Origin of the sequence: Bacillus sp. FSL K6-1106 (genome assembly GCF_038005245.1) — a bacterium.
Classification (GTDB): Bacteria; Bacillota; Bacilli; order Bacillales; family Bacillaceae; genus Bacillus; species Bacillus altitudinis.
Genome location: NZ_JBBOSV010000001.1, coordinates 519,044 through 634,386, shown reverse-complemented (window position 1 = coordinate 634,386; position 115,343 = coordinate 519,044). Strand labels below are relative to the sequence as shown.

Sequence of the window (115,343 nt, the reverse complement as noted above, 5' to 3'; positions counted from 1 at the left end):
TTAGAAAAACAAGGCATGAGCTTTTTATTAGGAAAACAGACAAATGAAATTTTAGGAGATACAAGAGTAGAAGGGCTAACATTTTCAGATGGTTCTACATTAGAGACAGATATGGTGGTCATGGCAGCAGGAATTAAACCGAATCACAAGCTTGCCGAAACGAGCGGCATTGAAGTGAACCGGGGGATTATCGTCAATAATTTCATGGAAACAAGTGTCCCGCGGATTTACGCAGTTGGAGAATGTGTTGAACATAGAGGACAAACGTACGGTCTTGTCGCGCCATTATACGATCAAGCAAACGTGCTTGCGAAGCATGTTTGTGATATGGCCCCGACGCCTTATGAAGGATCTGTTCTATCGACACAGCTGAAAGTATCAGGGGTTGATGTATTTTCAGCTGGAGATTTTATCGAAAACGATGAGAAAAAAGCGATTAAAATTTTTGATGAACAGCAAGGTATTTATCAAAAACTAGTCTTCCAGCAAAACCGATTAGTCGGCGCCGTCATGTTTGGAGAAACAAGCGATGGACCACGTTTATTCTCGTACATTAGAGAAGGTGTTGATATGTCAGATATGGAAAAAGTATCTGTCTTAACATCAAATGAGCTGGCGCAAGAAAACACGATTGAACAAATGGCAAACGACCATATCGTTTGCGGCTGTAATGGTGTCTCAAAAGGTCAAATAGTGGCAGCTATTCAAAAAGAAGGCCTAACGACCATACAAGAGGTCAAGCAATGTACAAGTGCTTCTAGATCATGCGGAGGCTGTCAATCTGTTGTGGAAGAGATTTTATGGCACACTTTAGGCGATGATGCAAACCGCACTGCGCAAAAAGAAACCATCTGCGCCTGCACCACCTTATCAAGAGATGAAGTGATTCATGAAATCAAAGAGAAAGGTTTGCAGCATGTCAAAGAAGTGATGAATGTACTTGACTGGGAAACAGAAGAAGGCTGTTCAAAGTGCCGGCCTGCACTGAATTACTATTTAGGGATGATGTATCCGCTTGACTACAAAGATGAAAAAAGCTCGCGATTTGTGAATGAACGAATGCATGCCAACATCCAAAACGATGGTACCTATTCGGTCGTTCCACGTATGTACGGGGGTGTGACAAATGCTAATGACCTGAGAAAAATAGCGGATGTCGTTGACAAATATGAGATACCGCTTGTGAAAATGACTGGAGGGCAGCGAATCGACCTTTTAGGTGTCAAAAAAGAAGATTTACCAAAAGTATGGGCTGATTTAGATATGCCGTCTGGTTATGCTTACGGAAAATCATTAAGAACTGTCAAAACATGTGTTGGAGAACAATTTTGCAGATTCGGAACGCAGGATTCCATTTCTCTTGGGATCGCACTTGAAAAGAAATTTGAAGGACTTGCCACACCGCACAAAGTCAAAATGGCCGTATCGGCCTGTCCGAGAAACTGTGCTGAATCTGGGATTAAAGATCTTGGCATCGTAGGTATCGATGGGGGATTTGAATTGTATGCTGGCGGGAATGGAGGGACACATTTACGAGCTGGAGACTTATTAATGAAAGTAAGTACAGCAGAAGAAGTAGAACAAATGGCCGCAGCCTACCTTCAATATTACAGAGAAACCGCAAATTATTTAGAAAGAACATCCGCTTGGGTTGAACGGCTTGGATTGAATCATATCCAAACGGTCCTGCTAGATGACCAGAGGCGTGCAGCATTAATCGAAAGAATGGACATCGCACTTTCAACTTATGAAGAACCGTGGCAAGAGATTCGAGAGAACGAAACAGAAACAAGACAATTATTTCAAAAGGCAACTGCTTCCGTCTAAATCAATTGAAGGGATGAGATCAGATGACAGTTTCAATTGTAAAAGTTCATATTGGTACAATATCAGATTTTCCATTGCAGCTAGGGAAAACAGTCGCAGCCGGTCCACTTGAATTAGCTGTTTTTCAAACCTCTAACAAGCAGTTCAAAGCCATTGAAAATCGCTGTCCTCATAAAGGCGGTGTACTAGCTGAAGGAATGGTGAGCGGAGATCATGTCTTCTGTCCAATGCATGATTGGAAAATCAATCTTTCATCAGGAAATGTTCAAGAACCAGATCATGGATGCGTGAAAACATATGAAGCATTGGTTGAGGGAGACGACGTCTTTATTTTACTGCCTTCATAAATGGTTTAGAACCTTCCTTTCCTGTACATGCTGTAAGTACATGCAGTGAGAAAGGAAGGTATATGTGTGCCATTTTTTAATATTTTGATTGAACTCTTTATCGGATTTTTCGCTTTATTTTCCATTACAAAGCTATTAGGGAAAACACAATTTGCACAAATCACGCCGTTTGATTTTATTTCTGCACTGATTTTAGGGGAGATGGTCGGTAATGCCATTTTTGATCCAGAAGTCAGCGTGCTACATATCCTTTTTGCAGTTGCAGTCTGGGGCGTTTTAATCTACACAGTTGAATGGCTTTCACAAAAATTCAAATCCATTCGCGCTTTTTTAGAGGGAAGACCCACTCTTGTGATTGATAAAGGAAAGATTCACTACAATCGATTAAAGAAAAATATGCTTGATTTAAATCAGCTGCAGACGCTGATTCGAGCGAAAGGGCATTTTGCTCTTAATGAAATTGAATTTGCCATTTTGGAAACGGATGGGTCTGTGAGTGTACTTCCGAAAATGAAATATGCACCAGCTACAGCCGAAGATGTGAACGTGAAAGGAAAAGAAGTCACATTGCCTAGAACGTTTATTATCGACGGAGAGATTTTAAGAAAAGATTTAAAGGAAGCTGGATTTGATGAAGCGTGGCTGAGAGAGCAATTGAAAAAGCAGCACATATCCTCCTATAAAGACGTCCTATTTTGTGAATGGATTGAGAATGAAGGAATTTATGCGATGAAATATGAAAAAACATCCACAACCTAACACAGTGGATGTTTTTTTGTGTTTTTTTGTTTTATAACTGAATAGGATCAAAAAGAATACATCAATGAAAACGTTCACAATATAAGGGGGAGATGTGTGATGAAGTATGGAAAACGACTGCTGATGATGGTATTGGCCTTACTGCTTTTTGACTCAGCTTATGCGCAAGCAGCTGGACACAACCATCAAACAAACCGCGTGCTTATTGTCGATCAAAAAGGAAATGGGACATTTCGAACGGTTCAATCTGCCATTGATGCGATACCAGTGAACAATCAACAGCAAACGACGATATATATTAAAAATGGTGTGTATAAAGAAAAGATTCTCCTTCCGCAAAATAAGCCGTATGTGTCCTTTATTGGAGAAAATCAGTATCAGACGATTCTGACGTATGATGATACAAATGCAAGCAGCGGGAGCACAACCAATAGCTCAAGTACAATGATTCGGGCAAATCATTTTTACGCAGAAAATATCACGTTTCAAAATACAGCTGGCAGAAACGCAGGGCAGGCGGTTGCCCTTTATGTATCCGGGGACCGGGCTGTGTTTAAACACGTACGTGTTCTCGGTTATCAAGATACACTTTATGCCACAGGCACAGGGAGACAATATTATGAAGATTGCTATATCGAGGGCACGGTTGACTTCATCTTTGGTTCAGCAACGGCTGTATTTAAAAGAGCTGAAATAAAAAGTCTTGGAAACGGGTATATTACAGCGGCATTCACAACAGAAGCTCAAAAGTATGGCTACGTTTTTATTGATTCCATATTAAATAAAGGAACGGCTGCGTCTCAATCTGTGTACTTAGGCCGTCCGTGGAGACCTCATTCGGCTGTCACGTTCCTCCAAACAAAAATGGATGAACATATTAAAGCTGAGGGATGGCATAACTGGGAGAACAAAGACAACGAAAGAACGGCTAGATATCAAGAATATGGATCAACGGGCGCAGGGAGTCATGTGGCAAACCGGGTGAAGTGGTCAACGATATTAACAAAAAACGAAGCAAGTCAAATCACCGTTCAATCCGTACTTAGCGGAAACGATGGCTGGAATCCTGAAAAAAGGTAAAAGAGGCTTGTCAGTTTTCGTCAAAGAAAGCTGACTTTTCTGTTTAAAAAACCTTTGAGAACAAACGTTCTTTTGTGTATAATGAACATAATCTGCTAAATTTGGCTGCTTTTCTAAAAAGGAGGGATTGCGTGAAACGTTTCTCACAGGTCATGTTTTTACAACTATGTATTTTGTCGATGTTATTTCTCCCTTTTTCAGTGAAAGATGAACAACTAACAGCTCATGATGATCAATCAAAATGGATCACTTCCTTAGACGAATTCATTCGAACAGCACCTGATCTAGAGGGCACGATTGCTGGCATCAGCGTACGCGATACTTCTGACACTTCTCTTCTTTATGAACATCAAGCGGACATCCGTCTGACTCCTGCTTCTAATATGAAATTACTCACATCTGCTATCGCACTCGATCTACTGGGTGAAACACACACTTTTCCAACAGACGTTTGGATAGATGGTTCAATTCACAAAAAAACATTGCACGGCAATCTTTATCTCCGAGGCACTGGAGACCCGACATTGTTAGAAAGCGATTTTGCCGTATTAGCCAAACAAGTCAAAAAGGCCGGAATACATACGATTCGTGGACAGCTTGCAGCTGATGATACTTGGTTTGATGACACAAGGTATTCCATCGATCTGCCGTGGAGTGATGAAGATCAATATTACGGCGCTCAAATATCTGCTCTTACTGCTTCACCGAATGAGGATTATGATGCAGGAACGATCATTCTCGAAGTTAAGCCGGGAAAGAAAGCAGGGCAGAAGGCCAGCTATGAGATGATCCCGAAGACTGACGTCGCTCAAGTTGTCAATCAAGTGCAAACTGTGCCAGAAGGTGGAAAGAAGAAAATATCTTTTAAACGCTCTCACGGTACAAACAAAATTACACTGACTGGGACGATTCCGCTAAAAGCATCCTCGTCTAAACAATGGGTCGCATTATGGGAACCGACAACGTATGCTTTAGACTTAATGAAACGAGCATTAAAGGCTGAGGGGATTCAGCTGAAAGGACCACTCAAAACAAAACAAGTTCCTAAAAAAGCGAAAAAAATCGCTTCCCATTCATCAATGCCTTTATCCGATCTTCTTGTTCCGATGATGAAATTAAGCAACAATACACATGCAGAAATTCTGTTAAAAGAACTTGGGAAGCGGGTAAAGAACAAAGGGAGTTTTGACAAAGGGCTTGACGTGCTGAATGAACGTCTTCCTGCCTATGGCATAGATGCATCTATGACTGTGTTGAGAGACGGATCAGGCATATCACCGATTAACCTTGTTTCTGCAAATCAATTCACGTTATTTTTGACAAACATTCAAAAGGAAAAATGGTTTAACACCTATGTCCATGCACTTCCGTTAGCTGGGGCAAGTGAGCGTATGGTGGGAGGTACATTAAGAAACAGATTGAAAGAACCAGCTACACTAGAAAAAGTGCGTGCAAAAACAGGTACGCTATCAACGGTCAGCACACTATCTGGATATATTGAAACGCAGAGTGGAAAAACGCTTGCTTTTTCCATCTTATTGAATCATCTCGTTGATGACGAAAAAGGAAAAGAGATAGAAGACCGCATTGTCAGCATGTTAGCTGAGGATCTTTAGACAGAGAAGGAGAACCATCATGACGTTAGATAATAATCAATCTTTAGTAAAAACCATGTCGATCTTTCTAATTCCACTTTTATTAAGCAATATTTTGCAATCAATTGGACAGCTTGTTTCCATTGTGCTTGTCGGTAGATGGATTGGAGAGGATGCAGTAGCTGCGATTTCTGCATTCTTTCCACTTTTCTTTTTACTTGTTTCTTTTTCCATTGGGATTGGATCAGGGAGCTCGATCCTGATTGGACAAGCATACGGAGCAAAAAATGAGCAGAGGTTAAAGGAAATTATCGGTACAACGCTTTCGTTCACCTTTTTAATCGGACTTTCTTTAGCTGTCATTGGAGGTTTTTTTGCCACAGATATTTTACATCTGATGGGGACACCTGCAAATATTGTGGAGGAAAGTGCGGCATATGCCAGAATCCTATTCATCTCCATGCCCATCTTATTTCTTTATTTTGTCTTTACAACTTTTTTACGAGGAACAGGAGATTCAAAAACACCATTTTATTTCTTAATGATTAGTACAGGAACCAATATTTTATTGCTGCCAATTTTATTATTCGGCTGGCTTGGTTTACCGGCATTTGGTTTATATGGTGCTGCGTATTCTTCTGTGATTTCTACAATCGTTACGTTTATCATTCTTCATATCTATCTTTATAAAACAAAGCACCCGCTGCGCATTGATGCGTCGGTTAGAAAGCATTTATTGATGAAAGGGGATTTATTAAAAACGCTATTAAAGTTAAGTATCCCTTCTAGTATTAATATGATTCTCATTTCTTTATCAGAAATTGCTGTCATTTCTTTTGTCAACGATTATGGATCACAGGCGACCGCAGCTTATGGCGTTGTCAATCAAGTCGTAAGTTATGTACAGATGCCTGCAGTGAGCCTTGGTATTGCAGTTTCTATCTTCGCCGCACAATTCATTGGCGCAGGAAACATGAATCGTTTGAAGGATGTCATTAAAATTGGGCTGGGGCTAAACTTTGCAATAGGCGGATTGATTATTATTTTCGTCTATATTTTCGCACCACAAATTTTATCTATCTTTTTAACAGATCCTGCAACGATTGATATTGCATATAGTTTGGTCGTGATTACCCTATGGAGCTATCTCATTTTCGGAACAGCACAAATCGTTGCAGCCACAATGAGAGCAAGTGGCACAGTTCTATGGCCGACCATCTTTAGTATTTGTTCCATTTGGCTTGTTGAAGTACCAGTGGCTTATGTGCTATCACACCATACATCGCTTGGGATCAAAGGAATCTGGATAGGATATCCTGCAGCCTTTTTTGTAAACTTATTGCTCCAATACGGCTATTATCGACTGGTATGGAAGAAAAAGCAGATCGTTGCACTTGTCCAATCATAATGTGAGCCTATCATCTGGCATATATATACGAATATCGATTACTTTGTAGGGGGTCTGATCTTCTATGTTTTTAAACCAAAGAAGTGAGCTCAGTTCGTATGATATCGGTGACTTCACTTATGCTGGACCAGATTTTCAAGTCTTGACGTGGGGAGAAGGAACAACGCTGAATGTAGGAAAGTTTTGTTCCATCGCAAACGAAGTAAAAGTTTTTCTTGGTGGTGAACACCGAACAGATTGGGTCACCACATATCCCTTTAATCAAATTTTCACAGATGCTGCCCACATTGAAGGACATCCACGATCAAAAGGGGATGTGTGTATAGGGCACGATGTTTGGATTGGATATGGAGCAACAATCATGTCAGGGGTACAGATAGGAAACGGGGCAGTCATTGGAGCAAATAGTCTGATTACAAAAGATGTGCCTCCATATGCGATTGTCGCAGGGAACCCGCAACGTCTCATGAAATATCGGTTTTCTTCTGATATCATTGAAAAACTTCAGTTGTTAGAATGGTGGAATTTAGAGTTTACCGTCATCCAATCTATTTTTCACCTCTTACAATCTAATGATATCGAACATTGTATAAAAGTTATAGAAGACATAAAAAAGAAAGGCTGAAAAGCCTTTCTTTTCAGACCGTAGACAAACCCCACCTTTACTTCAAGTAAAGGTGGGGTTTTCACTTAATTTAATAAAATTGATCAGTTACCTTACGTTGGACTAGGTCCTTTCCATGTCCAGTTTGCTAATTTCTTAAGATTCATGGCAGCGAAAGTAAGCATCGCCTGCATCGAAACTTTTTTCAATCCTCGAAGTTTCGTCCATCGCATTCCATGCTTTTCTTTTGCATCCGCAAAAACGCGTTCAATCGTTTCTTTCCGTTTTGCATAGATGTTCTTATTCATTTCAGTGAGTCTCAGATGGTCTGCTTCGTCTAGGTAGTCCTGCCAAATATGTCGGTGAATCTGTTTGGTGTGATTTTGACTTTGTGTACAGTTATCTAGAAACGAGCAGGATTTACATACCTCTGAATCGGACGCATATTGCTTATATCCCTCTCTAGTCGTTGTACGATAAGAAAGAATTTGCCCGTTTGGGCAAATGTAACAATCAAAATGTGCGTCATATACGTATTCATTCTTTTTCAAGTAACCAGCTTTTGTTCTCGGGCGGGTGTAAGGCATGACAGGTCTTATCTCTTGATCCATTAAAAACTTGGCGATATATGGTGTTTTATATCCAGCATCAACTGCGACTACATTGGGTTTTCCGACTTTCTTTGTCACCTTTGATACGAGTGAATCTAACATACGACTATCATGAACATTTCCACCAGTGACCAGTGATCCTAAAATAAATCCTTTTGAATCACAAGCCGTATGAAATGAATAAGCAAATAATTTTTCACGTTCATCCTTTACATAGTAGCCACTCTCTGGGTCAGTTGTACTGACCTTGATTTCTTTTTTCTCTTTCTTATTCTGTAGGGGTAACGGCTTTTTTCCATGTTCCTCACGATCAACATTGATCTCCTCATGAAGCTGATTTTGATAACTTCTCGTTTCTACTCGAACAATTTTCTTTTCAAGTTTTTTCTTATTGGCGTTTGCTTTTACATGAGTTGAATCAATGAAAGCGATAGATGGATCAACGAGACCTTTTTTCATCGCTTCTCTTAAGATTCGATAAAAAATTTGTTCGAATAAATCTGTATCATGAAAGCGTCTCACGTAGTTCTTACCGAAGGTAGAAAAGTGCGGAATTTTCTCCGAAAATCCATATCCAATAAACCAACGATAAGCCACATTAGTTTCAATTTCTTTAATGGTTTGACGCATAGAGCGAATGCCAAATAGGTATTGGATCAAAACCATTTTAATAAGAACAACGGGATCCACACTTGGTCTGCCGTTATCAGAACTATAATGATCTTTGACAAGATCATACACGAAATCAAAATCGATCGCTTGATCAATTTTTCGTACAAGATGATCTTCAGGCACTAATTCATCTAAGGCCACTACTTCTAATTGATTTCTTCTTTCTTCTTCACGTTTCGATAACATGTTCATCCCCCACAGAAATGTGTTATTACCCTTATTATACAAAAAAGCTTGTAGACTTTGTCTACAAGCTGAAAAGAAAGGCTGAAAAGCCTTTCTTTTTTCTTTTTTTGCTTAACTGAGCCGTATGATGGTCAAGGTTGCTCCGGCCGCACCACCACCGCCAACTAATATAGCTGTGACAACCACTCCAAAAAACTGCAGTGAAATAGTATTACCAGCTGTTAAATTAACAATGACAGTATTGTTAATAAATGAAGTAGAGATAGTAGGTGATTGAACAGAACCAGAAATAGTATTTGTTCCATTTAACAGCAAACGCGTATTAATCAAAAGTGCTGTAGTGGTGTTGACTTGATACGTAATATAATATTTACCTGTTTGCAGAACGGTAAAAACCGTACTTGTGCCGTTTGCTGTAAAACCGGTAATGTTTTGAAAGTTCGGCAATGGAATATTCGTTCCCGAGGCTACAGTAACAATGGTAGGACCAGAACTATTAGCAGCATATAGTGCTGTATCCGTAAAACCACCTGTTCCAGTAGGTCCGGTAGCACCCGTGATACCTGTAGCGCCAGTCGGACCAGTTGCACCCGTGATACCTGTAGCGCCAGTCGGACCAGTTGCACCCGTGATACCAGTAGCACCAGTAGGTCCGGTTGAACCTGTGATACCCGTGCCCCCAGTCGGACCAGTAGGTCCAGTTGCACCTGTGATACCCGTGGCCCCAGTAGGTCCAGTTGCACCCGTGATACCAGTAGCTCCAGTCGGACCGGTTGCACCTGTGATTCCCGTAGCTCCAGTCGGACCAGTTGGTCCAGTGCTGCCCGTCACACCAGTGGCCCCAGTAGGTCCGGTTGAACCAGTTGCCCCCGTGCTACCAGTGACCCCAGTAGGTCCGGTTGCACCTGTGATACCCGTGGCCCCAGTAGGTCCGGTTGCACCTGTGATACCCGTGGCCCCAGTAGATCCAGTTGCACCCGTGATACCAGTAGCACCAGTTTCTCCAGTTGCACCTGTGATACCCGTGGCCCCAGTAGATCCAGTTGCACCGGTTGCACCTGTGATACCCGTGGCACCAGTAGCACCAGTAGGTCCGGTTGCACCTGTGATACCAGTAGCACCAGTAGGTCCAGTTGCACCTGTGATACCCGTGGCCCCAGTAGGTCCAGTTGCACCCGTGATGCCAGTGGCACCAGTAGGTCCGGTTGAACCTGTAATTCCTGTAGCACCAGTAGGTCCGGTTGAACCTGTGATACCAGTAGCACCAGTAGGTCCAGTTGAACCTGTGATTCCCGTGGCCCCAGTAGGTCCAGTTGCACCCGTGATGCCAGTGGCACCAGTAGGTCCGGTTGAACCTGTAATTCCTGTAGCACCAGTAGGTCCGGTTGAACCTGTGATACCAGTAGCACCAGTAGGTCCAGTTGAACCTGTGATTCCCGTGGCCCCAGTAGGTCCAGTTGCACCCGTGATGCCAGTGGCACCAGTAGGTCCGGTTGAACCTGTAATTCCTGTAGCACCAGTAGGTCCAGTTGAACCTGTGATACCCGTGGCACCAGTAGCACCAGTAGGTCCGGTTGCACCTGTGATACCAGTAGCACCAGTAGGTCCGGTTGAACCTGTGATACCCGTGCCCCCAGTCGGACCAGTAGGTCCAGTTGCACCTGTGATACCCGTGGCCCCAGTAGGTCCAGTTGCACCCGTGATACCAGTAGCTCCAGTCGGACCGGTTGCACCTGTGATTCCCGTAGCTCCAGTCGGACCAGTTGGTCCAGTGCTGCCCGTCACACCCGTGGCCCCAGTAGGTCCGGTTGAACCAGTTGCCCCCGTGCTACCAGTGACCCCAGTAGGTCCGGTTGCACCTGTGATACCCGTGGCCCCAGTAGGTCCGGTTGCACCTGTGATACCCGTGGCCCCAGTAGATCCAGTTGCACCCGTGATACCAGTAGCACCAGTTTCTCCAGTTGCACCTGTGATACCCGTGGCCCCAGTAGATCCAGTTGCACCGGTTGCACCTGTGATACCCGTGGCACCAGTAGCACCAGTAGGTCCGGTTGCACCTGTGATACCAGTAGCACCAGTAGGTCCAGTTGCACCTGTGATACCCGTGGCCCCAGTAGGTCCAGTTGCACCCGTGATGCCAGTGGCACCAGTAGGTCCGGTTGAACCTGTAATTCCTGTAGCACCAGTAGGTCCAGTTGAACCTGTGATACCCGTGGCACCAGTAGCACCAGTAGGTCCGGTTGCACCTGTGATACCAGTAGCACCAGTAGGTCCGGTTGAACCTGTGATACCCGTGCCCCCAGTCGGACCAGTAGGTCCAGTTGCACCTGTGATACCCGTGGCCCCAGTAGGTCCAGTTGCACCCGTGATACCAGTAGCTCCAGTCGGACCGGTTGCACCTGTGATTCCCGTAGCTCCAGTCGGACCAGTTGGTCCAGTGCTGCCCGTCACACCCGTGGCCCCAGTAGGTCCGGTTGAACCAGTTGCCCCCGTGCTACCAGTGACCCCAGTAGGTCCGGTTGAACCTGTGATACCCGTGGCCCCAGTAGGTCCAGTTGCACCTGTGATACCCGTGGCCCCAGTAGATCCAGTTGAACCTGTGCTACCAGTGACCCCAGTCGGACCGGTTGAACCTGTGATACCAGTAGCACCAGTAGGTCCGGTTGCACCTGTGATACCAGTAGCACCAGTAGGTCCGGTTGAACCTGTGATACCCGTGGCCCCAGTTGCACCCGTGCTACCAGTGACCCCAGTCGGACCGGTTGCACCTGTGATTCCCGTGGCCCCAGTAGCTCCAGTTGCACCCGTGATGCCAGTGGCCCCAGTAGGTCCGGTTGAACCTGTAATTCCTGTAGCACCAGTAGCTCCAGTTGCACCTGTGATACCAGTAGCACCAGTAGGTCCGGTTGAACCTGTGATTCCCGTGGCCCCAGTAGGTCCAGTTGCACCTGTGATACCCGTGGCACCAGTTTCTCCAGTTGAACCTGTGATACCCGTGGCCCCAGTAGCTCCGGTTGAACCTGTGATACCCGTGGCCCCAGTAGCTCCAGTTGAACCTGTGCTACCCGTGGCCCCAGTAGCTCCAGTTGCACCCGTGATACCAGTAGCACCAGTCGGACCGGTTGCACCTGTGATTCCCGTAGCTCCAGTCGGACCAGTTGGTCCAGTGCTGCCCGTCACACCAGTGGCCCCAGTAGGTCCGGTTGAACCAGTTGCCCCCGTGCTACCAGTGACCCCAGTCGGACCGGTTGAACCTGTGATACCAGTAGCACCAGTAGCTCCGGTTGCACCTGTGATACCAGTAGCACCAGTAGGTCCGGTTGAACCAGTGCTACCCGTGGCACCTGTAATTCCTGTAGCACCAGTAGCTCCAGTTGCACCGGTTGAACCTGTGATACCCGTGGCACCAGTAGCTCCAGTTGAACCTGTGCTACCAGTGACCCCAGTCGGACCGGTTGCACCTGTGATACCAGTAGCACCAGGTGCTGCCAAAAGCGTATAATCCGGGGACGTATCTGGCGTACCTAAAGGTGGAGCAGAGTTCACAATATACGTACCACCTTCATAAGTGACCACTTGACCGACTGAATACATTGATGCTCTTTCTGGATCATATGTTTCAATACCACTTAATCCTACCCCTGTAGGGCCAGTTGGGCCAGTTTCCCCAGAAGCCGCCAAAAGGGTATAGTCGGGGGAAAGTCCAGGTATTCCTGAGGGAGCATCTACCTTAGCAATATAAGTACTGCCATTATACGTGACAACTTGACCAGCCTCGTAATCTTGTGATTGTGAGGGGTTAAAAGGGAGGACACCGGTTAATCCGCCAGCAGGTCCGGTTGGTCCGGTAGGCCCAACCGGACCTGCTGGGCCTCTTCGTCCAACCCTTTGAATTATTTTTGATTGTTTTTCTCCTTTTGCACAAGACGGATCCCCTTGAGGTCTGTTTTGTTTTGAATGTTCTTGTTTAATAAAAGGACAGTCTCTTCTTTGAGGACGGTCATGACGTGATCTTTTGTAATGAGGCTGCTCATGATATCTACCGCAAAAGGGACATTTGTGATCGAATTGATTGTACAAATTGCCCATCTCCTAAAATTGATATTTCATTCTATGTACGAATTTTTAAATCGGAAGTAAAATCTAGAAAATTCATCATTTCGAAAATCATCGAATCAAATCATTTAAAAGTTAAATCGTTTTATGTTATGGTGTTGAAAGTATGAAACTAGTATGATTTTTGAAAGAAATGGGGCATCATGTATGAGTCAATCAGTTTTACAACGTGCAGCATATTCCGTGTTAAATTTATCCTCTGTAACAGAAGGTGGCACAATCAAAGAGTCATTTGAACATAGTATGGATTTAGCAAAAAAAGCTGAGAAGTGGGGCTACCATAGATATTGGCTTGCGGAGCATCATAATATGGAAGGGGTTGCGAGTTCAGCAACATCCGTCTTGATTGGATATATTGCTGGAGGGACTGAAAAGATCCGGGTTGGTTCTGGGGGGATTATGCTTCCAAACCATTCTTCACTCGTCATTGCAGAACAATTTGGAACACTGGAGACTTTGTATCCAGGGAGAATTGATTTAGGTCTTGGCAGGGCACCAGGAACAGATCAGTTAACGGCAAGGGCACTTAGACGTAATCTTCATAATGGGGAGGATTTCCCTGAGCAGCTTGAAGAACTTCGGCAATATTTCAAACCGACTGGTCAGGTCAAAAAACATGTAAGAGCCGTTCCGGGAGAAGGATTGGATATCCCGATTTGGCTTCTTGGTTCAAGTGGTTTTAGTGCAAGGCTTGCAGGAGAACTGGGACTGCCATTTGCCTTTGCGGCACATTTCTCCCCTAAAAATACCATTCCTGCTTTAGAATTATACAGACAGTCATTTCAACCTTCAGATGTGTTAAAAGAACCTTATGCGATGGTTGGTGTGACGGTTTTTGCTGCTGATCAAACAGAGCGGGCTGAATATTTGGCGACGTCTCATTATCAGCGCTTCTTGAGCCTCATTCGCAATACACCAGGAAAACTCAAAGCCCCTGTTGAAAGTATGGATGGGCTATGGAGTCCATATGAGAAGGCGATGGTGGACGAACAATTAAGTTCGACGATGATCGGGGATAAACAAAAGGTGAAAAAAGAGTTAGAAGCCTTTATTGAGGCGACTCAAGCAGATGAAGTCATGATTAATTCTGATATGTTTGACCATCAAGAAAGAATGCGTTCTTATGAAATCATTGCAGAGATATTTCAAGAGGAACAAGAAAAATAAGAATAAAAAAAGAACTGCCAAGAGCAGTTCTTTTTTATTTATGCTTTAGTAAACACGCGAAATGGTTGTCCAACTGGCAGTACTGTACGACCAAAATGTGTATTCAGCACAACAGCTGCAGAACCATAAAATGAAAGAAGAGAAATAATCAATTCTGCAATACCAGCCATCGTATGAGTCACATCGTACATCACACCAAACGAGCTTAGGGACAGGCCAATGAATAAGAAATCAATAAAGACGAAAATCAAAAACAATACTTTATGTGTTTCCATTGCACCGATCGTCATAAATAAGCTGAAAATCAAATAACCAATAAAAGCAAAACCTAGTTGTTTTGGGTCCGCAGCTCCCGCAAGCGTTTTCCCAAAAACGCCCGCTTGAATGAGCCAAGTGGTTCCAACGCCCATCCAAAAAAGACCGAATGCGCCGAAGGCAGTGGCTCCAAAAATATTATGATGCTTTGAATCTTGTATGGACGCAATCAGCTGCGCGATTCCTCCAAGGAAGATAGCCCAAGGTAAAATAAGGGATGTGCCATCTGTGATTCCTAGTTTTTGTGAAGACGCAACAAGCGTCACCATTGCTAAACCAAACAAACCAAGTGGTGTTGGGTCTGCGATTGATAATCGAATTGCTTGAACATTCTGTTTTTCCATAATGACCTCCTACAATTTGCACTTACAAAAGATACTCGAATTCGATAGAAACGTCAAGCTCTTTTTTAGTAGACACTTGCAACGTCTTCCAAATAAATCTATATTTAATACAATACATCATACATGTGATAGAAAAAGAGGGATGAGAATGAGTAAAGGCTTAGCTGGAAAGACCATTGCCATATGCGGAACAAGAAAAACAGAAGAAATGCGTACACTTGTTGAAAAGCAAGGAGGACAAGCTGTTATTCGTTCTCTTCAGGGCACTGTATTTTTAGCCAAAGAGGAATTGAAGCCAGGCATAGAAACCTTTGTAAAGAAGGGAGCTGACTGGGTCATTTTAACAACGGGTATCGGCACAGACACATTAATTGAAAGTGCAGAAGAGCTACAGCTTGGAGAAGCTTTTATGAACATTTTATCAAGTGCCCATATCGCTTCAAGAGGATACAAAACGTTCGCGGCTCTAAAAAAACACGGCATTCAGCCAGATGTTTCTGATGAAGATGGAACCGTTCGTGACCTCATTTCAAAGTTAGAAGACAAAGAACTTCAAGGTAAACGGGTCATGGTGCAGCTTCACGGCGAAAATGCACCAGCTCTCATTGATTTTTTACATCACAAAGGAGCAGACGTTTTGCAGCTCATGCCATATCAGCACACGCCCCCTGAACCAGAGGCGGCGGACACTTTGCTTCAAGAAATGAAAGAAGGGAAGGTCCATGCCGTTTGTTTTACAACCGCTGTTCAGGTTCATGCCTTTTTCAAACTAGCAGAAGAATGGGGCAAAAAAGAAGAACTGCAACATCTATTCGAGCAGCATGTATTAGCTGTAGCTGTTGGAAAAGTCACAGCTGAAGCTTTAAAAGAAGAGGGGATAAGCCGCATTCTAGCGCCTTCACTTGAAAGAATGGGTGCAATGATTATGGAATTATCTCAATATATGAAAAAACAATCGACGCACGCATAGAAAAAACGCCTTTCACATGACGAGTGAAAGGCGTTTTCGTTAGATTGTCCGTTTTCGATTTGTGCGAATTTTTTTCAAAACGAAATACAGTACGATGAGAACGATAGCAATGACCATAATTGGTGTTGTATACGTGTGAGCGACACTTTGAATGTGGTCCCATTTTGTCCCAAGCTGCATTCCAAGATAAATAAATAGGATGGACCAAGGGATGGCGGCTAATCCGGTCAAAAGAACAAATTTGAGAAATGGCATCTTTGCAATACCAGCTGGAATCGAGATCGCGTGGCGTACGACTGGGATAAAACGAGCTGTAAATACGACACCCGTTCCATATCGGTCAAACCAGCGTTCTGCCGTGGCAATATGATGCTCATGGATGAATAAATACTTCCCATACTTTGTTAAAAAAGGTCTTCCGCCGTAAAGGCCGATCCAGTAAATAAAGCACTGGGCAAGTGTTCCTCCAATAACCCCAGCGATGACGGCTCCAACAAACCCAATGCTTCCTGTTGACACCATATATCCGCCGTAGGCAAGTACAATTTCACTCGGAATAATTTCAATCATCAGTCCGAGTGCAACACCTGCGTAACCAAGGCTTGTCAGCCAGGTTAAAATTTCATTAAACAAGGTTCCCATTCATTTCACTCTGCCTTTAAATACGAATTTTCTTCAAGCATCCTTATAAGAGCCTATGCTTGTTTTGCTTCTCTCATGAGTATGCTTTGCATATATGCTAGCATGGCTGGCCGCATATCATGACGCATTAATCCAATTTCAGCCGCTGCCTTAAATGAGCCCAGCTTATCACCAACGTCAAATCTCATCCCATCTAATTGTTTTGCATAAATGGGTGATTCATGTGCAATGATTTTCAGCGCATCTGTCAGCTGGATTTCGTTCCCAGCACCTCTCTCAATTCCTTGTAGAATAGGAAAAATCGATGGTGTTAACAGATACCTGCCCATCACAGCTAAATCGGAAGGAGCTTCATGAATAGCTGGCTTTTCCACTAAGTCTGTGACTTCAAACACTTGACCGTCTACTCTAGCTGGTCTTATCATACCATACTTACTGACATCTAGACGATCCACTTGCTGGACGCCAATGACCTCTCTTTGTTTGTCTTCAAAGACTTCCATGAGCTGAGAGAGTGCAGGTCTTTCTGACACCATGACATCATCACCTAAAAGGACCGCAAAAGGATCGTTGCCAGTAAAATGGCGTGCACATAATACCGCATGCCCAAGACCTAAGGGCTCCTTTTGACGAATATAATGAATATTGGCCATATCCGCAATATGTTTGATTTCAGCCAGCTGTTCTTTTTTTCCTTTTTCAAGCAACGTGTGTTCTAGCTCAATCGAACGGTCAAAGTGATCTTCAATCGATTTTTTATTTCTTCCTGTGATAATCAGTATGTCTTCAATGCCTGATTGAACAGCCTCCTCAACTATGTATTGAATGGCGGGTTTGTCGATAATCGGCAGCATTTCCTTTGGCTGTGCTTTCGTTGCGGGTAAAAAACGTGTGCCTAATCCGGCTGCTGGTATAACGGCTTTTTTGATATTCATTGAATCATCGTTTGTTTTCTGATGGAAACACCCATAGGCGACTTCCAGTAAAAGTGATCATCATGCCAAGAAGGGTACCAATCGCTTTACTAATGAATAATGAGAAGCCTGCTTGCTGCATGACATATAAGACAACATAGGTGAGGAGACACGCGACGCCGTTGACTGTGGCCCACTTGATCCATTCCCACCTATCCGCTTTCTTTTTTACTTGGAACGTCCATTTTCGATTCCAAACATAACTGTTCAGCATTCCTGCTGTATAGGACAGGCACTGTGCAAGAAAAGAGGGAACAAAGCAAGCAGTGAAAAAAAAGAAGAACAGAAAGTCAATCATCGTATTGCTAGCGCCTACAGTTAAAAATGTGGCATAGGTCCGAATATTTTTCTTTGTCATGCGAAGGATCATCACCTCCTAGTGTTTGAGTGGGTGTATGAATACTGTACAAAAGCGAGTTGACGAATCAGTGAAGAAAAGATGAAAAAAACATGAACAAGCGATATCTGTTTTTTCACCAGCTCGTGATATAATTTGTAAGATGAAACGAACGGTGGTGCACATGCATGTATTTAACAATTGGAGAAACAGCTGAATACTTAGAAGTATCAGAAGCATATGTTGAAAAATTAATCCAGCAAAAAAAGATTCGTTACGTATTTGACGGGGAATCGTATCTCATTTATCAAGGGCAGTTTCAAACTCATATGAAACAGCTAGAACAATATAAAGAGCTCATTCAAGACATCTTAAATGAACCAATCCCTGAGGACCCGGACGTAAAAGATGAAGATTAAAAAAGACTGTACGAGAAGGGAGAACCTTTTCATACAGTCTTTTTTATTGGCTGACACCCGTTTGGACAATGTTCATATGACAATTCACTTGGACATCTGCATCAGGGTAGAGTTTTTGCCATTTCTCCGGTGTCATGGCTTTATCTTTAGAGCGATATCTCAAACCAAGTCCAAGTGGATCAATTTTTTGCTTTTTAAAGGATTGAACAAGGTCTTGCCCTTGCTGGGCCACACGCTTCTCCACTTCTTTTTCAACATGCTGCAAGATAGAAGGCGTATCGATTTTTTTTGATTTCATGAATTCTTTTAACTCACCTTTCAGCTTGATATCAATGGTGATATGAGGCTTTTTTGAAAGGTTTTCAGTTGGTTTAATGTGATAAGACACATGTGATTTGATATTTTCAATAACAACATGGGTTTTCTTTCTGTCATTAAATCGAAACTCATAAATCCCATTTTTATGATTTTCAATCATCGCTTTAAACGTAAACGTATCTTCCCCTGGAATATGCCCAACCATTTTTTCTTGATCGAAAAGAGCGACACCTGACACTTTAATAGAGTTGCTTGTATTTTTAATGTAAGGGAGGTAGGCATCCACGCCTTTTGCCATCATCTGATTCATAAAAATATGCTGATTGGTCACAGGTTGATTACCGTTTCGCATGTTTTGAGCCAGTAAATCTGAAAGATATACACCGATATTTAAGTTGGTTTGATTCATTTTTGTATGCAATAAATCTTCAACTTCTCCGTCTACTATGGCAAATACTTGACGAGACCCAATGATCGGATCACGATAGATGTAATTCATCAAATCAATCATACCCACTTCTTTCACCAGCTTTTCACTTATTAAAATCACGAGTACTTGTCCCATGACAACGGGGAAAGGCGATTTTTCCGAAACAAGAAACTGAATATTACTAATGGTATTTGACTTAGCACTTACAATTTGATAGCTTCCTTGTTCTTCGCTTTTAAAAACAGGGAAAACAAAGAAGCCCTTCATTTCTCCATCTTCCAATAAGTCAAATCCCGCCGCCTGCGAGATACTTAATTCATCTAAGAGACGAGGCTGTGCACAGCTCGTTAAGAAAAGACTCAATAACATGAGACATATCAGAATAGAATGTTTCATGCTCGTTTTTTCACCCACCTTTTTTTCAGCAGCAGCCCAATGATCATACATCCAATCAATCCATAGATGAGGATGTATCCGCTATATTCCACCCATTTATTAAATGTCTCAAATGAGGTAGCTCTGATAAAAAATGAAAACATGACGAGAATGAGAAGGCTGAGAACTATTAACGTGGTGCGCTGGCTCGTGTGAAACACTTGTTTTGCCATTCTGCTGGCTGCCCATAATGGAATAGCGATATTTGGAACGATAAGCAAAAGCCATAGCGACACTTCAATAAATTCAAAGCGCTGGATAAACGGAAGTTTGACAATGCTGGTTAATGTCAATGTTGGCCATTTCGTTAGTTCGAGCTGAGCACTTGAGTAGTACGCTATAGAGACGAGAAATACAAGCAAATTCAGGCATGTCGTTAGCAACACTCCCATATGTGCAAATTTTTGCGACGTTTGTGCTTTTTTAATAAAGGGATAATAGACAAGCAATGTTCCAAAACCAAACATGGATAAAGAGGCATCTTTGACCCCCATCATGAGTTGTGAAAATGAATGATCAAACATTGGGAACATAAAGCGGATGTGACTATATTTCATGACATAAAAACAGATAAAGGTCATCCAGTACGTTAGGACAATGCTAAAGAATGCCCAGCCAGCGATTGTTCTAAATCCGCCTGTGTGAATGTAATAGACGAGGATGAGCAGCACTGATGCAAATAAAAGACCAGGAATTTCTTTAAACAGCCAAACATGGATCACATCCATATAATGAACAAGCACAATCAAAGACAATGAAGAAAAATACAAAATGTAGAGAATGTTGATGAATTGTCCAAGCCATTTACCAAACACAGATTGCGTAATGTCACTAAATTCGTCAGTAGGTGCTTTTTTAAACAAAAAGTAAATGAGGAAAATCATCAAATTGACGCTAGCACCAGCAATTAAAATGGCAATCCACCCATCATTATTAATCGTCCGGACAAGATTCGTCTGGAAATTTAAAATACCAACACCTACTTGATTGGCATTGATCAGAAAAAACACAAAAAAAGGGGATACTTGAAATTTTTCTTTCACAGAAGAAGAGCTCATGCCTTCACTTCCTTATTCATAAAAATCATTTTTCCCCTTACGGCCTTGCTTTGGCTTTTGGCGGTGTATCGTTTCATTTTGCGGCCGTAAATTTTCTGGACGTTTTTTCAAAAAGCGGAGCTGGGGACGAATCAAACTACCCTTTAAATCGGCCAATCGAAGTGGAAAGATTGGTTCTAAGTAAGGTTGTCCTATAGACGTTAATTTCATTAAATGTGTAAGAAGAAAAGCCCCCATCAGCGAAATCCCTAGCGCTCCCCACACTTGTGCAGCAAAAAGGAATGGGAAACGTAAGAGACGAATGGTTGTCCCCATTTTATAAATAGGGGTGACAAAAGAGGCAAGAGCTGATAATGCGACTATAATGAGCAGGATATTACTTGTTAATCCCGCTGCAACCGCAGCCTGTCCGATCACAATACCTCCAACAATCCCGAGCGTCTGTCCGACTTTTGCAGGAAGGCGAGACCCGGCTTCCCTAAGCAGCTCAATCGATATCTCTAAAAATAATGCTTCAATAATAGGCGGAAAGGGAACGAGATAGCGTGATGCGACAATCGTTTCTAATAAGTCCTTAGGAATCAGTTCATAGTGAAACGTTAAAACAGCTACATACAAAGGGGTTGCAAAAATAGAAAAAATCACAGCAAAAATGCGTAACAGCCGAAAGGAGGATGCTGCGATCCAAGACATGTTATAGTCTTCCATTGTAGAAAAATACTCGAGTAAAATTGTAGGTGCAAGCAGGGTATGAGGCGAACCGTCAACCATAATGGCTATTTTTCCTTCCGTTAGACCTGAGGAAACCCTGTCTGGCCGTTCTGTATTTAAAAACAATGGAAAGATTGTATTGGACACATCATAAAGCATTTGCGCAAGATAATTAGAATCTAGAATTTGGTCATAGTCAACATCTTGAATCCGCTGAAGAACGGTTTCAATGTTCTGCGGGTTGGCGATATTCTCTATGTATACAACGGCTACTTTCGTTTGAGAAAGGGTACCAACTGTGTGTTCAACTACTTTAAGGTCAGGAGTGGGCAGCCTGCGTCTGAGCAAGTTTAAGTTTGTGTCCAGCCCTTCCACAAAGGCTTCCTGCGCACTAATGATTCCGAATTCAATCTCAGGTTGGCTCACTTGTCTGCCTTTCTTTTCTTCAATCGGCAAAAGGAGGGCTTTGCCCCAGTCTGTCTCAATTCGAACAGCAATACTGCCTCGATGAAGAGCTTCTTCCACTTTTTGAAGGTCCCTCGTAATCACAGCTTGTTCGATTGGGATGTGTTCTTTCAGTTCTTCAAGGGTGGGTGTCAGATGCAATTGCTGAATAAAAGGCAAGATTTGTTCATGAAGGAGATTGCCATTAATTAAAGGACGAAAAAAAGAAATTCTATAAAGGAAACCTCCGGAACTTGATAATTCATTGATAAAATCAGAGGAACGCGATAGTGCCTCAAATACTGAATTCGGGTCTTTCTGTTTTGATTTGTTTTTCTTCAGCACTTGAACCATCTCCTTCCGCGATTTTCCTCTATTATCCAACCAATCGTCTGAAGATATGCATAAAAAAAGCGTTCAGCTTCATGAGCTGGACGCTTTTTTTCCATATTGAACGGCTTCTAATAAAAAGTCAGCCAGATGAATCGCTCTCATGCTAGAAATATGTCCTGCCTTTTTGACGCCTGCTGCCATTTGTAATTGACAGCCTGGATTCGACGTCACAATGGCAGCTGCAGCTGTGTTGCTCGCTTCCGTCATTTTATGATCTAAAATTTGCATCGACATGTCTGGCTGCAAGATATTGTAGATTCCTGCAGATCCGCAGCAGCGGCCGGCATCTTTCATTTCTTTAAAAGTTACCCCTTGAATGGCTTTCATGAGCACCCTCGGCGCCTGTTGTACATTCATCCCATTTCGTAAATGACAGGAGTCTTGATAGGTGATCACTTGCGCTGGCAAAACCAGTGGCACGCGGCGGTGAAACTCCAGCTCCACAAGGATGCTTGATATATCGGTTATTTTCTGTGAGAAGGCTTTACTTCGTTTTTGAAAATCTGGGTCATCCTGAAGCAAATGATCGTAATCACTTAAAAAGGCACCGCAGCCGCCTGCATTCATGATGATCGCATCGGCATCTGTTTCCTCGAATGCTTCAATATTCCGCTTGGCTAACTGTTTTGCTTGGTCTTTTTCTCCGCTATGACCATGAAGCGCGCCGCAGCACGTTTGTATAGGAGGAACGATCACATCGCAGCCTGCCAGCTGCAAGAGATGAATGGTCGCTTTGTTTGTGTTTGAGAAAACTGTATCCATTAAACAGCCAGTAAAAAACGCCACCCGTTTTTTTGCCTGACCAATGGCTTTATATTCATTCAAACGTTTTTTCTTTTGAGGCGGTACCTTTGGAAGTGCCTGTTCCATCAACTGTAAATGGGAGGGAAGCACCTTCAGTATGCGCGTCTTCCTGGCGGCTGTTTGCAGACCAGATGTTTGATAAAATCGAAGAAAACTAGCAACTTGTCGCATACGACTTTGTGAAGGAAAGAGACCTTTAAACACAACACGTCTCATCAATTTGACAGGAAATGATTGTTTTTTATGTTGTTGAATAATGTCTCTGGCATCTTCTAGCAACTGTCCATACTTGACGCCAGAAGGGCAGACTGGTTCACATGCACGGCAGCCAAGACAAAGATTAAGGGAATGTTCAACATCTTCATCTGGCTCAATGACGCCATCTCTTACAGCTTTCATTAACGCAATTCGGCCCCGAGGAGAGTGCGTTTCTTGTTGTCCAGATTCAATATAGGTAGGGCAGGAAGGGAGGCAGAATCCGCAGCGCATGCAATTAAGCAGCTCCTTTTCATCCATTTGCTCCTGAAACTGCTGCTGGATCTCTTTTTGCTTAGAAGAAGAACTCATGAGACCACCACTCGCTTTCTTGAGGCTTTTCCAAACACTTTATCTGGATTCATGATATTTGCTGGGTCAAGTGCCTGTTTAATCGCCTTCATGGCAGCGATTCCTTCTTTTTTGACCTTCAGCTCCAAATAGGGGGCTTTCATGAGACCCACGCCATGTTCGCCTGTAATCGTGCCGCCAAGTGCAACGGCTTTTTCAAAAATGGCCTGAAAGGCAGCTTCTACACGTTTCATTTCTTCTTCATTTCTTGCATCTGTCGCACAAGTGGGGTGTAAGTTGCCATCACCTGCATGACCAAACGTACAAATGTTCACCTCGTACTTTCGTGCAATGTCTTCGATTGCACGAACCATATTGGCAATTTCAGACCGGGGAACGGTAGCATCTTCTAAAATCGTTGTAGGACTTAATCGAGCAAGGGCAGATAAAGCAGAGCGTCTCGCTGTTAAGAGCGCACTTGCCTCTTCTTTTGAATGTGCAATCTTGACGCTTTTAGCCCCGTGCTGCTCACAGACTTCTGCGATTTTTTGGATATCACGAGAAACAGCTTCAGGGTTGCCGTCCTGTTCAATTAATAACACAGCTTGAACGTCGGTGGGCAGGCCGATGTTTGCAAAATCTTCAACGACTTCAAGGGTCGGCTGATCCATAAATTCTAATGTAGCAGGAATGATACGCTCAGCAATGATGGCCGATACAGAGGTCGCAGCTTCTTCAAGGCTTTCGTATAAACAAAGCATTGTTTGTTTCGTTTCTGGAAGCGGCAGGAGCTTTAGCACTGCTTCTGTGACAATCCCGAGTGTTCCTTCTGAACCAACGAACAATCGAGTCATATCATACCCAGCAACATCTTTTGCAAGCTTTCCGCCTGTTTTGATGATGTCACCATTTGGCAAAACCACTTCAAGCCCAAGGACATAATCTCTTGTCACTCCATACTTTAACCCCCGCAGTCCCCCTGAATTTTCGTTAATATTGCCGCCTAATGTGGAAATTTTCATAGAGCTTGGATCAGGCGGGTAGAAGAGACCTTTTTCCTCTACTTGATGAATCAATTCCTGCGTAATTAAGCCAGGCTGCACCGTTGCGGTTAAATTTTCTTCGTCTATTTCTAATAATTGATTCATTCTAGTAAAGAGAATCACCAACCCGCCCTGAGTAGGGCATGTTCCTGCGCACAGATTCGTCCCTGAGCCTCTTGGGACGATCGGCACCTTGTAAGAGGCGCACAGTTTCACAATTTGCTGCACTTCTTCTGCCGTGCGAGGTGTCACGATGGCATCTGGCATCTGTTGAAAATTTGGTGTCGCATCATAAGAGTAGGCAAGACGATCCGCCTTGCTGTCTTGGACATTGGGCGCACCGACAATCTCTTTTAATTGATTTGAAAATTCTGAATCTAGCATATGCAATCACTCCCGCTCATTTAACGTCTCTTTTCTACCAGTATAAAAAAAGAACCGTCACATGACTATAGACGATTCTACAAAATATCAGGCTGTTTTATCGTATTTTTTGTATCATGATCTAAAAGCAGCAAGGCCAAATAAAAAAGCATCGCATCTTGCATGCGCTTTGGATCAAGTGTCGTTAAATCCTCGATCCGTTTTAATCTGTAATGAAGTGTATTAATATGGACATGCATAGTTTCTGCTGTATGTTTCAATGAGTAATCCGAGGCGATGAGTACCCGCAATGTTTTCACTAGTTCAGGATAGGGGAAAAGGGACGCAATCGTTCGATCAAGAAACGCATCTTTTGTTTCCTGACTGATTTCCTCCATAAAAAGTTCAAGCGTCAAATCTTCATCAAACACAATGGGTGTATCAGCATGTGCCAATTTTAAAGCGCGAAAAGCTTGATGAAAGGACTGCTTCATGACATGAGAAGCTGCTGGTTTTCCTGCCCCCATTAAAATCCTCGATGGTGACAGCGCTGTGAGCGCAGCATGAATATGGAACAAGCGCTTGTGCCATGTATCACGACCATCTGGTGTGGCTTGTAGCATGAGCAAAAAACGTGCATGCCCCCAGCGCACAATGATCTCCTGATTGGTGAGGTGCAATTTGTCCTTCATCAGTTTGTATTGATCCTGCTTCATAAACGATTCGTCTTGACAATCAATGAGAATAGCGACACGCTGCTTGTTGACATCAAAGCCAAGCCGCTGCGCCTTCTCGGTCATACCAACCGCTGTCTCTGGCAGATGAAGCCAGTCGAATACAAAGGCTTCAAGCTGGCGTTCATCTGTTTCCGTTTCTTGAAAGAATTCATGCTCTTGAATGAGCAGCTCCGTCATTTTACGTAAAATGTCGCCAAAAGGGGAGACATGCCTTGGATCACCTGTCATTCCAATGACCCCAATGACTTCTTGTTTGAAATAAATAGGCAGATTGATACCGGCTTTGACGCCTTTCATCTGCAGCACATCATCCTTTGTGAGAATTCGTTTCTGCCCTTCTAAGGATGTGACATATGCTCCTTCATGAAATTGACCAATGCGTGCTGGATCTGTTGCAGCAATAATGGTACCGTTTGTTTGTGTGATGATGATTTCTTCCGTCAGTACCTTTTTGACCTCATCTACGATTTTTTCTGCCAGTGTCATTGTGAGCAAAACGGTCCCCTCCGAGATGTTTCTTTTTACACTATCATACCATCATATGCTCAGGCATATCTTTCTTTTCATGTGTTATGCTAAAATAAAAAACGCATATGAAGTAGATGAAAGGAGATACAGTCATGTCACTGCAAAATCGCTTACAAGATTTATTGAAAGAAGGGCAGGCGCTCACCGACTTTGAATATAACAAAGCCGCAAGTCAAAATTGGCCGCTAGAAGGGGCAAAAATGACAGAAGAAGCACGCTTTGCTGATGTTTATATAGAACGTGTAGACAAGGAATCGGAGGAAATGATTCAAACAGAAAATGCTTCCTTTTTAAATACACCTCTTACATACGTAAAAAAACAACAAAAAGAATTCATTTATATCGAGTCGAAGTGGTTTGATGTGGTGAGAGCCGACGGACTTGCCATAGAATGGGATGAAGTATTTCAGACGTATACCGTGTTATTCGGATTGAAGCGTCCTAAAAAAGATACTGGATTACTAAAAGAGATGCTCTCAACATTAAAAGGTGCTCAGCTTCAATTTAATGGACAAGACGGATTATTTGATATCAACATTCCGCTTCTTGAACTAGAAGACATCAAAGAAGATACGCCTTTAATTGGTGTGATCTCAGCAGTGTACCGCTATTTATTCAACTTGCTCATGCAGCTTGAAAATGAATGAATCAAAAAACGGCTCACATTCCTGAGCCGTTTTTTAGAGCAATCCTCTTATGAATTGAGCCTCACCCATCCCGAAGCTCCAATCGGCGTCTCCATTTTCCACGATGGAGATCATCACATCCGTCTTGGCAACTCCGCATTCTTTTTCTATACGTTCTGCGATTTGTGCATAAAGCTGTTCCTTTTGCTCTTTCGTCCGCTGTTTACTGACAACACTAATGACAACCAGATCCTTTGTTCTCGGATAACCAAGCCCAGTGTCTTCAATGATCATCTCTTCAGGGCGGTGCTGATGAACAATTTGATAGCGATCTCGTTCAGGTACCCCAAAGGCATCAACCATTGCTTCATGGCAAGTGTCCAGCAGTTTTTTTAATTCCTCTTTTGAACGGCCTTCTATCACGTCAAAACGTAACAACGGCATCAGGTCAACCTCCAAATATGTGTTTAATATACAATCATAATGTAACCAACACTTCGCCGTTTCACTCTTTTGCGCATAAGAAAAAAGCCAAAACATTGGCGCTTGGCTTTTTTGCTCTGGACTAAGGCGTGACAAATTTCACATCATGCTCTTTTCCATATTGAAGGTAATCTTCATTTGGTTGTTCATTCGTCACGACGATGTCTATGTCTTTTAAGTCACAAAACGTGGTTAAGGCATAATGGTCGAACTTACTATCATCGACTAATAAAAAGGTTTTGGCGTTTTTTTCAACGAGCGTTTTTTTAATATCTGTCTCAAGCGGGGAGGAATTCGTGACGCCATGATCAATGGATAAACCAGTTGATGCAATAAATGCTTTATTGACATTGTATGCTTTTAGACGCTCAACACTTTGATAACCAACGAAAGAATTTGTTTTTCGCTCTAGCATACCGCCGGTTGAAAAGATGGTGAGGTGTTCATAAGGCATAGCCTGTGTAATGAAATCCACGTTATTTGTCACAACGGTAATCCGTTTCTCCTTCAAATAGGGAAGCATCTCCAGTGTCGTTGTACCAGAATCAACAAAAATCATATCACCATGTTCAACAAAAGCAGCGGCAGCCTGTCCGATCAATTGTTTTTTACTCAGCTGACGAGTCTTTCGCTCCTGATACACCACCAATGTTGAGTGATTCACAGCGACGCCGCCGTACACTTTCTTTAGCACGCCGGATTCTACCAATGCTTGTACATCTCGGCGTATGGTGTTTTTTGAGACGCCAAAATGCGTCACAAGCTCATCAAGAGAGGCAGATTCCCGGTCAAATACATACTCTTTTATTTGCTGAATACGTTTTGTTTTTATCATGCTACAATCTCCAATCAATACGAATATGCTGATTCTATTATAACAATAATTCCACGTAAAAGATGTCACTGATCAACATGGGAGAATCGAATGATCTTTTTCTCTTATCTTTTCTCATTTTTCATAAAAGCGTATGATAGAGAAAAGAGGATAGAAAGGATTTTCACTTCTATGAATCAGCACAACATACAATTTTCAAAGCTTGCAAATTTTAGAGAGGTAGGGGGACTCCAAACAACGGATCAGATGGTCATCAAACAAGGAATGATTTATCGCTCTGCCGATTTATCACGTCTCACGAAGCAAGATATATTGACGTTCTCAACACTTGGAATTCAAACGATTTGTGACCTACGTACAAGCTCAGAACGAAAATCACACCCGCCAAAGATCATGGAACATGACAAAATTGTTCATATCCCTATGCAGCCTGACAGCATGATGCCTAGCAAATGGACCATGTTTCGTATGCTAATAGCAGAAGGAAAATCTCTATCCTTTACACCGATCATGAAAGAAGTATATCAAAGCATGCTCTATGAGCGAAAAAAAGAGATTCAGCAATTGTTTACATTACTGTCCGATGAAAAAAATTATCCGCTTATGCTTCACTGTACAAGCGGAAAGGACCGTACAGGCTTTTTATCTGCTCTTATTCAATTAGCAGCGGGTGTGCCGGTGCATACCGTTTTAAGTGAATACATGCGTTCCAATGAAGGCGTGAAAATGCTAGTGAAAAGACAAGAACAATTTATTCGCATGATGAGTTTATATCGGGTGTCAAAAGAACAAATTCAGCCCCTCCTCGGTGTGCAACAAGATTATCTTGAAGATGTACTGAATGAGATGATGGATACATACGGAAATGCAGAGCGGTATTTAGTAGAAGCCTGCGACGTCCCTAAAGCTCAGCTGCTTAAAGTAAAAAACATCTTGCTTACACCATCTGCTGGCATTCCATCACAAAACGCAGAATAAACTTAATATGAGGTGATGCAAAACATGCTGAAAAAGATCAGTATGACGGTTCTGACACTAGTTTTCATGGGTGTCTTCTTATTGATTCCGTCTAGCAGTCTAGCTCGTTCGATGCCAAAAGGGAAGCTTGAGAGCACAAGAGAGATGCGTGCAGTGTGGGTCGCATCAGTTTATAACTTAGATTGGCCTTCAAAGAAAGGACTGCCCGCAGATGAGCAGAAACAAGAGTTCATTCAACTGTTAGACGACATCAAAGCGATGAATATGAACGCCGTCATCATGCAAATTAAACCAACAGCAGATGCCTTTTATCCATCAAAATTTGGTCCATGGTCTGAATATTTGACTGGTACACAAGGGAAAGACCCTGGATATGACTCGCTTGAATTTATGATAGAAGAAGCACATAAACGCGGTCTTGAATTTCATGCTTGGTTTAACCCTTATCGAATCACCATGAATCATACCGATCTCAACCGGTTATCAGCCGATCATCCTGCAAAAGCACACCCTGAGTGGACCATTGCCTACGGAAATCAGCTTTACTTTAATCCAGGCATTCCTGATGCTCAGGACTTCATTGTTGACGGGATAGAGGAAGTAGTGAAAAACTACGATATTGATGCAGTGCATATGGATGATTATTTTTACCCGAATAAAATCGCTGGTGTGCCATTTCCAGATCAAGAAACGTATGAAACTTACGGGCAGAAGTTCACTCATATAGAAGATTGGCGAAGAGATAATGTGAACGAGCTAGTGAAGCAGATCAATAACACCATTAAGAAAGAAAAACCGTATGTGAAATTTGGTATTAGCCCATTTGGTGTATGGCGCAACATAAAAGATGACCCAACCGGTTCAAACACAACTGCAGGGATGACCAATTATGATGATTTGTATGCTGATACAAGAGAGTGGATACAGCAGCACCATATTGATTATATCACCCCGCAAATTTATTGGAGTATCGGCTTTCAGCCCGCTGCCTATGATGTGCTGACGAAATGGTGGTCAAATGAAGTGAAGGGGCAGCCTGTTCACTTGTACATTGGTCAAGCGACGTATAAAATCAATCAAAACAGTGATCCTGCTTGGTCTGATCCTGAGGAGTATTTTCGCCAGATCGAGCTGAACAGGCAGTCACAGCTCGTACAAGGAAGCATGCATTTTAGTCTGAAAGATATCAATCGGAATCCCTTGAATGTAAAGAAACGATTAATAGAAGAAACCTATAGCAAACCGGCTATCATACCAGAGATGCCATGGCTTCATCAAAAAGCGCCAAAAAAACCAATCATTCAATCTGTGAAAAAGACAGAGGATGGTGCAGTTTTACAGATACAAAATGATCCGCGCTCTAGTGCATCCTATTATGCAGTCTATCGATTGTCGAATAAAGGGACATACGAATTTGTGCAAACGGTCAGAAAAGAAACAGGTTCCTTCACACAAACGAAAGACATTTTAGCAAATCAAAAGAAGAGCTATACCTATAAAGTGACGGCACTCAATCGCCTTCATCATGAAAGCAAACCTTCTACAAAAACAGTAAAATAACAAAGACAGCATAAATGAGGGGTTTCCTCCGTTTATGCTTTTTTGCTTTCTCTATTTTTCTACTATTTTTATTTTAATTTTCTGAATTCAATCAAGCTTGGCATGAAGAAGCTATTTCAATAATAAATATGATAGAAAAGCGCCAAAGGGGGAAGCAAAATGGATTTTGAATTAACGAAAGAGCAGCAAATGATCCGTCAGATGGTCAAAGAATTTGCAAAAACAGAAATTGCACCACACGCCCAAACAGTTGATGAACAGGCAGCATTTCCGGTGAACACATTTCAAAAAATGGGGGAGCTCGGTTTTATGGGTATACCCTTTCCAGAGAAATATGGAGGTTCTGGAGGAGATACGATCTCGTATGCACTGGCAGTCGAGGAAATTGGCAAGCAGTGTGCCAGTACAGGTCTAAGTTATGCCGCAGCGGTTTCCTTAGGCGCAAGTCCACTTTATTACTTCGGCACGGAGGAGCAAAAGATGGACCATCTTGTTCCATTAGCCTCTGGAACAGCGCTTGGCTCCTTCGGATTAACAGAACCAAACGCCGGATCAGATGCAAAAGGAACAAAAACAAAAGCCATTAAAGACGGACAAGAATATGTCATCAGTGGGGAAAAGTGCTGGATCACAAATGCCAATTATGCCAGAACGATTATTGTCACCGCTGTGACAGATCATGATGAAAACGGACGTCCAATCATCTCCGCCTTTATTGTGGAGAAAGGGCAAAAGGGACTTTCAATTACAAATCCATATGACAAAATGGGGGTTCGCGGTTCAGATACGGCTGAAATCATTTTAGACGAAGTGCGTGTACCAGCGCATCATATATTGGGAGACAAATCGAAAGGATTCAAGCAATTTTTATATACATTGGACGGCGGACGAATTTCCATTGCAGCCTTATCTGTCGGAATTGCACAAGCTGCACTTGATGCTTCACTTTCCTATGTAAAAGAAAGAAAGCAATTTGGAAAGACGCTCTCATCCTTCCAGGCCATTCAGTTTAAGCTGGCGGATATGGCGATGCAAATAGAGCTTGCAAGACAAATGGTCTGTAAAGCCGCTTGGCTGAAAGATCAAGGCAAACCATTTACAAAAGAAGCGGCCTATGCCAAACTGTTTGCTTCAGAAATGGCGACAAAAGCAAGTCTTGATGCTGTCCAAATTCATGGCGGAACAGGCTATATGAAAGAATGCGGTGTTGAACGGCTTGTGAGAGATGCCAAGCTCATGGAAATCGGAGAAGGAACCTCTGAAATTCAGCGGCTCGTGATCGCAAGACAGTTGTTAGCGTAATACCTTAATGAAAACGCTTACTACACATGAGGGAGGAAAGCAATGATGTCGATTCACCCGCAAACGATTGGCTCCCTATTAAGAGAAAAAAAAGAACAGCATCCAGCACATGAAGCCGTTGTTTACCCAGAACGTTCTTTACGTTATTCGTACGAAGCGTTTTATCAAGAGGTCAAGGCAACAGGTAAAGGTCTCATGGCATTAGGGGTTCAAAAGGGAGATCACATCGCCATTATGGCACCAAATATACCTGAATGGCTCATTCTTCAATTTGCCTGCGCCTCCATTGGTGCTGTTCTTGTCACTGTGAATACCAATTTTCAATCACAGGAACTCGCCTATTTACTCAAGCATTCTGACAGCAAAATGTTGTTTATTGTAGACGGCTTTAAAGAAACGTCCTATGTCAACATGCTTGAAGAGCTAATTCCAGAACTTCAAACCGCTCATCAAGAGGAGATCACTTCCACACAATTTCCTTATTTAAAAAGATGTATCTATATCGGTCAGCATGTACCAAACGGCATGCTCGGCTGGGATCGTCTTCAAGTGGCTGCCAAAAGAACCGAAGAGCTTGAATGGGAGAAGCGAATGAATGAGCTCACGCCTGATGACGTTATTAATATGCAGTACACTTCAGGCACAACCGGCTATCCAAAGGGCGTCATGCTCAGCCACACAAACATCGTCTGTAATGCGACTCAGATCGCAGATTGTATGAAATTAACAGAGCAGGACCGTATGTGTATCCCAGTGCCGTTTTTTCATTGCTTCGGCTCTGTTCTTGGTGTACTTGCTTGTCTCACAAAAGGGGGAACGATCATTCCACTTGAATCATTCCATCCAGAACGAGTCCTTCAAACAGTAGAAAAAGAAAAATGCACCGTTCTTCACGGTGTACCAACCATGTTCATCGCAGAGCTCGATCATCCAAATTTCCACTCTTATGACCTGTCCACATTACGAACGGGGATTATGGCCGGTTCACTCTGCCCATCCCACGTCATGAAAGCAGTCATTGAAAAAATGGGACTGAGAGAGCTCACGATTGCCTATGGTCAAACCGAAAGTTCACCCGTCATTACCCAAACAAGAACCGATGATTCGTTTGAAAGACGCGTTCAAACGGTCGGACGTGCGCTTCCTCAAATTGAAGTCAAAATTGCCTTACCAGGAACGTCAGAAGAAGTGCCAAGAGGACAGCAAGGGGAGCTTTGTACAAGAGGTTACCATGTCATGAAGGGCTATTATAAAAACGAAGAAGCAACAAATGAAGTCATTGATGAGGACGGATGGCTTCATACAGGGGATTTAGCTGAGATGGATCATGACGGTTATGTGAAAATCACAGGCCGGCTCAAAGATATGATCATCAGAGGCGGAGAGAATGTGTACCCAAAAGAGATTGAGGATGTCCTATACACTCACCCTGCCATTCTTGACGCACAGGTTGTTGGTATTCCTGACGAGACATACGGCGAGGAAGCAGCCGCATTCATTCGGCTAAAACAAGGGAAGTCGGTCTCAATTGAGACATTAACGAGCTATTGTCAGTCGCAAATGGCACGCTACAAAATCCCGAAATACTTTTTCATTACAGATGAGTACCCAATGACCGCCTCAGGCAAAATTCAGAAATTCCGCTTGAAAAAGCAGGCGCTTGATCTAATAAAGGAGTGAAAGCAGCGATGTTTGAACAAGTATTGATCGCCAATCGAGGCGAAATTGCCCGTAGAGTGATTCGGACATGTAAACGGCTCGGAATCAAAACCGTTGCCGTTTATTCAGAGGCTGATCAGCATGCACTTCATGTGCAAGAAGCAGACAGCGCCTATTATATCGGCGGCGCTAAAGTTTCTGAAAGCTATTTAAACATGGAAGCGATCATTAAGGTTGCCAAACAAACAAATGCTGATGCTATCCACCCAGGGTATGGTCTTTTATCAGAAAATGCGGCATTTGCTGAACGCTGCCGGAGTGAAGGCATTGCCTTTATTGGACCATCTGCACAAGTCATTCAGCAGATGGGAAATAAAATTGAAGCGAGAAAAACGATGGAACAAGCGGGCATCCCAATCGTTCCTGGTGTTTCAGCCCCACTCCATGATGCAGACGAAGGTGTTCATAAAGCACAGACACTCGGCTATCCCATTATGCTAAAAGCATCGAGCGGTGGCGGCGGGATTGGTATGCAGCTCGTCCGCAACGACGAAGAACTGCATCGAGCGTTTGAAGGAAATCAAAAAAGAGCACAAAGTTTCTTTCAAGACGGAACTTTATACATGGAAAAGGTGATTGAACACGCACGGCACATCGAAATTCAAGTTCTTTTTGATTCGTTCGGTCACGGCGTTCACTTATTTGAAAGAGATTGTTCACTCCAAAGAAGACATCAGAAAATTGTTGAAGAGGCACCAGCCGTCTGTCTTGAAGAAACGGTGAGACAGCAAATGGGACAGATGGCCGTCAAAGCTGCCAAAGCAATTGGGTATGAAAATGCGGGCACAATTGAATGTTTAGTCGATCAAAACCAGCAATTTTATTTCTTAGAAATGAATACGAGATTGCAAGTAGAACACCCGGTCACAGAAGAAATTACCGGGATTGACCTTGTCGAGGAGCAGCTAAAAATTGCCGCATTAGAGCCCCTGTCCTTCAGCCAAGAGGATATTCATCAAATTGGGCACGCGATTGAAGTTAGAATATACGCTGAAGACCCTGTGACATTTTACCCTTCGCCAGGCACGATCACTCGGCTTTCTACACCTGATGCCCCATATATCCGTCATGAGTCAAGCGTCACGAGCGGAAGTGTCATTACCCCATTTTACGATCCAATGATTGCGAAAATGATTGTGTACGGTGATACTCGAAAACTCGCCATAGAACGATTAAAAGCAGCATTACAAGCATATGAAATAGAAGGGATCAAAACCAATGTACCGCTTTTAAAGGAAATGGCCGAATCAACTGCCTTTTTACATGGCCGCATCACAACCGATTATCTGATGAAAAAAAGGGAGGAAAACCGTTCATGAAAACTGTCACGATACAAATGGCCGGAAACTTGTGGAAACTTCTTGTGAAACAGGGTGATGATGTGCAAAAAGGACAGGAAGTCGCCATCTTAGAATCGATGAAAATGGAGATTCCCATTGTTGCAGAAGAAGCAGGTGTAATCAGTAAAGTGTATAAGGCGGAGGGGGAATTTGTTGACGAGGGAGAGGTACTTTTAGAGCTGACAGAATAGGGGGAAAGCCGCATGGCATTACCAAAAAATGTGTTCATTAGAGAGGTCGGCCCGCGCGATGGACTACAAAATGAATCCGTTTGGCTGGACACAATGAAGAAGCGAACATGGATCCATTTACTCGAAGAAGCCCATCTTCCTTATATTGAAGTCACCTCATTTGTTCATCCGAAATGGGTTCCAGCCTTAAAAGACGCCAAAGAATTAGCCCAATCATTAAACAAAAAAGAGGATATCACCTATGCCGCACTCATCCCAAATGAAAAAGGATTAGCTCATTTTTTTGAAGCAAACCTTGAGGTAGGGGCTATGTTTATCTCATCGAGTGAGACACATAACAAAAAGAATATGAATCGATCTATACAGGAAACATTGCCTGTGATCAAACAAATGACAGCCGATTTAAAAGCAGAAGGACGGCAAACGCGGGCCTATATTTCAACCGTGTTTGGATGTCCTTATGAAAAACAAGTGCCGATGGACCAAGTGCTGCGATTAACGGAACAGCTGCTGTCCTTCGGCATTGATGAAATATCACTTGGGGATACCATTGGGGAAGCCCATCCGCTGCAAGTAGAAAGACGGTTAGACCTTTTACTTGAACGCTTTCCTGCTGATAAAATCGCACTTCATTTTCATGATACGAAAGGAATGGGGCTTGCCAATATTTATACAGCATTAAAAGCCGGCATCACCATATTTGATGCCTCTAGCGGGGGGCTTGGCGGCTGTCCTTATGCACCTGGCTCCAGCGGAAACGTGGCGACAGAAGACGTGGTGCACATGCTTCACAAACTCGGGATCGAAACAAATGTCGACCTTCCTCGCTTGATTAAAGCGGCTGAATGGATTGAAGCAAAAGTGGATCGAACCCTGCCAAGTCACTGTTTACGCGCTTTTCAGTCTCACACTACTTGATAAAGGGTGAATCACATGACTTCATTGATCAATTTTTCAATACAAGATCACATTGGCATCATGACATTAAATAGACCAGCACAAGCCAATGCTCTCTCCGCTGCTATGCTAGAGGAAATCAACCAAACGATTCAAGAAATCAAACATGATGCAAACATCCGCTGTTTGCTCATGACAGGAGCTGGCGCTAAAGTTTTTTGCGCAGGAGCAGACTTAAAAGAACGGCGATTGATGACAGAACAAGAAGCGAAAGAAGCCGTTCTGACCATTCAGCAAACCTTTACAGACATTGAATCTTTGCCTGTTCCTGTCATTGCCGTGATAAACGGACACGCACTTGGCGGAGGTCTTGAGCTCGCGCTCGCCTGTGATCTCCGCATCGCAAGAGCGGGTGCAGCGCTCGGCCTGCCGGAAACAGGACTAGCTATCCTGCCGGGAGCAGGGGGCACACAAAGACTTTCGCGCCTGATCGGACCCGGGAAAGCGAAAGAAATGATCTTCACAGGCACTTCTTTACGAGCAGAAGAAGCCGTTCAAATTGGGCTGATTGAACGTATCTCTACAGCCGATTCACTGATGAATGATGCCATCACACTCGCAAAACAAATCACCAAAAATGGGCCAATCGCTTTAAAAGAAGCAAAACAAGCCATTCAATCCAGCCTTGATCACGATTTACAAACAGGGCTGACGAAAGAATACGAAGCTTATCTGCGGCTTATTCATACAGAAGATCGACTAGAAGGTCTCAAGGCTTTTCAAGAAAAACGAACGCCTTATTACAGAGGGAAATAGCAAGAAAGGGGAATGTTTATGATCGAAGAATATGAATTAAAAAAACAACGAATTGAAAAGGGCGGGGCAGAACGCTACCATCAAAAAAACAAAGAAAAAGGAAAATTATTTGTCCGTGATCGGCTCCATTTGTTGTTAGATGAGGATTCTTTCATTGAAGATGCCATGTTTGCAGAGTGCAAAGATGAACATTTACCAGCAGATGGTGTCGTCACCGGAACCGGGCGTATGAATGGGCAGACTGTTTGTGTCATGGCAAACGACTCTACGGTTAAAGCAGGATCGTGGGGCGTCAAAACAGTAGAAAAAATCATTCGAATTCAAGAAACGGCCGAGAAGCTCAATTGTCCGATGCTGTATCTAGTCGATTCAGCGGGTGCAAGAATCACTGATCAAATCGCAATGTTCCCAGGCAGAAGAGGAGCAGGGCGCATTTTTTATAACCAAGTCAAGCTGTCTGGGCGCATTCCTCAAATTTGTTTACTATTCGGTCCTTCTGCAGCCGGTGGTGCGTATATCCCTGCTTTTTGTGACATTGTCGTCATGGTCGAAGGAAATGCCTCTATGTATTTAGGCTCGCCGCGAATGGCTGAAATGGTGATCGGTGAAAAAGTATCACTTGAGGAAATGGGCGGTGCGAAAATGCATTGCAGCATTTCTGGATGCGGAGATATATTAGCCAAAACAGAGGAAGAGGCCATTCAAATTGCACGTGATTATTTAACCTATATGCCTGCCAACTATACAGAAAAACCAAAAACGACAGCAGCAAAAGCACCTAAACCATCTGAAACCACCATCCAAGACTTAATCCCTAAAGGCCAGAATACCCCATTTGATATGTATCAACTCATCGATTTACTGATTGATGAAGGGTCATTTTTTGAAATCAAAAAGCTGTTTGCCGCAGAGTTAATTACCGGCTTTGGCAGAATGAACGGTCAGCCTGTCGGTCTCATTGCCAATCAGCCAAGGGTCAAAGGCGGCGTATTATTCCACGACTCAGCTGATAAAGCCGCCAAGTTTATTCAGCTCTGTGATGCCTTTCATATCCCGCTGCTCTTTCTTGCGGACATACCAGGATTTATGATTGGAACAAAAGTGGAACAAGCCGGCATTATTCGTCATGGGGCAAAAATGATCTCCGCTATGTCAGAAGCGACCGTTCCGAAAATATCCGTCATCGTCCGTAAAGCATACGGAGCAGGACTATATGCAATGGCAGGCCCTGCTTTTGAGCCAGACTGCTGTCTCGCTCTTCCATCGGCGCAAATCGCTGTGATGGGTCCAGAAGCCGCTGTAAATGCCGTCTATGCAAATAAAATTGCAGAACTACCGCCCGAAGAGAGGGCTTCATTTATACAAGAGAAACGGAAGGAATACCAGGAAGATATGAATATCTATGAGCTTGCCTCTGAAATGATTGTCGATGGCGTCATCCCATTTGACCGTCTCAGAACGGAACTTTGTCATAGATTACTAGCCTATTCATCAAAAAACATGACATTTACGAAACGAAAACATCCGGTCTATCCGGTCTAAAGGGGGCAGACCTCATGATCAACCTGAAACCAGAATGGATACCGGAAGAAAAGCAGAGCCAAAAAACACGTTTGCATCAGTGGATGAAATCTCTTGGTTTTTCTACGTATGACTCATTCTATCAAGCCAGTATTGCACGCACAGACTGGTTTTGGAGAGAAGCGGAGAAGGCGGTCGGCATTCAGTGGAAAAAACCATATGAAGCGGCATTAGGTCACCACTCATTGATGTGGCCGAAATGGTATCAGGGCGGCACACTAAACATCACCGAAACGGCTGTGGACAAATGGGCTGAAAAAGAAGAGACGAGGCATCAGCCTGCCATCATTTGGAGCAATGAAGCCGGTGAAGAAAAGAAATGGTCATTTCTCGAACTTCAAGAGAAAGTGAGCCGTCTTGCAGCTGGCTTTTTGAAAGAAGGACTTCAAAAAGGGGATGTAGCCATCATCTATATGCCAATGCTTCCAGAAACGGTCGCCGTCATGCTTGCCTTTGCAAAGATTGGTGTTATTTTCAGCCCAGTCTTCTCAGGCTATGGAAGCGAGCCACTCGCTGTACGCATTCGTGCGTCAGGCGCATCCATTGTCGTCACAGCGAATGAAATGATGCGGCGAGGGAAAACGATCAACATGCGGGAATGTGTGGCGGATGCCATCAACAAAACCACAACTGTGCAAAAAGTGATTGTGCACACTTCCTCTCATACCGGATATCAGGACGATGTCCTGCTGAATGATTTGTTAAAAGAACAGCCGTTCACCGGCGCGACCTATGTCACAAATGAAGACCCGCTGATGATCTTGTATACGTCAGGCACAACCGGCACACCAAAGGGAGCCGTTCATACACACGCAGGCTTTCCGATAAAGGCAGCTTTTGATGCTGGGCTATGTATGGATGTGGCAAAAGGAGACCGGCTGTTTTGGCTGACTGATATGGGCTGGATGATGGGGCCATTCCTCGTCTTTGGCGGCTTGATCAATGGAGCTGCCATCGTTTTATATGACGGCGCTCCCGATTATCCAGATGAGCAGCAGCTCTGGTCATTCATCCACGAGAAGAAAGTCACTCATTTTGGACTTTCCCCTACATTTGTTCGTTCTGCGATGCAGCAAACGATTGATGGGGTCGAACTATCGCATGTCAAAGCCATTATTTCTACAGGGGAACCATGGAATGAAGCTCCGTGGCAATGGTTATTTCACACCATTGGTCAAAAGAACATTCCAATCTTAAATTATTCAGGAGGAACCGAGGTTTCTGGTGGCATTGTAGGCAGTACGCTGCTTCGCCCCATCAAACCGATTCTCTTTAATGCGGCGATCTTAGGAATGGCGGCAGATGTATACAATGAAGCTGGGCAAAGCGTGATGAATGAAGTAGGGGAGCTTGTGGTGAAAAAGCCATGGGTCGGCATGACATGTGGTTTTTGGAACGAACCGGAGCGTTATGAAGATACTTATTTCAAACGATTTGACGGTGTATGGACACACGGAGATTGGGTCATGCAAACAGAGGACGGAGAATTCCACATCACCGGCAGATCGGATGATGTCATTAATACAGCAGGGAAACGCATCGGGCCAGCTGAAATTGAATCCATCCTTACCTGGCATCCTGCCGTGCATGAAGCCGCTGTGATTGGGGTAAAGGATGAGGTGAAAGGGGAGGCGCTCGTCTGTTTCATCGTGACCAGTCCGCATGCTTTTGAAGAAGCTGCCCTTATCCAAGAGCTTTCAGCCCATGTTGGTTCACATGCCGGAAAAGCGCTCACACCAAAAGAAGTTCATCTCATTTCAGCTTTGCCGAAAACAAGGAATGGAAAAATCGTACGACGTTTACTTAAAGGGGCGTATGAAGAGCAGCTTTCACCCGATCTATCTTCATTAGACAATCCAAATGTATATAAGAGTCTGACCGAATACTTGAATAAGAAACAGAAAAAATAAAAAAGACAGGATGGTTCCTGTCTCTTTTTATTGCACATGAAAATTCGTTCCATCTGTTGTCTCTTTCACAATCCCTGCCCGAATGACAAAATCGCCGAAATGTTCATTTTCTTCTCGTTCTTTTGCGTAGCGGGGGAGAAGAGAGCCAAGTTCTTTTAGAATGTCTTCCTCACCCACATTTTCACGGTATAATTTACTTAATCTGCTGCCATCAAATGCGGCACCGAGATACATATTATACTTACCAGGTGATTTTCCGATAAATCCAATCTCTCCAAGCGCATGACGAGCACAACCATTTGGACAACCAGTCATTCGAATGGTGATTTCTTTATCACTTAATCCATTTTCTTCAACAATGTCTTCGATTTTATCAATCAATCGTGGAAGGTAGCGCTCTGCTTCAGCCATCGCTAAACCGCATGTTGGCAAAGATACACAAGCCATTGAGCTGCGGCGCAGGGCAGAGTGCTGCTGGCCGTCTGATAAGCCAAACTTCTGAATGAGCTGTTCGATTTGTTTCTTTTTATGAGTTGTCACATTCCCAATGATTAAATTTTGATTGGCGGTTAAACGGAAGTCACCTGTATGAACTTTGGCGATTTCGCGGATGCCTGTCATCAGCGGATAATCATCATAATCTGTGATGCGTCCCCCTTCTACAAACATCGTATAATGCCATCTGCCATTGATGCCTTTTACCCAGCCATAACGGTCACCGTTATGATCAAAGTGATAATCCTTTGCCTCTAAAAGAGTAAACCCAAGACGGCGCTCAAGCTCTTCTTTTACATTCTCAAGACCAAGGCGGTCCACCGTATATTTAAAGCGGGCATTTTTTCGCACGGAACGGTTTCCGTAGTCACGTTGAATGGTGATGACTTGTTTGGCAATTTCTACGACCTGTTCAGGTGTACAAAAGCCGATGACCTTTGCAAGCTGCGGATAAGTCGCTGTATCACCATGCGTCATACCCATTCCGCCGCCAATTGCGACATTAAAACCGACCAGTTGATCGTTTTCGATAATGGCAATAAAACCTAAATCCTGCGAAAAGACATCAATATCGTTAGCGGGAGGGACCGCCACACCAATTTTGAATTTCCTTGGCAAATAAAGCGGACCATACATCGGTTCAACTTCCGTATCTGGCGTTGCCGCAACCTTTTCCTCATCAAGCCAAATTTCGTGATAAGCTCTTGTTTGCGGGAGCAGGTCATCACTTAATTTTTTCGCCAGCTCGTATACATCATGGTGCACTTCTGATTGATAGGGGTTTGATGTACACATGACATTCCGGTTCACGTCGCCGCAAGCAGCGATTGTATCAAGCATAGTAGAATGAATGTCTTGAATGGTTTTTTTCATATTCCATTTTAAAATACCGTGAAGCTGAAAGGTTTCACGAGTCGTCAGCTTTAACGTACCGTTTCCGTATTTGTGAGCAAGCTCATCCATCACAAGCCACTGCTTAGATGTGGCGATTCCGCCAGGCAGACGGACACGCAACATAAATTGATAGGCAGGCTCAAGCTTTTGTTTTTGTCGTTCATTTCTCAGATCACGATCATCTTGTAAGTAGCTGCCGTGATGCTTCATCAGACGGTTGTCATCATCCGGAATTCCCGCTGAAATCGGATCAAGCATCACTTCTTTTAACGTACCCCGTAAATAATCACTTTTTTCTTTGATTTCCTCTACGTCGCTCGGAGGTCCATCCGGCGCTGTTAATGCTGTCTTCACCATGTAAGTAAAAGCTCCTTTCTTTCAAGCATCAAATCAATAAACGTCACGCTGATAGCGTTTTTGCTGCTGTAAGTTGGCAAGATAGCTTTCTGCTTTTTCTTTGCTCATCGCACCTTCTTCTTGAATAATGGATAGAAGGGTATTGTGGACATCATGCGCCATATGCTTTTCATCTCCGCAAATATAGACGTAAGCACCTTGCTCAAGCCATTCAAATAATTCTTTGCTTTGTTTCTTCATTTGGTGCTGGACATACACTTTTTCCTCAGTATCTCTTGAAAAAGCCACGTCCATTTTCGTTAAGACGCCGTCCTTTAACCACTTTTGCCATTCCGTTTGGTATAAGAAATCCGTCACAAAATGCTGATCACCGAAGAATAACCATGACTTTCCGTTTGCACCCAGTTCCTCACGTTCCTGCATAAATGAACGGAAAGGGGCGATGCCTGTGCCTGGTCCTACCATAATGATCGGTGCATCTGGATCTTGAGGAAGCTTAAAGTTTTGGTTGTGCTGAATATAAACAGGTAACGTATCACCTGGCTGCAGGCGCTCTGCACATAAAATCGAACAGACACCTTGGCGTTCTCTGCCGTGCGCATCATATCTGACAGCCCCTATCGTCAAATGAACCTCTTCGTCATTTGCCTTGAGACTGCTTGCAATGGAATAAAGGCGTGCAGGGATTTTTCTTAAAAGGGCTGTGAAATCTGCGGCGGTTCCTTCAAAAGGACCGAAATCACGAGCCGCATCTACTAAGTCCCGGCCTGCGATATATTCTTTCAGTTTTTCTTCGTTTCCTTCTTCTAAAAGGGCATGCAAGGATTCGCTTTTTGTCAGTTCAGCGATCTTTTGAAGAAGTGGTTTTGTTAAAACCGTGATCTCAAAATGCGAGGTGAGTGCTTCTTTTAAAGGAAGAGTGTCTCCATTTTTATGAACGGTGACGGATTCTTCTGCATTCCACCCGCATGTTTGAATCAGTTCGTCGACAAGCGCAGGATCATTTGTCGGATAAATGCCAAGGCTGTCACCTGGCTCATACACGAGACCTGAACCTTCAAGCGAAAGCTCTAAGTGACGTGTTTCTTTATTAGATCCACGCCCATTTAAGTTGATATTTTCAAGAACTTCAGCATAAAAAGGATTCGTTCTTGAATATTCAGAAACGGCCGTACTGTTGGCTCCCGCTGATTCTTGCGGCAGTGAGACAGCTTCACCTTCACTCAAAGAAGAGGCAACACCTTGAAGCCATTCTGAAAACGGCTCATCATAATCAAGGTCACAGTCCACTCGGTCAAACAGGCGAGTACCGCCAAGCTCTTGGAAGCGTTCATCAAATTCTTTTCCTGTCTGACAGAAGAATTCGTATGAGCTGTCACCTAATGAAAGGACAGAAAAGCTTAAATGATCGAGCTTTGGCGCACGTCTGCCGTGAACATATTCATGGAACGAAAGGGCATTATCCGGCGGATCTCCTTCGCCATGTGTGCTGACAATGACCAGTAAATTGTTTATTTTTTTCAGATTATTCGGTTTAAAATCGGACATAGAAGAGAGCGTCACTTGAAAGCCTTTCTCTTCAAGATGCTGGGCTGTCTTTTTTGCTAACCCTTCGGAATTGCCTGTTTGCGACCCATAAAGCACGGTCACATCTTTGCTCACAGGCTGTACAGGTGCTGCGGCAGAAGGCGCCGGAGTGACAGCTTCTGAGCCGGCAAGCGCTGCCTGCGCTGATAAATAACCAGTAAGCCAAATTTTTTGCTGATCTGTTAAAGTCGGAAGCAGCTGATTGAGTAACTCTGCCTGCTCCTGGCTAAACGGACTGTTCAATACATGAAGTTGCAACAATATCCACCTCACAAGGAATATAAACATAGATTAATTCGATAGGAATTATATATATAGGTTCAATTTGAACTTTACCGAAAGTTTGCCATTAAGTAAAATATATAATATTGATTGTCATGATTAAGATTTCTAATGACAAAACACGGATGAATAGGGGAGAGGGCACAAAAAAAGGAAAACGGATCACCGTTTTCCTCTTTTTCGCCTGACTTACGCCGTTGGAAGTCCCATCACAGCTTTCACTTCTAAATATTCCTCGATACCGAAGTCTCCCCATTCTCTTCCGATACCTGATTGCTTAAAGCCTCCAAATGGGGCAAAGTAATCTGTTTCTGCATTGTTAATGGTGATTTGACCGGCACGAATATGTTCAGCGACATATTTTAATGTTTTTTCATCTTGACCAACAACATACCCGGCAAGACCATACACTGTATCGTTGGCGATCTCAAGGGCATGATCGAGGTCTTGATACGTGATCACACTCATGACTGGCCCAAAGATTTCTTCTTGTGCAATGGTCATATCATTTTTCACATTGGTGAAAATGGTATGCTTGGCGAAATATCCTTTATCGATTCCGTCTGGCTTTCCAGTTCCCCCAGCAAGAAGGGTAGCACCTTCTTCGATTCCTTTTTCAATATAAGATTGCACCGTATCCCACTGCTTTTTAGAAACAAGCGGGCCAGTAGCGTGATCTTCTCTCGGATCACCAACTGTAAACTTCGGCAGGGCGTTCAGCAGCGCCTTTTCAAACTTGTCTTTCATTGATTCTGGAATCAGCACACGTGTAGCTGCAGAGCATACTTGACCTGTGTTCATTGCAATATGATGAATAGCTGTTTCTGCTGCTTCGTCCACATCTGCATCGTCTAAGACGATAAGAGGGGATTTTCCGCCAAGCTCAAGTGCTACTTTCTTCACATTGTCCGCTGCGTTTTCCATAATTTTAGAGCCGACGGCACCTGATCCTGTAAATGAAACGAAGTCAATATCAGGATGTGAGCTAATGCCGTCACCAATCACGTCACCCGTTCCGTTTACTAAGTTGAAGACTCCTTTCGGTACACCTGCTTCATCAATAATGTCTGCAAGAATCATCGCAGCAAAAGGGGTAATTTCTGCTGGTTTTAAGACAACTGTTGAGCCTGCCGCAATGGCACCCGCAATTTTAAGAGATGTCTGATTCGTCGGGAAGTTCCACGGTGTAATCAATCCGCTGACACCAATTGCTTCTTTTATAATCGAATGTCCACCGCGGTCTTCGGTAAATGTATAAGATTTCAGTGCTTCCGCTGCTTTAGAAAAATGTTCATAACCCATTTTGTAATGAACTTCTTCGGACACTTTCAGCGGTGCACCAAGCTCTTTTGTCATCACTTCTACAAGTTCATCCTTGCGTTTTTCGTACCCGCGCACAATGTTTTCCAGCATTTCTACTCGTTCATTTCGAGATGTTTTTGAGAAAGAAGGGAAGGCGGCTCGAGCTGCTTTGACAGCTTGATCTAAATCTTCTTTCGTTCCTAAACTAATGGTGCCAATGACTTCCTCTGTCGCAGGGTTAATGACCTCCGTCGTTTCGTTTCCTGTTGATGCGACCCATTCTCCATTAATAAAGTGTTTCTCTTGATTTCTCATTCTGACATGTCTCCTTTTTATATGTGATTCAATCCAATATTCTGTTTTCAGCTCATATAAAACTGTACCCACTGTGAAAAATCTAAAACAGAGAAACTGCATGAGAAAAAGTTTCTGATATAATACGCAAAGTGGGACATATGTCCTTTTCAACATGAGGGCATCTATCATTTAATGGAACTAGACTGAAAAAAGAAGGAGCTTTTGAACGAATGAAAGGTGTTATTTTTGCATTATTAGGAGGAGCTTGTATTACACTGCAAGGCGTAGCCAACGCCAGAATTAGTCAAGATATCGGGACGTGGCAGGCGGCAACGATCACGCAGCTGACAGGGTTTATCATCTCTCTCGTCATTTTACTCATCGTACGGGATGGCCACTTTAAGGAATACAAAAAAGTGCAGCCGCTTTATTTAATTGGAGGTGCATTTGCAGCCATTATTATCTTTAATGAGGTCACTGCCATTCAAATCATTGGTGTGACACTCACCATCGCTGCTTTACTTATCGCACAGCTTGCGTTTACCTTTGCCATCGATGCAAAAGGATGGTTTGGTGTTCAGAAGAAAAAAATGAAATGGCCCCATTATGCAGGCATCTTTTTAATGATTGCAGGCGTCATCATCTTAAAACTATAAAGGAGGGCATCAGATGGAGGAGCTGCATGATGAATCTCTTTTTTCCTCTTATATGAAGACGCATCAGTTACAGAATGTCTTTCATCAAAAACTCATCTCACATGTGAGCTTGTGGCGCTATCAGCAAGGTGAGCTGATTTGTTCAAAAGGGGATAAAAGGGAGTATATGTACTTGCTGGTGAAAGGAAAATTAAAGATTTTCACCACCACAAAGGAAGGAAAAACATTTATTCTTTGCTTTAAAAACCCTCTTGAAGCGATTGGAGATATTGAATACGTTCAGCAGACAGATATGGTCAATACAGTTGAAGCCGTTACAGAAGTACATATGCTCAGGATTTCTCATCAAGCCCTCATGCGGCATGCAAAGGACGATCCTCGAGTTTTAACCTTTTTGCTCAAGGGCATCACAAACAAATTTTATACAAAATCAAATGATTTAAGCTTTCACCTTTTATACCCTGTAGAGGTCAGGCTTGCAAGCTATTTATTGTCTGTTTTAACAAGTGATGATGACGCACGCGCACGCACGCTTCGCCTCACGGATGCAGCGAGCTTAATTGGAACAAGCTACCGCCATATTAATCGGGTCATTCAGCAGTTCCAAGAAAAAGGGCTGATTGAAAGGCGAAGAGGAAAGATTACGATTTGTGATCAAAAAGGGCTTTTAGAAATAGCAGAACACAACATTTATGAATAGAAGAAACGAAGGGACTTATATATGATCATAGGAATAATATTAGCTGTCACTGCTGGGGCACTTGTCAGCTTACAAACCATTTTTAATAGTAAAGTCAATGAGCATACAGGCTCTTGGTCAACAACGACGCTAGTTCTAGGAATGGGCTTTATCGCTTCACTTCTGATGGGTCTTTTGTTAGAAGGAACCGGCATGTTTCAATTAAGGCATATGGAAGCCTGGTACTGGATAAGCGGAGCCATCGGGGTAGGCGTTGTCATCTGTCTTGTTCAGAGCATCAAACGTCTCGGTCCCACTTATGGAATCTCGATTGTTCTCACCTCCCAGCTAGGTTGTGCGCTTCTATTTGATTCGCTTGGCTGGCTTGGGTTAGAAAAAGTAACATTTTCTTTTACAAAATTATTAGGTGTACTTGTCATTGTGGCAGGAATCCTCGTATTTAAGTTAACCAAGCTTGAACCAATAGAAGAGGAGCAGTCCAGAGAAAAAGGGCTGCCACAAAAGTAGCTGCCCTTTTATTTAAATCAACCGCCGCCATAAAACCGTTATGGTAGATAAACCAGTTAAAAGGAGACTTTTCATGAAAGGCTTTTTTTTCTGTCCATAGTCGCTTGCTTTATATTCTGTTCGATCTTTCGCTACGAGAACACTATAAGCGATTTTTCGTTCGATTGCTTCCGTAAGAGATAACGCAAATGGTGCACTATCAATCACCAAAATCGATTCAGTATTTAAAAAGCTGGATCTTGCATCTAGATTATATGTTCCAATAATACTTAAGTTATCATCAATGACCATTGATTTGGCGTGAATTGAATACGGACCTTGATATTCATACAAATGAACACCTGTTTTCATCAATTCCTTTTTCGTGCTTAAATATCCTGCAAATGCTAAAGGGTTTGGTGTCGCTGTAAGAGAATTCGTCACGATCGTCGTTTGAATATCACTTGGTAATGGCGTGAGCCCGTCTTTCATTGGCCGTGTCGGTATGACATAAGGCGTCTGGATAAGAACCGAACGCTTTGACCGCTGTGCGAGATCGTTTAACTTTTTCAAGACGAGCGGACGTTTATTTAAGCGTTCCACTGGATTTGTGAAAAATGCAATCTGTTTTGCACGAATGGCGTCTTTTGCCCAATCATATGTGGACATGACAAAGGGTTCTTTTGTACGAATGGCTTCCTGATAAGATCGAAGCAGCTGTTTTCTTAACTTTTTTCCTTTTTTCGCTTTTGCCTTGGAAAATACATCTTTTGTTCTTTTCGTAAAATCATGATTCCACAAATAAACGAAATACTGCTCCATTTCATCTAATACTTTTCCTTTTTTGGCGTTGTACAGCAGCACATCTCGGTCATACGCAAAGTCTTTCGGCGGCTGATCTGCAAAGTATTTATCACCAATATTTCTGCCGCCCATGACAGCGACCCTGCCATCTGCCAAAAGAAGCTTATCGTGAAGGCGGTTATGCCACGTCCATGGCTTGAACAAACGAAAAGGCTCATAAAAACGAATGGCCATATTCGGATGATTCGCCACAGCATAACGCAAATGCTTCAGCGGTCCACGCAGGCTATGGCAAATGCCATCTAACAACAGCTGAACTTTTACTCCTCGATCAGCCGCTTCAATTAAAGCACCAAGCACCCATTCGGCGGTTTTTCCTTTTTGAATGGAATAATAACTCAAACGAATGTTCTTTTCAGCCTCTCGAATCATTTGAACTCTCACTTGACCTGATTCAAATCCGTCATCAAGCAGCATGACTTGATTTATGCCTTGGTCGTCTCCTGAGATAGAAGAGGCTTTATAGATGCAATGTTCTTTACATGTTTTTTGAAACGGTAAATAAAACAAGACAAATGCGGTCAAAAATACATACACCACATATAAAAGGATCAGAAAAAACAAGAATTGAAGCACAGTGATCAACTCCTTTCACACAAACCGTTCTTTTTCTTAGTTTATGTTAAAAACAAAATTTCACTCATCCAGCTTTCCCAATGAAAAATACAGGATAAAAGAATCACCTTGTTTTCATAGGGCATTTAATTATAGTATGAAATGAGTAAGGGGGAATCGCATTGAATGAACCATTATTTAATATACCAAGTGATGTGTACCAAACGTTAAGTGAAACAGAACGTTATTTACTGCATTATATTCACCAGCATTTAGAGGATATCTCCACCTTATCCATCGTCACATTAAGTGAAAGAGCCAACGTGTCGACAGCGACCATTGTCAGACTGATGAAGAAAATCGGATACAACGGCTATACATCCTTTAAATATCGATTGAAACAAGAAAAGAAAATGACAGATGATAGTGATCAACTAAAAAATATTGACGAAGACATCAAACTAGCCATTCGAAAAAATGAAGAAGAGGTCTTAAAGACGATTCAACTGCAAAGTATTGGGCAAATTGAGGATGCGGTTCAAAAGATCCATGATGCGGACAAAATTTATATTTTTGGCAGAGGCTTTTCAGAGATGATCGCCAAAGAGATGACCATCAAATTGCAGCTCATCGGAAAAACATGTGAAGTTCATGACGACCCGAATATCATTCGGCTCAAATCGCGTGACATTGATAAAAACGAACTTGCCATCTTTGTTTCATTAAATGGAGAAACGTCAGAACTAGTGGAAGCCTGCCAAAACCTCAGTATGAAGCAGGTCACGACCATTACGGTCACAACTAGAATTGATTCTACATTAAGTAAAATATCAGATATGACACTCGTCGGATATAAAGGGGAACAATCATTCTTCCCAGATTATGAAGTCAGGTCCCGCCTGTCGCTTCATGTCATTGCCCGCATTTTACTAGACGCCTATGTGATTCGGATGAAATAAACACTCAAAAAGCCTTCTACACTTTATGATGGGAGGCTTTTTACCGTGAAAACCTTTACACAATCTGAAAACATTTTCACTGAATCGTATGAGATACTTTCTTTAGAGAAAAGAAAGAAGGTGAAACCAATTGATTTATACCTGCACCTTAAATCCTGCTATTGACCTATATATTGCATTAAAAGAAATGCGGGCAGATACAGTCAACCGCACTGAAGATGAGGATTATCAGCCGAATGGAAAAGGTGTTAATGTGTCCATTATGCTAAAGAAATATGGCTTCACCAGCACTGCATTAGGATTTATTGCTGGGTTTTCAGGTTCATATATTGAACAATCGTTAAAAGATCTCTCCATTCAAACCGATTTTATCCCAGTGGATGGGATTACACGCATTAATGTATTTATTAACACAACGGAAGAATACAAGCTTGTGAATCAAGGACCTGCTATTGAGGCAAAAGCGCTTGATGCCTTTCGCGAAAAAATCTCGACCATTCCAAAAGGCAGCATCTTCATTATGTCAGGCAGTCTGCCTAAAGGCGTTCCTGCTAGCATTTTCTCAGAGATAGCCGCTATTTGTCATCAAAACAACGTGAAATTTATTTTAGACACAAGCTCTAAAGCGGTTTTAGAAACACTTCAATACAAACCATATTTACTAAAACCAAATGAAGAAGAGATTGCCGCATTTTTTGGGAAAACCCACCGTTTATCAGAAACAGAACTCGTTGAATCAGGACGAAAGCTGATCGAGATGGGTGCAGAGCAAGTACTCATTTCCCGAGGAGGAGAAGGAGCTCTATTCCTTACAAACGAAGCCGTATTAAAAGGAAATGCACCAATAGGAACGGTCGTAAACACGGCTTGTTCTGGTGATGCCATGCTCGCTGCATTCCTAAGTAAACAGCTGGAAGGACAACCTCATGAAGAATGCTTACGATACGGCATTGCAACAGGGGCATCTACCGCCTTTTCAAAAGGGTTAAGTGATTTACATGACATTGATTTATTAATTGAGCAAATACACATTCAGAACATATAAGGGGGAGTTCACATGAGCCGCAAGAAAATTGTCGCTGCCACTGGCTGTCCAACAGGCATTGCGCACACATTTATGGCAGCTGAGGCATTAAAAATCGCAGCTGAGCAATTAGGGGTCGACATCAAAGTTGAAACGCATGGTCAAGTAGGAATTGAAAACGCTTTAACGGATCAAGACATTTTGGAGGCCGATGGGGTCATTGTCGCTGCTGACAAAGATGTGAATACAGATCGCTTTCACGGCAAACCACTGATTGAAGTGCCTGTAGCCAAGGGGATTCGCACACCAAACGAACTGATTCAAGGCATTATCAATGGAGAAGCCCCCGTTCATCAAGTGAAAGGAAGAGCTTCTGGAACAGAAACAACATCTGCGCCTTCATCAGCTCAACAAAAGTCAGCGAATAAGTGGATACACACCATCTACAAACATTTAATGAACGGTGTATCACATATGCTTCCATTTGTTGTTGGAGGCGGGGTCTTAATTGCTTTATCTTTTCTATTCGGTATTTACTCAGCTGATCCTCAGCATGAAACGTATCATCCGTTTGCTGCCTACTTGAAAAACATTGGCGGGCTCGGCTTTAGCTTAATGGTACCTATTTTAGCAGCATTTATCGCTGATTCAATCGCGAAACGCCCAGGGATGGTTGTCGGATTTATCGGTGGCTTGCTTGCAAACGATGGAGGCGCTGGATTCTTAGGTGGTATTATCGCAGGTTTTGCAGCAGGGTATATCATCGTACTTCTTCAATTCCTGCTTCAAAAATTACCAGCATCACTAGACGGATTAAAATCAATTTTCATCTATCCTGTCATTGGTATTTTCTTAATTGGGGCTGTCATGACCCCGCTATTAGTTCCAATTACAGGGCTAAATAATTCATTAATGGATTTTCTCTCATCAGTTCAATCCACAAATCCATTGCTTTTAGGTTTAATTGTTGGAGCCATGTGTGGATTTGATATGGGAGGACCTTTTAACAAAGCAGCCTATGTCACAGGAACGGCTTTACTCGCAGAAGGTAACCTTTACTTCATGGCAGGGGTGTCAGCAGCATGTATCACACCGCCGCTTATCATCGCAATTGCCACAACGATTTTCCGAAAACATTTTACACCACAAGAACGAAATGCTGGGATGATCAACTATATTCTCGGAGCGACTCATATTACCGAAGGAGCCATTCCATTTGCAGCAAAAAACCCAGTCGTTGTACTGCCAATTATCATGTTTGGTTCCGCCATCTCTGCTATATTGACGTATCTGTTTGGCGTACAGGTTCCAGCTCCGCATGGCGGATTCCTTGTCCTTCCAGTCGTCACAGGTGCATTCCAGTGGGTACTATCCATACTCATCGGATCACTTGTAGGTGCGATTCTATACGGACTTTACCGCAAGAAAATAGACAAACCCGCAGTTTAATAGGGAGGAAGAGAAATGATGGAACATATTTATATGAATCTACATGAAACCGCTTCTTCACAGGCTGGCGTTTTCGCAGCCATAGCTGACATTGCCTCTAAAGCAGGGATTTGTACATCTCCTGAGGCTGTCAAAAAAGGACTAGCTGAAAGAGAAGCTCTTAGTACAACCGGCTTTCAAGATGGATTTGCCATTCCGCATACACAGTCAGACACCATCACAAAACCGGCACTCGTCATCGTCCGTACAGAAACCGGAATCGAATGGGACGCTTTTGATGGAAAGCCTTGCTTTTTCTTCTTATCCTTACTCATTCCAAAAAGTGAAGCAGGAACCACTCACTTACAAGCACTTTCTGCTCTTTCACGCGGATTAATGGATGAAACGAAACGGCAAAAACTGCTCGAAACAAGAACAAATGAAGAAATGCTCGCTGTATTAAAAACAGATATTTTGACGAGAGAGGATGTTTGACCATGCCTTTACTTTCCACAACACCTATGCTTGAAGCAGCAAAAAAAGAAAAATACGGAATTGTCGCATTCAATGTACATTCCTTTGATAGTATTTACTGGGTACTCGAAACGGCAGCTGAATTAAAATCACCTGTCATTTTGCAAACAACGGTTGGCACGGTCCAATCGCTTGGCGCAAAAGCCATTGCAGATACAGTAAAGGCGGCAGCTGATCAATACCAAATACCAATCGGCCTTCATCTCGATCATTGCACTGATTTTGATGTGATTCTTACTTGTATACGAGCGGGATATACATCCGTTATGATCGATGCTTCCATGCATTCATATGAAGAAAATGTACGCCGCACAAAAGAAGTGGTGGACCTTGCCTTAAAAGTAGGTGTGAATGTAGAAGCCGAGTTAGGCAAGGTAGGCGGGGTAGAAGATGATATTGTCGTGGATGAAAAGGATGCTCAAAAAGCCATTCCATCAGAATGCCGTCAATTTGTAGAAGATACTAGTGTACCTACTTTAGCACCTGCGATCGGCACGGCCCACGGCATTTATAAAGGGGTGCCGGATATCGACTTTGACCGCATTGAACAAATTGCAGCGCTTGTCGATGTGCCGCTTGTCCTTCATGGTGGTTCAGCTGTACCAGATGAGGATGTCAAAAGATGTGTCGCACTCGGTATGGCAAAGGTCAATGTGTCCACTGAACTGAAAAATGCATACTCTGAAGCGATTCGTGATCATTTCTCAAACGAACCTGAAAGCTTAGATCCGCGTATGTATTTACAAAAAGCAAAACAAGCAGCCAAAGACATGGTCACATCTAAAATAAAGATCGTTGGCAGCGAAGGAAAAGCCCAACTTTTATATCAATAAGATGAAAAAAAGCAGAGCCGCATCGCTCTGCTTTTTTCACATTATTCGTTTTCTTTCATTTCATTTGATGTACGTACTCGTGCATTTCCCATAAAAACGACCGTAATCGCCGCAAGTGCAATCGGGAATAAAGCAATCATAAATACATACGTAATACTTTGTGACATCGCATCAATCACTTTATTTAAAATATCAGGCGGAATTTGTGAGCGTGCCCCCTCTTGGAAAATGGCTTGTGGATCACCAACTTGAGAAGAAGCTCCTTTCATTCCGCTAAAAGCATCTGCTAAACGATTTGTCAGGACATTGGTTTGAATCGTTCCAAAAATCGTCACGCCTAAAGTCATCCCAAGTGATCTCATGAACGAATTGGTAGAATTAGCACTGCCGCGGTAGCGCGGAGAGAGATCATTCATTGAAGCAGATGGCAGAAGGGAGAAGCTAAATCCAACGCCAAAACCTGAAATCATCATAAAGAGCGTAAGCCACAATCTTGCTGTATCAGGCGACATATTGGCAAGCAGCAGCATCCCAGCAAAAAATGAAATCACAGAGATGGTCATTAATCGTCTAAAAGGTACTTTCGTCTGCATCGTTCCGCCAATCATACTGCCAATCACGGAACCAATCATCATCGGTGTTAAAATGAACCCGGCACTTGTTGCAGATTCACCGTACACTGCCTGGACGAAGATAGGAATAAAGACAGCTAGAATAATAAACGTCCCGCCATATAAAAACGCCAAAATTTGAGATGTCGCAAACAAACGATTTTTAAACATCCAAAATGAAATAATCGGTTCTTCTGCCTTCCGTTCAACAATGAAGAAGATGGTGCCAAAGACAACAAACACAGCAAATAGTGTCAAGATTTGAACAGAATCCCACGCATACGATTTACCGCCAAGCTCAAGGGCGAACATTAAACTGACAACCGCAACGATAAGTGTAATGGCACCTGACCAGTCAATTTTCTGCTTGCGATGCTCGAGCGATTCTTGATAAAATTTGGCGATCAAGAACACACTGACAATACCGATTGGTACGTTAATATAAAACACCCAATGCCAGCCGATCGAATCCGTAATAATTGCTCCTAACAGCGGTCCTAATACACTGGATAGACCAAAAACTGCACCAAACATACCGGACATTTTCCCGCGCTTTTCTGGCGGGAAGATATCAAAGATAATCGTGAAAGCGATCGGAAGAAGAGCACCGCCTCCAAGTCCTTGAATCGCACGGTAAATAATAAGCTGATCCATCGTTTGTGCGATGCCGCACAGCGCAGATCCAATTAAAAAGAAAATAAGTCCAAACAGAAAAAAACGCTTTCGACCATACATATCTGAAAGCTTTCCATAAATCGGCATACCGGCCATCACTGCCACCATATAAGAAGCAGTCACCCAAGCAAATTTATCAAAACTGCCCAAATCGGCGACGATGCTTCCCATTGCTGTTGCGACAATGGTGTTGTCCATCGCTGCCATAAAAATCCCTAACAGCAAACCGATGACAACAAAGCGAGTGGATGCCTTGCCTTTATGATCCACGTTATTCATTTCATTTACCTCCTGCTTACGTTCTCTTCACTTTTTTGCTATGATCAAGTTAATTATAAAGTAAGAGAACATTTATCTTGATGATCAAGATAAATTGATTTTAAAGGGAGGAGAACAAGTTGTCAACAAAGAACGAGGCAGAAGATCGAGCGGACCAGATCATTCATACGATGAGACGCCTTGCTACACGAACAGTCCTATTTCACCAAGCAGCCGCTCAATCGCTCGGCCTTTTCCCAACAGATCTCAAATCAGCAGATTTGTTAAACGAACTTGGACCACTCACAGCAGGTGAATTAAGTGAAAAAACCGGTCTTAGCTCAGGTGCGGTAACCGCTCTCATTGACCGGTTAGAAAAAGCAGGCTACGTCAAAAGGGAGAAGGACCCAAAAGACAAGCGAAGGGTCATCATTGTTCCATTAACGGCTGGGAAATCACAGGTGAAGGAACTCTTTCTATCTTTATCGGTATCAACTAAACAGCTCACAAACGAATACAAACGAGAAGATTTAGACTTGATCATTCAATTTATTAACGAAGCAGCAGATATTATGGACCAAGAGCTACAATTGCTTAAGTCTAAGTCTTAAGAGAGCACAATGTTAAGGGGGTGCTTTTCTTTGAAAAATAAAATAGCGAGGATATGCTTCTGATCATTTACATATTAAGTACTGTTTTTGTATCTTTATTCCTATTTAATGACAAACTTCGTGTTGGTAAAATTGACCTTGTCAATGAATAGGAGGGAGTGACTTCTTCTGGGCAAGATACTTGATGCTAAAGCACTAACCAGTGCCATGGATACAAGGGCAAAACACTATCAGGAACTCCGCGAACAAATGATAGATTTAAAAAAGGCATTACAAGGTGTTGCCAACCTCGGTGACGACTTCACTGGAAAAGGTGCCGATAACATTAAAAGCTTCTACAAAGAACTCGCCGGAAATGTGGACATGTTTATTAGCTTCATTGATAAACAAAAAGCCTTTCATGAAGGTGTTTCTGGGACACTTGATGATACAAATTTTGGCGGCGACACCTTTGTAGAAGAACACTTTTTAGACAACGCTGTACATATGGGAATCAAGAATGCCAAAAGCATCGTGAAGGATCAAAAAAAGGCACTCAAAACGATTTTTCAAGATATTGATGACCTCATTTCTCTGGAGGTATTTGATAGTAAAACCTTTGACGAAAAGATTGCAGATGCGGAAGATGAACGGAAGAAAACGGTTAAAGATTTAATAGAACTTGATCAAAATCTAAAAGATGAATATGCTTTGTCAGAGACTGAGGAGAAGGCTACAATGGCATTGTACGCAGAAATGATCAATGCCACAAATGACGGAAAATCCATTTTGCCTATGAATTTTGACAAGAAAGCGTATCAAAATAGCGAAATCTACAAGGCAAAAAGCGATATTGAGAAGCAAACTTCTGAATATCTAAAAATCAAAAAAGATCAAGAAGAAGCCCGCAAGATTGCAAAGGAACAAGCAGCGCTCGCCAACCGTCCTTGGTATGAAAAAGCCCTTGATTACGGTGGGAATATCGTTAATGAGCTGACAGGCGTGAACGATGCAAAACGTGCCGCAACAGGTGTCGATCCGATCACAGGTGAAGAACTCACCGCAGGCCAGCGAGTCGCCGCAGGCGGCATGGCAGCAGCAGGCTACATCCCGATTGTCGGCTGGGCAGGACGTATTTTCAAAGGCGGAAAGGCCGTCTATAAAACAACTCAAGCCACGTCAGCCGCAGTCAGGGCAGTGGACATTTACAAGACGTCACAAAAATCCTTTGACGCCCTGAAAACATCTCAAAAAGGTTTATATGGCCTTACCGCCACAAACGGCTTCAGCGAAGCAATTACAGGTCGAGACATGTTTGGAAACAAAGTCTCGAAAGAACAGCAGGAAGCGAGTATGAATGCGGCTCTGGGGATGCTTTTACCGTTTGGGACAAAAGGGTTTCGTGGGAAGATAGGGTTAAGTTCTCAAAGTCCAGAAGGATTTAATCGAAAAAGGGCTTTGCGACACGCTAAGGATTTAGGGGGGATACCTAGATCTCAACAACCTACTCGTCAATGGCAAGTAGGAGATAATGTTTTTAAGAAAGGGCAAGAACATCGTAATTATGAGTACAGTTCTAACCATACTCACCATGGTCGGTACTATGAATTTGATACCCCAAAAGGAAAAAGAGTTATAGTACAACATACTAATGATGGAAAATTACACACTCATGCAGGGAAACCAAAAGAGGGTGCCGATCCATTTAATTATGATTTTAAAAAAGAAAGATATTCAAATATATATGGACCAAATGGTGATCACCATATCTATTATAATGAATAACGAGGAATGAAAAAATGGTATATAAAAATGAAAAAATACAGAAAAAAATTGCTTTGATGAATGCTAAAAAGAAAATACAACAATTAGCATATATTGAGGTAATTGATTTTGAAGATGATGCTTCTCAATGGCTAAAATTATGTGAAACAGTATTAAAACAATTTCGTCAAATAGATTCAACACCTTCCGAAATATTAACAAATACAGACAAAGACTCGATTATGACTTGGTTAAAAAATTCATTAGATTTTCTCAAAGAGAAAAAAGAATGGTTTATTTTAATTGAAAATGACCCTTTTCCTGTTTGGGCAAATGTAAAAGCTTTAGATTTCGATAAGGCAATTGAAGAAATTTGGCTATTTTCAGGGAATCATAGCATCATTGTAGCAGATAAAATAACAGGTAAAATTGCTCAAATATTTTCAGAAGAAAAACACTTTGAACTTCATATTGGAAACTGCGCAATTTAATTGTAAGCAAGATTAATTAATCAAAGAGCAGAGCCACAACCTGAAATCTCTCGTTTGACATTAATTAGGTTAGCAAACACCACTACATTGTTTTCTATGAGATGAAGGTTTTTAAATTCGACTATTTAAACTGATAATTTTAATTATGATAGGTGATTCAATGAATGAGAGCTCCAGTTATTTAAAGAAGTTAGAAGATTTTTTAGGTGGTTCATTTCATCAGGATATCGTGTCACCAGAAGAAGCGTTAGATGAGTTTATTCATGGAGCTAGCAAAGAATGTCTGCTGTCCACTATAAAGGATTGTCAGGATTTTTCGAATAGTCCTTTAACAATACAGGAAAAAGAAAGCTTTATCGAAAATAATGCAGAAATCTACTTTCCGGCGATCACATTAAATCCTCTACAGTGGTTTGATAAAGTAATAGAGGAAATGAAAGAAGCAGTGAAAATGAAGTAACAAAATGAATCTTGATTGTCTTTATGCCTTTTAAGGTTTTTGTGTTTGTTGCGCTTCAAACCGAATAAAACCGAAACAAAGGCTATTGGCCCTGTGATGAATGTCCGTTTTATGCAGTATATATGGGTGAATCAAGAACGCGAAAGGCATTGAGAAATATTAAAATATAGGCATTCAAAAAGATTAACCAGGACATTCATGACCTCATTCCTTTCATAATAAAAGAAGACAAAGAACTCTTTGAATATAAGTTTAAAAGCACACTCATACGGGTGTGCTTTTTTGACGAAAAAACAGCACCCAAAAGCTGCACAATACTTACTGAAGACATTTGGACTTCTTTGACGCATGTGAGTTGATTAGACTTATAACCAAAGGGAAGAGGGGAGGGGTTCCAACTGCACTTAACCAAGAGGGGCACGACTTTATTATCGATGCTGCTTCACACGACCACTTATCTATCAATTGAAGATTTACAGAATCGACTGAATGTCTCTACTCGAACAGTCTACGCTGAAATCAAACGAATGAATAGTTGGCTGGAAACCCATCAGCTTAGTGGCGTCCAGCGAAAAGATCAACGAGGCTACTATTTAAATTCACACGAGAAAGAAGTCATTATCGAAAAAGCTGACACTGTTCTTGTCGGTCATGACTATGAACCATGTGTAAAAGAAAGACGTGCCATCTTGCTCCTTTCCATTGCATGCAGTGAGAAGCATCTAAAAATTGATGATTTTATGGAGATGACGAAGGTAAGCCGCAATACACTGCTTGAAGATATGAAACAACTAAAAGAAGCACTTTCAAAACAGCAGCTTACACTTCATTATCAGGCGGCCAGTGGCTATTTAATTTCAGGAGAAGAAAGAACAATTCGGTTGGCGCTGAAACCTTATATTCATTTCATTCGCAACATGATAAAAAATGAAAAAACATTTCCATCGGTTTGGTTAAAGGGTCCTATCTCATATAAGAGAATACATGCTCTCCTTCAACAGTCCGAACAAGATCTGAAGCTTGAGTTTGCAGATGACATGCTGGATCAGCTGTCTATGGATCTCTTTTTCTACTTTAAACGGATGAAGCTTGGACGTGCTGTACACATTTCAACAGAAGAAAAACGGACATTGCAGGAAACAGATGAATGCTTGGCTGCTATTCGTTTCATGGCGCAAATTCAAAAAGAAACCAGTCTTTTGGTTCATGATGATGAAATCTATTTTCTTAGTACGCTATGGCTCAGTGCCAAAAAACAAAAATTTCCAACAAGTCAAAAACCAGAAGAACATCTCATTCGAACCATTGCGAGACAAATGATCATTGACTTTCAGCGTTATGCGTGTATTTCCTTCCAGGAAGTAGAAGTCTTGGAACAAAACTTAACCATGCATTTAATTCCGGCCTATTATAGGCTCATCTATCACATTGATATCATCAATGAATTAACAGATTCCATGAAACATGCACAGCCAGAGGTGTTTGACATCACGCAAAAGGTTGCTTGCCATTTAGAGAAGGCGGCCTGTTCAAAGATGAGCGATCATGAAATTGCCTATGTGGCGATGCATTTTGGCGGCTGGATGAGAAGAGAAGGGATTTCGTCGATTGCGAAACGTTCTGTTTACATTGTTTGTGGAGAAGGAATTGGCACAAGTCACATGCTGAAAACGCAGCTTCTTGAATTAATCGGTTACATCGACATACGCGGACTGTTATCAAAACGTTCATATGAAGAATTAACATCCATTGATGCCGACTTTGTTGTGTCAACGACACCTATTTCGTTTAAAGGAAAACCTGTTCATCTCGTTCACCCTATTCTCACTGCTTATGAGAAAAAAACATTGCTTCAATATGGAGAAGGCTCAGAACCTAAGCTTGATGAGCAACATGTGAATGCTTTATTCAATATCATTCAGCAGCATACCATCGTTCAAAATGAAAAAGCATTGCTTCATGACTTGAAGGAGCTGCTTCATTCCACATATGTATCACACCAGAAAGGGTGGAAACCAGTGTTAAACGATTTATTAACAGAAGAAACCATTCAGCTCCAGCAAACAGCAGACACATGGCAGGAGGCCATTACAAAAGCAGCGCAGCCTTTGCTTGATCAACAAGCGATTCAGGAAAGTTATGTGAAAGCGATGATCCAGTCTGTTCATCAAAATGGCCCTTATATTGTGATTGCGCCACAAGTGGCGATTCCGCATGCCAGGCCAGAGGATGGCGTGAACAAATTAAGCATGTCACTTATGTCATGTCATCAGCCCGTTTTCTTTTCAAAGGATGGAAAAAAGCAAGTTCGGCTCATCATTGTATTAGCTGCCATTGACAGTATGACCCACCTGAAAGCACTCAAACAGCTGACGATGCTGTTAAGTGAAGAAAAACGGGTGAGACAATTGATTGAAGCAGAGGAATTAGCAACCATCCAACAACTAATCAATCAATTTTCACAAGTATAAAGGAGGAAAAAGAGAATGAAAAAAATTCTAGTTGTATGCGGAAACGGTTTAGGAAGCAGCTTTATTGTTGAAATGAATGTCAAAAAGGCTTTAGAAGAATTAGGACTTTTAGCGGAAGTGGATCACACCGATCTCAGTACAAGCAAAAATGAACAAGCAGACCTCTATATCGGAGCAACAGACATTATCGATCAGCTGGATGACGGCACAAGAAAGGTCGCTGGATTAAATAACTTGTTAGACCAGGAAGCCATTAAAGACGTCCTTCGTAAACACATATAATCGACGGAAAAAGGGGGATTCACATCATGATAGAACTGATCATGAACGATATATTGGGCACACCCGCAATTCTCATCGGTTTGTTTGCACTGGCTGGTTTACTTTTGCAGAAAAAGTCAGCTGCCGATACTGTATCAGGCACCTTAAAAACAACAATGGGTTTTTTAATATTAGGAGCGGGCGCCACAGTCGTATCTGATTCACTTGGGATTTTCAGGAAGATGTTTGAAGCAGCCTTTCACATTCAAGGGGTTGTCCCAAATACAGATGCCATGGCGGCCATTGCCCAAAAGGAATTCGGTACACAGACAGCGCTCATTATGATTTTTGGTATGGTGGTCAATTTGCTTTTGGCAAAATTCACACCCTTTAAATACGTCTTTTTAACTGGGCATCATACGCTATATATGGCGGCTATGCTTGCAGTCGTTCTGTCAACAGCCGGCATGCAAGGAACGCTGCTGATCACCACTGGTTCAATCGTATTAGGTGCATCGATGGTCATTGCTCCCGCAATCCTTCAGCCGTTTACAAGGAAAGTCACTGGAAGTGATGATCTGGCACTCGGTCATTTCAGTACGTTCGGCTATTTTACAGCGGGAATGATCGGCAAATGGGTCGGGCGCCCAGAGAAATCAACGGAAACCATTCAAGTGCCTAAATCACTCGGTTTTCTAAGAGATACATCAGTGGCCATCTCCATTACGATGGCTTTGCTTTTCTTTGCGATTGCACCGTTTGCGGGAATTTCATTCATAGAAAACATTAGTGGTGGTACGAACTTTGCTGTCTTCATTCTCATTCAGGCCATTACCTTTGCTGCTGGGGTGTACATTATTTTAGCAGGTGTACGGATGGCAATCGGGGAAATTGTGCCTGCTTTCAAAGGGATTGCCGATCGTTTCGTCAAAGGGGCAAAGCCGGCACTTGATGCGCCAACTGTTTTCCCATTTGCTCCAAATGCAGTGATCATCGGTTTTTTATGCAGTTTTGCTGGAGGCATCGTGTCTATTTTCCTTCTTCCTTTGTTTGGTTTAACTGTCATTGTTCCTGGACTTGTGCCGCACTTTTTCTGCGGTGCGACAGCGGGCGTATATGGCAATGCAACAGGGGGAGTGAGAGGTGCAGTCGCCGGTTCCTTTGTGAATGGAATACTCCTTTCATTTTTACCAGCTTGTTTACTTCCTGTGTTAGGCACTCTTGGCTTTGAAGGGACAACATTTGGCGATACAGACTTCGGTATCATCGGAATCTTGATTGGATTGATCAAATTTTTATTTCATCTTTAAAAAGGAGGCATTTCAGGATGACAGCCATTTTCTCACCTTCACTGATGTGCATGGATTTAACGCACTTCCGTGAACAAATTCAGCTGCTGAACACAAGGGCAGACCGTTATCATGTCGACGTCATGGATGGTCACTATGTAAAAAATATGACCTTATCACCCTTTTTCATTGAACAACTTCGGAAACTGACAGACGTTCCGATTGATGTTCATCTAATGGCCGAACAGCCTCAGGAATTTTTAATTGATGCATGTATTGATGCAGGCGCAACGATGATTTGTTTACATCCAGAAGTGGTGCAAAAAGACGTTTTTCGAATCATTCGGCATATCCACGAAAGAAAGTGTGAGGTCGGCTTTGTTCTCAATCCCGCCACACCAGTTGCAGCATTGGATGCTTTTATTCATTTAATAGACCGGGTGACGATCATGACAATTGATCCAGGGTTTGCGGGTCAGCCTTTTATCAAAGAAATGCTTCCGAAAATGAAAGAGGTGAAAGAAATCAAAGAGAAGGGGGGATACTCATTTTCAATTGAGGTAGACGGCTCTTGTAATGAAAGCACGTTCCGGTTGCTTGCTGAAGCAGGAAATGAAATTTACATCATCGGCACCTCAGGTTTATTTGGACTTCACGAAGAATTAGATAAAGCATGGGAAATAATGAAGCAATTGTTCGCAAAAGAAACAGCCACAATGAAATCACCTTAGTAAAAAGGAGGATGAAGCCCATCCTCTTTTTTACGCAATTTTACTAAACAAACTATCTCCTTATCAAAACATACTCAAAAACTTCATAAAAGCACAAATTTATAATTGAAAGCGCTTTATTTATGTGTTATTCTTCAAATATCTTTAGTAAACATTTAGTCAAAAATGATGAGGAGTTTGCCTATGACTACACTCAAAGATATTGCTCATGATGCAAAAGTATCCGTCTCTACTGTATCCCGTGTGTTAAATGGCGACCAAACGCTTGCCGTTTCACACGCAACAAGACAAAACATCCTCGACATAGCCAAGAAATTAAACTATACCCCAGTCAGAGCAAGAAAAGCCGACCAAGCAGAAGTAAAAAGCCCACCCGCATCCCCAGTCATCGGTGTCGTTGTCGCCCAATCCATTGACGAAGAATTAAATGATCCCTTTTTTTCATCGATTCGAAAAGGAATTGAAAAAGAATATGCCAAACAAGGTCTGTCTACTCTCCATACCTTTCGCCTAAGAAACATGGATAAAGGGGCGATACTAAAGGATATTGACGGTTTGATTGTCATTGGACGAATCAGCCCTGATACGGTTGAAAAGATGACAAACCGAATGGAACATATCGTTTTTATCAATCATTATGCGGATGAAGATTTGTATGATTGTGTACATGTGGATTTTGTCAGAGCGGCAGATCGTGCCATTCGTCATCTGCAATCTCTCGGCTACACACATCTAGGCTATATTGGCGGGAAAGAGAGGGAGCATTATTTCGAAGGAAATGCTGTGATTGAGGACGAAAGACAAACAACTTTTATCAAAAGAATGCAAGAAGCGGGAACCCTTCATATGAATGACATCCACATAGGCGAATATTCGATGCAAGAAGGCTACTCGCTTATGCAAAAAGCCATTCAGAAAGGAAAGCTTCCAGAAGCCTTTTTTATCGGAAGTGACTCTATGGCAATAGGCGCTATGCGTGCGCTACATGAGGCCGGTCTTCGTGTACCTCAAGATGTCTCAATCGTAGGGTTTAATGATATCGAAGCCGCTTCCTTTTCAAGCCCGCCGCTCACAACGGTTAAAGTATATACAGAACAAATGGGGGAAGTAGGTCTAAAGCTTTTGCTTGAGCGGATAGAAGGAAGAAAGCTTCCTCTAAAAGTCGTCGTGCCAACAAAACTCATGCAAAGAGGCAGCACATGCCCAATCCATGAAAGGGGGTGAATAAGCATTTCAGTAAACAAAAAAGAGACAAAAAAGCAGGAAGGGAGCTGCTGAGCATGATGGCCAGATCATGCTGAAAACAACGCAGTTCACCCAATTGCTCTCTTATCTCTTTGAAAAGAATAGAATTCCAGTATAATGGACTTCTTTTGTTTCCGCAACTGCATGAATTCTACCGATAATCGTCTGAATTTTCAGTAATCAAAAGGAGGAAACGATGAATAAAAAAATTTTGATGCTGTGTGCAGCTCTAGTTTTGTCGATGATCTTGTCTGCTTGTGGCAATAACGGTGCGTCTGAAGCAAACGGAAAAGTGACCTTGACTCTATTCTCTACAATGAGCAACAGCGGGGAGAGAAAGGCATTTGAAGAAGTGATCCGTGACTTTGAAAAAGAACATCAAAACATCCGAATTGATGCCAACTTCCCTGGCAACAGCTATGAAGATATGATACGCGTCAAAATGGGCGCAAACGACATGCCAGACCTATTTGATACACACGGCTGGGCCAAGCTGCGATATAGCGAATACGTGGCTGATCTAAAGGAGATGGACTGGGTAAAACAACTCGATCCTTCACTCGATCAAATTTTAAAAGACAAAGATGGCAAAGTCTATGCCTATCCGCTGAATCAAGCAAAAGACGGACTTAGTTTTAATGCCAATCTATTAAAAGAATATGGCATAAAAGTTCCTAAAACACTGGATGAACTGAGAAGTGCTTTACAGACTGTCAAAGAAAAAAGTAAAGGAGACGTTGTGCCGCTCTGGATCCCAGGAGGCGATAATTCTAATATTGCCCAAGTCTTTGATGAGCTGGCAACGCCTTTACTCATTACCGATCAAAAACATCAATACGGAAAAGACCTTGAAAATGGATCATTTGATTGGTCTCACTATACACCGCTTGCACAGTTTATGAAGGAGCTGAAAGATCAAGACCTTTTAAACAAAGATGTACTCACGGCGAAACTATCTCAAGCACCTGAGCTGATGGCACAAAACAAAATCGCTTTCACCTTTGTGGGAGGATCTTTAGGACCTGAGGCGACTGAACTCAATCAATCGATCAATGTAGGCACCATGCCCGTACCAGCGATTCATGAAGGAGATGAGCAAAGCTGGATTGGCGGGGAACGCTTTACTGTTGCGGCATGGAAAGACTCAAAGCATCTAAAAGAAGCAAAACAATTCATTGACTTTTTAGCAAAGCCTGAAAACGCAAAGAAAATCGCGGAGGGCACTTCCTCTGAAACGGCTTTAAAAGAAGTCAAAGCCAAAAACTATTACTCTACATTTTACGAGCAATATAAAGATATTAAGATTGAACCATATTTTGATCGGAAATACTTACCGAGCGGCATGTGGGCTGTCATGGCAACGACCGGTCAAGAATTATTAGCAGGCTCCATCACACCGGAACAACTATCGAAGAAAATGGAAGAGGAATATAAGCGTCTGAAAAAACAATAGCAGGCTCATGCTGAAACAGGAGTGAAGCCAATGAGTGACATCACAAAAGAAAAACAGGCGGCGACATTTACCTCTTTTCCAAAACAGAAGATGAAAAATAGCCAAAATTCTTCACTTTGGTGGATGTATCTGCCTGCTGTTCTCGTTGTCAGTACCTTTATCATTTATCCCTTTTTTAATGGGATTCAGCTCTCTTTTACAAATTGGAACGGTTTCTCACAACAGTATGAGTGGATCGGACTTGATCAATACAAACGGCTACTGCAAGATCCAACCACATGGCTTGTTGTGAAAAATACCCTTCTTTACGGCATCGGGAGCACCATCTTACAAAATATGATTGGTCTTGGATATGCACTCTTATTAAATCAAAGTTTAAAAATGAGAGCCATCACAAGAACCGTGATCTATCTACCCGTCATGATCAGCCCGATTGCCATGGGCTATATTTGGTATTTTGTCTTTGCGTACCAAGGTGGTGCTTTAAACGACGTTGTTACCCTTTTTGGATTTGATCCAATGAACGCACTTGGTAATCCGCAGCTAAACACTTGGATCATTGTGTTTGTGAATACGTATCAATTCGTCGGGATTGCCATGATCATTTATTTAGCAGGACTCCAAAGCATTCCTAAAGATTATTATGAAGCAGCACAACTCGACGGAGCTTCAGGTCTTCAGCAATTTTGGCGCATCACATTACCGCTTTTAATGCCATCTATCACCATCAATGTTGTGCTCAATGTGATCGGTGGACTTAAATTGTTTGATGTCATTGTCGCGCTCACTGGCGGAGGACCCGGAGATTCCTCGCAATCGATGTCGACTTTTATGTACGATTTGTATTTCAAACGGCAGGATGCAGGCTATGCAGCGACGCAAGGTGTCTTTATGGCTGTCATCATCCTTGTCGTTAGTGTTGCAGCGCTTATTTATTTCAAACGAAAGGAGACCGAGGTGTGATGGATAACGCCTATAAACGAAAGAAAAGATGGTACTCCTTACTCGCCCTTTTGATAACATTGCTGCACCTGATTCCATTTTATATTTTAGTCACGACCTCTCTAAAGGGGATAGGAGATTTTAGCTCAAAATGGTTGTTCCCATCAACGCTTCATTTTGAAAACTTTCGCATGGCATGGACAGATGCTCAGCTTGGCCAGTCCTTTTTGAATACAGTGATCATTACGTTCAGCTCGGCTGCCCTACTCATCATCTTTGGATCACTTGCCGCCTATCCGCTCGCAAGAAGAGGAACAAAGCTGAATCAAGCGGTCTATCTCTTATTCATTGCCATTATGGTGATACCGCCGCTCACAGCCCTTGTCCCTTTATACAAAATGGTTGTACAAATTGGCATGATGAATACTTATCAAATCGCTATTTTAAACAATGTTGCTGCTTTTTTGCCACTGACGATTTTTCTATATGCCGGTTTTATCCGGTCGACGATTCCAAAGGAGCTTGAAGAAGCCGCTCGTATTGATGGTGCGGGAACACTTAGAGTCTTTTTCACCGTCGTTTTTCCGCTGCTGAAGCCGATTACCGCTTCTGTTTTAATCATTGCCTGTGTGTATATTTGGAACGACTATCAATTTGCCATCTTCTTCTTGCAAGATAAAGAGATGCATACACTGACAGTCGCCTTATCCAATTTCTTTGGTCAAAATCAACACCAGCTCCAGCTCGTTGGCGCCGCTGCTCTCATTGCGATGCTGCCAATGGTCACGATGTTTTTACTTTTGCAAAAATACTTTATCGCAGGGCTGTCTCAAGGCTCTGTTAAAGGGTAATCCAACCTTGATGTAAAAAGGAGTGTCGTCTATGTCTAAAATTACATTTATCGGTGCAGGAAGTACCGTGTTTGCTAAAAATATATTAGGAGATTGTCTGTTCGTTCCCGCACTTGCCGGCTTTGAATTTGCGTTATATGATATCGACCACAACCGGCTGAAAGAATCAGAAACGATGCTGCGTCACTTAAAAGAGAACTACGGTGCACATGTGACTATTCAGTCGTATCACAACCGGAAAGAAGCCTTAAAGAATGCGAAATATGTCATCAATGCCATCCAGGTGGGAGGCTATCAGCCAAGCACTGTCATTGATTTTGAGATTCCAAAAAAATATGGATTAAGACAAACGATTGCGGATACAGTTGGCATCGGCGGCATTTTCCGTTCACTTCGAACCATTCCCGTGATGCTGGACTTCGCAAAGGATATGGAAGAGGTGTGTCCACACGCCTTATTATTAAATTACACGAATCCAATGGCCACACTGACTGGCGCTATGCTCCGTTATACTCGGGTTCAAACGGTTGGTCTTTGCCATAGCGTACAGGTGTGTACGAAAGATTTATTTCAATCACTTGAAATGGACCATGAAGGCATTGAAGAAAAAATTGCCGGCATTAATCACATGGCATGGTTATTAGAAGTAAAACGGGACGGTCAAGACTTGTATCCAGAAATCAAAGCAAGAGCAAAAGAAAAACAAAAAACGCGGCATCCAGATATGGTTCGTTTTGAACTAATGGATAAATTCGGCTACTATGTCACCGAATCCTCAGAGCACAATGCAGAATATCATCCGTATTTTATCAAATCTCGTTATCCAGAACTGATTGGACAGTTTAACATTCCGCTCGATGAATACCCAAGACGCTGCGAGGAACAAATCAACAATTGGAATACGATGAAACATGACCTTGTGGGAAACACACAGATCACGCATACGCGCTCTAAAGAATATGGTTCACGTATCATTGAAGCGATTGAAACGAACGTTCCCTTTAAATTTGGTGGAAATGTACTGAACACAGGTGGACTCATTCACAATCTTCCTGAAAAAGCCTGTGTCGAAGTGCCATGTGTTGCAGACCGGAGCGGTATCATGCCATGTTATATCGGAGAGATACCTGAACAATTGGCTGGACTCAACCGGACCAATATCAGCTCACAGCTCATGACGATTGAAGCTGCAATCAGCGGCAAAAAAGAACACATTTACCAAGCGGCATTATTAGACCCGCATACAAGTGCTGAATTATCAATTGATGACACCATCAAACTATGTAATGAATTAATTGAAGCACACGGGGAGATGCTCCCGGCTTATACAGAGCCGAGTCAATACGCAATTTCTTCTAAATAACTAACATAAACAGTCTTAGCCTGATGCACTTGGCATCAGGTTTTTTTAGATCAACAAACTGATCATTGACTGGAAGTGTTTTTAATATTATGATTTTTCTAAAGTTAACCAACAGTTAACCAAAAATACACCATAAATTAGTTAACATGATCATGCCACATGACACACAGATAAAACGACCTAAAAGGGGGGACAGATCTGCGGAACCAAAAGAGCTGAAAGCGATAGACTTCACATGTTTTATCAGAACGTAAAGCAAAACTGTGGTTTCATTTGACAAAGAGTGTATACAGATGAAGGCCCCTTAGATGAGACAATGACGATAAATCAACACACGATTGCATCACAATCCAAACAAAGAGGAGAGAGGGAACATGACCAAAACAGATGTACAAACGTTGAAAAATTATATTGGTGGACAATGGGTGGACGCCGAAACGAACCAAACGGAAGCTGTTTATAATCCAGCTACTGGCGAAGTCATCGCAGAAGTACCGCTTTCAACAAAAACGGATGTAGAACATGCAGTCCAAGCAGCACAAGAAGCGTTCACCACTTGGTCTAAAACAGCTGTTCCCCGGCGGGCACGTATTTTATTTAAATACCAACAGTTACTCGTTGAGAAATGGGATGAGTTGGCTGAACTCGTCACGCTGGAAAACGGAAAAAGTGTAACAGAAGCAAAAGGAGAGGTGCAGCGAGGAATTGAATGTGTGGAATTTGCCGCTGGTGCACCAACCTTAATGATGGGGAAACAACTGCCTGATATTGCGACTGGTCTAGAGTCTGGCATGTACCGCTACCCAATTGGCGTCATCGGCGGCATTACCCCGTTTAACTTTCCGATGATGGTCCCATGCTGGATGTTCCCGCTTGCCATCGCTTGTGGAAATACATTTGTTTTAAAGCCTTCAGAACGGACGCCAATCCTTGCTGCACGGTTAGCAGAACTATTTGAAGAAGCGGGACTTCCAAAAGGTGTGCTCAACATTGTCAATGGCGCTCACGATGTAGTAAACGGTCTACTTGAACATGAAAAGGTAAAAGCCATTTCGTTTGTCGGCTCTCAGCCAGTCGCAGAATACGTCTATAAAAAAGGGACAGCACATGGTAAACGTGTACAAGCACTTGCCGGTGCAAAAAATCACTCCATCGTCTTGAAAGATGCTGATTTAGAATCGGCAACAAAACAGATCATTGGCGCTGCTTTTGGATCAGCAGGTGAACGCTGCATGGCAGCAGCCGTTGTCGCAGTGGAAGAAGACGTGGCGGACGACTTGATTCAACAATTGGTCGATGAATCCAACCAGCTTGTCATCGGAAACGGAATAAATGAAGATGTCTTTCTCGGACCAGTCATTCGGAAAGAGCATAAAGAACGAACTCTTCAATATATCCAATCAGGAATTGAAGAAGGCGCAAGCCTGATTCGTGATGGCAGACAAGATAACGAAACAAATGGAGAAGGGTATTTTGTCGGACCAACGATCTTTGATCATGTCACAAATCAAATGAAAATCTGGCAGGACGAGATTTTTGCCCCAGTCTTATCCATTGTCCGTGTCTCATCACTCGCAGAAGCAATCGACCTGTCCAATCAATCAAAATTCGCAAACGGTGCCTGCCTATACACAGACAGCGCTTCAAGCATAAGAGAATTTCGTGAAAACATCGAAGCCGGCATGTTAGGCATTAACATTGGTGTTCCTGCTCCAATGGCTTTCTTCCCATTTTCCGGCTGGAAAGATTCCTTCTACGGAGACTTGCACGCCAATGGAACAGACGGAGTAGAGTTTTACACGAGAAAGAAAATGGTGACCGCTCGGTATATGTAGCCTACATTTATTGAACATGTAGGAAGAATGCAGCTCCAAAATGGAGACTGCATTTTTTTGTTGTCTTCTAGTTAAAAAGGAAGGGTTTTCATCGCACTCTTTACAAGGATTCACAGGGAGAAATCATTCTTTGTATTCATTCTTCATCACGAAACATCAACATAATTTGAAATTGGGCCTAAACCCCAATATCAGGAAGATGAAAACAGGAGGAAATGACACGATGAGGACGAGGATGAAGTGCAGCGTTTGTTTATTGATCTTCACTTTGGTACTGAGTTGTTTGCCGGTATATGAAGCGAATGCGGCAAGCACTCCTATTGCCAAGCAAGTAGGAAATGCAAACCCGCTCATTGACCATCACTTAGGAGCAGACCCGTTTGCGCTTACCTATAACGGAAGAGTGTACCTTTATATGTCGAGTGATGACTATGAATATCAAAGCAACGGAACGATTAAGGACAATTCATTTGCAAATCTGAATAGAGTATTCGTCATCTCTTCGGCGGATATGGTCAACTGGACCGATCACGGAGCGATTCCAGTAGCGGGGGCAAATGGGGCAAACGGCGGCAGAGGCATTGCCAAATGGGCAGGCGCATCATGGGCCCCATCAGCAGCGGTAAAGAAGATCAACGGAAAGGATAAATTTTTCCTTTATTTCGCTAACAGCGGCGGAGGGATAGGTGTCCTTACAGCAGACAGCCCGATCGGCCCATGGACTGATCCGATTGGAAAACCACTCGTTACGCCAAGTACACCTGGCATGTCCGGAGTTGTATGGCTTTTTGATCCGGCCGTATTTGTAGATGATGACGGCACTGGTTATCTATATGCCGGCGGAGGCGTTCCAGGCGGTTCCAATCCAACGCAGGGACAATGGGCAAATCCTAAAACAGCAAGAGTCCTGAAGCTAGGTGCTGATATGACAAGTGTAGCCAGTAGCGCATCCACCATTGATGCTCCTTTTATGTTTGAAGACTCAGGGATGCATAAGTATAACGGAACCTATTACTATTCCTATTGCATCAATTTTGGCGGCTCACATCCTGCTGATAAACCACCTGGTGAAATCGGCTATATGACGAGCTCAAGTCCGATGGGACCCTTCACGTATAAAGGACACTTTCTGAAAAATCCGGGTGCTTTTTTTGGTGGCGGCGGTAACAACCATCATGCGGTGTTCAATTTTAAAAATGAATGGTATGTGGTGTATCATACGCAAACCGTTAGCTCTGCATTATACGGAAGCGGCAAAGGCTATCGCTCTCCACATATTAACAAGCTTGTGCATAATGCAGATGGCTCCCTTCGAGAAGTAGCAGCCAATTATGAAGGAGTGAAACAGCTATCTAATCTGAATCCATATCAACGTGTTGAAGCTGAAACATTCGCTTGGAATGGACGCATTTTGACAGAAGCCTCGTCAGCACCAGGAGGACCAGTGAATAACCAGCATGTCACCAATATTCAAAATGGCGATTGGGTCGCTTTAGGGAATGTAGACTTTGGTTCAAATGGCGCTAGAACATTTAAAGCCAATGTCGCATCGACAGTAGGCGGGAAAATAGAAGTACGCCTTGGCAGCGCGAACGGCAGACTGGTTGGTACACTGAATGTCCCTTCCACCGGTGGAACACAAAACTGGCGGGAAATAGAAACATCGATTAACGGCGCATCCGGAGTGCACAACGTATTTTTTGTCTTTACCGGAACAGGCGGGGGAAATCTATTCCAATTTGATTCTTGGCAGTTTACTCAAAGGTAGCGAATAAAGGTGCTTAAATGTTTGATAGAGGAGTGGGAAATTTGATGTCATGTGTAAAAAAACCAATGCTTGCTTTATTGGTGTGTTTCACCATGCTATCTGTCATGTTCATAGGGCCCGGAGTAGCTGAAGTATCAGCAGCTGACGCAAACATTAACCTCAACGCAGAAAGACAAGTGATTCGTGGTTTTGGCGGAATGAACCATCCAGCTTGGATTGGTGATTTGACAGCACCACAAAGGGAAACCGCCTTTGGCAATGGACAAAATCAGTTAGGGTTTTCCATTCTTAGAATTTATGTAGACGAAAACAGAAACAATTGGAGCAGAGAAGTCGCGACGGCCAAACGAGCGATCGAGCATGGTGCTCTAGTCATTGCTTCCCCTTGGAATCCTCCAAGCAGTATGGTTGAAACATTCAACCGGAATGGATCACCTGCCAAGCGGCTTAAATACAATCAATACGCAGCATATGCTCAGCATCTGAATGATTTTGTCACTTACATGAAAAACAACGGAGTCAATCTTTATGCGATTTCTGTTCAAAACGAGCCCGATTATGCACACGAATGGACATGGTGGACACCTCAGGAAATCCTGCGATTCATGAGAGAAAATGCCGGCTCCATTAATGCACGTGTGATTGCACCAGAATCCTTTCAATACCTTAAGAATATCTCAGATCCTATCTTAAACGATCCACAGGCGCTTAGAAATATGGACATTCTCGGCGCTCATCTATACGGAACCCAAATTAGCCAGCTTCCGTACCCTCTTTTCAAACAAAAAGGGGCAGGGAAAGAGCTATGGATGACAGAGGTCTACTATCCGAATAGTGATAACAATTCAGCGGACCGCTGGCCTGAGGCATTAGGGGTATCAGAGCATATTCACCATTCAATGGTGGAAGGGGACTTTCAGGCGTATGTGTGGTGGTACATCCGGAGATCATACGGTCCTATGAAAGAAGATGGAATGATTAGCAAACGTGGATACAACATGGCGCATTTCTCCAAGTTTGTGCGACCAGGGTACGTCAGGATTGATGCAACGAAAAGCCCTGAACCGAATGTTTTCGTCTCAGCCTACAAAGGAAACAATCAGGTCGTCATTGTCGCGATTAATAAAAACAATGCAGGGGTCAATCAACACTTCGTCGTGCAAAATGGCTCTGTTTCTCAGGCGTCTAGATGGGTGACGAGCGGCAGCAGCAACCTTCAGCCTGGAACTGACTTAAACATATCAGGAAATCAATTTTGGGCTCATCTCCCTGCTCAAAGTGTGACAACATTTGTGGTCAAACGCTAAAGAAACACGAAAAGCCAATTTTCTCATTAAAAAAGAAAATTGGCTTTTTTCTGTGTAAATAGAAAGTTGATTTTTCACGACGTCAACACTTTGGGTATAATAATAACAATGACTTCAGGAGAGTGATCATCATGCCAAAGGTTCAAAGCAAAGTATTGATTATAGATGACGAAAAAGAAATTTTAGAATTAATTAATACAGTATTAACAAGAGAAGGCATTGACCAGGTGTTAACAGCTTCAACTGCCCGTGATGGACTCACGCAATTTCATCAAGAACAACCAGATCTCGTCATACTGGATATTATGCTGCCAGACGGAGAAGGCTACGATATTTGCAAACAAATTAGAGACGTCTCACATGTTCCGATTATCTTTTTATCAGCAAAGGGAGAGGAATCAGACAAAATTGTAGGACTTGCCATTGGCGGCGATGATTACATTACAAAACCGTTCAGTCCAAAAGAAGTCGCCTACCGGGTAAAAGCCCAGCTAAGACGGTCATCCTACTTACAGCCTTCTCAAGCGGAGCCCGTGATCAAAAAAGGCCCATTTGAGTTAAACGAGCAGCAAGCCGAACTGACGAAAAACGGAGCGGCAATTGAACTCACTCCGAAAGAACTTATGTTGATGACTTATTTCTTGCAGCATCCGAATCGCGTAATCAGTAAAGAAACGCTTTATCAAACGGTTTGGGGAGAGGATTTCTTCGGTTCTGATAATACGGTAATGGTTCATATACGAAGACTGCGGGAAAAAATAGAACATTCCCCATCTACACCAGAATTTCTCGTGACGGTCAAAGGGCTTGGCTATAAATTTGTTGTAAAGGATGCGTAAAGATGAAATGGCGATTAACAGGCAGATACATGGTCTCTGTCATTATCGTGACCATTATCACGGTCTTTATTAACTTATTTGGATTCATGATATGGCTTGTACTACAAGCAAGCAGTCAGCAAAACGAAGAAAATACGCCGGAAACCTTCACAAGAACATTTGAACAATACATCACCTTGTCTGATCAAAATATCACTGTGAGTAAAGAAGGACAGCAAGCCTTAAAACAACAAAATGCGTGGATTCAAATATTAGACGAAAATGGACAAGACGTCTATCATGCACTAGCACCTAAAGGCATAAAGAGCAAATACACACCTATAGAAATTGTAAACTTACATAAATATAAAGATAAGCAGTTGATGTCGACGATCTATGCTGGCGGGAAAAATGGAAAGGGTAAGGAATACAGCTACTTCATCGGATTTAAGGACCCTTCCATCGGAAAATATTTATTTTCTTTTGATACGAAAGAATTAATATCGCAATTCAATATCGGGACGATGATTTTATTATCGATTGATGCCATCATTGCCTTATTCATTGGATACTTATTCAGCCGGCAACTCATCAAACCGCTCGGCCGTGCCATTTACGGCATTCAGCGGCTCGCAAACGGAGATTATACGACGAATCTGCCAACTAAGGGGATATATAAAGATGTGTTCTATAATGTCAATCACTTATCCGAGCAGCTCGCTTCAAGTCAAAAAGAAAAAGACAAATTAGAGCAAATGCGGGAAGAGTGGATCAGTCATATTTCTCATGATATTAAAACACCATTATCCTCTATTCAAGGCTATGCAGAAATCATGAAAGATCCAAATTATTCTCTTTCAGAACAAGATATCAGACATTACGCTGACATCATTGAGAATAAATCATTGTACATCAAAGATGTGATGGAGGATCTAAATTTAACAACAAGGCTGAAAAATAACGACGTGATGCTGCATAAAGAGCTTGTGAACATTGTGCCATTGCTGCGTGAAACGTTAATTGATATCCTCAACGATTCGAGATATGCAGATCAGACCATTGAGCTACAAACGAATGTAGACAAGCTCATGCTGAATATTGATACGATCCTCATACGAAGAGCGGTCACCAATCTCATTTTAAATGCCCTTGTTCACAATGATGCTGATGTGAAAATCATTGTACAGCTTGAACAAAAAGAACATACCCACATCACCATTCAAGACAACGGCAAAGGAATTGAAGAGGCAGAGCTAGAAAAAGTGTTTGACCGCTACTATAGAGGGACGAATACAGGAGGGACACATGCAGGCTCAGGTCTTGGAATGGCGATTGCAAAAGATATCATCCAAAAACACGGGGGAGATATTACAATACAAAGTATAATAGGAGAAGGAACTACGATTGATATCCAATTACCCGCTTAAACGGACATACAAAAAAACGGTTCTGCTCAATCACAGAACCGTTTTTTCTAACTCTTATTCTGAAAACACTTTAATGCCTTTCACAATGTTCCAAATGAAGAAGTAGATCGCCACAAGGAATGTCACAGCATACGTTGCAATTAAGAACGGACCAGCATGACTGATATCGTTCATGCCAAGTAAACCTGAACCGGCAATCCCAAGACCGAAAATCAAATAAGGAATAATATGTGTCCATAGTGATTTTTTCGCATGGTATTTCACTTCGTCTTTTCCTAAGAAATAAACGATAATCGGAAATAGAAATGGTGCAAAAAAGATGCTGAAGTAACATAATGAAGACAAAATTTTATTTTCTCTCAAAGCTTTTCACCTCTATGATTGATTTAGAAGAGGGGACCATTTGACTCATCCCTCAATTCCTTACAAACCCATTGTACAACCTCAACCTTAACTCGTATTAATCCGAACCTTACAGCAACCTTAAATTTGTTAAACCATAAAATGATGATCGATATTTCCATTTATTTTTTCAGAAAAAAAGTTGACTTCACCCCCTCTGAATCTACAATCAGTAAAATCGAACCATTTGAAGATGTTCTACCCGGATGTTCAAGCTAGAGACCTCTTTGCTACAATCATTTGATAACAAAAGTTAGCCGAAAAATGTTTCACCTTGACCTTGAAGTATAGTTCAACCTTTATAATGTACATATAGTAAAACAAAATAATAAAAAAGGAGTAACGATGGAGTTGATGACTAGAGGAGAACTTGCCAAAAAAACAGGAGTGAGTCCTGCCGCAATTCGTTACTATGAAGAGCACAACATATTACCTGCTCCAAGACGACGTTCAAACGGTTACAGATTCTATACAGACGACTATGTTGTGAAAATTCAATTGATCAAAGATGCGAAAACGCTCGGTTATTCATTAAAGGAAATAGCTGAAATTATGGAAATGCTAAGTCAAGACATAGACCTTGATACCCTAAGACAAATTGTCCATCTTAAACATGAAGAAATTGAAAAGAAAATTAAAAGCCTTCGTCTCATTCAAGACCTTTTATCTAACTTATTAAAAACCCCTGAAAAGAAAGTACAAGTCTACCTGGAATCATTTCGTGTTCCAAAGCAGGATGATCAATAAACCTATTGAGTGAAGGAGAGAAAAAAATGAGTGTAGAAATGTATCATGGTGAACGTTCTAAAGAAAGTATTCAATTTGAAACATTATTCGCTTCGCAAAGTAATAAAGAGAGTTTTTCTAGTATCGAACAGACAAAAAAATTTCTTGAGCAAAAAGGAATTGAAAATACGCAGCCTTATGCCATTGGGGATGATGTGAAGTTAATCAGTGAGGTACAAGAGCAGACATTCGAAGGCATGCAAGTTTTCACATTGAATGAACAAGCATCCCAAAATCAAAAAGTCATTCTCTATCTACATGGTGGCGCATGGACAAATCAGCCTTTGAATGTCCATTGGTGGTTCATGGATAAAATGGCGCAATCACTAGGTGCGAAAGTAGTCGCTCCTATTTACCCAAAAGTACCTCATTATAGCAACCAGGATACGTATCCGAAAATGCTTAACCTATATAAAGACCTTCTGAAAACTGCCGGAAATGCCAATCAATTGACGATCATGGGAGATTCAGCTGGGGGAAACATTTCACTTGGTCTTGCGCACCTTTTAAAGAAAGAGGATCTGCCGCAGCCGAAAGATATCGTGTTACTATCTGCTTGTGTGGATATGAGCATGAGCAACCCTCTCATATTTGAATACGCAAAAAAGGATCCGATTCTAGGTCATGAAGGAATGGAAGTCATCACAAAAATGTGGGCAGCTGATCAAAGTCTCACAGACCCATTGATTAGTCCCATTTACGGTGACTTTAAAGGGATCGGGAAGATCACTCATTTTATCGGAACACATGATATGTTATATCCAGATGCCATAAAGCTCGATGAAAAACTATCAGAACAAGGAATGGACATCAAAACCTTTGTTTATCCTGAAATGCTGCATGTGTTTGTTGTCATGCCAATTCCAGAAGCGGCAGATGCTCTGAAGAAAATCATTCAAGTGATCAATCGTTAGGGATTCAGTTCACACCTAGAAAGGGTACATGTTCTGATGTAAATAGGCGAAAAGGCTGCTTACTTGAAAGCAGCCTTTTTCAATTGAATATGAAATACATTCAGAATGGCAATTCACTACAGATTAAACGGTCTTTTGGCTGGTTTGTAAAGGAGAGTGAAATTCAGTTCATCACCTCATGTTTGGTATAATACATACGAGCAGTGAGGCGAAAGGGGAACGCAATGAAAACGTTTGATCTATCACAAGAAGATATCGAATTAATAGACGAAGCAAAAAAGAAGATTATCAGTCTTTATGAAGATGACAAGCATCATGTAGGGGCAGCGATCCGCATGAAAACAGGAGAAATCATATCAGCTGTCCATATAGAAGCCTACATCGGACGGGTAACTGTTTGTGCAGAAGCCATTGCGATTGGCAGCGCTTTATCGAATGGATACAAAGATTTTGATACAATTGTTGCAGTGAGACACCCTTATTCAGATGAAGAAGATAGAAGAATCAGGGTAGTCAGCCCTTGCGGCATCTGCCGAGAGCTCATTTCAGACTTTGGACCAACATGTTTTGTCATCCTTGATATGGATGGGGAGTTTGTCAAGGTGAAAATCGAAGAACTCATTCCGCTCAAATATACTCGAAGCTGATGCACCACATAAAGATAAAATAGGAAAAGGGATGTAGCAAACGTTACATGTGATCCTTGCTACATCCAAGATGACTGAAAAAGCGTTCAACAAAAGCGGCCCCATGTATGTTCTCCATATATTTCATGTTGAAAATATACTGTTCCATTTGTTCAAGCTTCCGCAGACTCCGCACTAGTATTTTCCGATCATGGTCAGACAGAGTAGGATCATCATCTATCTTCTCTAAGGCCTTTTTCACACGTGCAGATACATGTTCAACATAGAAATGGTGTTTGGATGCTGGCGGAATACATGCCCCCAGGTCACAGCCTATAAAACGAACACCATCAAGGGTGCAGTTTTCAAAATTGGCGATCAGCTTTTGTTTGCCATTTCCCTCAAACGTTATATCTATTAGCTTACCAGCAAAGGTTCAATTGACGATGTTCGCTACCTGTAAAACACGGTCATTGAATCTACAATTAGAGAAAGTACAATCGATAAACGTAGCATTCTCCAATGTCATTCCCCTCATATCGCAGGAAGAAAATTCGCAATTGGTGAAGACGGCTTCGTTTTTGCCAATGCCCACAGAGCGCAAGTCTGAATGACTAAAAGTACAATGATCAATCGTACTACCGGCAAAAAATCTCGCATTCGTCAGATCACACGTATCAAATACAAGATGATCCAAGTGACAGCTCCAAAAAATAGGAGAATGAACATTTGAGTTGATGATCGTCGTTCTGCTGATTGTTTCGTTTTCATACCTGGCAACATCAGAAAATGTTTCGTTGTCTACTGATATACCAGACTCAAGTCTTCTCATCGCTATCACCCTATCATTTCTTCAGAATTTTTCACAATCATGATGTCCATTCAGCCAGTTCATTTTCTCTTAGCGCTTTTCTTTGACTCAAGATTATATCACAAAACGATATGCGTTTAATGGACCTTTTGTGATATGAGGAATGTCAGAATTCCTATTAAAGATTTTCGCAATGATGTCTATTATGCCAAAGCTAGTGATTCGTTTAGCGTGCATATCGTGATATGTTTCAGCGGTTTCTTTTGTTTTGAATAAGTAGATTCCCTATCGGGGTCAGCTTGTATACATTCTTTGACTGAACACTAAGGTAAATCACAAAAACCTAAACAAAATCCACCGTCATAAACAATGGGTATTTGTTTAGGTTTTTTAGCGATTGAATCGTTTTCGAAGAACTAGGCATGAGACAGCGAATACTGCGAAAGCGCCCGCTGATCCAGCAGCAAACACCAGCTCAAATTGTTCTGGTTTCTGTTTGAATAACAAAGGGACTGAAAGAATGAGCGCAGCACCACTAAAGCTTAATCCTAATATCAACATGGCCAATAATTTATTCATAGAAACACCTCTTACACTTAGAGTGAGAACAATGTAAACCTTTTAAAACCTTCCTAGATGGAGTGTATCATATGATGGTAGGCGATTGGTTTCTTTTCATGAAAACACAATCGTACAACAAACAATTTTAAACGAACACTGTTCTTTACGAACGGTGTTCGTTATAATATAAATGAAATGAAATTTAAAACGCTTTCCACAAAGGGATGAGGAGATGCAGAAGATGACGTCATTATCTAAGAATCAAAAGCAAATCGCTATCATTGGAGGAGGACCTGGGGGACTAACACTTGCCGTAATTTTGCAAAATTACGGTATACAAACAACCATCTATGAACGGGAGATGCATGACAAGAGCCTTGAACGAGGGGGCTCACTGGATATTCACGAAGAAACAGGTCAAAAAGCCTTAAAAGAAGCAGGAGTTTATGAGAAATTTCAAAAGAATGCTCGTTATGAAGGAGAAGATTTCCGATTACTTGATAAATCAGGAAGGATTTATTTAGATGAAGAAACGGAATCAGATCAAAAAGGTACTCGCCCGGAAATTGATCGTGGTGTGTTATGTGAACTGCTATTAGAACAAATTGATGCTGAAACCATCAAATATGGATATAAACTAGAAAGATGCGTTTCATTAGAAAGTGGTATGACCGAGCTTCATTTTGAAAACGGGGTTGTCGAAACAGTTGACCTTTTGATTGGGGCTGATGGTGCTTTTTCTCGTGTGCGTCCTCTGTTAACAGATATTGAGATTGAATACTCTGGGCTCACGATGCTAGAACTGAATGTCTTAAGCGTAGAGGAGAACCACCCTGATTTAGCTGAATTTAATAAACGAGGTAAGATGTTTGCTTTGGCAGACCACAAAGGACTGATTGGGCAGTTAAATGGAGATGGACGAATCAAAGTGTATGCAAGCCTTATGGTAGAACGCAATTGGATCGAGACTTGTGGTATACCGTTTCATCAAGCGAAAGAAGCAAAAGAACAATTATTAGCGTTATTTAGTGATTGGGATGATCAGCTGAAAAACTATATTCGTTATGCAGAAGATGCCATCATTCCAAGGCGGATTTATACGCTTCCTACCAGTTTTAAATGGAATCGTCATAAAGGAGTAACGCTTATCGGTGATGCAGCTCACGTCATGTCGCCATTCGCAGGCGAGGGTGTGAACATGGCGATGTTTGATGCAAGGGAGCTAGCACTTGCTATTGTCCGACATCCTCATCATATTGAAAAGGCGATTGAAGAATACGAAGACATGATGTATGAATATTCATCGGAAAAAGCGCATGGATCGGAGAATAGTTTAAAACTGTGTTTTTCAAAAGACGCTGCGATCAAGCTTGCAGATATGATGAATTCTTTTCAAAAGGATGATGATTGATGCTCAATTTACTATTTTACTGTGACATGTTATAAAGAGAGTATGAACAATTCAAATCGTCGTATGATCAGTCGCCGGTCTCGGCCGGCTAAAGAACCCTTAAGCCGTGAGCTTATTGTGAAAACGGCCTATGAGCTTCTTAAGGAGCAAGGAATAGAGGGCATGAGTATGCGTAAGGTGGCTAAAGCATTGGATACGGGACCTGCATCCTTGTATGTCTACGTGAACAATGTTCAAGAACTCAGTGCTTACGTATTGGATTATGGTCTCGGACAAATGGTTTATCCAGATTCAAAGGATAGCACATGGAAAGAACAGTTATTCGACATATTGCATACTTATTTCCTACTGCTATTCGAAAAACCGGGTCTCGCTGAAATTTCTCTTTCCACCATTCCACAAGGAACGAACTTTCTTCAGTTGACCGAACGTATTCTGGCTGCATTGCATGAAGGCGGGATCAAATCTACATCTGCAGCATGGGGAGTAGACCTATTGCTGTTATACGTATCTTCTGTAGCATACGAAAAGGTCTCTTGGAAGAAACAAGGCTCTTCACAGATTTCAGACACAAAAAAAGCATTTCTTCAAGCAGACAAAACGCAGTTTCCTTTCATTCATCGTGTAAAAGAAGAAATGTTTGCAGGTGATACCGTATCAATGGAACGGTTCCGATGGGGAATTGACGTCATTTTGTATGGAATCCAGCAGGAAGACAATTAGAAAGGAGCATAAGCAAAAAGCAGTCAATGGCTGCTTTTTTTATGTGGTGATTTTCATATTTGTGATCTTGTGAGCATTATAGTATATAAATAAATCTATATATTGTTTTTATATATAAAAAATTATATAATCTAGTGGAATAAAAAAATGAGGTGCTTAGGCATGGAACATATTAAAAAGTTATTAGAGAGTTATATTCCTTTAGCAAAATCTACTGCAAAAATGTTTGGACCAAATTGTGAAGTGGTGATTCATGATTTAACGAATCCTCAAGCATCTGTCATGTTTACAGTAAATAACCATGTGACAGGAAGAGAAATCGGCCAATCATTTGATCATTTAGTCAAGACTGTATTACAATCAGAAGATTTTAAAGAAGATTATCTGGCTGGTTATACATTTGTAACAGAAGATAAGCGTACGATTCGTTCTTCGACTTCATTAATACGTGATTCAAAGCAAAAAGTGATCGGTGCTTTCTGTATCAATTTTGATGTTGAAGCACTGAATCAAATGCAGCAATTTATGGATACTTTTCTTACTACACACGTGGAAGCTCAAGAGAAAGAAACAACATCAAATGATGATCTTGAAAATGTGGAAGAAATAGTAGATCAATTGATTCAACAAATCATTCAAAACAGTGTTCACCCAGTCATGAAACGTCATGAAAAAATTGAACTAATCAAATTTATGGATGAAAAGGGCATTTTTTTAATGAAAGGATCTGTTGAGAAGGTCGCATCTATGTTAGGTATTTCCAAAGTAACCGTCTATAGCTATTTGGATGAAATCAAAAATAAATCGAGGTAAGGAGTGTCAAAATGGAAAGCATACTCGAGGTAGGAAATCTAAAATCAAACGGACACTATGCATTCGCAACCATTCATCAAAACACGGTCTATGTGTCAGGACAATTTGCCATCAATCCTGAAACGACAGAAAAAGAGTTCGGCCCCATTGAAAAAGAGACATTACAAGCGCTTAAGAATGTAGAGATGATTGTAGAGGCTGCTGGAAGTCAAAAAGAAAAGATTTTGCGCATGACATTATACATTTCAGATATTGAATTATGGGACAAAGTAGATGCGGTTTATACCGAATTTTTCGGTGAACATAAACCAGCTCGTACGATTGTACCAACGAATGAATTACATTTTGGTTTCAAAATTGAAATGGATGCCATTGCATATATTTAGAATATTTTTTTGACCACCCTATATAAAAAATTATATTTTGTATAAAAAAATATTCAAAGGGGCAGATGAAGAATGAATCAATTAATTTGTAACCATTGCGGGAAAAAATATGAGATGACACCAACTCTATGGAAATGTGATTGTGGTGGAGTATTAAATCTAGTGAAAGATACCCCGAAAATAGACGTCACAGCTTGGGAGCACTATCCAAATTCATTATGGCGTTATGTTGAAACCATGCCATTTCCAAAAGGTTCTAGGACGTGGGAAACTGTGACAATGGGCGAGGGCCAATCTCCTTTAATCGTTCTAGATCCTAATGAGCCAAACACTTATGTAAAAGTTGATTATATGATGCCGACACTATCATTTAAAGACCGTGGAGCAGCTGTGTTAATGACAAAAGCTAAGGAATTAGGGGTAACAAAAGTCATTGCTGATAGCAGCGGGAATGCAGGAACGGCAATTGCTGCGTATGCTGCGCGTTGTGGTATTGCCTGTGACATCTATCTAAGTGATCAAACATCACCTAAAAAAGTCGCTCAAATAAAAGCCCACGGAGCAACGATTAAAGAAATTCATGGTACACGAGAGAACATTGCAGCTGCGGCCCAAAAGGCAGTAGACGAAGAAAACGTTTTTTATGCAAGCCATGTCTATAACCCTTATTTTTTCGAGGGTACAAAAACATACGCCTATGAAATCTATGAGCAACTAAAAGGAGCACCGGATGCTTTAATCATTCCGGTTGGAAACGGCACTCTGCTGCTTGGTGCATATTATGGCTTTAGAGAGTTATTCGAAAATGGTCTCATTCATAAAATACCGAAAATTGTTGCTGTACAAGCGAAAAACTGCGCTCCACTTGTGAAAGCTTTTCAACATGCGGAGGAATCAGCAACGCCTGTGACAAATAAAGGGACTGTAGCAGAAGGGATCGCTATTGCTGCCCCAGCGCGTTCTAAACAAATTTTAGAAGCTGTATACAAGACAAATGGTACGTTTATTGATATTGAAGAAGAAGAAATTATACATGCACGCTCTAAACTGAGTGAGAAAGGATTTTATGTCGAAGTGACATCTGCCATCAATTTTGCTGGCTACATGAAATATCAAAAGGAATCAGAAGAAACCATTATCATACCTCTTTGTGGGGCAGGGATTAAATCAAAATAACCTTAGGACTCTGGTAGAATAGAGCGTTGCGTGCCTCGTTGTCCTATTATAGGTTCAATCAGGAGTAATATTTGCGAAATGAATTTAGATGAAATGGAGGGATTTGGCGGGGACATACCCTTTGAAAACTTTACAGATGACATCATTCCTTTGCTGAATCTATCGGATTCTGATAGTTACTTAATGCCAGATGTTTGTAGGACCGTTGCAGTTAGATTACGTCAACTGATTCACAATTGGCCTGATGATGATATAGACAAGAAGAAAGCTCTCTGGAGTTAGCACATCAACAAAATGAGCCAATCGGATTGATATAAGATGAGAAGAAAGCTACTTTAGAAAGCATGTTTAAACCGTAGTAGCTTTCTTTCCACTCTACCTAATTATTTTTCATTTGTTCCTCTCCCCAATAACATATCTCATCTAATACAGGCATCAGTGATAAACCCTTTTCAGATAAACTATATTCTACTTTTGGAGGCACTTGGGGATATTCTTTACGATGAATTAAGTGATCCGCTTCAAGCTCTTTTAGTGTATTGGTTAATGTTTTAAAAGAAATCGTTCCGAGCTTACGTTTCAGCTGATTATAGCGAACAGGACCATCGTTTGAATATAAAGCATACAGAACTGGCATTTTATATTTCCCACCAATTAATGACAAAGTATACCCAAAACCAGTATCTTTTAGCTCAGCTTTCGTCTGGAAGGACTCCTCATTCATTTTATACTCTCCTTTGGGTTAGTATCACACTTTGATTACCGTACTTGTAGTATGTTATAGCATACAATAAAATCAATGTACATCAAAAAATGATGCAAAACTCAGAAAAAGGGTGAATGAATAATGAAAACGATTGTCTATGCACATCCTTGGGATGGAAGTTATAATCATGCCATTTTGACTTCCATAACAGAAAAATTAGAAACAAAGAAAGAACCGTTTCAAGTGATCGATTTATATAAAGATGGATTTAATCCTGTTTTTACAGCTGAAGAATTAAAGCATTTTCATAAAGGAGAAACGCCTTATTCATTAGTGAAGGATTATCAAGAAAAATTAAAACAGTCAACAGAATTGGTATTTATATTCCCAGTCTGGTGGTGGGACTTACCTGCTATGTTAAAAGGATTTATTGATAAAGTGATGTTAAGCGGTTTCGCATTCATTGAAGATCAAAACACTGGTACTTTACAAGGTTTATTGACAAATATTAAAAAAACAACCGTGATCTCAACATCAACTACAGATAAAGAGTATATAGAATCTGAAGCTGGAAATGCTATTCAAAGCGTTTTCATTGACAGAACGCTAGCTGATTTGGGGATAAAAAACGAATCCACGAAATGGATTCATTTTTCTAGAGTGAATTTAACAACAGATGAAAAGAGAAAGCAATTTTTAAAAGAAATATCCCAGAATATTTGATTTACAGTACAACAAATAAGGCCCATCTTCTACGACCGATTTAATTTATTGAGAAGGTCGTAGAAGTTTTGAAAAACAAAAGGATTGACTTGTACAAGAAGGTAAATGTAGATCCATTGTATGATCTGATAAACAATAACCGTATAAGAATCCCACTATTTAAAGTAAAGCTTTATAACTTTAGTGCTATACGTTTCAGCAGACTCTTTATCACCAGTCATTTAAGCAACAACAAATCGAGCCTGCCTAATTGACCTCTTGCACTCCCCCAAATACCCCATTATTTAAATCCATACCATTTCTGTGTTTTTTTAATATTTCTTTTAGCACTGCCGGCTCAAGCAGATTGTTAACATCATTTTCATTAAAAATAATACTGACTCATACCATTTCTAAAGATAGGCAGGGTCTTAGTCACTAGCTCTTCTGATGAAATAAGTCTTCCATCCTTATTCCATGTGTATGCAGCTCCGTATATCCCCCAACTTAGCATAGTAGATAGGGTTGTTACCATTTGTTTATCCTCTAATTCGATGATGTTTTTAGTTCCTTTTAGCATAAGATCAGCTATTAGTTTCTGTAACTCCTCTTTAATTTTACTTTCGATAATAGTTCCTAAAGAATGATAACCTTTGGGACATAGGTCGCTTATCTCTTTATGGTGATCACACATGGCTAGAAAAATATTTGCAATGACTTTTTCATTGAATCCATCGTGATCATTGAGTCTTTTTTTCAATTTGTCTGTAAATGTATTGGTGATTGTAGAATGTAACAAATCAAATTTATCGTCAAAGTGCGCATAAAATGTAGCCCGGTTAATAGTAGCCTTTTCTGTGATATCACGTACCGTGATATGGTTGAAATCTTTTTCACTAGCTAACGAAAGAAAAGAGTCTACAATCAATTGTCTTGTACGAAGTATTCTCGGATCTTTTTTAGGCATAATCATTTTTTCTTCTCCTTTTAGGGTTCATCATCTTGTCTAAAAACGACAATACATTAGAAGTGTTGCGTAAACTACATATTGGCTATTTTGGTTATTGTTTATTATTCTTTTTCATCTTATCATCAATTATACAACGCGCGTTGCTTAAATAACACATGTTATTACGAAAGATTTTTGATCAAGGAAATCATTGTGATCATTCTGAATAACAAAAGGAGATAGACGACCATGAACATCACTATTTTTGGTGCAACTGGTGCAATCGGTCAACTTTTAACACAGTTTGCATTAGAAAACGGAGATTTCGTTACGGTATATGTTAGAAACCCTGAGAAAATCAAGCAAAAGCATTCGAATTTACGCATTGTAAAGGGTGAACTAACGAACACTTCAGCTATTGAAACGGCAGTTTCAGAAGCTGATGTCGTGATAAGCACCTTAGGTCCCGGCATTGATTTGTCTCGAAAACAAAAAGGTACACCGATCGCCGACGGACATAACCGAATTGTCAAAGCGATGAAGAAATTCACCAAAAAAAGGTTGATTACACTCGCGACGCCAGCCTTGCAGTCTGAAGACGATAAGAAAAGCTTATCGACGATATTGCCAAGAATATTGCCTAAACTTCTCATGCCAAATGGTTATGCCGAAATGAAGAAGATAGGAGAACTGATTAAACAATCGAACCTGGATTGGACAGTTGTTCGAATCATTAATCCTAATATCAAATACAACGGGCAATCTTACGGTTATTCATTCGGCGATCAGCCAGCTAAAATGTCCGTATCTAGGGAAAATGTCGCTAAACTCATGTATGACGCTGCTAGGCAACCCCAATTAATCGGAAAAATGCCCATTGTTTATAATCATTAAATGAGCTTTTTGTATGAGGTTGTTGATTCAGCAGAAATTATAGGAATCATTTAGAGTCATACCAAAATATTGCGTGTGAATTCTTTTTATAAGTATTCAAAATCAAAATCATAAAGGGGAAATGATCATGTCAAAAGTATTATTTGTTAAAGGAACACCGCAAAGTGAGGAACAATCAAGAAGTACGCAAGTTGCTAGAGCATTTATCAATGAATATAAGGAAGTAAACCTAGCAGATGAAATAATAGAAGTAGATGTCTATTATGCAAATGTGCCATTAATCGATGCTGATTTTTTAACTGGACAAAAGAAGTTAAGAAGTGGGGAAGTGCTAACAGATGTTGAAGCACAAAAAATAGAAGCAGTGAATGCATTCACAAAGCAATTTATGGAAGCAGATAAATACATCATTCAGTCTTCAATGTGGAATTTAGGAATCCAACCTTTATTAAAAGCCTATTTTGATACAATCATGAGTGCTGGAAAAACGTTTAAATATACATCAGAAGGTCCAGAAGGATTGATGAAAGGGAAAAAAGCAATCCATATTCATGGTATGGGAGGATTTTATTCACAGGCAATTGGAATGGAACATTCTGATTCTTACGTAAGAGGTGCGCTGAAGTTTGTTGGAATTGAAGTGGAACCAACGATTTTTGTTGAAGGTATTGACTATGATCCAACTAAGAAAGAAGAAGTTGTTGCTGCAGCAATTGAAAAGGCAAAAGCGGTAGCACGAACGTTTTAAAAAAGAGCATGGGTGGGATTAGTTAAAAAGATTTTAATTAACATCATCCCACCTCGCACGTTCAAAAGCGTAATAAGGAAGAATAGACAAAATACATTCATCAAAATTATAAAGGGGGAACATATGATGAAAGTAGAAATTTGGTCTGATTTTGTTTGTCCGTTTTGTTATATTGGCAAACGTCAATTTGAAATAGGGTTAGAACAGTTTGAACATAAAGAAGAGGTCGAAGTCTTATTTCGTCATTTTCAATTAGATCCATATGCGAAAAAAAATACAGGAATGGATATCCATCAAGTAGCATCTTCCAAGCATGGTATTCCATATGAAAAAGCAAAAGCAAGAAACAATCAATTGAAACAGAAAGCAAAAGAGATTGGGTTAGATTATCAATTTGATACAATGATTCCTACGAATTCATATGATGCACTTCGTCTTTCTTATTATGCAAAAGAGAAAGGGAAGATACGGGAGTTTATGGAGCGTATTTTGAAAGCTCATTTCACGGATTCACTAGATATCGGTGATCACGCAACACTTGCTCAACTTACAAGTGAAATAGGTCTTGATGGCAACGAAGCCTTGGATGTTTTAGCAAATGATCAATATAGCGAGAATATTGCAGCTGATAGAGCCGAGGGATCAAAAATTGGGATTCAGGGCGTGCCCTTTTACGTTGTGAATGATAAATATGTCATCTCAGGAGCACAACCTAGCGAAGTGTTTTTAGAAACATTACAACAGGTATGGAAAGAAGAGTACGCGAATCGTAAGGTTGAAGAGCATAAATTAGAGTCGTCGCTCGATGATTATTGTTCAGATGGAACATGTGAATTTTAATGGATATTCAAAAAAGATTCAGAAATCACAAAAGAATATTATAGTATATCAAGGCTCAGGTATTGTTGTTCTAATTCTTGCAGTAGTGCCAACATCACTTGACTTGTATTGAACCTAATTTATAGCTGCTTTAAATACCACTTTATTATGAATCATTTACTTCCAAAAAATCAAAGGGGTTTAGCGATATGAAAAATACAATTTTCCAAGGCACAATCGAGCATTCAGGATTTGTAGTACCCGATATCGAAGTAGCAGTTGAATTCTTCACTCATATTTTGGGTTTTGAAGTCTTGTTCCGGCCAGGACGGATGCAGTTTGAGGACGATAGTTTAAAAAGATACTTTGGGGTTCACGAACAGTCAATTGTAGAAGGGGCGGCATTTTTGCAATATGGCGGTAGAAAGATCGAACTGGTTCAATGGTCGACGCCAGATCAACAGAATGTTCACCTAAAACCCAGTGATATCGGTGTAGCCCATCTAGCTATTACAGTTACCAATATAGAAGAGGCTTTAAAATATTTTGCAGAACAGTCTGATGTTAAAGTTAGAGAGCTGAGCCCTCTTGGATTTTTCTATATCACAACTTCATGGGGGATGGAGATTCAAATAATGGAATTACCCCAAAAACCTTTATGACCTATTTTTGAAACAGTTTGCTGAGACTGGAAAATAATGCTGCTTTTGAGTCAATTGAATATAAAATCTAATAATAAAGAGGATCAAGTCAAAGGTTCTCTTTTTTGCATTAATTAATATCTAGTTTACATAATATATATTCTAGGAAGTTAAACAACAATTGAATTTTCTTTGTCTCATTATTAAGTATACTTATCTTATTGAGATAAAACAAAAAATGAAAAATCCAACGGTTGATTCGTCAGATTTTCATTCCTCTAAATGTTTTAAGATTTTTGCAGGATTCCCGCCAACAATCACATTTGACGGAACATCTTTTGTCACAACGGCTCCTGATGCAATGACAGCATGATCTCCGATTGTCACACCTGGATTGATAATGGCGCCGCCGCCAATCCATACATGATGTCCAATTGTGACTGGTTTGCCGAATTCAATACCTGTTTGACGTTCTTCTGGATTTAACGGATGTCCAGCTGTGTATATATGTACATTCGGACCTAACAAACAATGATGTCCAATTGTAATCTTGCAAACATCTAATAACACAGCATCAAAATTTGCAAAAAAATGCTCGCCAACCTCGATATTGTATCCATAATCACATTGTATTCTGCCTTCAAATACCACATCTTCTCCGCAAGCGCCTAAAAGCTCCTTTAAAATGGCCTTTCTCTGTGATGGCTCATTTGTTTGCTGATAGGCAAATGTCAATTGTCGTGCTTTTGCTCGATCTGCCATCAATGTGTGATCATTTGGGTGATAGTATTCTCCCTTGATCATCTTTTCTTTTTCTGTTTTCATGTTCATCTCCCTTTTATTGAAAATTCATTCATCGTTTGAATGAATGCCTCGGTGAATTGTGTTGTCGTCTCATTTCCTCCTAAATCCTTCGTTTTCAAGTTCTTTTTTAAGGTCTCATCAAGAGTATGTTCGATCAGACTGGCTGTCTGTTTTAATCTTTCATCTTGATATTTCACATGTAGCCAGTTACAAAGCATTACTGTAGAAAGAATCATGCCCATTGGATTGGCTATATTTTGACCAGCTATATCAGGTGCTGAACCATGTGCCGCCTGTGCCATCGCTTGATTTTCGTTGCAATTTAATGAGGGTGCCATTCCTAAACTGCCGACTAGTTCCCCTGCAAGATCAGATAAAATGTCGCCAAACATATTTTCTGTCACAATCACATCAAAATCACCTGCACGTCTCACTAAATGAGCAGCCATCGCATCAATATGAATATCCTCAACCTCCACTTGTGGATATGCTTTCGCTACCTCTTGACATGTTCGTAAAAACAAGCCAGATCCTAATTTGATCACGTTCGCTTTATGAACAATGGTGACTTTCCCCCTCCTCTCCACTGCACGTTGAAAAGCTGCGTGGGCAATACGGGTAATTGCTTTTTTTGTAAACACACCTGTAGATATGGCGACATCTGGTGTAATCATCCACTCTCCTGTCCCCTGATACATATTCCGGTCTGGATAAAAGCCTTCTGTATTTTCTCGAAAAATGACAAGGTCGACGCCATTGGCAACGCTTTTCACACCTGGCAGCGATTGCGATGGACGAATATTTGCAAATAAATCAAATGTATGACGCAGTTCTCCACTTGGATTTCTTCTTTCTTTCAATTGATCAGGATATGAAGCTGAATCATGAGGTCCTAATATCCAGCCATGGCATTTTTTCAAGGCGGCTATAGTAGAAGCTGGCACTGGATCTTGATGAGAATGAATGGCTTCAGCACCGATAGGACACTCTACAAATTCCACAAATAGTTCATTGAACTGTGACAACGCTGTCTTTAAAATACGCATACTAGAATCAACAATTTCCGGTCCAATCCCGTCTCCCTTTAAAATACCTATTCGATATGACATATGTATCGCCCCTTTTGTCTTTATTCTATCAAAGAATGATGAAGTTGGAATATTTTCTTCATGATGATCCTCCCTCATGTTATTTACGAATCAAGAAGTCTCCTTTATAATCGAGTAGATTTGTTCTGTATGACTACATAGATATGAGGGATTAGATGAAATTAAAGTGGTATAAAGCGATTATTGTTATTTTTACGATGTCTGGGATCTCCATCTCCACTTGGTTTTCAAGAACACCAGAAGTGAGAGATTTATTGCAAGCAGATACAGGCACAATGGGACTCATTTTACTCGGCTTATCTGTAGGTTCCATTGTCGGGCTGATTCTTTCCAATGTATTCGTTCGCAAAAAAGGCGGCCGAGTGGCGATTGTGGTCAGCGCTTTTTTGATGTTTATTGGATTCTCAACCCTTGCAATCGGCGCGGCCCTCTCTTCTACGCTGGTTGTCACTGCTGGTCTTTTTCTTTTTGGTTCAGGCTCAGGCATGTGCAATGTTGCCATGAACTTAGAAGGAACGGAGATTGAGTATCAGATCAAGAGAACGATCCTGCCGATTTTGCATGCTTCTTTCAGTATTGGAACGTTAATTGGTGCAGGTGCCGGAATACTCTTTATTTATTTAGGTGTGTCTGTCCTCATTCACCTTCTCACCATTGCACTCCTTTTCTTTCTCAGCATCCTGATTTGTACACGGTTTATTCCGCACGGGACAGGAAAAGATCCGGATAAGACGCAGACAGAATCAGTTGAGGCTTCTCAAACATCATGGCTGAACAAACGGACGATCTCATTAGCGATGATTGCCTTATGTCTCGCATTTGTAGAAGGTTCTGCAAATGATTGGATTCCACTAGCAATGGTTGATGGCTATCAGGTTTCTCATTCAATGAGTACGGTCATCTATGCATTATTTTTGTGCGGGATGATTAGTGGCAGATTACTGAGCGGACGTTTCATTGATCGCTTTGGCAGGGTGTTATTGCTAAGAGTCGCGATCTTATCTGCTGCCGCCGGACTATTCTTGGTGATTTTAAAGATTTCACTCGTCGTGTGTATGATATCTATCTTTTTATGGGGACTTGGCGCGTCCTTAGGCTTCCCGCTGACCATTTCAGCAGCTGGTGATGATAGCCGCTATGCTGTCAAACGTGTCAGTATCGTCACTTTATCTGGGTATACAGCCTCTCTATCAGGGCCCCCTGTTTTAGGACTGCTCGCCAATCAAGTCGGTCTGCTTCATGCGTTTATTTTTGTTCTGTTTGCCATTTGTATTGCAGGAATCTTTACAAAAGCTGTTGCAAAACCGACATCAATACATTCTTTTTGAAAAGTGCCAGATCTTTGATCTCGGTACTTTTTTTAAATTTAATAAATAAAATTGAAACCTTTCACGAAGTGAAACAGTCCTATAGATGTCTTGATGTTTATCGCTTTTTTAAAGAGGGAAAGTAAAAAAATAAGACTTTTCAAATAACTGAAAACGTGGTAAGATCATGAAAATAAACAGGAAGGGGTGAGAAAAATGAAAAAAAATATGCTGTTAAAATTAGCAGTCTTATTCATAGCACTTGCAAGTTTTCATTTGTTCTCAATGCCTCATTCCGTTCAGGTATACCATCATGCAAAGGTGGTTGCTGATCAAGAATCACATGAACTGAAAATCGTTCAGACAGCAGGCGATGAAAAGAAACAAAAACATGTGAACGCAGTATTTGCGGCATTTACAGCACTGCTAGTCATTGGCAGTATGGCAGCTGGATTTGCACGCATCACTTATACTGATCGATTTGACCGGAAAAAGAAGCATTTACTTGCAGTGTTCTACCAGTCTTCGAATTTCCGAGTAGCTCGTGTTAACCCAACCATTTAAATCAAACAAAAATTGGGAGGTTTTACACGATGTTATTTTTCTTAAGAGTATTCATTCTAGGTCTATTCTCTGTCACTTCACTTTCTCTTTTCGTTTACCAAGGAATTGAAGTAGTGCATGCCATCACAAGCATGTTTGGCAATCACGAGAGTTAAATTGACCTCATCATAAAAAAACCCCCTGCCTTACGCAGGGGGTTTTCGTTTTGCTTATTTATTGTCATCTTGGTCAGATGCAGCAGGTGATAAAAGAACTTGAGTTACTTCTCCCTGCTCTTCCTCATCTAAAATAAACGATCCATTGCTATAACGATCATTTGCCCTTAGTGTGGAAATATCGAGCGGGATCGTGGCACCCTTTTCCGTATCAATCTCAAGTGTATCGTGCAGTGAAGCAGCAATCACAGCAACAATTCTGTGAGGGTTTTTCTTTAATTCTCTTAGCATGATCACTCCACGTTTTGCTCTTGATGTCTTATCAAATTCAGAGAGGTTCATCCGCTTCACAGCACCTCTTTGTGTCGTGAGAACAAGCACATTGTTCTTCGGATCAATGATTTGTCCCGAGACCACCTCGTCTCCGTCCTTCAAATTGATGCCTTTCACACCAGCCGCTCTCGGACCGACCACACTCACTTCTTCTTCATCAAACCATAATCCATAGCCATTTTTCGTTGCAATAAACAATTCTTGCTGACCTGTTGTAACATGAACATCTACAAGTTCATCATCACCTTTTAAATTCAAGGCGACAAGCGGTTTTGAATAGCGCTGCGCTTTATATTGGAGAAGCTCTGTTTTCTTCACCATACCGCCTTTTGTGAAGAACAAGAGATATGATGAATCATCGAATTCTTTAATTGGGATCGCTTTTTGAATGGTTTCATCGCGGTCAATCGAAATAATATTCGTAATGTGCTGCCCCATGTCTTTCCAGCGTATATCTGGCAACTGATGAACTGGACAGTAAATGTAACTCCCTTTATTCGTAAATAGCAGAAGAACATCTGTTGTATTCATTTCAAACTGGTGAATCAGTCGGTCTGTATCCTTCATACCGAAGTCCTTACCGTTTGATGCAGCATATGAACGCTGGCTTGTCCGTTTGATGTATCCATCTTTTGTGACTGTGACGTACACGTCCTCTGATGCGATCATCACTTCAAGGTTAATCTTAATTTCTTCAATTTTTTCCTCAATGACGGATCGTCTTTCATCAGCATACGTCTTTTTCAACTTCTTCAAGTTGTTCGTAATGACTTTAAACAGCTTCTTCTCATTCGCTAAAATGTCTTCAAGCTCTGCAATTCGCACGTCAAGCTCTCTTGCTTCGTCTCTTAGTTGAGTGATATCTGTATTTGTTAAACGATATAACTGGAGAGAAACAATCGCTTCTGATTGAGCTTCTGTAAAATCATATTTCTCCATCAAATTGTTTTTCGCATCACGCTTATCATTAGACGAACGAATCGTCGCAATGACTTCATCTAAAATGGAAAGAGCTTTAATTAATCCATCTACAATATGATGACGTTCTTTTGCTTTTCGAAGCTCGTATGCTGAGCGGTTCGTCACCACTTCTTTTTGATGAGCAATGTAAGCGTCTAGTACAGTTGTAAGCGTCATTAAAGTCGGTCTTCTGTTATGTATCGCGACCATATTAAAGTTATATGGGATTTGTAGATCAGAATTTTTATATAAGAAATTCAAGACACCATTCGCATCCGCTTCTTTTTTCAGCTCTACAACAATCCGAAGGCCGGTACGATCCGTCTCATCCCGAACTTCAGAAATTCCTTCTACTTTTCTTTCAATGCGGAACTCGTCCATCTTTTTGACAAGATTGGCTTTATTCACTTCATAAGGAATTTCTGTGATCACGATTTGCTGGCGTCCACCGCGGATGGTTTCAATCTCCGCTTTTCCGCGAATCATAATCTTTCCTTTTCCTGTTTCATATGCCTTCTTAATACCATCCACACCTTGAATGATCCCGCCTGTTGGGAAATCAGGCCCTTTGATGACTGTCATTAAATCTTCAACCGTACAATGCGGCTGTTCAATTCGCTTAATCACGCCATCAATCACTTCTCCTAGGTGGTGCGGCGGAATATCAGTCGCATAACCGGCTGAAATCCCTGTTGACCCGTTCACAAGAAGGTTGGGAAACATCGCTGGTAAGACAACAGGCTCTTTGCTTGTATCATCAAAGTTCGAGACAAATTCGACCGTCTCCTTGTCGAGGTCTTTTAAAAGCTCTGATGCAATTGCAGAAAGCCTTGCTTCCGTATAACGCATGGCAGCAGGAGGATCTCCGTCGATACTCCCGTTATTTCCATGCATCTCAATCAGCACATTTCGCACTTTCCAATCCTGGCTCATTCTCACCATTGCTTCATAAACAGAAGAATCACCATGCGGATGGTAGTTACCAATTACGTTACCGACTGTTTTGGCAGCTTTACGGAAGTTTTTATCTTGTGTATTTCCTTCTGCATACATCGCATATAGAATTCTTCGTTGTACAGGCTTTAATCCATCACGTGCATCTGGAAGTGCACGATCTTGGATAATATATTTACTATAGCGACCAAAACGGTCTCCAATTACTTCTTCTAACGGTAAATCATGAAATCGTTCTTGTTGTGCCATGTTTAAACCTCCTCAGCTAGCGACAAGTTTTCATTTTCAAGAATGTTGCTTTCCTCATCAAGTCCAAAGGCGACATTCTTTTCAATCCATTTACGGCGTGGTTCTACTTTGTCACCCATCAGTGTCGTGACGCGGCGCTCCACCCGTGCAGCATCATCGATCTTCACCCTGACAAGCGTTCTCGACTCTGGATTCATTGTCGTTTCCCATAGCTGGTCGGCATTCATTTCACCTAAACCTTTATAGCGTTGAATCGTATATCCTTTTCCAACTTTCTTTAACACGTCATCCATTTCTTCATCAGACCAAGCATATTCAATGACTTCTTTCTTCCCTGAGCCTTTGCTAACTTTATATAAAGGCGGAAGGGCAATGAATACTTTGCCATGCTCAATCAGCGGCTTCATATAGCGGTAGAAGAATGTAAGCAATAGAACCTGAATATGCGCGCCATCTGTATCAGCATCTGTCATGATGACAATTTTGTCATAATTGATGTCTTCTACATTAAAATCGACACCAACCCCGCCGCCAATGGCATGGATAATGGTGTTGATTTCTTCGTTTTTGAAAATATCCGCAAGCTTTGCTTTCTCTGTATTAATGACCTTTCCTCGAAGCGGCAGCACCGCTTGGAATTTTCGATCACGTCCTTGCTTGGCTGATCCACCAGCAGAGTCGCCCTCTACTAGATACAGTTCATTTCTTGCCGGGTTTCTAGATTGAGCAGGTGTTAATTTTCCGCTGAGTGTTGCTTCAGATTTTTTCCGTTTCTTGCCGCTCCTTGCTTCTTCTCTTGCTTTTCTAGCCGCTTCTCTTGCCTGCTGCGCTTTAATCGCTTTTTTCACAAGCAGTGTCGCCGTTTCGCGGTTTTCTTCAAGGAAATAAGCCAATTTTTCAGAAATCACGGCATCAACAGCTGACCTTGCCTCACTCGTTCCAAGCTTTCCTTTTGTTTGTCCTTCAAATTGAAGAAGTTCTTCAGGAATTCTGACAGAAATAACAGCTGACAGACCTTCACGAATATCCGTACCTTCTAAATTTTTGTCTTTTTCTTTTAAAAGGGTCACTTTGCGTGCATATTCATTAAAGGCTCTCGTCATGGCCGTTTTTGCACCAGACTCATGCGTACCGCCATCTTTGGTTCTTACGTTATTGACGAACGACAAAATATTTTCTGAATATCCGTCGTTAAATTGAAAGGCAAAATCGACTTCAATGGACTGATGTTCGCCTTCAAACGAAACGACTTCACTAAGTACATCCTTTTCCTCGTTTAAATAAGCAACGAACGCTTCAATACCTGTCTCATAATAAAAGGTTTCCTGTACATCATGGCGATCATCAATCAGCTCTATTTTTAGCCCTTTTAATAAAAAGGCTGATTCTCTTAAACGCTCTGATAATGTATCAAAATTATAGGTGGTGACACTGAACATCGTTGGATCTGGCTTAAAATGAATCAGTGTACCGGTCTTTTTCGTTTTCCCGATTTTTTCAAGTGATGTGACTGGCTTTCCGCCATGTTCAAAGCGCTGGTGATAAATAAATCCATCGCGTTCTATCGTCACGGTGAGCCACTCTGAAAGTGCGTTCACAACGGACGCCCCAACTCCGTGAAGTCCACCACTTGTTTTATAACCGCCTTGACCAAATTTTCCGCCTGCGTGCAGGACCGTTAAAATGATTTCTGGTGTCGGTTTTCCAAGCTTATGCATACCAGTAGGCATTCCGCGCCCTTTATCTTGGACGGAAATGCTGTTATCTTTATGTATTTTGACAATGATATGATCTCCATGGCCGGCGAGCACTTCATCGACAGAGTTGTCTACAATCTCATAGACAAGGTGATGAAGACCGCGTGAATCCGTCGATCCAATATACATCCCTGGGCGTTTACGGACGGCTTCAAGCCCCTCTAGCACCTGAATAGAATCATCGTTATAATCTACTTGCTGCTTTTTAACCAAATGCTTAATCCCCTTTCACTAACAAACATAACCGGCTAATCATCAATGATCTCTCTAGATTTTAATGATGATCATGCTGCTCATTACTGTCCACTTTAATAAGCTGCATCATCACCATGCATGTGTGATTCAGTGATACATGCTCTTTTGCACGGTTATGAGAATGTTCTACATTCTGCAATCAGAACTAGAAGTCCATTATAAACAAGACTGTTTCATAAGCCAAATGCAATCATATGATGGTTTTAGCAAAACAGAACAAATGTTCTATATTTATCTTATCGCTCTTTTTCTCGATATGCAAGGTCACCGATAGGTCCCTGTCGCCTTATTTTATCGCTTTCTTCTAGAATCGCAAATATATTTCTGCAACAAAAAAGCAAAAATCCTTGAAAAACCAAGGATTTTTGACGATTTAATGAGTTTTTGTCATCGCATGAGCCACTTTGATACATAAGTCCATGATGGCGACCTTGCCATTTTCCTCAATCAGCCTTTTTGCCTCTTCATGATATACGCCTTGCTGCGCCCAAAAAACAGGTGCGTCTATTTCAAGAAATTCTTTCGCCACCTCAGGCAAAAACTCAGAACGTCTAAAGACATTGACGATATCAACAGGCTCTTTTATGTCTTTTAAAGAGGCGACCGCTTTTACCCCAAGTGCTTCATCAATCGTTGGATTGACAGGAATGATGTCATAACCGGCATCTTGCATGGCTTTTGAAACCATATAGGACGTTCGGTGCGGCTGATCTGACAAACCTACAACTGCAATTCGCTTACTGCTTTTTAATATACGCCCAATTTCTTGTTTTGAAGGATGATTCATCCAGACACTCCTTTTCTTCTATTTTAGCGAATTTCTTGTTAAAAACAAAGCTGAATTCATCGGCCATCGTTTTTTTCAAAAAAAGATCGCCATGTTTTTCATAAGATCATGTTAAAATGTAAGACAAGAGGGAGAATATAAAGGAGTTATGCAGATGTTAATTGCTTTGATGTTTATTTTGGCTTATCTTCTCGGCAGTATTCCATCAGGTCTCATTGTCGGGAAAGCTGCAAAGGGAATCGATATCCGTGAACATGGCAGCGGGAATCTAGGTGCGACGAATGCATTCCGTACACTAGGTGTGAAAGCAGGGTCCATCGTTATCACAGCTGATATTTTAAAGGGGACTCTTGCTTCGGCTTTACCGTTTTTCATGCAACTGGACATTCATCCCTTATTAGCAGGAGTTGCTGCTGTTATCGGTCACAGCTTTCCTGTCTTTGCAAAATTTAAAGGGGGAAAAGCGGTCGCTACATCAGGCGGCGTGCTGTTATTTTATGCCCCGTTCTTATTTATCACGATGATCGCTGCTTTTTTCTTATTTTTATACATTAGTAAATATGTTTCATTATCATCTATGCTGACTGGGATCTACACATTCATTTACAGCATATTCACCCAAGATCTATTTTTAATTATTGTTGTTGCTGTTCTTGCTGGCTTTGTGATCTTCAGACACATCGCCAACCTCAAACGAATTCTCAACAAAACTGAACCGAAAATCAAATGGCTTTAGCCGTTTCATCAATTTAAATATGTGGTAAAAGTAAAGAAAAGCTGTTTTTGCATCCTGCATTTAAAAACAGCATGACTTCAAAAAGGGGCGATCACATTGAAATTAACGATAAAAGATGATGCACTCAATTGGTACAAGAATGAACTGGATTTAGAAAAAGGTGATCATGTTCGCTTTTTTGTCAGATATGGCGGGTGCAGTAATGTACAAAAAGGCTTTTCTCTCGGCGTCGCAAAAGATGAACCTCAAAATGCAGGCGCAACCGCTGAAGTAGAAGGCATTACTTTCTTTGTGGAAGAAAGTGATATTTGGTATTTTGACAACCATGATCTGCATATTGATTATAACGAGTCCGTGAAAGAACCAGAATTTCATTATGAATAAACAAAAAAGATACCTCATCCCTCGGGTATCTTTTTTGTTTATCACTCAATATAAAGTCCATACTCCTGAATGTTTCCTAACGACCGCTCTTTTTGCAAAATCCGTTTTTGCGAATCACCGATGAGATCAAAATGAGGAAAACCTTCGCGAACATGGATCCATTCTTTCTTTAATCCATGCTTTTGTCCCCAAGCGATTAATTGCTCCATATCCTGACAGGCTGCCTTTGTAACAGTATTCGCATGCGGAAAACGGTCATCAAGCCAATAGTGTGTCAAAAAGGCCACATTCCCTTGCCGAACAGCTGATTTCCAAGCATTTAGATCCTTTCTTTTAATACCAAATGCCATGAATCAAACCTGCTTCTTGGACTGTTCGTATACGCTGTGCCATGCAGGGAAAGCTTTTCTAAATTGAATCGGTCTAAAGGTTTCTTTGTCCACACAAATATGTGAGGTGGTCCCTGTAATAGCCGTTTGTCCATCAGGTTTTTGTATTTCATAGCCATACACTGTTTTCACGCCGTTATATTCTTCTATCCATGTGTGAACTGTAGCCGTTTCACCGTACAGTAGTGGTTTCTTATATTGAACCTGAAGATCGACAACAGGTGCAAGGACACCGTCTGCCTCTAACTGGGCATAGGAAAAGCCTAATTCTTTAATTAACGCTGTTCTGCCGACTTCCATCCAAATTAAATAGTTGGCATGATACACAATGCCCATTTGATCTGTTTCTGCATAACGGACTTCTATTTCTTTTTTAGATACATACACGTTTTCATCGCTCTCCTATCAAAACCTAACGTCTCTGACATTTTACCACATTCCAAATGGTTCTTCTAAAAAGAGGCAATAAAATAAACCAGGAATCCCTGGTTTATTCAGTGTAACCGCTCTTTCTTGCTGCTTCCTCGTCCTTTATTTCAGAACGCATTGCGTCAATACTTGTTCTACGGTTTTCATTTTTTTGCTTGATCATCTGCTTTTCTTCCTCTGTTGAAAGACCCATAGCTGCTTCAGATTCATCAATATTTTCAAGTGTGTTTTCGATCATATCCTGCAGCTTCTCAACATTGTCAGAACGATCATCTGGATTGGATTGATATGACTTGTCATTCATCATGCTTCCCTCCTATTATTCGCCCTTCGTCTGTATCACATCAGGCTGTTCATTGGATTTATTATGCATCTTTTTGCCTTTATTTCGTTTGTATGCTACAGGTTTTGTCCCTAAATGGTCTGGTGTAAACTGCGCTTGTTTATCATGCTCTCTACCCATCATTCATCCCTCCCTCTTCTTTAGGATGAACGAAAAAGGATAAATCATAACTTATTTCTGTCTAAATCGCTCTTCCAACTTTTCTTCAAGCTGGTTTAAAAATTCCTCATTGCTTAATAATTCTTTTTTATTTTCAAGCACAAGTTCTTCAAATGTACGGCGCTTTCTTCTTCTCATGTCTATCACCACCTCCACTCTGTTCATACCATTTTCGCCAAAACATTTAGAAAATAAGCAAAAAAGAGCTGAATCATTATAGATCCAGCTCTTTTTCAATTTCTTTTTTTGTGAGCATTTGATGCTTTACAGACAGGATACGCCCTTTTTCATCTAGTATGTATGTCGTCGGATAGGAAAGTACCTGATATCTCGCTTGAATACCTTTTTGATCTAATAAAACAGGAAAACTGACCTTAAGTTCATCAATAAATGAGGCGACGTGATCCACACTCTTTTCAGTGTTCGTCAAATTCACCGCTAGTACCTCAACTTGGTCATTTTCACTTCTAATTGCATCTAGATCTGGCATTTCTGTTCGGCAAGGCTTACACCATGTCGCCCAAAAATTGAGGAGTACTTTTTTCCCTCGATAATCAGATAACGATGCCGTTTTGCCATCAAGGGTTTTGAGCTCAAAATCAGGGGCTTTGTCCCCTGTTTCTAGACCGATGGCAGGTTCTTTTGGTCCGAATACATTCCACGCAAGTAAACCAATCAACACAAGTAAAACAGCGCTTGCCATTCCTTTTTTCCACATGATTGATCCTCCACTATGTTAAAAAAGAAGAGAAAGCTGTCTAAGCGCCTTCTCTTCTTTGCTTTATTAGTTGCTTGCCAATTTTTCACGCAATACCATTTGAAGGATACCACCATGGCGGTAGTAGTCAATTTCGACTTCACTGTCAAAGCGAACAATTACTTCAAATGTTTTCTCGTTGCCATCTGTATCAATTGCTTTTACAGTGACAAGATCACGCGGACGAACTGTTTCATCAACATCTACTTCAAATGTTTCTGTTCCTGTTAGTCCATAAGTTTCTGCACTTTCACCGTCTTTAAACTGTAAAGGAAGTACGCCCATGAAGACAAGGTTACTTCTGTGGATACGCTCAAAGCTTTCCGCTAGAACGAATTTAATTCCAAGAAGATTTGTTCCTTTTGCAGCCCAGTCACGAGAAGAGCCCATTCCATAATCTTTACCTGCTAAGATCGCAAGACCAGTTCCATCTTCTTTATAACGCATGCATGCATCATAAATGGATGTCACTTCACCAGTTGGCCAGTACGTTGTATACCCGCCTTCTGTTCCCGGTGCGATTTGGTTTTTAATACGGATGTTTGCAAAAGTACCTCTCATCATAACATGGTGGTTACCACGGCGAGATCCGTATGAGTTAAAGTCTCTAGGCGATACGCCTCTTTCTTGCAAGTATTTACCCGCAGGTGTGTCTTTACCAATCGCTCCAGCAGGAGAAATATGGTCTGTTGTGACAGAGTCACCGAACTTCGCCACTACGCGCAAGCCTTTAAGCGGTTCAACTTTACCAGGTTCAACTGATAAGTTTTCGAAGAATGGCGGGTTTGCAATGTATGTGGAATCTTCATCCCATTTATACAATGCATCGTCCGTCGTTTTAATTTCATTCCAACGGTCATTGCTGTCAAATACAGTTTCATACTCTGAACGGAAGAGTTCAGGTGTAACTGTGCTTTTCACAACACTGTTGATTTCGTCCATTGATGGCCAAATGTCATTGAAATAAACGTTCTCACCATTTTTATCCACACCGATCGGATCTTTTGTTAAATCAATATTGACCGTACCAGCAAGTGCATACGCCACAACTAATGGTGGAGATGCAAGGTAGTTTCCTTTCACAAGCGGATGGATACGTCCTTCAAAGTTACGGTTACCTGATAAAACAGAAGTGATCAGCAGATCATTTTCAGAGACAGCATCCTCAATTTCTTGTGCAAGCGGTCCTGAGTTTCCGATACAAGTTGTACAGCCATACCCAACGATGTTAAATCCGAGGTCTCTTAAGTATGGAAGAAGTCCTGAGTTCACGAGGTATCCTGTTACAACCTTAGAACCTGGCGCTAGTGACGTTTTCACGTAGTTTGGCACCTTCATGCCAAGCTCACTTGCTTTCTTCGCAACAAGACCTGCTCCGATTAAGACGTATGGGTTCGATGTATTCGTACAGCTCGTAATCGCTGCAATCGCAATCGCACCTGTCTTCATCACAGCTTTTTCACCATTTGCTAGATCAAATTCGATTTGTTTGTCTAGCTCTGATTTTTCTAAGCCAAACCCTTGGTTACCAGCTGGGCTTTCAATGTGCTGATGGAACGTTTCTTTCATTTTAGAAAGTGGAATCAAATCTTGTGGACGCTTTGGACCAGATAAGTTTGATTCAATTTGAGAAAGATCAATTTCCACAACATCAGTAAAGATTGGCTCTTCTGCATCTGGCGTATAGAATAAGCCATTTGCGCGAGAATATTCTTCAACGATATTAATTTGCTCTTCATCACGTCCAGTAAGGCGAAGGTAAGCTAGCGCTTCTTCATCTACTGGGAAGAATCCGCAAGTTGCACCGTATTCTGGCGCCATGTTTGCAATCGTTGCACGATCTGCTAACGGCAATTGTGCAACACCAGGTCCGAAGAACTCAACGAACTTGTTCACTACGCCTTTTTCACGAAGAACTTGTGTCACTTTTAATGCAAGGTCAGTTGCAGTTGTTCCGTTTGGAAGCTCTCCAACTAATTTAGCACCAATGACTTCTGGTACTGGGAAGTATGAAGGCTGACCGAGCATTCCAGCTTCTGCTTCGATACCGCCAACGCCCCATCCAAGTACACCGATACCGTTAATCATTGTTGTATGTGAGTCAGTACCAACTAATGTATCTGGGTAAGTGATGATCTCGCCATCTTCTTCGATTGCATGAACAACACTTGCAAGATACTCTAAGTTCACTTGGTGAACGATCCCTGTTGCAGGCGGAACTGCTTGATAATTGTTAAACGCTTTCTTTGCCCAGCTAAGGAAGTTATAACGCTCTGCGTTACGTTCGAATTCTAAATCCATGTTAATGTTTAATGCATCTTCAGTTCCAGCTTTATCGACTTGTACAGAGTGGTCAATGACCAGGTCAACTGGAATTTCAGGGTTGATTTTATCTGGGTCTCCGCCCACATCTGCCATTGCTTTTCTTAAAGAAGCAAGGTCAACGACGGCTGGTACACCCGTGAAGTCTTGTAAAATAACACGAGAAGGTTTAAATGGAACATCAATTTCTTTTACCTCGGCAGTTCCCCATTTTGCCAAGTTCTCAACGTGTTCCTTTTTGATCACTCTACCGTCTACTTGGCGAAGCACTGATTCTAAAAGTACCTTAATGGAATAAGGCAGCTTAGAAACATTTCCGATTCCTTGTTTCTCTAGTGCTTCTAACGAATAATAGTGATACGTTTTCCCATTTGTCGAAAACGTTTTTCTAGATTGAAAAGCGTCTTGTTTAGCGACTTGCTGCTGTTTCGACATGTCCAAAATCCCCCTTTTGATGATCAAGATCAATTTCAATTCTCAGAAAAATCGTCGTATTTCACCACAATTTTCTCACAATTTCATCTTAAAACAAATTCATACATAAGTAAATAACAATGCTTTTATTAAATTCAATAAGTTTAGCTTATCATGAGGAAATGATTACTCTTCATAAACTGAGCAGCACGGGTTCATACTAATGCTGAGGTGATAGAACATGACAAAAAGAAAAGCAAATCATGTCATTGACGGCATGAACGCAGCCAAAAGCCAAGGAAATGGTGCAGGCTATATAGAAAATGATCAGCTCGTTTTAACAGAAGAACAAAAGCAAAACAATAAAAAGCGTAAAAAAAACCAATAAGAAAGGAGTGAGAAATGATGACGAACAAAAACACAGGGAAAGACATACGTCAAAACTCTCCTAAAGAGCATCAAGGCGGGCAGCCTGAGCCACTATCAGGCAGTAAAAAAGTGAAAAACCGCAATCATACAAGACAAAAGCACAATTCACATCATGATATGTAAACATTCTCTCTTAAGCCCGTGACCAAACGGGATGTTTTAGGTCTTTCACACATTTCAGCTTTCATCATATGATTTATTATGAGATGTGATGGAGGAGTGTTTATGGAGAATGAAAAGCAAGTGAATTCCTCTGATTTTCTTGAAATAGATGATTGGCTGAGTGTATTAATGGACGATCCTTTTGCATGGTATGACGAACAGCTCCCAATAGATCTTTATGAAACGAGCCGTGATTATATTATTGAAATCGACCTCTCCACCCTATCGATCACTGATTTAAAACTGACCTTTTCCGGATGTGAGCTCATCCTCGCTTATTTGATTGATGAAAGAGAACAGCCGATTGAAAAAAGTGTCATGCTCCCTTTTTATTTGAATGACAAAGACATTGATACAGATTACGAAAACAGAATCATATCAATCAAAATCAAAAAGGATGCCCATCGTCAAGACGGAGCATTTTCCTTTCAAATGCCACACTTCAAACATTAAGAGCCCGCCTGTATACAGGCGGGCTCTCTTCCGTTCGTTTCAAGTCAATACCTTGTGCGAACCACCATGGCCAAATAGTAGAGTCGCTATACAATAATGTATTCCTTTTCTACTAAATGGTTTGGGTCATTCTAGTAAATGGGCGCCTCTTAATCAAAAAAGGCGTTAATAGAAAAAACACATACATTTTTGTTATTTTCTTCTACCTTCCCTTCATGTAAAATAGAATAGAGAGAAGGGATATAGGGAGTGAGAACATGTTAAGCGGCTGGTTTTTGTGGTTCATTTTATTTTGGGGTACAGTGATGATTGGATTACTAGCAATCGGTGGCTTTTTTATGTTTCGCAAGTTTTTAAAACGATTGCCGAAAGAAGACGGGAAATCAGAGCTTGATTGGCAGGATGAATATATTCAAAAGAGCCTGCACCTATGGCGCGATGAAGACAAACAGCTATTAAATGAGCTAGTATTACCGGTTCCAGAGCTGTTTAGAGACGTCGCCAAAGAAAAAATCGCCGGTAAAATTGGCGAGCTGGCACTTAAAGAACAAGCGGCCAGCATTAATTTAGACTTAATCATTCGCGGCTATATTATCGCTACACCGAAGCGGGATCATAAATTTCTACTAAAGCGCCTTCAAGAAAAAAAGATCGACCATTCACCATATGAATCTTTATTAAAATAACCTCCTTTTTAAAAAGGAGGTTTAATTTATTTGGGCCTGCTGCACATCTAATTGTTTAGACATCTTTCTAAACGACAAATACATCGCAACACGCCAAGGGACAATCATGCCAAAGGCTAGAATCCAAAACATTCCGCTAAGCGCACCATAATCAATGGAAGAGCTTAAAATCGTCTTCATTCCGATACGAAGGACAAGAAGCCCAATGAGAATAAACACAAATGCTTTTGAACGCTTCAAATAGATTTCATTGCCTCTAATTTCAAATTTCGATGTTTTAATTAAAAAGATAGAGAAAAACATCCCTACAGTAATCGCCTCTAAAAATTCAGCTCCAGTTACTTGAAACATTGGCACAAAAAACATCAGTGCACCAGTGCTCATAAAGATAGGAGGTAAAATAATTTTTTTCGCGGTTGCAGGTTTTGCAGATGATTTAATGCGAATAAACATGACGGCTACCGCCATACACACCGCCACTATAGAAGAAATTATGATCATCATATCAAATCATTCCTTTATTCTTTAAGGTCAGCCTATGTATAATATACTCCAATTGACGAAAAAAAACCATTCGCCGCGACTGTAGAAAACGATTTCAAAAACCAGTAAATCCTCCAAATAATGATGAGAACATAATAATGATCCACGTCAGAAGATCAAAGAACAGCAAGACTCCTACCACGATCATAATAATCCCGCCAGTTTTCATAATGAGCTGCTGACGCTTTCTGATCCAAGCCATTTTTGTGATGAAAAAGGAAAGAACAAAAAATGGGATAGCAAAACCTAATACATACGCAATCATGTAGGTCACAGCGGACTCTGGCTTGTTGCTGGCAAGTGTGATGACAGCTGATAAAATCGGGCCGGTACATGGTGTCCAACCAGCAGCAAAACCCATTCCGATGAGAATCGATCCAAAAAAACCGGCTGGACGATTTTTAAACTGCAACCTCTTTTCTCCCATTAAAAAAGAAGGCTGAAATACACCAAGAATCATAAAGCCAAAGAAAATAATGAGAATGGCACCAATTTGACGAATCGCATCTTGATATTCAATGAAAAACTTCCCAACAAACGATGTCCCAAATCCAATGGCAATAAAAATGAGAGAGAATCCAATTAAAAAGAATAATGTATGAAGAAGACTTCTCCTTCTCAGCATCACCTTCTCAGATTTCACTTCATCTATACTAACGCCCGTAATATAGGATAAAAAGGCTGGATAAAGTGGCAGACAGCACGGTGAGATAAAAGAAAGAAACCCTGCTCCGAACGCTAAAAAGTAATTCAAATCTGACAAAAGAACACCCCCTTCTTACAATATACAATAAGAGATGACAAATTCATTTCATTTTTTTTACATCATCTCAATAAAGATGGTCTAATCTCTTAAAACCTTATATAATTTAATTTGACATCAAGATACCAAACCCTTTAAATTTGAAAATAAACCTTAAAATGGATATAATAGAACCGATTCTTTTTATCAAGATTTGCATGAAAGGAACATGACTTTGGTAAAAACATCATTATTAACTCAAATTGAAGAAAAAAGAGAAGAGTTGATGAAAGTTGTCTTGCATAATGGGATGACGTCAACAGTGACCATCGAACATAGCCAGCAGCTAGATCATCTCCTCTTACAATATCAACGACACTTACACTCAAACTCAGCCAACTAATGATATCTCAAGATAGAAACAAATGCCGCACGATTTTAGAAAAGTTGATATGTGTGACAATAAAAGAAACGAAAACCTCTGCTCACAGGGGTTTTTTGTTTTGTCTTTAACGAACAGTTCACGACAAAATAAAAACCACTTTCCCTGCTTTATTCATGCAAGTACAGTGGTTTTATGCGTCTGATGAAGGTGACTTCAATAAAGAAAGGACATCGCTTGTCCAATCTTTAGGGACCATGTTCCATCTATGATCATAATAACGTACGTATTATTTCGCTTGGTTGTTCATGGCTTTCATCATTTGATTGATTTTCTTTTGGGACGGTTTCATGCCCATTTGCATCATCATCATTCGAAGCATTTGTTCATTAATTGGTGGATTCTTTTTCAAGTAGCTCATCATATACTTACGAGCAATAAAGAATCCGAGTGCAACTCCTGCAAGCAGTGCAACAACGCCTACAAGGATGACAACCCATAAATCCATAATTCTTCCTCCTTCATGTTGTCTCGTATAAAGTGTACTAAACAAAAGGCTATTATACAACATTTCACGTTCAATTTTATTTTTTTAAACAAAATTCCTCACTTTTACCGGATTGAGCCACCCGTGCTTCTTTGATCCAAAGTCCATAGCCAGGAAACAAGGACTAATTTTTCTGAGTACTTCAAAAAACACCGCTTCTGCCTCATAACTGCCTGTGGCAGACATTTGAATGTAACGGTCTTTTATAATGAATGCGGCTGTGCCTTTTCCATCTGGTAGCGATGCACTGTATATTGAGCCTATTTGTGTATAGTGAATGTTGGTTAAATTGTTCATTAAACGCTGGTGCATATGAAAAGCAGGGATTCGTTTCGTTACATAATCCACTTGCTTAACAAGCATGACTAATTCGTCATCACTGCGGTTCGTCCAGTGTAACGATTCAAACAAATGAAACAAAATAGATTCTCTACCAAAATAATGATGAGCAAACTCATCCTCAATCCAATAAATATAATAATGGCGTTCCATGTCTATCCCTTCCTTTCACATTTCGTCAATCTCGCTTATTGCTTGTATTATACAAAAATGTGAAAGAAAGAATTGTCTATATATGAAGCAAGAAGAAACTAGTTTTGTCAAAAAAACAAGAAAAAAGAAAAAAGTTTGCAGAGCATAGTGAAAAGCTCTGCAAACCGACTGCAAAAAAACATGATGCTTGGAGACTGATTATTTATTCAGCTTTGCTTTTACGCGGCTCACCACGTTGCTGACAGTGAAACCGTATTTTTCAATAATGGTTTCGCCTGGTGCAGAAGCGCCAAATTTATCAATCGCAATCACATCGCCATCAAGGCCAGTGTAACGTTCCCAGCCAAGTGAAGCACCCATTTCGATTGCAACACGTGCTCTCACTGCTTTAGGAAGAACGGACTCTTTATATTCGTCTGACTGCTCATCAAAGCGATCCCATGCAGGTAAGCTCACGACAGAAACGCGAATGCCTTCTTTTTCAAGTGCTTTTTGCGCTTCAATGGCTAAACCTACTTCAGATCCTGAAGCAAGTAGAAGAGCTTCTGGCTGTGCATCAGCTGCTTCAACGACGACATATCCACCTTTTTCTACGCCTTCATACGCCTTCTCTGGTGCTTGATCAATCGTTGGAAGGTTTTGACGAGTAAGAACAAGCGCTGTCGGTTTATTCGTTGAAGATACAGCAATTTTCCATGCTGCAGCTGTTTCGTTTCCATCAGCTGGACGAATCACAGAAAGGTTAGGCATCGCACGTAATGAAGCGAGCTGTTCAACGGGCTCATGCGTTGGTCCATCTTCCCCAACCGCAATACTGTCATGCGTAAATACATAAGTGACAGGAAGTCCCATCAATGCAGCAAGACGAATGGCAGGTCTTAAGTAGTCTGAGAAAACAAAGAATGTTCCGCCGAATACACGAAGTCCGCCGTGAAGTGCCATACCGTTTAATGCTGCACCCATTGCGAATTCTCTCACACCAAACCAAATGTTTCTGCCAGCGTAATTCTCTCTGCCAAAGTCAGTTGTATCTTTGATTGTTGTTTTATTTGATCCAGCAAGGTCAGCAGACCCGCCAATAAAGAATGGTACTTGTTTTGCAATGCCATTTAATACTTCTCCAGAAGAGGCACGAGAGGCAAGGCTTGAACCTGCTTCATAAACAGGAACCTCTTGATCCCAATTCTCAGGAAGTTTTCCTTCAATCGCAAGCTTCAGCTGAGCTGCTAGTTCTGGATATTCTTTTTCATATTGCTCAAACAGTTCATTCCACGCTGCTTCTTTTTTCTGTCCAGCGTCTTTTACAGCTGTTTTGAAATGATCGTACACTTCAGAAGGTACATGGAAATCTTCTTCAAACGTCCAAGAATAAGCTTCCTTCGTTAGCTTCGCTTCCTCACTGCCAAGCGGTGCACCATGCACCCCAGACGTTCCCGCACGGTTTGGAGATCCGAAACCGATTGTCGTCTTCACTTCAATAAGTGTAGGTTTGTCTGTACTTTGTTTGGCTTTTTCAATGGCAGCCGTCACTTCGTCAATGTTATTGCCGTCTTTTACATAAAGAACTTCCCAATTCATCGCTTCAAAACGATTCTTCACATTTTCAGAGAAAGAACGATCGAGGTCGCCATCTAAAGAAATGTCATTTGAATCATAAAGAACAATTAAACGGCCTAAGCCTAAATGACCAGCAAGTGAAGCAGCTTCAGAGGAAATGCCCTCCATTAAGTCTCCATCTCCGCAAATGCTGTATGTATAGTGATCCACAACATTAAAGTTATCTTTGTTATACGTTTCTGCAAGATGTCTTTCTGCAAGTGCCATTCCAACAGCCATCGCAATCCCTTGTCCTAAAGGACCTGTTGTCGCATCTACGCCTTCTGTATGTCCAAACTCAGGATGTCCAGGTGTTTTGCTTCCCCATTGGCGGAATTGTTTTAAATCTTCGATGCTCAGATTGTATCCGCTTAAATGAAGCATGCTATATAAAAGCATAGAGCCATGTCCCGCAGATAACACAAAACGGTCTCTGTTAAACCAATTTGGATTTTGCGGACTTACGTTTAAGTGATTCGTCCATAAAGCGTATGCCATTGGTGCAGCGCCCATCGGCATTCCAGGGTGACCGGAATTCGCTTTTTCAATTGCGTCTATGGAGAGAGTACGTATTGTTGCAATAGATTTCAATTCAATCGTTTCCATATAAATCCCCTTCCGTATCTTGTGTACACCATTATCATAAATCTACTGTCCTTTTTTCACAACTATTTCACGCCGAAAAAGAAGGATTTTGTCACATTTAGTTTATCGATCGCCTAAAAACTTATGCAAATATGAAAAAAGATGAGAATATTCCTCCCATCTTTTCAAAAATAAAGAAATGATGACCTTTAATGAAGATTCTGGTCTCTTTCTCTTTTTAATTTTTCTGGTGTGACATCGTTTCCTTCTGGATCGACGATTTTCACGGTTTTGAGTGTATTTTTCATAGAAGAACGAAAAGCCTTTAAATATTCCTCTCTTAATTGCTTCTGTTCTGTTTTCTCAGCGTCCGACAAACCGGCTTCTTTCGACTTTTTTGAAAGCTCATTGATTCTTGCAAGCTGTTCTTTAGAAATCATGACAAACTCCTTTAAAACATTTTCTCTACATACTACTAAATATCAGTCATTTTTACAACAAATCACGCTTTAAGTCGCAAGCCCTTTTTCATATTCTTGGTACCTTCTATGGACGGTTGCTTTTGAAATGTCAAAACCAAGTGCCTGCAATGTCACTGCAATTTCAGCGAATGTCATGTTGTTTTTTCTTAATCGAACAATTTCAGAAATCGGTACTTCAATACGTTCGCGGCCAGGCGCCTGTTCTTGGTGTTTTAAATTTAGTTCGGGTTGATACCCTCGCTCAACAGCTTTTTTCATCCCACGCTTAATTTTCAAATTATGAATTTTACGCTGATACTCTTCTACAACGCCTACAATTTCAATGACCATTTCATCTGCTTCTGAAAGCTCAAGCTCTCCTCTATGAAATACGCTGTACACCTTGACTTTTTCTTTAAACAGACAATGAAGAAGAGCGATTTTCGCCTGCCCTCTTCCAAGGCGTGTCTCATCTTGAATGAGAACAGCATCGATTTCTTCCTCTTTCAGCGCAGCCAGCATGTCAAAAACACCGTCACGATCAAGATCGTAACCACTCGCTTTTTCTTTAATCACTTTGACTACATTCATCTTGTGCGCTGCAGCTAAAGCAAGCAGTTCTTCTTCTTGTCTTTTAAGCGAGGTTTCTTGCTCTTCTTTGGCAGTACTTACTCTCGCATAAATGATTGCATTCATGTCTTCAATCGACCTTTCTACTGTACTGTTGCAAGTTGATATACGACTGGATGCTCTTTTTTAACTGGAATCACAAGGATATCTCCCGGCTGGATGTCAGTTGAAGCGAGATCATTGTGTTCAGTTACCCAGTCAATAAAAGCATTTTTATCGATTGATTTACTGTCGTTTACTTGATCAGCTAATCCCCAAAGAGTATCACCTGATTGAACCTCTATTTTAACATATTGATTTGGATCATTATGGCTAGTGACTGCAATAAGTGAGAGAAATATGCCAACGATGAATGAGAATAGCCCAATAAAAATAATAGATTCCTTTAACCTCATAATGTCATCTCTCCTAATAGAATGTGTGTTCGTTCTTTCTGACACTCATTATAAATACGAACAAACGTTTCTGTCAAACGTTTTTTTCGAACCTATGTTTGTACTGTTAGGAAAAACATGCTATAATTTCTTTAAAATTGACGTTTTGAGGTGCAAAAGATGACGAAGCTATCAAAAAGACAACTCGATATCCTGAAATTCATAAAAGAAGAAGTAAAAAGCAAGGGTTATCCCCCATCCGTTCGTGAAATTGGCGAAGCTGTCGGTCTAGCATCCAGCTCAACTGTCCATGGACATTTAGCTAGACTAGAAACGAAAGGTTTAATTAGGAGAGACCCGACGAAACCTAGAGCGATCGAAGTACTAGATGAAGAGGAAATGAATATTCCAAAAAGCGCGGTAATGAATGTTCCAGTCATCGGAAAAGTCACAGCAGGCTTGCCTATCACGGCTGTTGAGAATGTAGAAGAATATTTCCCACTTCCAGAAACTTTTGCAGCGCCAGATGAACAAGTATTTATGCTTGAAATTATGGGAGAAAGTATGATTGATGCAGGTATTTTGGACAAAGACTACGTCATTGTGCGTCAGCAAAGCACTGCCAACAATGGAGATATTGTGGTGGCTATGACAGAAGAAGATGAAGCAACAGTGAAACGTTTTTATAAGGAAGATACACACTTTAGATTACAGCCCGAGAATCCATCAATGGAACCGATTATTTTACAGAATGTGAGTATACTAGGTAAAGTGATTGGCGTATTTAGAAATATTCATTAAAAAAAGCCGGTATTTCATCAATTGCTGATGAGAGCCGGCTTTTTCTTTTATGAACAAGAATATGCAAGAATACTAGAGCTTGGGAACGAGCCAAATGTAAAGTTCGGCCATATAAAGCCCGTTGTACGGCCAAAAGGCTGCGAGGAAAGAACATACATGAGAAATACTTGACCGTTTCTAAGGAACACAATGGTCCACCTTCTATTACATCCAGCTGCAAATTGAACCGTTTGCTGGCTTCCGCCTACACTCTGCCCTGCAATGAGCGGCTGCATACTTTGAGGCTGAGAAACTGCTTGTTTATATTGCGAGATGATATGCTGCGGCGGGGCTGGCGGGACCGACTGTCCTCCTGCACCTTGCCCTTGCCCAGTCCCTCCGAATGGCAATCCGGGAAATCCTCCAACTTGAGAAATAGGAAACGCCGGCATGCCTTGTACCTGCCGATCGTACAAGTACCCATTCCACGTACCTTCATATGGATTATACATACTAAACACCACTTTCTTAGACATTCATCACGACAGTATATGTCATACATAAAAAAAGAGTGTTGAGGAGACAAATAGAAATCTTTCCAAAAGACGTTTTATTCTTCTTTAGAACGGTTAAATACTAATGAGGAAGAAAAAAATAAAAAAATGAAAACTTTTTGTCTCCCTCAAACGTTATATAGATAGAAAGAAAAGAAATAAAAAACATTTAGATTTAATACTTGTAATATCTATGTAACTATTGTAACATTTGTAACATAAGAAGTTTTCATTGAGAAAAGGAGGCAATCGCCTTGAAAAAATTATTTGTTTTATTAACCGCTATTATGCTTATGATCTCATTACAAACAACAACACTGGCCGCTTCCAAAAAATCAGCCGCTTTGACAAATAAAGAAGCGTTACATATTGCCCTTGATGCAAGAGAACACTTTTGGAGTGCGATGT

Annotated in this window: 119 protein-coding genes (2 of these 119 running past the window's edge); 73 read left to right on the top strand and 46 right to left on the bottom strand. The window is 41.4% G+C overall.

What is annotated here, in order from left to right; genetic code table 11:
• The 7 genes from nirB to MHI20_RS03180 all read left to right on the top strand — a co-directional run.
• A protein-coding gene (nirB, locus tag MHI20_RS03210) for a nitrite reductase large subunit NirB (RefSeq protein WP_249855728.1) crosses the window boundary here: on the top strand, positions 1-1,827 show its 3' portion. It extends 585 nt beyond the left edge of the window; the window shows 1,827 of its 2,412 coding nt (coding positions 586-2,412); its start codon lies beyond the left edge, outside the window; its stop codon occupies positions 1,825-1,827.
• 23 nt (positions 1,828-1,850) lie between these two features.
• Positions 1,851-2,174, top strand: a complete 324-nt coding sequence (gene nirD / locus MHI20_RS03205) for a nitrite reductase small subunit NirD (protein ID WP_008346593.1) — start codon at positions 1,851-1,853, stop codon at positions 2,172-2,174.
• Positions 2,175-2,240: 66 nt separating this feature from the next.
• A complete protein-coding gene (locus tag MHI20_RS03200; RefSeq protein WP_024718337.1) occupies positions 2,241-2,933 on the top strand; it encodes a DUF421 domain-containing protein in 693 nt (230 codons plus the stop codon).
• 99 nt (positions 2,934-3,032) lie between these two features.
• The gene (locus tag MHI20_RS03195; protein ID WP_340936683.1) at positions 3,033-4,013 is read left to right on the top strand and encodes a pectinesterase family protein; all 981 of its coding nucleotides are present in this window, start codon (positions 3,033-3,035) and stop codon (positions 4,011-4,013) included.
• A gap of 131 nt (positions 4,014-4,144) precedes the next feature.
• A complete protein-coding gene (dacB, locus tag MHI20_RS03190) occupies positions 4,145-5,629 on the top strand; it encodes a D-alanyl-D-alanine carboxypeptidase/D-alanyl-D-alanine endopeptidase (RefSeq protein WP_249855730.1) in 1,485 nt (494 codons plus the stop codon).
• 19 nt (positions 5,630-5,648) lie between these two features.
• Positions 5,649-7,016, top strand: coding sequence for an MATE family efflux transporter (locus MHI20_RS03185; RefSeq protein ID WP_249855731.1), 1,368 nt, complete (start codon positions 5,649-5,651; stop codon positions 7,014-7,016).
• A 64-nt stretch (positions 7,017-7,080) separates the two neighbouring features.
• Positions 7,081-7,641, top strand: a complete 561-nt coding sequence (locus MHI20_RS03180) for a CatB-related O-acetyltransferase (RefSeq protein WP_072368391.1) — start codon at positions 7,081-7,083, stop codon at positions 7,639-7,641.
• A 92-nt stretch (positions 7,642-7,733) separates the two neighbouring features.
• Here MHI20_RS03180 and MHI20_RS03175 read toward each other — a convergent pair whose 3' ends face one another.
• Positions 7,734-9,089 carry an IS1182 family transposase gene (locus tag MHI20_RS03175; protein ID WP_268357090.1) on the bottom strand — a complete coding sequence of 452 codons (1,356 nt, stop codon included), beginning with the start codon at positions 9,087-9,089 and terminating at the stop codon, positions 7,734-7,736.
• A 111-nt stretch (positions 9,090-9,200) separates the two neighbouring features.
• Positions 9,201-13,178: a beta strand repeat-containing protein gene (locus MHI20_RS03170; RefSeq protein WP_445661733.1), complete on the bottom strand. Its 3,978-nt coding sequence runs from the start codon at positions 13,176-13,178 to the stop codon at positions 9,201-9,203.
• A 174-nt stretch (positions 13,179-13,352) separates the two neighbouring features.
• Here MHI20_RS03170 and MHI20_RS03165 point away from each other — a divergent pair, with 174 nt between their 5' ends.
• Entirely contained in the window at positions 13,353-14,372 is a 1,020-nt protein-coding gene (locus tag MHI20_RS03165) for an LLM class flavin-dependent oxidoreductase (protein WP_008346608.1), read from the top strand.
• A 38-nt stretch (positions 14,373-14,410) separates the two neighbouring features.
• On the opposite strand, the gene MHI20_RS03160 is transcribed toward MHI20_RS03165, so the two are convergent.
• Positions 14,411-15,031 (bottom strand): acetate uptake transporter, encoded by a 621-nt coding sequence (locus MHI20_RS03160; protein WP_007499188.1) that lies wholly within the window; start codon positions 15,029-15,031, stop codon positions 14,411-14,413.
• 148 nt (positions 15,032-15,179) lie between these two features.
• On the opposite strand from MHI20_RS03160, the gene MHI20_RS03155 reads away from it, so the two are divergent.
• Entirely contained in the window at positions 15,180-16,001 is an 822-nt protein-coding gene (locus MHI20_RS03155) for a uroporphyrinogen-III synthase (protein ID WP_024719426.1), read from the top strand.
• A gap of 39 nt (positions 16,002-16,040) precedes the next feature.
• On the opposite strand, the gene MHI20_RS03150 is transcribed toward MHI20_RS03155, so the two are convergent.
• The 3 genes from MHI20_RS03150 to MHI20_RS03140 are packed head-to-tail and all read right to left on the bottom strand — an operon-like array spanning position 16,041 to position 17,987.
• Positions 16,041-16,643: a DedA family protein gene (locus MHI20_RS03150; RefSeq protein ID WP_007499192.1), complete on the bottom strand. Its 603-nt coding sequence runs from the start codon at positions 16,641-16,643 to the stop codon at positions 16,041-16,043.
• 53 nt (positions 16,644-16,696) lie between these two features.
• Positions 16,697-17,578: a UTP--glucose-1-phosphate uridylyltransferase GalU gene (gene galU, locus MHI20_RS03145; RefSeq protein ID WP_039167895.1), complete on the bottom strand. Its 882-nt coding sequence runs from the start codon at positions 17,576-17,578 to the stop codon at positions 16,697-16,699.
• A gap of 4 nt (positions 17,579-17,582) precedes the next feature.
• Positions 17,583-17,987, bottom strand: a complete 405-nt coding sequence (locus MHI20_RS03140) for a GtrA family protein (protein ID WP_340936666.1) — start codon at positions 17,985-17,987, stop codon at positions 17,583-17,585.
• A 155-nt stretch (positions 17,988-18,142) separates the two neighbouring features.
• On the opposite strand from MHI20_RS03140, the gene MHI20_RS03135 reads away from it, so the two are divergent.
• The gene (locus tag MHI20_RS03135; protein WP_008346618.1) at positions 18,143-18,373 is read left to right on the top strand and encodes an excisionase family DNA-binding protein; all 231 of its coding nucleotides are present in this window, start codon (positions 18,143-18,145) and stop codon (positions 18,371-18,373) included.
• A 43-nt stretch (positions 18,374-18,416) separates the two neighbouring features.
• Here MHI20_RS03135 and MHI20_RS03130 read toward each other — a convergent pair whose 3' ends face one another.
• The 6 genes from MHI20_RS03130 to MHI20_RS03105 form a co-directional block, all read right to left on the bottom strand.
• A complete protein-coding gene (locus MHI20_RS03130; protein ID WP_234823336.1) occupies positions 18,417-19,517 on the bottom strand; it encodes a Ger(x)C family spore germination protein in 1,101 nt (366 codons plus the stop codon).
• Positions 19,514-20,614, bottom strand: coding sequence for a GerAB/ArcD/ProY family transporter (locus MHI20_RS03125; protein WP_113767137.1), 1,101 nt, complete (start codon positions 20,612-20,614; stop codon positions 19,514-19,516). The genes MHI20_RS03130 and MHI20_RS03125 overlap by 4 nt, the downstream gene beginning before the upstream one ends.
• A gap of 12 nt (positions 20,615-20,626) precedes the next feature.
• Positions 20,627-22,114: a spore germination protein gene (locus MHI20_RS03120; protein ID WP_034647667.1), complete on the bottom strand. Its 1,488-nt coding sequence runs from the start codon at positions 22,112-22,114 to the stop codon at positions 20,627-20,629.
• 78 nt (positions 22,115-22,192) lie between these two features.
• Positions 22,193-23,533: a (Fe-S)-binding protein gene (locus MHI20_RS03115; RefSeq protein WP_113767136.1), complete on the bottom strand. Its 1,341-nt coding sequence runs from the start codon at positions 23,531-23,533 to the stop codon at positions 22,193-22,195.
• Complete coding sequence (glcD, locus tag MHI20_RS03110; RefSeq protein WP_113767135.1) at positions 23,530-24,939, bottom strand: glycolate oxidase subunit GlcD; 1,410 nt, start codon at positions 24,937-24,939, stop codon at positions 23,530-23,532. The genes MHI20_RS03115 and glcD overlap by 4 nt, the downstream gene beginning before the upstream one ends.
• Positions 24,940-25,016: 77 nt before the next feature.
• The gene (locus tag MHI20_RS03105) at positions 25,017-26,150 is read right to left on the bottom strand and encodes a CdaR family transcriptional regulator (RefSeq protein WP_113767134.1); all 1,134 of its coding nucleotides are present in this window, start codon (positions 26,148-26,150) and stop codon (positions 25,017-25,019) included.
• Positions 26,151-26,275: 125 nt separating this feature from the next.
• Here MHI20_RS03105 and MHI20_RS03100 point away from each other — a divergent pair, with 125 nt between their 5' ends.
• Positions 26,276-26,830 (top strand): branched-chain amino acid aminotransferase, encoded by a 555-nt coding sequence (locus MHI20_RS03100; RefSeq protein ID WP_340936662.1) that lies wholly within the window; start codon positions 26,276-26,278, stop codon positions 26,828-26,830.
• 33 nt (positions 26,831-26,863) lie between these two features.
• Here MHI20_RS03100 and MHI20_RS03095 read toward each other — a convergent pair whose 3' ends face one another.
• Together MHI20_RS03095 and MHI20_RS03090 are read right to left on the bottom strand one after the other, a co-directional pair.
• Positions 26,864-27,253 (bottom strand): tautomerase family protein, encoded by a 390-nt coding sequence (locus MHI20_RS03095; RefSeq protein ID WP_047947144.1) that lies wholly within the window; start codon positions 27,251-27,253, stop codon positions 26,864-26,866.
• Positions 27,254-27,374: 121 nt separating this feature from the next.
• Positions 27,375-28,127 (bottom strand): DeoR/GlpR family DNA-binding transcription regulator, encoded by a 753-nt coding sequence (locus MHI20_RS03090; RefSeq protein WP_017359514.1) that lies wholly within the window; start codon positions 28,125-28,127, stop codon positions 27,375-27,377.
• Positions 28,128-28,217: 90 nt separating this feature from the next.
• Here MHI20_RS03090 and MHI20_RS03085 point away from each other — a divergent pair, with 90 nt between their 5' ends.
• The 10 genes from MHI20_RS03085 to MHI20_RS03040 all read left to right on the top strand — a co-directional run bounded on the left by MHI20_RS03085 (position 28,218) and on the right by MHI20_RS03040 (position 40,421).
• Positions 28,218-29,105 (top strand): tyrosine-protein phosphatase, encoded by an 888-nt coding sequence (locus MHI20_RS03085; protein WP_326111952.1) that lies wholly within the window; start codon positions 28,218-28,220, stop codon positions 29,103-29,105.
• Positions 29,106-29,129: 24 nt separating this feature from the next.
• Positions 29,130-30,665, top strand: a complete 1,536-nt coding sequence (locus MHI20_RS03080) for a glycoside hydrolase family 10 protein (RefSeq protein WP_340936655.1) — start codon at positions 29,130-29,132, stop codon at positions 30,663-30,665.
• A 159-nt stretch (positions 30,666-30,824) separates the two neighbouring features.
• Entirely contained in the window at positions 30,825-31,967 is a 1,143-nt protein-coding gene (locus MHI20_RS03075; protein WP_340936653.1) for an acyl-CoA dehydrogenase family protein, read from the top strand.
• A 42-nt stretch (positions 31,968-32,009) separates the two neighbouring features.
• Complete coding sequence (locus tag MHI20_RS03070; RefSeq protein ID WP_335350275.1) at positions 32,010-33,647, top strand: AMP-binding protein; 1,638 nt, start codon at positions 32,010-32,012, stop codon at positions 33,645-33,647.
• Between the two features lie 8 nt (positions 33,648-33,655).
• On the top strand, positions 33,656-35,005 hold the full coding sequence (locus tag MHI20_RS03065) for an acetyl-CoA carboxylase biotin carboxylase subunit (protein WP_041507175.1): 1,350 nt from the start codon (positions 33,656-33,658) through the stop codon (positions 35,003-35,005).
• Complete coding sequence (locus MHI20_RS03060) at positions 35,002-35,217, top strand: acetyl-CoA carboxylase biotin carboxyl carrier protein subunit (protein WP_017367387.1); 216 nt, start codon at positions 35,002-35,004, stop codon at positions 35,215-35,217. The genes MHI20_RS03065 and MHI20_RS03060 overlap by 4 nt, the downstream gene beginning before the upstream one ends.
• A 12-nt stretch (positions 35,218-35,229) precedes the next feature.
• Positions 35,230-36,135, top strand: coding sequence for a hydroxymethylglutaryl-CoA lyase (locus MHI20_RS03055; protein WP_178896703.1), 906 nt, complete (start codon positions 35,230-35,232; stop codon positions 36,133-36,135).
• Positions 36,136-36,150: 15 nt separating this feature from the next.
• Positions 36,151-36,930 carry an enoyl-CoA hydratase gene (locus MHI20_RS03050; protein WP_047947138.1) on the top strand — a complete coding sequence of 260 codons (780 nt, stop codon included), beginning with the start codon at positions 36,151-36,153 and terminating at the stop codon, positions 36,928-36,930.
• Between the two features lie 18 nt (positions 36,931-36,948).
• A complete protein-coding gene (locus tag MHI20_RS03045) occupies positions 36,949-38,472 on the top strand; it encodes an acyl-CoA carboxylase subunit beta (protein WP_135008806.1) in 1,524 nt (507 codons plus the stop codon).
• A 14-nt stretch (positions 38,473-38,486) separates the two neighbouring features.
• On the top strand, positions 38,487-40,421 hold the full coding sequence (locus tag MHI20_RS03040; RefSeq protein ID WP_178896704.1) for an AMP-binding protein: 1,935 nt from the start codon (positions 38,487-38,489) through the stop codon (positions 40,419-40,421).
• Between the two features lie 27 nt (positions 40,422-40,448).
• Here MHI20_RS03040 and cysI read toward each other — a convergent pair whose 3' ends face one another.
• The 3 genes from cysI to MHI20_RS03025 form a co-directional block, all read right to left on the bottom strand.
• Complete coding sequence (gene cysI / locus MHI20_RS03035; protein WP_096881494.1) at positions 40,449-42,167, bottom strand: assimilatory sulfite reductase (NADPH) hemoprotein subunit; 1,719 nt, start codon at positions 42,165-42,167, stop codon at positions 40,449-40,451.
• A 33-nt stretch (positions 42,168-42,200) separates the two neighbouring features.
• Positions 42,201-44,012 carry an assimilatory sulfite reductase (NADPH) flavoprotein subunit gene (locus tag MHI20_RS03030; RefSeq protein WP_340936643.1) on the bottom strand — a complete coding sequence of 604 codons (1,812 nt, stop codon included), beginning with the start codon at positions 44,010-44,012 and terminating at the stop codon, positions 42,201-42,203.
• 213 nt (positions 44,013-44,225) lie between these two features.
• Positions 44,226-45,653 carry an aldehyde dehydrogenase family protein gene (locus MHI20_RS03025; RefSeq protein WP_340936642.1) on the bottom strand — a complete coding sequence of 476 codons (1,428 nt, stop codon included), beginning with the start codon at positions 45,651-45,653 and terminating at the stop codon, positions 44,226-44,228.
• Positions 45,654-45,865: 212 nt separating this feature from the next.
• Here MHI20_RS03025 and MHI20_RS03020 point away from each other — a divergent pair, with 212 nt between their 5' ends.
• The 3 genes from MHI20_RS03020 to MHI20_RS03010 are packed head-to-tail and all read left to right on the top strand — an operon-like array spanning position 45,866 to position 47,498.
• Positions 45,866-46,291 (top strand): DMT family transporter, encoded by a 426-nt coding sequence (locus MHI20_RS03020; protein ID WP_008343684.1) that lies wholly within the window; start codon positions 45,866-45,868, stop codon positions 46,289-46,291.
• A gap of 13 nt (positions 46,292-46,304) precedes the next feature.
• Positions 46,305-46,991 (top strand): Crp/Fnr family transcriptional regulator, encoded by a 687-nt coding sequence (locus MHI20_RS03015; protein ID WP_268363482.1) that lies wholly within the window; start codon positions 46,305-46,307, stop codon positions 46,989-46,991.
• 21 nt (positions 46,992-47,012) lie between these two features.
• Entirely contained in the window at positions 47,013-47,498 is a 486-nt protein-coding gene (locus tag MHI20_RS03010) for a DMT family transporter (protein WP_039167841.1), read from the top strand.
• Between the two features lie 12 nt (positions 47,499-47,510).
• On the opposite strand, the gene MHI20_RS03005 is transcribed toward MHI20_RS03010, so the two are convergent.
• Complete coding sequence (locus MHI20_RS03005) at positions 47,511-48,917, bottom strand: phospholipase D-like domain-containing protein (RefSeq protein WP_340936639.1); 1,407 nt, start codon at positions 48,915-48,917, stop codon at positions 47,511-47,513.
• A 161-nt stretch (positions 48,918-49,078) separates the two neighbouring features.
• On the opposite strand from MHI20_RS03005, the gene MHI20_RS03000 reads away from it, so the two are divergent.
• The 5 genes from MHI20_RS03000 (at position 49,079) to MHI20_RS02980 (ending at position 53,674) form a co-directional block, all read left to right on the top strand.
• Positions 49,079-49,855, top strand: a complete 777-nt coding sequence (locus MHI20_RS03000) for a MurR/RpiR family transcriptional regulator (protein ID WP_007499235.1) — start codon at positions 49,079-49,081, stop codon at positions 49,853-49,855.
• 130 nt (positions 49,856-49,985) lie between these two features.
• Complete coding sequence (gene pfkB / locus MHI20_RS02995) at positions 49,986-50,900, top strand: 1-phosphofructokinase (RefSeq protein ID WP_178930231.1); 915 nt, start codon at positions 49,986-49,988, stop codon at positions 50,898-50,900.
• A gap of 12 nt (positions 50,901-50,912) precedes the next feature.
• Positions 50,913-52,328, top strand: coding sequence for a PTS fructose transporter subunit IIC (locus tag MHI20_RS02990; protein WP_024718281.1), 1,416 nt, complete (start codon positions 50,913-50,915; stop codon positions 52,326-52,328).
• A gap of 15 nt (positions 52,329-52,343) precedes the next feature.
• Positions 52,344-52,802, top strand: a complete 459-nt coding sequence (locus MHI20_RS02985) for a PTS sugar transporter subunit IIA (RefSeq protein WP_039167830.1) — start codon at positions 52,344-52,346, stop codon at positions 52,800-52,802.
• Between the two features lie 2 nt (positions 52,803-52,804).
• A complete protein-coding gene (locus MHI20_RS02980) occupies positions 52,805-53,674 on the top strand; it encodes a class II fructose-bisphosphate aldolase (RefSeq protein WP_024718283.1) in 870 nt (289 codons plus the stop codon).
• 41 nt (positions 53,675-53,715) lie between these two features.
• Here MHI20_RS02980 and MHI20_RS02975 read toward each other — a convergent pair whose 3' ends face one another.
• Positions 53,716-55,239, bottom strand: a complete 1,524-nt coding sequence (locus tag MHI20_RS02975; RefSeq protein ID WP_335350298.1) for an MDR family MFS transporter — start codon at positions 55,237-55,239, stop codon at positions 53,716-53,718.
• A 119-nt stretch (positions 55,240-55,358) separates the two neighbouring features.
• On the opposite strand from MHI20_RS02975, the gene MHI20_RS02970 reads away from it, so the two are divergent.
• The 18 genes from MHI20_RS02970 (at position 55,359) to MHI20_RS02885 (ending at position 76,284) form a co-directional block, all read left to right on the top strand.
• Positions 55,359-55,829 (top strand): MarR family winged helix-turn-helix transcriptional regulator, encoded by a 471-nt coding sequence (locus MHI20_RS02970; protein ID WP_024718284.1) that lies wholly within the window; start codon positions 55,359-55,361, stop codon positions 55,827-55,829.
• Positions 55,830-55,997: 168 nt separating this feature from the next.
• A complete protein-coding gene (locus tag MHI20_RS02965; RefSeq protein WP_340939212.1) occupies positions 55,998-57,593 on the top strand; it encodes a T7SS effector LXG polymorphic toxin in 1,596 nt (531 codons plus the stop codon).
• Between the two features lie 14 nt (positions 57,594-57,607).
• Positions 57,608-58,063 carry a hypothetical protein gene (locus MHI20_RS02960; protein ID WP_340936632.1) on the top strand — a complete coding sequence of 152 codons (456 nt, stop codon included), beginning with the start codon at positions 57,608-57,610 and terminating at the stop codon, positions 58,061-58,063.
• Between the two features lie 160 nt (positions 58,064-58,223).
• The gene (locus tag MHI20_RS02955; RefSeq protein WP_340936630.1) at positions 58,224-58,523 is read left to right on the top strand and encodes a contact-dependent growth inhibition system immunity protein; all 300 of its coding nucleotides are present in this window, start codon (positions 58,224-58,226) and stop codon (positions 58,521-58,523) included.
• A gap of 398 nt (positions 58,524-58,921) precedes the next feature.
• Positions 58,922-60,994 carry a BglG family transcription antiterminator gene (locus MHI20_RS02950; RefSeq protein WP_340939210.1) on the top strand — a complete coding sequence of 691 codons (2,073 nt, stop codon included), beginning with the start codon at positions 58,922-58,924 and terminating at the stop codon, positions 60,992-60,994.
• Between the two features lie 15 nt (positions 60,995-61,009).
• Positions 61,010-61,276 (top strand): PTS sugar transporter subunit IIB, encoded by a 267-nt coding sequence (locus tag MHI20_RS02945; protein ID WP_017359544.1) that lies wholly within the window; start codon positions 61,010-61,012, stop codon positions 61,274-61,276.
• A 26-nt stretch (positions 61,277-61,302) separates the two neighbouring features.
• Positions 61,303-62,565, top strand: coding sequence for a PTS ascorbate transporter subunit IIC (locus MHI20_RS02940; protein WP_335352746.1), 1,263 nt, complete (start codon positions 61,303-61,305; stop codon positions 62,563-62,565).
• 17 nt (positions 62,566-62,582) lie between these two features.
• Positions 62,583-63,275 (top strand): D-allulose 6-phosphate 3-epimerase, encoded by a 693-nt coding sequence (gene alsE / locus MHI20_RS02935; RefSeq protein ID WP_008343724.1) that lies wholly within the window; start codon positions 62,583-62,585, stop codon positions 63,273-63,275.
• Between the two features lie 183 nt (positions 63,276-63,458).
• Positions 63,459-64,499 (top strand): LacI family DNA-binding transcriptional regulator, encoded by a 1,041-nt coding sequence (locus tag MHI20_RS02930; RefSeq protein ID WP_025207434.1) that lies wholly within the window; start codon positions 63,459-63,461, stop codon positions 64,497-64,499.
• 217 nt (positions 64,500-64,716) lie between these two features.
• Positions 64,717-65,973, top strand: a complete 1,257-nt coding sequence (locus tag MHI20_RS02925) for an ABC transporter substrate-binding protein (RefSeq protein WP_340936627.1) — start codon at positions 64,717-64,719, stop codon at positions 65,971-65,973.
• Positions 65,974-66,003: 30 nt separating this feature from the next.
• Positions 66,004-66,936, top strand: a complete 933-nt coding sequence (locus MHI20_RS02920) for a carbohydrate ABC transporter permease (RefSeq protein WP_041507194.1) — start codon at positions 66,004-66,006, stop codon at positions 66,934-66,936.
• Complete coding sequence (locus MHI20_RS02915; RefSeq protein ID WP_039167804.1) at positions 66,936-67,766, top strand: carbohydrate ABC transporter permease; 831 nt, start codon at positions 66,936-66,938, stop codon at positions 67,764-67,766. The genes MHI20_RS02920 and MHI20_RS02915 overlap by 1 nt, the downstream gene beginning before the upstream one ends.
• A gap of 31 nt (positions 67,767-67,797) precedes the next feature.
• A complete protein-coding gene (locus tag MHI20_RS02910; RefSeq protein WP_007499268.1) occupies positions 67,798-69,129 on the top strand; it encodes an alpha-glucosidase/alpha-galactosidase in 1,332 nt (443 codons plus the stop codon).
• A gap of 374 nt (positions 69,130-69,503) precedes the next feature.
• Positions 69,504-70,964, top strand: coding sequence for a CoA-acylating methylmalonate-semialdehyde dehydrogenase (locus tag MHI20_RS02905; RefSeq protein ID WP_041092751.1), 1,461 nt, complete (start codon positions 69,504-69,506; stop codon positions 70,962-70,964).
• 223 nt (positions 70,965-71,187) lie between these two features.
• Complete coding sequence (locus MHI20_RS02900) at positions 71,188-72,732, top strand: glycoside hydrolase family 43 protein (RefSeq protein ID WP_056408605.1); 1,545 nt, start codon at positions 71,188-71,190, stop codon at positions 72,730-72,732.
• Between the two features lie 44 nt (positions 72,733-72,776).
• Positions 72,777-74,039 carry a glucuronoxylanase gene (locus tag MHI20_RS02895; protein WP_414642655.1) on the top strand — a complete coding sequence of 421 codons (1,263 nt, stop codon included), beginning with the start codon at positions 72,777-72,779 and terminating at the stop codon, positions 74,037-74,039.
• A gap of 131 nt (positions 74,040-74,170) precedes the next feature.
• A complete protein-coding gene (locus tag MHI20_RS02890; protein ID WP_024719062.1) occupies positions 74,171-74,878 on the top strand; it encodes a response regulator transcription factor in 708 nt (235 codons plus the stop codon).
• Positions 74,879-74,880: 2 nt separating this feature from the next.
• Positions 74,881-76,284: a sensor histidine kinase gene (locus MHI20_RS02885; protein WP_024719063.1), complete on the top strand. Its 1,404-nt coding sequence runs from the start codon at positions 74,881-74,883 to the stop codon at positions 76,282-76,284.
• 54 nt (positions 76,285-76,338) lie between these two features.
• Here the strand turns inward: MHI20_RS02885 and MHI20_RS02880 are convergent, their stop codons facing one another.
• Entirely contained in the window at positions 76,339-76,647 is a 309-nt protein-coding gene (locus MHI20_RS02880; RefSeq protein WP_007499277.1) for a DUF4870 domain-containing protein, read from the bottom strand.
• Between the two features lie 384 nt (positions 76,648-77,031).
• On the opposite strand from MHI20_RS02880, the gene MHI20_RS02875 reads away from it, so the two are divergent.
• The 3 genes from MHI20_RS02875 (at position 77,032) to MHI20_RS02865 (ending at position 79,033) form a co-directional block, all read left to right on the top strand.
• Positions 77,032-77,433 (top strand): MerR family transcriptional regulator, encoded by a 402-nt coding sequence (locus MHI20_RS02875; protein ID WP_217967104.1) that lies wholly within the window; start codon positions 77,032-77,034, stop codon positions 77,431-77,433.
• Between the two features lie 26 nt (positions 77,434-77,459).
• Positions 77,460-78,386 carry an alpha/beta hydrolase fold domain-containing protein gene (locus tag MHI20_RS02870; RefSeq protein WP_249855746.1) on the top strand — a complete coding sequence of 309 codons (927 nt, stop codon included), beginning with the start codon at positions 77,460-77,462 and terminating at the stop codon, positions 78,384-78,386.
• Positions 78,387-78,610: 224 nt separating this feature from the next.
• The gene (locus MHI20_RS02865; protein WP_335350295.1) at positions 78,611-79,033 is read left to right on the top strand and encodes a cytidine deaminase; all 423 of its coding nucleotides are present in this window, start codon (positions 78,611-78,613) and stop codon (positions 79,031-79,033) included.
• 415 nt (positions 79,034-79,448) lie between these two features.
• Here the strand turns inward: MHI20_RS02865 and MHI20_RS02860 are convergent, their stop codons facing one another.
• The 3 genes from MHI20_RS02860 to MHI20_RS02850 all read right to left on the bottom strand — a co-directional run bounded on the left by MHI20_RS02860 (position 79,449) and on the right by MHI20_RS02850 (position 80,402).
• Positions 79,449-79,844 (bottom strand): pentapeptide repeat-containing protein, encoded by a 396-nt coding sequence (locus MHI20_RS02860; protein ID WP_340936612.1) that lies wholly within the window; start codon positions 79,842-79,844, stop codon positions 79,449-79,451.
• 93 nt (positions 79,845-79,937) lie between these two features.
• Positions 79,938-80,105: a YdhR family protein gene (locus tag MHI20_RS02855; protein ID WP_340939207.1), complete on the bottom strand. Its 168-nt coding sequence runs from the start codon at positions 80,103-80,105 to the stop codon at positions 79,938-79,940.
• Positions 80,106-80,213: 108 nt separating this feature from the next.
• Positions 80,214-80,402, bottom strand: a complete 189-nt coding sequence (locus MHI20_RS02850; protein ID WP_340936611.1) for a hypothetical protein — start codon at positions 80,400-80,402, stop codon at positions 80,214-80,216.
• Between the two features lie 223 nt (positions 80,403-80,625).
• On the opposite strand from MHI20_RS02850, the gene MHI20_RS02845 reads away from it, so the two are divergent.
• From MHI20_RS02845 to MHI20_RS02820, 6 genes are all read left to right on the top strand, one after another.
• Entirely contained in the window at positions 80,626-81,795 is a 1,170-nt protein-coding gene (locus MHI20_RS02845; RefSeq protein WP_340936609.1) for an FAD-dependent oxidoreductase, read from the top strand.
• Between the two features lie 63 nt (positions 81,796-81,858).
• Positions 81,859-82,518, top strand: a complete 660-nt coding sequence (locus MHI20_RS02840; protein WP_340939205.1) for a TetR/AcrR family transcriptional regulator — start codon at positions 81,859-81,861, stop codon at positions 82,516-82,518.
• Positions 82,519-82,680: 162 nt separating this feature from the next.
• A complete protein-coding gene (locus MHI20_RS02835; protein WP_035700980.1) occupies positions 82,681-83,331 on the top strand; it encodes a helix-turn-helix transcriptional regulator in 651 nt (216 codons plus the stop codon).
• Between the two features lie 11 nt (positions 83,332-83,342).
• Entirely contained in the window at positions 83,343-83,717 is a 375-nt protein-coding gene (locus MHI20_RS02830; protein WP_017367342.1) for a RidA family protein, read from the top strand.
• A gap of 72 nt (positions 83,718-83,789) precedes the next feature.
• The gene (locus tag MHI20_RS02825) at positions 83,790-84,893 is read left to right on the top strand and encodes a threonine synthase (protein ID WP_340936602.1); all 1,104 of its coding nucleotides are present in this window, start codon (positions 83,790-83,792) and stop codon (positions 84,891-84,893) included.
• Between the two features lie 78 nt (positions 84,894-84,971).
• Positions 84,972-85,175: a hypothetical protein gene (locus MHI20_RS02820; RefSeq protein ID WP_340936600.1), complete on the top strand. Its 204-nt coding sequence runs from the start codon at positions 84,972-84,974 to the stop codon at positions 85,173-85,175.
• A gap of 97 nt (positions 85,176-85,272) precedes the next feature.
• Here MHI20_RS02820 and MHI20_RS02815 read toward each other — a convergent pair whose 3' ends face one another.
• A complete protein-coding gene (locus MHI20_RS02815; protein WP_017359567.1) occupies positions 85,273-85,617 on the bottom strand; it encodes a winged helix-turn-helix transcriptional regulator in 345 nt (114 codons plus the stop codon).
• A 123-nt stretch (positions 85,618-85,740) separates the two neighbouring features.
• Here MHI20_RS02815 and MHI20_RS02810 point away from each other — a divergent pair, with 123 nt between their 5' ends.
• The gene (locus MHI20_RS02810; protein ID WP_058337226.1) at positions 85,741-86,322 is read left to right on the top strand and encodes an NAD(P)H-dependent oxidoreductase; all 582 of its coding nucleotides are present in this window, start codon (positions 85,741-85,743) and stop codon (positions 86,320-86,322) included.
• A gap of 364 nt (positions 86,323-86,686) precedes the next feature.
• On the opposite strand, the gene MHI20_RS02805 is transcribed toward MHI20_RS02810, so the two are convergent.
• Positions 86,687-87,274 (bottom strand): TetR/AcrR family transcriptional regulator, encoded by a 588-nt coding sequence (locus MHI20_RS02805; RefSeq protein WP_039167767.1) that lies wholly within the window; start codon positions 87,272-87,274, stop codon positions 86,687-86,689.
• A gap of 225 nt (positions 87,275-87,499) precedes the next feature.
• Here MHI20_RS02805 and MHI20_RS02800 point away from each other — a divergent pair, with 225 nt between their 5' ends.
• The 4 genes from MHI20_RS02800 (at position 87,500) to MHI20_RS02785 (ending at position 90,373) form a co-directional block, all read left to right on the top strand.
• Positions 87,500-88,144, top strand: a complete 645-nt coding sequence (locus MHI20_RS02800) for an NAD(P)-dependent oxidoreductase (protein WP_340936596.1) — start codon at positions 87,500-87,502, stop codon at positions 88,142-88,144.
• Positions 88,145-88,271: 127 nt separating this feature from the next.
• Complete coding sequence (locus MHI20_RS02795; RefSeq protein ID WP_340936595.1) at positions 88,272-88,892, top strand: FMN-dependent NADH-azoreductase; 621 nt, start codon at positions 88,272-88,274, stop codon at positions 88,890-88,892.
• Between the two features lie 126 nt (positions 88,893-89,018).
• Positions 89,019-89,732 (top strand): DsbA family oxidoreductase, encoded by a 714-nt coding sequence (locus tag MHI20_RS02790; protein ID WP_340936594.1) that lies wholly within the window; start codon positions 89,019-89,021, stop codon positions 89,730-89,732.
• A gap of 188 nt (positions 89,733-89,920) precedes the next feature.
• Positions 89,921-90,373, top strand: a complete 453-nt coding sequence (locus tag MHI20_RS02785) for a VOC family protein (protein WP_039167759.1) — start codon at positions 89,921-89,923, stop codon at positions 90,371-90,373.
• Between the two features lie 249 nt (positions 90,374-90,622).
• Here the strand turns inward: MHI20_RS02785 and MHI20_RS02780 are convergent, their stop codons facing one another.
• Both MHI20_RS02780 and MHI20_RS02775 read right to left on the bottom strand, forming a co-directional pair.
• Complete coding sequence (locus tag MHI20_RS02780; RefSeq protein WP_024719077.1) at positions 90,623-91,177, bottom strand: sugar O-acetyltransferase; 555 nt, start codon at positions 91,175-91,177, stop codon at positions 90,623-90,625.
• A 2-nt stretch (positions 91,178-91,179) separates the two neighbouring features.
• Positions 91,180-92,343, bottom strand: coding sequence for an isocitrate/isopropylmalate dehydrogenase family protein (locus MHI20_RS02775; RefSeq protein WP_268372917.1), 1,164 nt, complete (start codon positions 92,341-92,343; stop codon positions 91,180-91,182).
• A gap of 77 nt (positions 92,344-92,420) precedes the next feature.
• Here MHI20_RS02775 and MHI20_RS02770 point away from each other — a divergent pair, with 77 nt between their 5' ends.
• The 3 genes from MHI20_RS02770 (at position 92,421) to MHI20_RS02760 (ending at position 94,291) form a co-directional block, all read left to right on the top strand.
• A complete protein-coding gene (locus tag MHI20_RS02770; RefSeq protein WP_047946220.1) occupies positions 92,421-93,593 on the top strand; it encodes an MFS transporter in 1,173 nt (390 codons plus the stop codon).
• 195 nt (positions 93,594-93,788) lie between these two features.
• Positions 93,789-94,136 (top strand): hypothetical protein, encoded by a 348-nt coding sequence (locus MHI20_RS02765; protein ID WP_340936589.1) that lies wholly within the window; start codon positions 93,789-93,791, stop codon positions 94,134-94,136.
• A 29-nt stretch (positions 94,137-94,165) separates the two neighbouring features.
• Entirely contained in the window at positions 94,166-94,291 is a 126-nt protein-coding gene (locus MHI20_RS02760) for a hypothetical protein (protein WP_008343787.1), read from the top strand.
• 54 nt (positions 94,292-94,345) lie between these two features.
• Here the strand turns inward: MHI20_RS02760 and parC are convergent, their stop codons facing one another.
• From parC to MHI20_RS02745, 3 genes are all read right to left on the bottom strand, one after another.
• Complete coding sequence (gene parC, locus MHI20_RS02755; protein ID WP_256689285.1) at positions 94,346-96,787, bottom strand: DNA topoisomerase IV subunit A; 2,442 nt, start codon at positions 96,785-96,787, stop codon at positions 94,346-94,348.
• 2 nt (positions 96,788-96,789) lie between these two features.
• A complete protein-coding gene (gene parE / locus MHI20_RS02750) occupies positions 96,790-98,757 on the bottom strand; it encodes a DNA topoisomerase IV subunit B (RefSeq protein WP_327862031.1) in 1,968 nt (655 codons plus the stop codon).
• Between the two features lie 415 nt (positions 98,758-99,172).
• The gene (locus MHI20_RS02745) at positions 99,173-99,586 is read right to left on the bottom strand and encodes a CoA-binding protein (RefSeq protein ID WP_007499324.1); all 414 of its coding nucleotides are present in this window, start codon (positions 99,584-99,586) and stop codon (positions 99,173-99,175) included.
• A 154-nt stretch (positions 99,587-99,740) separates the two neighbouring features.
• Between MHI20_RS02745 and plsY the strand changes: the two genes are divergently transcribed.
• Together plsY and MHI20_RS02735 are read left to right on the top strand one after the other, a co-directional pair.
• Positions 99,741-100,322 (top strand): glycerol-3-phosphate 1-O-acyltransferase PlsY, encoded by a 582-nt coding sequence (gene plsY / locus MHI20_RS02740; protein ID WP_008343794.1) that lies wholly within the window; start codon positions 99,741-99,743, stop codon positions 100,320-100,322.
• A gap of 96 nt (positions 100,323-100,418) precedes the next feature.
• On the top strand, positions 100,419-100,706 hold the full coding sequence (locus MHI20_RS02735) for a HesB/YadR/YfhF family protein (RefSeq protein ID WP_008343795.1): 288 nt from the start codon (positions 100,419-100,421) through the stop codon (positions 100,704-100,706).
• Between the two features lie 41 nt (positions 100,707-100,747).
• Here MHI20_RS02735 and MHI20_RS02730 read toward each other — a convergent pair whose 3' ends face one another.
• The 7 genes from MHI20_RS02730 to acnA form a co-directional block, all read right to left on the bottom strand.
• Positions 100,748-101,056 carry a hypothetical protein gene (locus tag MHI20_RS02730; RefSeq protein WP_024719080.1) on the bottom strand — a complete coding sequence of 103 codons (309 nt, stop codon included), beginning with the start codon at positions 101,054-101,056 and terminating at the stop codon, positions 100,748-100,750.
• Between the two features lie 3 nt (positions 101,057-101,059).
• Positions 101,060-101,482 carry an acyl-CoA thioesterase gene (locus MHI20_RS02725; RefSeq protein ID WP_008343800.1) on the bottom strand — a complete coding sequence of 141 codons (423 nt, stop codon included), beginning with the start codon at positions 101,480-101,482 and terminating at the stop codon, positions 101,060-101,062.
• A 103-nt stretch (positions 101,483-101,585) separates the two neighbouring features.
• Complete coding sequence (tlp, locus tag MHI20_RS02720; protein WP_017359579.1) at positions 101,586-101,828, bottom strand: small acid-soluble spore protein Tlp; 243 nt, start codon at positions 101,826-101,828, stop codon at positions 101,586-101,588.
• A 15-nt stretch (positions 101,829-101,843) separates the two neighbouring features.
• The gene (locus MHI20_RS02715) at positions 101,844-101,987 is read right to left on the bottom strand and encodes an acid-soluble spore protein N (RefSeq protein WP_008357830.1); all 144 of its coding nucleotides are present in this window, start codon (positions 101,985-101,987) and stop codon (positions 101,844-101,846) included.
• A gap of 51 nt (positions 101,988-102,038) precedes the next feature.
• Positions 102,039-102,164, bottom strand: coding sequence for an FbpB family small basic protein (locus MHI20_RS02710; protein ID WP_003211002.1), 126 nt, complete (start codon positions 102,162-102,164; stop codon positions 102,039-102,041).
• A 76-nt stretch (positions 102,165-102,240) separates the two neighbouring features.
• Positions 102,241-102,744: a TlpA family protein disulfide reductase gene (locus tag MHI20_RS02705; RefSeq protein WP_008343807.1), complete on the bottom strand. Its 504-nt coding sequence runs from the start codon at positions 102,742-102,744 to the stop codon at positions 102,241-102,243.
• A gap of 66 nt (positions 102,745-102,810) precedes the next feature.
• Positions 102,811-105,540: an aconitate hydratase AcnA gene (acnA, locus tag MHI20_RS02700; protein WP_039167737.1), complete on the bottom strand. Its 2,730-nt coding sequence runs from the start codon at positions 105,538-105,540 to the stop codon at positions 102,811-102,813.
• Between the two features lie 220 nt (positions 105,541-105,760).
• Between acnA and sspO the strand changes: the two genes are divergently transcribed.
• The 4 genes from sspO (at position 105,761) to MHI20_RS02680 (ending at position 107,249) form a co-directional block, all read left to right on the top strand.
• Positions 105,761-105,907: a small acid-soluble spore protein O gene (gene sspO, locus MHI20_RS02695; RefSeq protein WP_017359581.1), complete on the top strand. Its 147-nt coding sequence runs from the start codon at positions 105,761-105,763 to the stop codon at positions 105,905-105,907.
• Between the two features lie 17 nt (positions 105,908-105,924).
• The gene (locus tag MHI20_RS02690; RefSeq protein ID WP_003211331.1) at positions 105,925-106,071 is read left to right on the top strand and encodes a small acid-soluble spore protein P; all 147 of its coding nucleotides are present in this window, start codon (positions 105,925-105,927) and stop codon (positions 106,069-106,071) included.
• A gap of 102 nt (positions 106,072-106,173) precedes the next feature.
• Positions 106,174-106,563, top strand: coding sequence for an Hsp20/alpha crystallin family protein (locus MHI20_RS02685; protein ID WP_024719083.1), 390 nt, complete (start codon positions 106,174-106,176; stop codon positions 106,561-106,563).
• A gap of 257 nt (positions 106,564-106,820) precedes the next feature.
• Positions 106,821-107,249, top strand: coding sequence for a DUF2621 domain-containing protein (locus MHI20_RS02680; RefSeq protein ID WP_007499335.1), 429 nt, complete (start codon positions 106,821-106,823; stop codon positions 107,247-107,249).
• A 21-nt stretch (positions 107,250-107,270) separates the two neighbouring features.
• Here the strand turns inward: MHI20_RS02680 and MHI20_RS02675 are convergent, their stop codons facing one another.
• Positions 107,271-107,753, bottom strand: a complete 483-nt coding sequence (locus MHI20_RS02675; RefSeq protein ID WP_039167726.1) for a CcdC family protein — start codon at positions 107,751-107,753, stop codon at positions 107,271-107,273.
• A gap of 94 nt (positions 107,754-107,847) precedes the next feature.
• Positions 107,848-108,555 carry a cytochrome c biogenesis CcdA family protein gene (locus MHI20_RS02670; RefSeq protein ID WP_072367215.1) on the bottom strand — a complete coding sequence of 236 codons (708 nt, stop codon included), beginning with the start codon at positions 108,553-108,555 and terminating at the stop codon, positions 107,848-107,850.
• Positions 108,556-108,763: 208 nt separating this feature from the next.
• Here MHI20_RS02670 and MHI20_RS02665 point away from each other — a divergent pair, with 208 nt between their 5' ends.
• Entirely contained in the window at positions 108,764-108,937 is a 174-nt protein-coding gene (locus MHI20_RS02665) for an aspartyl-phosphate phosphatase Spo0E family protein (protein ID WP_369810454.1), read from the top strand.
• Positions 108,938-109,205: 268 nt separating this feature from the next.
• Here MHI20_RS02665 and MHI20_RS02660 read toward each other — a convergent pair whose 3' ends face one another.
• The 6 genes from MHI20_RS02660 to yneA all read right to left on the bottom strand — a co-directional run bounded on the left by MHI20_RS02660 (position 109,206) and on the right by yneA (position 113,622).
• The gene (locus MHI20_RS02660; RefSeq protein ID WP_003212379.1) at positions 109,206-109,424 is read right to left on the bottom strand and encodes a YneF family protein; all 219 of its coding nucleotides are present in this window, start codon (positions 109,422-109,424) and stop codon (positions 109,206-109,208) included.
• An 84-nt stretch (positions 109,425-109,508) separates the two neighbouring features.
• A complete protein-coding gene (gene sirA, locus MHI20_RS02655; protein WP_007499339.1) occupies positions 109,509-109,955 on the bottom strand; it encodes a sporulation inhibitor of replication protein SirA in 447 nt (148 codons plus the stop codon).
• Positions 109,956-110,153: 198 nt separating this feature from the next.
• On the bottom strand, positions 110,154-112,157 hold the full coding sequence (gene tkt, locus MHI20_RS02650; protein ID WP_041092713.1) for a transketolase: 2,004 nt from the start codon (positions 112,155-112,157) through the stop codon (positions 110,154-110,156).
• A gap of 188 nt (positions 112,158-112,345) precedes the next feature.
• A complete protein-coding gene (locus MHI20_RS02645) occupies positions 112,346-112,576 on the bottom strand; it encodes a DUF896 domain-containing protein (RefSeq protein WP_008343816.1) in 231 nt (76 codons plus the stop codon).
• A gap of 69 nt (positions 112,577-112,645) precedes the next feature.
• A complete protein-coding gene (locus tag MHI20_RS02640; protein WP_017359583.1) occupies positions 112,646-113,293 on the bottom strand; it encodes a YneB family resolvase-like protein in 648 nt (215 codons plus the stop codon).
• 17 nt (positions 113,294-113,310) lie between these two features.
• Entirely contained in the window at positions 113,311-113,622 is a 312-nt protein-coding gene (gene yneA / locus MHI20_RS02635; RefSeq protein WP_007499348.1) for a cell division suppressor protein YneA, read from the bottom strand.
• A gap of 159 nt (positions 113,623-113,781) precedes the next feature.
• Here yneA and lexA point away from each other — a divergent pair, with 159 nt between their 5' ends.
• On the top strand, positions 113,782-114,402 hold the full coding sequence (gene lexA, locus MHI20_RS02630) for a transcriptional repressor LexA (RefSeq protein WP_007499350.1): 621 nt from the start codon (positions 113,782-113,784) through the stop codon (positions 114,400-114,402).
• Between the two features lie 47 nt (positions 114,403-114,449).
• Here lexA and MHI20_RS02625 read toward each other — a convergent pair whose 3' ends face one another.
• Positions 114,450-114,893 (bottom strand): hypothetical protein, encoded by a 444-nt coding sequence (locus MHI20_RS02625; protein ID WP_340936567.1) that lies wholly within the window; start codon positions 114,891-114,893, stop codon positions 114,450-114,452.
• 296 nt (positions 114,894-115,189) lie between these two features.
• Here MHI20_RS02625 and MHI20_RS02620 point away from each other — a divergent pair, with 296 nt between their 5' ends.
• On the top strand, positions 115,190-115,343 hold the 5' end (the start) of the coding sequence (locus tag MHI20_RS02620) for an IseA DL-endopeptidase inhibitor family protein (protein ID WP_007499353.1). Its footprint extends 389 nt past the window's final position; only the first 154 of its 543 coding nucleotides appear in the window; its start codon is at positions 115,190-115,192; its stop codon lies off the right edge, out of view.

Excerpts from the sequence above, each read along its gene's own strand:
- nirD (WP_008346593.1), top strand. The coding sequence starts at position 1,851 with ATGACAGTTTCAATTGTAAAAGTTCATATTGGTACAATATCAGATTTT.
- MHI20_RS03195 (WP_340936683.1), top strand. The coding sequence starts at position 3,033 with ATGAAGTATGGAAAACGACTGCTGATGATGGTATTGGCCTTACTGCTT.
- MHI20_RS03185 (WP_249855731.1), top strand. The coding sequence starts at position 5,649 with ATGACGTTAGATAATAATCAATCTTTAGTAAAAACCATGTCGATCTTT.
- MHI20_RS03180 (WP_072368391.1), top strand. The coding sequence starts at position 7,081 with ATGTTTTTAAACCAAAGAAGTGAGCTCAGTTCGTATGATATCGGTGAC.
- MHI20_RS03175 (WP_268357090.1), bottom strand. The coding sequence starts at position 9,089 with ATGTTATCGAAACGTGAAGAAGAAAGAAGAAATCAATTAGAAGTAGTG.
- MHI20_RS03170 (WP_445661733.1), bottom strand. The coding sequence starts at position 13,178 with ATGGGCAATTTGTACAATCAATTCGATCACAAATGTCCCTTTTGCGGT.
- MHI20_RS03165 (WP_008346608.1), top strand. The coding sequence starts at position 13,353 with ATGAGTCAATCAGTTTTACAACGTGCAGCATATTCCGTGTTAAATTTA.
- MHI20_RS03160 (WP_007499188.1), bottom strand. The coding sequence starts at position 15,031 with ATGGAAAAACAGAATGTTCAAGCAATTCGATTATCAATCGCAGACCCA.
- MHI20_RS03155 (WP_024719426.1), top strand. The coding sequence starts at position 15,180 with ATGAGTAAAGGCTTAGCTGGAAAGACCATTGCCATATGCGGAACAAGA.
- MHI20_RS03150 (WP_007499192.1), bottom strand. The coding sequence starts at position 16,643 with ATGGGAACCTTGTTTAATGAAATTTTAACCTGGCTGACAAGCCTTGGT.
- galU (WP_039167895.1), bottom strand. The coding sequence starts at position 17,578 with ATGAATATCAAAAAAGCCGTTATACCAGCAGCCGGATTAGGCACACGT.
- MHI20_RS03140 (WP_340936666.1), bottom strand. The coding sequence starts at position 17,987 with ATGATCCTTCGCATGACAAAGAAAAATATTCGGACCTATGCCACATTT.
- MHI20_RS03135 (WP_008346618.1), top strand. The coding sequence starts at position 18,143 with ATGTATTTAACAATTGGAGAAACAGCTGAATACTTAGAAGTATCAGAA.
- MHI20_RS03130 (WP_234823336.1), bottom strand. The coding sequence starts at position 19,517 with ATGAAACATTCTATTCTGATATGTCTCATGTTATTGAGTCTTTTCTTA.
- MHI20_RS03125 (WP_113767137.1), bottom strand. The coding sequence starts at position 20,614 with ATGAGCTCTTCTTCTGTGAAAGAAAAATTTCAAGTATCCCCTTTTTTT.
- MHI20_RS03115 (WP_113767136.1), bottom strand. The coding sequence starts at position 23,533 with ATGAGTTCTTCTTCTAAGCAAAAAGAGATCCAGCAGCAGTTTCAGGAG.
- glcD (WP_113767135.1), bottom strand. The coding sequence starts at position 24,939 with ATGCTAGATTCAGAATTTTCAAATCAATTAAAAGAGATTGTCGGTGCG.
- MHI20_RS03100 (WP_340936662.1), top strand. The coding sequence starts at position 26,276 with ATGTCACTGCAAAATCGCTTACAAGATTTATTGAAAGAAGGGCAGGCG.
- MHI20_RS03095 (WP_047947144.1), bottom strand. The coding sequence starts at position 27,253 with ATGCCGTTGTTACGTTTTGACGTGATAGAAGGCCGTTCAAAAGAGGAA.
- MHI20_RS03090 (WP_017359514.1), bottom strand. The coding sequence starts at position 28,127 with ATGATAAAAACAAAACGTATTCAGCAAATAAAAGAGTATGTATTTGAC.
- MHI20_RS03085 (WP_326111952.1), top strand. The coding sequence starts at position 28,218 with ATGATCTTTTTCTCTTATCTTTTCTCATTTTTCATAAAAGCGTATGAT.
- MHI20_RS03080 (WP_340936655.1), top strand. The coding sequence starts at position 29,130 with ATGCTGAAAAAGATCAGTATGACGGTTCTGACACTAGTTTTCATGGGT.
- MHI20_RS03075 (WP_340936653.1), top strand. The coding sequence starts at position 30,825 with ATGGATTTTGAATTAACGAAAGAGCAGCAAATGATCCGTCAGATGGTC.
- MHI20_RS03070 (WP_335350275.1), top strand. The coding sequence starts at position 32,010 with ATGATGTCGATTCACCCGCAAACGATTGGCTCCCTATTAAGAGAAAAA.
- MHI20_RS03065 (WP_041507175.1), top strand. The coding sequence starts at position 33,656 with ATGTTTGAACAAGTATTGATCGCCAATCGAGGCGAAATTGCCCGTAGA.
- MHI20_RS03060 (WP_017367387.1), top strand. The coding sequence starts at position 35,002 with ATGAAAACTGTCACGATACAAATGGCCGGAAACTTGTGGAAACTTCTT.
- MHI20_RS03055 (WP_178896703.1), top strand. The coding sequence starts at position 35,230 with ATGGCATTACCAAAAAATGTGTTCATTAGAGAGGTCGGCCCGCGCGAT.
- MHI20_RS03050 (WP_047947138.1), top strand. The coding sequence starts at position 36,151 with ATGACTTCATTGATCAATTTTTCAATACAAGATCACATTGGCATCATG.
- MHI20_RS03045 (WP_135008806.1), top strand. The coding sequence starts at position 36,949 with ATGATCGAAGAATATGAATTAAAAAAACAACGAATTGAAAAGGGCGGG.
- MHI20_RS03040 (WP_178896704.1), top strand. The coding sequence starts at position 38,487 with ATGATCAACCTGAAACCAGAATGGATACCGGAAGAAAAGCAGAGCCAA.
- cysI (WP_096881494.1), bottom strand. The coding sequence starts at position 42,167 with ATGGTGAAGACAGCATTAACAGCGCCGGATGGACCTCCGAGCGACGTA.
- MHI20_RS03025 (WP_340936642.1), bottom strand. The coding sequence starts at position 45,653 with ATGAGAAATCAAGAGAAACACTTTATTAATGGAGAATGGGTCGCATCA.
- MHI20_RS03020 (WP_008343684.1), top strand. The coding sequence starts at position 45,866 with ATGAAAGGTGTTATTTTTGCATTATTAGGAGGAGCTTGTATTACACTG.
- MHI20_RS03015 (WP_268363482.1), top strand. The coding sequence starts at position 46,305 with ATGGAGGAGCTGCATGATGAATCTCTTTTTTCCTCTTATATGAAGACG.
- MHI20_RS03010 (WP_039167841.1), top strand. The coding sequence starts at position 47,013 with ATGATCATAGGAATAATATTAGCTGTCACTGCTGGGGCACTTGTCAGC.
- MHI20_RS02990 (WP_024718281.1), top strand. The coding sequence starts at position 50,913 with ATGAGCCGCAAGAAAATTGTCGCTGCCACTGGCTGTCCAACAGGCATT.
- MHI20_RS02985 (WP_039167830.1), top strand. The coding sequence starts at position 52,344 with ATGATGGAACATATTTATATGAATCTACATGAAACCGCTTCTTCACAG.
- MHI20_RS02980 (WP_024718283.1), top strand. The coding sequence starts at position 52,805 with ATGCCTTTACTTTCCACAACACCTATGCTTGAAGCAGCAAAAAAAGAA.
- MHI20_RS02975 (WP_335350298.1), bottom strand. The coding sequence starts at position 55,239 with ATGAATAACGTGGATCATAAAGGCAAGGCATCCACTCGCTTTGTTGTC.
- MHI20_RS02960 (WP_340936632.1), top strand. The coding sequence starts at position 57,608 with ATGGTATATAAAAATGAAAAAATACAGAAAAAAATTGCTTTGATGAAT.
- MHI20_RS02955 (WP_340936630.1), top strand. The coding sequence starts at position 58,224 with ATGAATGAGAGCTCCAGTTATTTAAAGAAGTTAGAAGATTTTTTAGGT.
- MHI20_RS02945 (WP_017359544.1), top strand. The coding sequence starts at position 61,010 with ATGAAAAAAATTCTAGTTGTATGCGGAAACGGTTTAGGAAGCAGCTTT.
- MHI20_RS02940 (WP_335352746.1), top strand. The coding sequence starts at position 61,303 with ATGATAGAACTGATCATGAACGATATATTGGGCACACCCGCAATTCTC.
- alsE (WP_008343724.1), top strand. The coding sequence starts at position 62,583 with ATGACAGCCATTTTCTCACCTTCACTGATGTGCATGGATTTAACGCAC.
- MHI20_RS02930 (WP_025207434.1), top strand. The coding sequence starts at position 63,459 with ATGACTACACTCAAAGATATTGCTCATGATGCAAAAGTATCCGTCTCT.
- MHI20_RS02925 (WP_340936627.1), top strand. The coding sequence starts at position 64,717 with ATGAATAAAAAAATTTTGATGCTGTGTGCAGCTCTAGTTTTGTCGATG.
- MHI20_RS02920 (WP_041507194.1), top strand. The coding sequence starts at position 66,004 with ATGAGTGACATCACAAAAGAAAAACAGGCGGCGACATTTACCTCTTTT.
- MHI20_RS02915 (WP_039167804.1), top strand. The coding sequence starts at position 66,936 with ATGGATAACGCCTATAAACGAAAGAAAAGATGGTACTCCTTACTCGCC.
- MHI20_RS02910 (WP_007499268.1), top strand. The coding sequence starts at position 67,798 with ATGTCTAAAATTACATTTATCGGTGCAGGAAGTACCGTGTTTGCTAAA.
- MHI20_RS02905 (WP_041092751.1), top strand. The coding sequence starts at position 69,504 with ATGACCAAAACAGATGTACAAACGTTGAAAAATTATATTGGTGGACAA.
- MHI20_RS02900 (WP_056408605.1), top strand. The coding sequence starts at position 71,188 with ATGAGGACGAGGATGAAGTGCAGCGTTTGTTTATTGATCTTCACTTTG.
- MHI20_RS02895 (WP_414642655.1), top strand. The coding sequence starts at position 72,777 with ATGTCATGTGTAAAAAAACCAATGCTTGCTTTATTGGTGTGTTTCACC.
- MHI20_RS02890 (WP_024719062.1), top strand. The coding sequence starts at position 74,171 with ATGCCAAAGGTTCAAAGCAAAGTATTGATTATAGATGACGAAAAAGAA.
- MHI20_RS02885 (WP_024719063.1), top strand. The coding sequence starts at position 74,881 with ATGAAATGGCGATTAACAGGCAGATACATGGTCTCTGTCATTATCGTG.
- MHI20_RS02875 (WP_217967104.1), top strand. The coding sequence starts at position 77,032 with ATGGAGTTGATGACTAGAGGAGAACTTGCCAAAAAAACAGGAGTGAGT.
- MHI20_RS02870 (WP_249855746.1), top strand. The coding sequence starts at position 77,460 with ATGAGTGTAGAAATGTATCATGGTGAACGTTCTAAAGAAAGTATTCAA.
- MHI20_RS02865 (WP_335350295.1), top strand. The coding sequence starts at position 78,611 with ATGAAAACGTTTGATCTATCACAAGAAGATATCGAATTAATAGACGAA.
- MHI20_RS02860 (WP_340936612.1), bottom strand. The coding sequence starts at position 79,844 with ATGAGAAGACTTGAGTCTGGTATATCAGTAGACAACGAAACATTTTCT.
- MHI20_RS02850 (WP_340936611.1), bottom strand. The coding sequence starts at position 80,402 with ATGAATAAATTATTGGCCATGTTGATATTAGGATTAAGCTTTAGTGGT.
- MHI20_RS02845 (WP_340936609.1), top strand. The coding sequence starts at position 80,626 with ATGACGTCATTATCTAAGAATCAAAAGCAAATCGCTATCATTGGAGGA.
- MHI20_RS02840 (WP_340939205.1), top strand. The coding sequence starts at position 81,859 with ATGATCAGTCGCCGGTCTCGGCCGGCTAAAGAACCCTTAAGCCGTGAG.
- MHI20_RS02835 (WP_035700980.1), top strand. The coding sequence starts at position 82,681 with ATGGAACATATTAAAAAGTTATTAGAGAGTTATATTCCTTTAGCAAAA.
- MHI20_RS02830 (WP_017367342.1), top strand. The coding sequence starts at position 83,343 with ATGGAAAGCATACTCGAGGTAGGAAATCTAAAATCAAACGGACACTAT.
- MHI20_RS02825 (WP_340936602.1), top strand. The coding sequence starts at position 83,790 with ATGAATCAATTAATTTGTAACCATTGCGGGAAAAAATATGAGATGACA.
- MHI20_RS02820 (WP_340936600.1), top strand. The coding sequence starts at position 84,972 with ATGAATTTAGATGAAATGGAGGGATTTGGCGGGGACATACCCTTTGAA.
- MHI20_RS02815 (WP_017359567.1), bottom strand. The coding sequence starts at position 85,617 with ATGAATGAGGAGTCCTTCCAGACGAAAGCTGAGCTAAAAGATACTGGT.
- MHI20_RS02810 (WP_058337226.1), top strand. The coding sequence starts at position 85,741 with ATGAAAACGATTGTCTATGCACATCCTTGGGATGGAAGTTATAATCAT.
- MHI20_RS02805 (WP_039167767.1), bottom strand. The coding sequence starts at position 87,274 with ATGATTATGCCTAAAAAAGATCCGAGAATACTTCGTACAAGACAATTG.
- MHI20_RS02800 (WP_340936596.1), top strand. The coding sequence starts at position 87,500 with ATGAACATCACTATTTTTGGTGCAACTGGTGCAATCGGTCAACTTTTA.
- MHI20_RS02795 (WP_340936595.1), top strand. The coding sequence starts at position 88,272 with ATGTCAAAAGTATTATTTGTTAAAGGAACACCGCAAAGTGAGGAACAA.
- MHI20_RS02790 (WP_340936594.1), top strand. The coding sequence starts at position 89,019 with ATGAAAGTAGAAATTTGGTCTGATTTTGTTTGTCCGTTTTGTTATATT.
- MHI20_RS02785 (WP_039167759.1), top strand. The coding sequence starts at position 89,921 with ATGAAAAATACAATTTTCCAAGGCACAATCGAGCATTCAGGATTTGTA.
- MHI20_RS02780 (WP_024719077.1), bottom strand. The coding sequence starts at position 91,177 with ATGAAAACAGAAAAAGAAAAGATGATCAAGGGAGAATACTATCACCCA.
- MHI20_RS02775 (WP_268372917.1), bottom strand. The coding sequence starts at position 92,343 with ATGAGGGAGGATCATCATGAAGAAAATATTCCAACTTCATCATTCTTT.
- MHI20_RS02770 (WP_047946220.1), top strand. The coding sequence starts at position 92,421 with ATGAAATTAAAGTGGTATAAAGCGATTATTGTTATTTTTACGATGTCT.
- MHI20_RS02765 (WP_340936589.1), top strand. The coding sequence starts at position 93,789 with ATGAAAAAAAATATGCTGTTAAAATTAGCAGTCTTATTCATAGCACTT.
- MHI20_RS02760 (WP_008343787.1), top strand. The coding sequence starts at position 94,166 with ATGTTATTTTTCTTAAGAGTATTCATTCTAGGTCTATTCTCTGTCACT.
- parC (WP_256689285.1), bottom strand. The coding sequence starts at position 96,787 with ATGGCACAACAAGAACGATTTCATGATTTACCGTTAGAAGAAGTAATT.
- MHI20_RS02745 (WP_007499324.1), bottom strand. The coding sequence starts at position 99,586 with ATGAATCATCCTTCAAAACAAGAAATTGGGCGTATATTAAAAAGCAGT.
- plsY (WP_008343794.1), top strand. The coding sequence starts at position 99,741 with ATGTTAATTGCTTTGATGTTTATTTTGGCTTATCTTCTCGGCAGTATT.
- MHI20_RS02730 (WP_024719080.1), bottom strand. The coding sequence starts at position 101,056 with ATGGCATTTGGTATTAAAAGAAAGGATCTAAATGCTTGGAAATCAGCT.
- tlp (WP_017359579.1), bottom strand. The coding sequence starts at position 101,828 with ATGAATGACAAGTCATATCAATCCAATCCAGATGATCGTTCTGACAAT.
- MHI20_RS02715 (WP_008357830.1), bottom strand. The coding sequence starts at position 101,987 with ATGGGTAGAGAGCATGATAAACAAGCGCAGTTTACACCAGACCATTTA.
- MHI20_RS02710 (WP_003211002.1), bottom strand. The coding sequence starts at position 102,164 with ATGAGAAGAAGAAAGCGCCGTACATTTGAAGAACTTGTGCTTGAAAAT.
- MHI20_RS02705 (WP_008343807.1), bottom strand. The coding sequence starts at position 102,744 with ATGTGGAAAAAAGGAATGGCAAGCGCTGTTTTACTTGTGTTGATTGGT.
- acnA (WP_039167737.1), bottom strand. The coding sequence starts at position 105,540 with ATGTCGAAACAGCAGCAAGTCGCTAAACAAGACGCTTTTCAATCTAGA.
- sspO (WP_017359581.1), top strand. The coding sequence starts at position 105,761 with ATGACAAAAAGAAAAGCAAATCATGTCATTGACGGCATGAACGCAGCC.
- MHI20_RS02690 (WP_003211331.1), top strand. The coding sequence starts at position 105,925 with ATGACGAACAAAAACACAGGGAAAGACATACGTCAAAACTCTCCTAAA.
- MHI20_RS02685 (WP_024719083.1), top strand. The coding sequence starts at position 106,174 with ATGGAGAATGAAAAGCAAGTGAATTCCTCTGATTTTCTTGAAATAGAT.
- MHI20_RS02680 (WP_007499335.1), top strand. The coding sequence starts at position 106,821 with ATGTTAAGCGGCTGGTTTTTGTGGTTCATTTTATTTTGGGGTACAGTG.
- MHI20_RS02675 (WP_039167726.1), bottom strand. The coding sequence starts at position 107,753 with ATGATGATCATAATTTCTTCTATAGTGGCGGTGTGTATGGCGGTAGCC.
- MHI20_RS02665 (WP_369810454.1), top strand. The coding sequence starts at position 108,764 with ATGACTTTGGTAAAAACATCATTATTAACTCAAATTGAAGAAAAAAGA.
- MHI20_RS02660 (WP_003212379.1), bottom strand. The coding sequence starts at position 109,424 with ATGGATTTATGGGTTGTCATCCTTGTAGGCGTTGTTGCACTGCTTGCA.
- sirA (WP_007499339.1), bottom strand. The coding sequence starts at position 109,955 with ATGGAACGCCATTATTATATTTATTGGATTGAGGATGAGTTTGCTCAT.
- tkt (WP_041092713.1), bottom strand. The coding sequence starts at position 112,157 with ATGGAAACGATTGAATTGAAATCTATTGCAACAATACGTACTCTCTCC.
- MHI20_RS02645 (WP_008343816.1), bottom strand. The coding sequence starts at position 112,576 with ATGATTTCTAAAGAACAGCTTGCAAGAATCAATGAGCTTTCAAAAAAG.
- MHI20_RS02640 (WP_017359583.1), bottom strand. The coding sequence starts at position 113,293 with ATGAATGCAATCATTTATGCGAGAGTAAGTACTGCCAAAGAAGAGCAA.
- yneA (WP_007499348.1), bottom strand. The coding sequence starts at position 113,622 with ATGAGGTTAAAGGAATCTATTATTTTTATTGGGCTATTCTCATTCATC.
- lexA (WP_007499350.1), top strand. The coding sequence starts at position 113,782 with ATGACGAAGCTATCAAAAAGACAACTCGATATCCTGAAATTCATAAAA.
- MHI20_RS02625 (WP_340936567.1), bottom strand. The coding sequence starts at position 114,893 with ATGTATAATCCATATGAAGGTACGTGGAATGGGTACTTGTACGATCGG.